Source organism: Neorhizobium sp. T7_12, from assembly GCF_002968535.1.
Taxonomy (GTDB): Bacteria; Pseudomonadota; Alphaproteobacteria; order Rhizobiales; family Rhizobiaceae; genus Neorhizobium; species Neorhizobium tomejilense.
This window is the reverse complement of sequence record NZ_PVBK01000014.1, coordinates 1-113,592: the sequence shown is the minus strand read 5'-3', so window position 1 is coordinate 113,592 and position 113,592 is coordinate 1. Positions and strand designations below refer to the sequence as shown.

The window sequence follows — 113,592 nt, the reverse complement described above, 5'->3', positions numbered from 1 at the left end:
CAGAACGACACCAGCCATGCTTTCCTCCCCTTTGTTCTCGTTACGCGTGATGGGCGAAGAACGCCCCCCAAGCCGGTAGTTCGACACGCCTGCCTTCAAGCCCGCTTTCGAAGCCGTGACCGGTCAGCACTTCCCAATCGCCGGCCGGCAGTTCGGTTGCCGTTTCGGCCGCGCTCATGTTGAACAGGCAGAGCAGCGTCTCGTTGCCGTATTGGCGCTTGTAGCCGAGAACGGCGCTGTCCTCGGCCAGGAATTCGATGTCGCCCTTGGCAAAGGCCGGGTGCTGCTTGCGGAAGGCGAGGAAGCGTCGGTACTGTTCCAGAACCGATGCGGGATCGCCGTATTGAGCGCCGACGGCCCGAAGCTGATGCTCGACCGGGATCGGCAGCCAGGTTTTCTCCGCCGTCGAGAAGCCGGCCTGCAATGCCTGGCTGTCCCAGACCATCGGGGTGCGGCAACCGTCGCGTCCCTTGAATTCCGGCCAGAACTGGATGCCGTAGGGATCCTGCAGGTCGGCATAGGCGATATCGGCCTCGGTCAGGCCGAGTTCCTCGCCCTGATAGATGCAGACCGAGCCGCGCTGGGACATCAGGATGGCCGACGCCATCTTGGCGTAGCTGTCGCGATCGAGAACGTCATGGCCCCAGCGGCTCACATGGCGGACCACGTCATGGTTGGAAAAGGCCCAGCAGGCCCAGCCATCCGGCGCAGCGATAGAGAACGCTTTCTGCACCTCGGAGACACGCGCCGGCGTCAGTGGATCGGGCGCCAGGAATTCGAACGCGTAGCACATCTGCATCTTGTCGTTGCCGGACGTGTATTCTCCGACGATTTCCAGACCACGCTGGCTGTCGCCCACTTCGCCGACGGCGGCGATCGCCGGGAACTCGTCGAGCACGGCGCGGAAGCGCCTGAGGAATTCCAAGTTCTCCGGCCGGTTCTTGTCGTAGAGATGCTCCTGGAAGTTATAGGGGTTTACCGCAGGCGCGGTGGAAGCGTTCCGGCGCAACGGATCGAGTGCCGGGTTGTCGCGCAGTTCCTTGTCGTGGAAATAGAAGTTGATCGTGTCGAGGCGGAAACCGTCGACGCCGCGCTTCAGCCAGAAGCGGGTCATGTCGAGCAGCGCATCCTGGACTTCCGCATTGTGCAGATTGAGATCCGGCTGCGATGTCAGGAAGTTGTGCATGTAGTACTGCATGCGGGTCGGATCCCAATGCCAGGCCGATCCGCCGAAGATCGACAGCCAGTTGTTCGGCGGCGTGCCGTCCGGCTTGGCATCGGACCAGACATACCAGTCCGCCTTGGGATTGAAGCGGCTCGACCGGCTTTCGATGAACCAGTGGTGCTGGTCGGAGCTGTGTGACATGACGAGGTCGATCATCACCTTGATGCCGAGCCGGTGTGCCTCGGAAATCAGACCGTCGAAATCCGACAGCGAGCCGAACATCGGATCGACATCCGTATAGTTCGAGACGTCGTAGCCGAAATCCCGCATCGGCGACGGGAAGAAGGGCGAGATCCAGATGGCGTCTGCGCCAAGGGCTGCCACATGCGGCAGACGGGCGGTGATACCCTTCAGATCGCCGATGCCGTCGCCGTTCGAGTCCTGATAGGAGCGCGGGTAAATCTGATAAATAACGGCCCCACGCCACCAGTCCTTGTCCGGTGCTGCGGGGGCTTCTGCTGAAACGCTCATTCAATGTCCTGTTGTCTTCGATGTTGATCAGCCGCCCTTGACGGAGCCGGCAAGCAGTCCGCGGACGAGATATCGCTGAAGGGCGAAAAAGACGATAATCGGCACGACGATTGTTATGAAGGCCGAAGCTGTCAGGATTTCCCACTTTCCACCCATTGAGCCCAGAAGCGCGTTCAGCGCGCCGGTCAGAACCAGCTGATCCTTGCCGGTGCCAAGGAAGACCATGGCGACGAGGAGGTCGTTCCAGGTCCAGAGGAACTGGAAGATCGAGAAGGATGCGAGCGCCGGAAACGACAGCGGCAGGATGATCTTGACGAAGATTTCGAAATCGCTGGCTCCGTCGACGCGGGCGGATTCGATGATTTCCCGCGGCAACCCGGAAATGTAGTTGCGCAGAAGATAGATCGCGAGCGGCATGCCGAAGGCGGAGTGTGCAAGCCAGATGCCCGCATAACTGCGAGACGGCACGCCGAAAAGATTGCCGATCTCGTTATACATCTTCAGAAGCGGAATGAGCGACATCTGCAAGGGCACGACAATCAGCCCGACCACCAGGGCGATGATGAGGGCCCTCCCGGGAAACTCCATCCAGGACAGAGCGTAGGCCGCAAAGGCGGCGATCAGGATCGGAATGATCGTTGCCGGCACCGCGACCGTCAGCGAGTTGACGAAGGACTGGCCGATCCCCTGGGAGGTCAGCACCGTGCGGTAATTTTCGGTGGTGAAGGATGGCGGAGTGGCGACGGACAAGTAGACGCGTTTGCCGCGGCCCTCGAACGGCGCGTTCTTGGAATAGGTATAACTGCCGTCTTCGTTGACGGTCAGCATCTCGCCATTGCCGATATCGGCGGGCTGCCCCGCTGTAAATTCCGTTGGGGCGGCAACGCGGGTACCGAAGGCGCGCACGGTGCCGCCCTTCCCTCCCTCGAAAACGGAACCGGAAATGACGTAGTTCGTACCATTCTGCTTGGCGGTTGAAGGCTCGCCGAGGCGGGCGGCACTCGTCTCGGCGGCGCCCGTAAAGGCGGTCCACCAGCCCGATGCGGTGATCTGGCCCGCTTCTCGAAAGGAGGTGACGAGGATGCCGAGCGTCGGGATGAGCCAGATGATGCAGATGACGAGCACGGAGACGTGGACGATAAGGCGCGGAAGGCCGATACGGCGGAGGCTTGCGGCTGCACTCATCTCAATGGCCTCCCATTTCCTTGTTCGCCTGACGGATGTTCCAGATCATGATCGGCGTGACGGCGGCCATGATGATCAGCGCGATGACCGCGCTTCGGCCGCTGTCGCCCCCGCCGCGGAACATCCAGTCGAACATCAGGTTTGCGAGAACCATGGTGTTCCACTGGCCGTTGGTCATGGTCAGCACGATATCGAAGACCTTCAGCACGAGAATGGTGATCGTCGTCCAGACGACGGCGATGGTGCCCCAGATCTGCGGCACCATGATCTTCCAGAAGATCTGCCAGCCGCTGGCGCCGTCGATCACCGCCGCCTCGATCGTCTCCTCGGGGATGCCGCGCAGGGCCGCCGACAGGATGACCATGGCAAAGCCCGTCTGGATCCAGATCAGGATCGCCATCAGGAAAAAGTTGTTCCAGAACGGAAGCGAGATCCATACCTGCGGAGAGCCGCCAATGGCCTGAACGATAGCGTTGAGGAGGCCGATCTGCGTTTCGCTGCCGCCGCGATATTCGTAGATGAACTTCCAGATCACCGAAGCGCCGACGAAGGAGATCGCCATCGGCATGAAGATCAGGCTTTTGGCGAGGTTGCCCCACCAGATGCGGTCGGTCAGAACCGCGATGACGAGGCCGAAGAAGGTACACGCTGCCGGCACCACGGCGAGCCAGAGGATGTTGTTGAAGATGGACTGGCGGAACTGCGCGTCCTGGATCGCCCAGCGATAGTTCGCAAGGCCGACGAAATTGCCGCCCGATCGATCGTAGAAGGAAAGGATGAAGGTCGCGACCACCGGATAAACGAGATAGACGACCAGCAGGATCAGCGCCGGGCCGAGAAACAGCCAGGGACGCACCATGGCGCGGCGGTTGAGATTGACGGAGGCGGTGCGGACATTCTCGACCGGCACGGGAAAGACGATTTGAAGGATCTTGTCGGAGAGCCAGTAATATAAGGCACAGACGAAAACGCCGGCGATCACGACGCCGACGGCTGAAACGATCTGCGATATCATGGCTCTCCCCTTTTCACGGTTTTATGCGTAGCTTTTTATTGGACCGCGCCGGCGTCCGGCGCGGTCGTATTCAAGAGCCCAATAGGGGAGGCTTATTTCAAACCGTCCCACGCCTTCTGGATATCGGTCCCCACGGTCTTGGCGTCCTTGCCGCCGACATAGTCGATCATGCCGGTCCAAAACGCGCCGGCGCCGATCTTGCCGGGCATCAGGTCCGAGGCATCGAAGCGGAATGTCGTGGCGGTGGTCAGAAGCTCGCCCTGCTTCTTCAGCACCTCATTGGCATAGGCATTCGAATTGGCACCCTTGAACGGCGTCAGGAACGACGACTGCGCCATCCAGACCTCGTGGGCGATCGGCGTCTTCAGGAATTCGATGAACGCCTTGGCGGCGGGCGAATCCTTGGTGATGGCAAACATCGTGCCGGCGCCGAGGACCGGTGTTCCGAGGTCCGGCTTCGAAGCATAGGTGGGCAGGTAGAAGAAGTCGGCATCGGTGCCGAGCTTGGTCTCCGGAGGGAAGAAGGACGGAACGAAGGATGCCTGATGATGCAGGTAGCATTTCGGCGGAATGCCGAAGAGGCCCTTCGGGCTGTCGCGGAAGTCGGTGGAGGAAACGGCAGCGACGCCGCCGCTCACATATTTGGGGTTCTTGGCGAACTTGCCGAATTCATCGATCGCGCCAACAACAGCCGGATCATTGAACTTGACTTCATTGCTCACCCACTTGTCGTAGACATCCGGCTTCTGGGTGCGCAGCATCATGTCCTCGACCCAGTCCGTCGCCGGCCAGCCCGTCGCGCCACCGGAGCCGAGACCAATGCACCATGGAACACCGCCATCCTCGACGATCTGGTCGCTGAGCTTGATCAGGTCCTCCATGGTCTTCGGAACCTCGTAACCCGCTTCCTCGAAGTTTTCGGGCACATACCAGACCATGGATTTGAAATCGGCCTTGAAGGGGAAGCCGAAATAGGCCTCCTTGCCGTCCTTGCCCTTGTAGGTGCCGTAACGGATCCAGTCCCCGCCCGAGCCGTAGTTGGTCTTGACCCAGTCGGAGTTCTCCTGGCCGAGCGAGGTCAGGAATCCCTTGGCGGCAAGATCGGCCAGGAGGCCGGGCTGCGGAATGATGGCGATGTTCGGCGGAGAACCGGCCTGGGTGTCGATGACGATCTGCTGTTCGTAATTTTCCGAGGAGGAATAGCGGCCATTGATGCCGGTCGCGGCATTGAAATACGCGAGAACGCTGTTGAACAGCACTTCGTCCTCGCCGCGCCAGGGGCCGAAAAGCGTCAGGTTCTGCCCTTTGAGATTGGCGTGGGCAACCTTGAAATCCTCATAGCTCTTCCAGTTAAATTTAGAATCCTGGCCGGGCGCGAACTTCAGCTCCTGGGCGACCGCGCCACCGGCAAGAAGCGCTGCCAGCGCCGTACCGATCCAAAATGATGCCTTCATTGAAATATCCTCCCGCTGTCCCGGCTTTTTCTACCCTGCCGGGAGTTCCAAAACATGGGGAGAGATTTAACGCTCTCGCGGAGGAGTCAACCCCCGCGCAGCCGGTGTGGAACAAATGAAAAAATCTGTCATCGCAGGATTAGAATTTGGGTGCGGTTTTGCCGGCCGTGCGATAGGCCGCGATGACTGTGTTGGCCATCAGCATGGCGATGGTCATCGGGCCGACGCCGCCAGGGACCGGGGTGATGGCGCCAGCGACTTCAGCGGCTTCCGCATAGGCCACGTCGCCAACCAGCCGGGACTTGCCCTCGCCCTTGTCGGGGGCGGCAACGCGGTTGATGCCGACATCGATAACGGTGGCCCCGGGCTTCACCCAGTCGGCCTTGACCATCTGGGGGCGGCCGACGGCGGCAACCAGGATATCGGCGTTGCGGCATACGGACCCGAGGTCCTTCGTCCTGGAATGCGCCATGGTAACGGTCGCGTTAGCGGCCAGGAGCAGCAGGCCCATCGGCTTGCCGAACAGGTTGGAGCGGCCGATGACGACAGCGTTGAGACCCGAAAGGTCACGGCCATGTATACGATTGACCAGCAACATGGCCCCGGCAGGGGTGCAGGAGATCAAGCCGCTCTCAAGGTCGCCGGTCGCGATCTTGCCGGCATTGACGACATGCAGACCGTCGACGTCCTTCTTCGGCGAAATCGACAGGATGACCGGCTCGGCGTTCAGGTGCTTCGGCAGCGGGAGCTGGACGAGAATGCCATGGATGGACGGATCGGCATTGAGCTCGGCAACCAGCTTCTCAAGCGTTTCCTGAGTGGTGTCGTCGGGCAGACTGTGCTGGATCGATTTGAAACCGCACTGCTTGGCCATCTTGCTCTTGGAACTGACATAGGCGTGGCTGGCCGGATCGTCGCCGACGATGACAACTGCAAGGCCCGGTTTCACGCCGGTTTCCCTCTCGAGCGAACTCGAAGCCTCGGTCACCGCGGTGATTACCGATGCTGCCGCCTCTTTACCATCGATCACCACAGCCATGCGCACCTCCCGCTTGAAACCGCCGCCAATGTATACATTGGGCATGTTCTGAATTTGCCCACCAACGCCTATGCTGGTCGCAGACGGCAAATGCAAGCGGATTCGATGTCGCAGGCTTCTTATCCTCGGGAGGCGTTCCGGCGGTCGGAATAGACCTGAACCCGCTCGCGCAACTCCGCCATGTTCCGGCGAAGCTCGCGAAGTTCCTCCGCCTTTCGGACCTCCTCCGGCGATAGAACCGGGCGACGAGGTGCACCATAGGACGGTCCATCGGCAAGGCGGCCGGCCATGACGGCCGCGACCAGGGAAGGAAGCTCCGCCTCAGGGGCCGGACGGCGATTGACCATCAGCATTTCGCGGATGTGGTCGGCAAGCGGCCTGTCATTGGCTGGCGCCGGATGGCGCGGGCGCCAGGACAGCTGCGGCTCATAGGTCGGCCGATCGTAAGCCGGATCATACTCGTCGTGGAGGAAATCCTGTTCGTCCAGATGCTGCGCCAACAGGTCCCGCTCGACAATCAGCGCGGGCTCGTCGGCCGGATCCATTTCGTCGGCGGAGCTCGCGAGCCGCGGTGTGCGGCGCGTCAGAAAGACCAAAGCAGTGCCGAGGGAGAACCCTGTCAGGGCACCGATGCCCGAAACTTCGGCGGATGAGGGACCCAGGACGGCCGCGGATGCCGCCCCGGCCGGAACGACGACCGAAACCTTGCCCGTGGATGCCTTGGCTTCGGAGCCGTGCAGCGCTTCGAGATAATTTCGCCGTGCCTCGTCCACGGCAGCTTCGAGAGCCGCAAGCCTTGCTCCGGAATCGGCTATTTCCTTGTCGTCGGGTTTCTTCGCCTGCTTCGCCTTGAGCTCAGCCAGATGTTTGGCTGCGGCAGTCTCCTGCTGACGAAGCGAGGTCCCGAGCTGCTTCAGCGCGTCCTGGATGTCGTCTTTGACATCCGCCAGCGCCGCCTGAGCCGCAGCAAGCCGTGGGTGACGCGGGCCGAGATCGCTCGAAAGCTGGTCGACGGCAAGCTTTGCCTCGACATGCCTCTGCCGCTGATAGTCGAGGCCGGTGTATTCGAGACTGTCCGGCAGTGGCTTGTTGAGCACGTCCGAAAGCTTCATGGCGGACGCCTGGGCCGCCTTCTGCTTCAGTTCACCAAGCTGCGCCGTCGCCTCATTTATTTCCGCGGTGAGCTGCTGTCCGTCGCCCTCGGTCCGGCGCAGTTCGGCAAGCTTCTGCGCGTCGGTCTCGGCGATGAAGCCGGAAAGAGCGGCCTGCGCATGCTCGAGTGTCTGGCGCAGCTTTTCCACCACCGGGCCGGACGACCTTGTGCCGGAGAATGCGATCTCGTCGTGGAATGTGTCGCCAAGCATGTTGGCGATGCGGGCCGCCTCTTCCGGCTCTCCCGCCGTGACGGAGATCGCAAGCTGGCCGGCGCGGCGGTCGTAACTCGTTACGATTGCCTGAGAAAGTCGCTCGCGCAGCCGGTTTTCGGCCTCCGCCACGGTCATCGCCTCACCGGAGACGATATCGGACACGATCCTGATGACGCTCGGGCGGTCGACCGAAAACTCGCTGTCGCGGCCGAGATTGAGGGCACGGATGACATTGTCGAGGCTGGTTTTGGAGCGGAGCGCGGCAGCGGCCGTGTTGATCGTGCCTTCGCTCGCCGCTTCGACCTTCAGTCGGGTCTCGGCGCTGAACTGATGCGGAACCGTCTCGACAAACAGCAGCGGCAAAAGAGCGCCGATCACCGTCAGAGCGCCAACCTTGAGGGCCGCGGATCGCAATCCGGCGAACACGGAACCGGTGCCGGCGAGCATTGCTGCCGGGTCAGGGTTTCGGTCGTCTTCGATTTTCACCGACTGATACATGGGAAGACCGCGCTAATCTGAGGCCGCCGGCATCCCGCGGGCAGCCCTCTGATTAAGGCAGTCTAAAATTTCATGGCAAAGAAAGGGTTAACTTGTCAGGCGAAAGACGGCTGCCGGGACGGGACTGTCGCCTGGGGCACTGCGGGCACCGACTTGCCTTCAACGAAGGTGGACAACCCCGCACCGGTCATCACCACCAATCCGGTACGGACAGAAGCCAGCCGGCGCTCGATCCGCCGCTCCTGGCCAAGACCCGCCGCATCGACGAGGATAAGATCGAAACGCTGCGGCATATCCTGGTCGAGGGGTACGACCGCCACGTCATGCCAGGGGGCATGGCGGGCGAAATGCTCGCGGAGGGCTTCGACCCGCGCGGCATCCTCGCCGGCTATGCCGATGCGATGACCTTTTTCCAGGAAGCTCAACAGGGCCGGGACGAACATGCTGGCCGAAAAACGCACCGGCGCCGGTTTTTCATGTCGCGCTTTGGCGAGGATGCCGAAGGCGCGGCCGCCACCCGGCAGAAGCATCCTGCGGCTCAACTGACCGCGGTAGGCGGGATCGATCATCTGACGGAAAGCCGTCCGCTCGTCCAGAAAGCCGAGTGTGGTGCGGTTGCCGCGCAGCGCGATCAGGCTTTCCACGAAGCCGAGCGTTGCGTTCCATCCGAGATCGCAGACACGCAGGCCGAACAGGGTCCGGGGTGACGCGGATGCCAGGAAGTCTCCGGATGCGTTCATCGATGCGCTCCCCATGGGCAAGACCAATTCGTCCCCAAGGTCTAGCAGCGCGCTCTGAAATCGCCTTTAAATCGATTGGTAAAATGCGAACGATGCCCGTATTTCCAAGGCCCTCGCAACGAAAAAGGCCGACCATGAAGGCCGGCCTATATTCGTTGTGCTATCGCGATGCGGTCGTCAGTGGCCGGCCGTGGGCGAAGCTTTCGGATCTTCGATCTTCACGCCCTCGACAATCTTCTTGCCCGGGTTCGGGTTCTTGTTGCCGCGCGAGGCGTTGTTGCGAATGTCTTCCTTGGAGAGATAATCGAGCTGTTCGACCAGCACCTCCGCCACCAGCCCCTCGCCGAGCTTCTTGTTGAAGTTGTCCTTGATGCTGGTGCGGAATTTTTCGAGGTTGAAGGCGCCGGGCTTGCTGAGATCGACCATCTGGTTGCCGATCAGCAGCGTGAAAAGCTGGTCCGTCGTCAGTTCGGTGATCGGCAGCTTGGTATTCTTGATCTTTTCCTTGTCCATCATGAAGGAGACACGGCTCAAGAAATAACCGGTAATGGCACCGTCCGCGATCATCGGAATGGTGATCGATTCCCCGCGCACCAGTTGAAGAAGCTCCTTCCGCCTGGCCTCTTCGTCGACCGGCGCAGGTGCTGCGGACATCTGCACGGAGAAATACACCGCCCCAAGCGTGACGATGCAAACCCACAGACCAGTGAGAAGGAGCTTGACCATCAGGCCTCGCCGTAGGTGAACTGTTCTTGGGTGTAGGTACCGTCGTCGTCTGCGTCGCGGGCAGCGTTCTTCAAGAGATCGGCGACGGCGCGAACAGCGTGAAGATGTGCCTCGACCCGGCGGGCATTGAGCGCCAGCTTGCTCTTCAGCCCGTGCATCTGATCGATATGGCCGGTGGCAAGCTGCTTCGGATCGGTGCCGCGGAACAGCATGGTCAATTCGTAGAGGCAGCGGCTTTTGTGCGCGTTCGACACTTTCAGGTCGAATTCCGGATCGCGGCCGATGCGCTGATTTTCGTTGTCGATTATCATCTCCAACCGGCCAAGCACGGTCTTGATGCGATAATCATTCGAAATGACTTCCATATTTTCTGCCCCAGTCTGATGCATATCAGGCCTCACTCTTCTTATCGACGCCGAGAACCTGCCGCTCGAAATCGGTGATCATGCTCATTGCGCGGCTGCGATCAGTCTCATTGGTGGTCGGATTGACCGAGGCCTGACGCTCCGCGCGGGCGAGCGCCTGCGAATACATCTGCTCGGCAATGCCGACACCGCCCTTTTTCGACATTTCGTCGGCGATCTTCTCGGCCATCATGCCCTTCCAGAACTCACCGGCGGAGCCCTTGCCGTAAACTTCCTCGGTCTCCTTCGGGAGCATGGAGTTCACGAATGTCGAAAGAACCGATGCTTCGAACTTGCGGTATTCCTCCGGCATTTCGGCGACCTTCTTCGGTGCTTCCGGATTGCCGAGACCCGCCGTCGTGCCGGGCGTGTCGATGAATTTCATGGCTGCACCAAAACCCTTGCCAACTTCGGCAAGGCTGGTCGCGGCAAAGGCCGCCTTGTTCGCCTTCAGCTTGGCCTGCGCTTCTTGAACGGCAGTCGGGTCCGCAGCGCGGACGACGTCCATGACCAGATCGCTCGGAGGTGAAATCGCCACGTCAGCTCCTTTCATGACTGCCGCGAGCCGCATCCTAAAGGTGCAAGAGCGCAGCAACAGTTTGAAATGGCACATGATCCCGCCCGACCTCGATCGAACCGGCAATCAGTGCAATGACGAGACTATGAAGGTCGAAGCTTGCTGGAGGCTGGCCAGTCTATTTGACTTGCTCGAGGGCGAGCGTGATATCGATCAGCTCATAGATCGCATCGTCGGCCACTTCGCGGTCTTCGTGATCACGCGCGTCCTTCATGTGCTCTTCCAGGCGGTCGGCCTTGGTCCGCTCCTTGAGCACCTTCATTTCCTGGATCTGCTGGACGCCGGCAAGCTGGCGCTCCTTCGTGGTCAAGCGGCCGAAGCGTTCCGAATAATGCTGAGAGAACTGCCGGTGTACCGGGTTCATCGAGCCGATCGCATCGATGACGTCTTCCATCGACTGATTGACCTCGGCGCGATACCGGGTCGTCGCAGCAAGCTCGTGCTCGGCCATCGTCTCGAGATGCCGCTGGACCGCCACCAGGCGCTTGAGCTTGTCCGACCGCTTGACTGGACCTGCCATTGCGATCTCCTAGAAGGACCTGAAGATCGGCGCGAAACCATCCGCGTACTGGCGGATAAAGGCGGCGATCGACAGATAGAGAAGGAAAAGCCCTCCCATCAGCAGGAAGGGCGTCGAGATGAAGAAGATCGGGATCTGCGGCGCCATCTTGTTGATGAGGCCGATCGCCACGTTGAACATCAGGCCGAAAATCAGGAACGGACTTGCCAGCCGCAACATGATGATGGTCGACGCGCGCAGCGTATCCGTCAGCGTGATCAGTATCTTCTGCGGATCGATCAGCGCACCGACCGGCGTCGCCGCATAGGAATCGACCAGCGCGCGGAACACGATGTGGTGGAAATCCATCAAGAACAGGAGCAGCAGGCCGCTCAGCGTCAGCAGAATGGTCAGCTGGTTTTCCTGCGAGTCTTCGAAAATGTCATGGCCGCCTGGCGCCGTGAAGCCGATCGACATGGTAAGAATCGTGCCGGCAAATTGCATGCCGAGCGTATAGAGCCGGGCTATCAATCCATAGACCGCACCGATCAAGGCCTCGGTGAAGATCAGGCCAAGATAGGTGGCAGTCGGCTCGGAGGCTCTTGGATAAATCTGGTCCCACAGAACCGGCAGTACTGCCATGGACAGGGCGACCGCCACGAACAATCGCACCTGAACCGGCACGCGGCCGCTTCCCAGCCCCGGGAGTACCATCACGCACGTACCCATGCGGCAAAACGCAAGGAAAAGTGCGAGAATGGTCCCCTGCGGGTCTGTAATCATGCGAGAATCGTCCTTTGCGGACAGTCTATCACGAAATGGCGCCCAGTATCTTGATTTCGAGGCCCTTGGCGAGTTCCACATGGGACAGAACCGGCAGGGTCGCGAACAGCCGCTCGATGATCATGCGGACGTAGGAACGGGTTTCCGGCGAGGTGACGAGCACGAAAGGCAGGCCCCGATCCATGAATTCGCGGATGACCTTCGTCGCCTGTTCGCTGAATTCTTCCAGCGTGCGAGGATCGATGTCGAATTCCACCACCTCGCCCTTGCCGTCGCGCTTGAGCGCCTGATGGAACAACATGTCCCATTTGTTGCCGAGACGGAGTACGCGCAGCACGCCGTTGTCGGCCAAGTCGCCGCAGAGCTGCTGCGACATGCGAACGCGCACGTGCTCGACGATCTGCTCCGTCTTGCGCACATGCGGAGCAAGTTCGGCCACCGCTTCCAGGATGAGATGCAGGTTGCGGATCGAAACGCGCTCGGCGAGCAGAAGCTTCAGCACCGCCTGCAGGCCGGAATAGGACATGTGCGACGAGCAGATCTCGTCTGCGAGTTTCTTGTATTCTGGATCGAGACGCTCGATCAGGATCTTCACGTCCTTGTAGGAGAGAAGCTGCGGCAGGTTGTTGCGGATGACTTCCGACAAGTGGGTCAACACGACCGAGACGTTGTCGATCGGATGGAAGCCTTCGCGCTTCAAGTCTTCGGCGAAGGTTTCGAGGATCGATACCGCCGGCATGCCGAAAGCGGGTTCGCGGATCTCGTCGCCCGGGATGCTCGGCTTGCGGCCGGATCCGGTGACCACCAGGACGTCGCCGACCCGCAGGGCGTTCGACGCGATCGTCGTGCCATGGATACGGATCTGATAGGACTTTTCCTGGATCGAGATGTCGTCGGTGACCTTGATTTCCGGCACCACGAAACCGTACTGCGTCGCGAACTTCTTGCGCATCTTGCCGACCCGGAAGGCGAGCTCCTGGTGGGCGCCAAGCAGCCGGGTGGAGACCTGCTTGCCGAGAGCGAGCTCGATTTCGGACGTCTTGAGAACCGACTTGACCGAGTCCTTCTCCATCTCCTTGGTCTGGACGACCTTCTGTTCCTCGTCTTCGCGGCGAGCCTTGTTCTCCGCCTCGATACGGCGCGGAACAAGCCAGGCGCCGAAGCCCATCAGGCCGCCGAGTGCCATGAAGGGCAGGAAGGGCAGTCCGGGGATGATCGCCAGAAGCGCCATCAGGCCGGCCGACATCGAAAGGGCGCGCGGATAACCGCTCAGCTGATCGACGACGGCCTTGTCGGTGGACCCGGCCGTGCCGCCGCGGGTGACTAGGAGGCCGGCGGCGAGCGAAACGATGAGGGCCGGGATCTGCGTGACGATACCGTCACCGACCGACAGCTTGACGAACACGTCGGCGGCTTCGCCGATCTGCATGTCGTGGCGGAAATAGCCGATGATGATGCCGCCGAAGATGTTGATGGCGGTGATGATGAGGCCGGCGATCGCATCGCCGCGAACGAATTTCGACGCACCGTCCATCGCCCCGAAGAAGGAGCTTTCCTCTTCGAGTTCGGAACGGCGGCGCTGCGCTTCCTTCTCGTCGATGATGCCGGCCGAAAGGTCCGCGTCGATCGACATCTGCTTGCCGGGGATGGCGTCGAGGGTGAAGCGGGCGCCGACTTCCGCGATACGGGTGGCGCCCTTGGTGATGACGATGAAGTTCACGGTGACGAGGATCATGAAGACGATCACGCCGATCACGAAGTCGCCGGACATCACGAGGCCGGAGAAGCCCTGGATGACGTTACCGGCCGCGCCATGGCCCTCATGGCCATGCGACAGGATCACGCGCGTCGTCGCGATGTTGAGCGACAATCGCACCATGGTGGCGATAAGCAGGATGGTCGGGAAGGACGAGAAGTCCAGCGGCCGCTGGATCCACAGCGCCACCATCAGGATCAGGACCGAGAAGGCAATCGAGAAGGCCAGGCCAAGGTCGATCAGGAATGCCGGGATCGGCAGGAAGAGGATGCAGAGGATGGCGACGATGCCGCCCGCAAATCCGAGATCGCGACCGTTCGGGGCTACTTTCGGAATGGATAGTGAAGGTGGTTGCGCCATGACTTTCCCGTCTCTTCATGAGATGGCGGCAGGAAGTACTCCTACCAGTTCATGTCCTGCCTAAAGGGCGAAGCTTGCGCGAAGGTGGGTAGATGAAAAAGGATGGGCGGGCGGCAACCGGGTCAGAACCCCGATTGCACCCGCGAAAATACCAGATTGGCAAAAAGATTGATCTGGCCGCCGATAAACGGCGCGGTAATGCCGATCGTGATCATGATGGCGACGATTTTCGGCACGAAAGTCAGCGTCATCTCCTGGATCTGCGTCAGAGCCTGGAGAAATGCGATCAGGACGCCCACGACCATCGCCACAAGGACCGCGGGACCGGAGGCGATCAGGATCGTCCAGATCGCCGCCTGCATGATATCAAGGGCATCGGCTTCATTCATTGCGCCGGCTCCGTCTGCTTTAGTGTTTCGGCATCATGCCGCGTCGTCTGGTCTCAGGTCGCCGGAGGCGTCGTTGGCGGCTGATTCGAAAGAATGATGCCGGGCTGTATGAGGACCTTATCACCCTTCTCGGTGATCGCCACCAGACCGTCGGAGTAGATTTCCACCTGTTTGATGATACCGGTGGTTTTGTCGTCGGCGCTGGTGACGTACTTGCCGATCATATCGGCTGCCTGCGAGAACGAGTTCGCCTGGATGAGCGACTGCAGGTTCGAGTTCATCTTCACGGACTGCTCGACCTGCGAGAAGGTGGCGAGCTGGGCAATCTGCTCGCTCGCATCCATCGGATCGGTCGGATCCTGATACTTCATCTGAGCGATGAGGAGCTGCAGGAAGTTGTCGTAGTTCAGACCTGCGGCCGATTGGTCGGACGACGGCGTCTTGCCGTTGCCGGAGGCATAAGGGTTGTTGTTGTTGATCGGGTCTACCGCCACGGTGCTATCTCCTTGCGAATCCGCTCGACGGTTGCCGGCGCGAGTTCCCGATTGTTGAGGATACGGTCTTCGATGGGGTAGAGCGCGCGGATTGCCTTCAGAGCGTCGAAGGCCCGGCCAGATGCAACCATGCCGTCGATGCGCTTGAGTTCCGCCAGCATCTCATCGTCGGTAAAGCAGGTCAGCAGCATTGCCACCGACTTGCGGAACAATGTCGTCGACTGTTCCTTGCCATCCGGGTTGATGAGCATCATCTGGGCGATAAAGTAGAGCTGCCGAAGCGGCGTCGTCGCATCTTCCGGCTGAAGAACATGGTTCTCCAGAAGGAACGTGACGTCATTGAGAAATTCCAGCGCGACCTTGCGATCAACGCGCAGAACCGCGCCGTTGATAAATATCCGCTCGCCGGATTTCAAAGAGATGCGAAGCGTACTTTTCATTTAAGTCCATCCCTGATGATGGTGGTCACATCGATAATGCCCTGGAAATTCGTCGATTCACGGTTCCTGATCTTTTCGCATTCCTTCAGTATCCAGATTGCGATCGAGATCAGATCCGCACGAAGTTCATTGGCCAACTCGTTATCCGGATGCTTCAGATCCTCGACAAAGCGGATCCAGACACGCCGGGTGTAGAACAAAGCCTCAACCGTGGTGCGCGTATAGTTCTTCTCGTCGCGAGCCGCGATCAGAAGATCGATAGAACGATCCAGGGCCTGCCGCTCGCGATCCTTGGCGTTGGCAACGCCGTCCTCCATGATCTCGGCATATGAAAATTGGTACATTCATGTATCCTTCGTCACGAGCCTTCCTTTATTCATCAAAGGAAGTTGGCCAGGCTCAGCTGCTGTATCTTTGCCGTTACTGTATATGCAGTTTCGAGGAGCGTCTTCATCGTGTTGAGACGGGTTGCCGCCTCTTCCGGGTTGACGTTCTCCATGCTTCCAAGGCTTGTCTTCAGGATATCTTTCTGCGCCTGCAACCTTTCCTCAGCTTTGGAGACGCGTTCGGTATAGATACCGATCGATGTCCGCTGCTGGTTGATGCTGCCCTCGCTGTTCATCGCCTTGTTGATGACACCTGTGGTACGCGTGGCCACGGCTGCGCGGGCATCCTTGTCCATCCCGGTCTGCAGGTATTCCATCGAGATGATCGATGCGAAAGCGAAGTTGCGCATGCCCTGGCTGTTGGCATTGGTCGAGCTTTCGACCACTTCCGTCGGGCTGATGCGGCTCTTCATGTTTTCGTCGCTGGCATCAGAGAAGAAGGTCTTCCAGAAGTCCTGGCCGGCAACCGCCGCCGGATGCGGCGGGCTTGTCAGTGGTGCCGAGCCGTTGAACTTGGCTTCCAGGTTGTCCAGGAAGCCGTTCATCTGGGCCCCCGTCATCTGCTCCTTGCTCGGGATCGCATTCACCGAAAGGTAGTGAGTGAGTTCGGCGGCGACCGCGGCCTTGGCCGGTGATGCCGGCGCGAAATAATCATCGAGCGGCTTCACGTCGGAATTGATGCCGGAGAAGATATATTCGCCCTGAACGGCGGTGTTGGCGAAGTTGGTGAACGCGTCCAGCGCGTCGGACATGGCCATGCGCGCCGTCGACAGGCTCGTCTCGTCGGCCGAGCTTCCAAGCGTCAGGATCGCACTCTGAATCTTCAAACCCTGCTCGTTCATGCTCTTGAGCGAAAGCTCAGCAGTTTCGAGACGCTGCGTTGCGAGCGCGGCCGTGGTCAGAAGCGAGTCGGTACGGGTGATGTCGCGGGAAAGATCGATAGCCCGCGAGGTGTTGGCGCCAAGCGCGACGCCAAGATCGGCGTGCTTCTGGCTCACGGCCTCCTGGTTCGCCTTCACCATCTCGCGCTGAACGTTCGAGATGGAGTTTCGCATCGTGGTCTGGATCGACAATGTGGAAATGAAAGAGGTCTTCATGATCAGCTCGCAATATCCAAAAGGGCCTTCATCATATCATCGACCGTCGACATGAGCTTGGCGCCGGCCTTGTAGGACTGCTCGATATCGAGAAGCAGGGACAGTTCCTCGTCGAGGCTGACGCCCGTGTTGCTGGAGAACGCCTCAAGACTGCGCGACAGCATGGCCGTCTTCGTCTCGTCTGCGGCGGTCGCCGTGCTGCGAAGCTGCTCGAGCCAGCCCATGGAGTCGGCGGCAAAAGAGAGGACGTCCGGCGCATCGGCGATTTCCGTGTCCGTATCGAAGGCCATCGGGCTAGCCAGGTTCTGGTTGTACTTGTCGAGGAGGTCCCCGTAGCTGCTGCCGCCGGTGTTGACGACGTAGGTCAGGCCGTTGATGCCACCGTCGCGCACCTTGTCGGGCGTACCTGCCGGGGGAACGACTACCGGATTGACGAAGATCTTGGAGGCGAGGCCCGGAACGATCGTCCCGGCAGGGGGAATGGCCGTCTGCTGGACGCCTGCGCCATCCTTGTATGTAAAGAGGCCGGTCTGCGGGAGCAGTGCGCCGGTCGGTCCGGTTTCCGCAAACGAGGTGATGAGACCCCGGGCGATTTCGTCGAGCTGGCTCTGGAAGGTCGGCGCGATCTTGTCGCGAATCTGCATATGCGCCTGGAGCGAGCCCTTGGCGGTCGTATTGCCCGAATCCCCGGCCTTGAGCGCCACGCCGTCGATATAGACGCCGTTGCCGGTCGTCGATGCGTCGAAGGCTGCGGTATACTGGAATGTTACCTTGCGCGGCACCGCCTCGAACAGCGTCGTGCCGTCCGTGGTGTAGAGCACCATGTCGTTGCCGCCGCGGGTATAGGACGTGACCCCGACGATTTCGGAGATCTTCTTGACGAGGCCGTCGCGCTCATCGAGAGAGTCGTTCGGATCCGCGCCGCTGGAGACCGCGTTCTTGACCTGGTTGTTGACGGTCTCGAACTTCGCAAGCAGAGCGTTCAGATCGGTGACATTCTGCTTGATCTGATCGTCCGCATCCTTGCGGATCTGCTGAAGCTTGTCGGAGGCGATGTTAAGGCCGGCCGCGACGTCCCGGGCGCTTGAAATGAAGGCGATGCCGATGCCGGTATCGTTCGCCTTTCCGGCAAATGCATCGAGGCTGTTGCGGAAGGTGGCAATCAGCTTGGCGGGGGAGAGCTCGTTGTCGTTCCCCCCCATCAGGTTCTTGATCTCGGTGAGACCGTCCAGCACCGTCCGCTGGCCGCTGGCGATCGATGAACTTGCGATCGTCTGGCGCAGCAGCGGTTCGCTGAAGGATCGTGTAATGTCGCCGATTATGGCCCCGTTGCCGCCGGTCACGACCATTGCGGATCGGCGGGTGTAATCGGGGTTCTGTGCATTAGCGATGTTCTTCGCCGATACAGCCGACTGCGTGCCGGAGTTGGTGAAGATCGACTGTGCCGTAGACAATGCTGATGCGAGCGACATTTTTTACTAACCTCTTGAGACTTATTCTCTCGATCGTCGGTCCGATTATCTCTTCAGATTGATCAGGACGTCCATCAGGTCGGAACCGGTCTGGAAGACCTTGGAGTTCGCGGTATAGACACGCTGCGATTCGATCATTTCCGTCAGCTCGCTGGCGATATCGACGTTGGAGCTTTCAAGCGCGCCGGAATAGATCTGGCCGAAGGCGCCAGCCTGCGGGAAGCCGATGGTGACGACGCCCGAGTCGTTGGTCGGCAGGTAGACGTTGCCGTTCTGCGGAAGCAGATTGTCGATGCTCGGGACCGTTGCGAGGGCAACCTGGTAGATCGGGCGACGACCGCCATCCTGATAGACCGCCGTGACCAGGCCGTCGCCGCCGATTTCGACGTCGGTGATCGGGCTCGGCGCATTGCCGTCGATGATGCCCTTGCCCGGGGTAAAGGCGGTCGCAAACTGCGTCATATCCGAGAGGTCGATCTCGATCGACTGTGCAGGGGTAGCGCCATCGGTCAAGTCGGTAAAAGTGATGGACTTGTCGGAACCGGTCGCCGGAGGACCAGCAGCATAGGGGGCAGCCTGGAGTTTGTTGGTATTCGGATCGAATGCCAGATTCGCCGTCTCCTGCACCAGATTGGCAGCTGGAACCCCCACGTAAGGGAAGCCGCCATTCGTGGACTGATCCTGACGGTAGACCGTGACTTCCCACTGGTTGTTGGCAGTCTTGGTATAGTAGAAGTCGTAGAGAACTTTCGCGCCGGCATGATCGTAAGCAGTCAGCGAGCTCTTGTTGGTGATGACGCTGCCGGCAACGTTGTCGCTCGGCCTGCTGCCAGCGGGAACGATAGCCGCTCCCTTGTCCAGGTTGGCCGGGAAGCTGCCTGCGGTCGACGGCGAGGACACCATGCCGAAGTCGTTGATGTTGATTTCTTCGAGACCGTTGAAGCCGTTGACGACGGCGGCCGGCGGGTTCGTGCCGTAGGGATAACCCATCAGGTTGAAACCGGCAGTGTTCTTGAGGAAGCCCGTCGCGTCCTTCACGAAGGCACCGGCGCGGGTCAGGTAAGGCGTACCGTTCGGATCGCTGACGATGAAGAAGCCTTCGCCCTGGATGGCGAGGTCCGTCGACGACGTGGTGTACTGAATGCCACCCTGGTCTGCGATGCTGTAGCGGACGTTGGTTTCGACACCGCCGGATGAATACGACCCTTGAGTCGAGGGCAGAACCAGCGTGGAGAACGCCGTGGAAGAACGCTTGTAACCGACGGTGCTCGAATTCGCGATGTTATCGCCGACGGTACCGAGACGGTTTGCCTGAGCGTTCATGCCCGAGACGGCCGTTTTCATCGTGCCGAAAATACTCATAGGAAAATCTCCTTTTTGTCTGATGGAGAGAGTAAGTGGCGGGCCTTGCGTGAAGCTGTCTGCTTACGGTTCCCGCCGAAAATTTGCGGCAAGGCCCTGTTAAGAAATCAGCTCCAGTCGATGCAATAACCAAGGAAACGCTTGGAATCGACCGGATCGAAGCCGAGCTTCTTGCGCAGCTTCTTGCGCAGCTTGCTGATATGGCTTTCGACGACGTTCTCTTCGACTTCCTCGTCGAAGATGCCGTAGATGGCGTTGAAGATCTGGGTCTTGGAAACGCGGCGACCGCGATTGGAGACTAGGTATTCGAGGATGCGGCGCTCGCGGCGCGGCAACGCGAAGACGTCGCCGTCGATTTCCGGATCGCGACCGTCGGAGAATACCCGGATCGAACCGATGTCGGTGAAATTCGAGATCGCCTTCAGCCGGCGACGGATCGCAGCGGCACGCGCCAGGATCTCGCGGGGATGGATGGGCTTGCGCACCACGTCGTCCACGCCGCTGTCGAAGAAGGCGAGGGTCGCCTCCAGGGAGGGCTGATCGCTGACCGCGATCACCGGTGCCATGGACCGGTCCCGGATGGCCCGCGGCAGTTCGAGCGTACGCTCGCCCTGGCCGATCAGGAAGGCTTCGACCGCGGCAATATCCGAGTCAGCCGCCGTACTCACCCATTCGCCAAATTCTTTTGGATCGAACCCCTGGGAAGGAATTCCTTCACGTCCAAAAAGAGATGTGTAACCGTCTTTCACGAGCTCACGCTCATCAACCACTACGATCATTCGTCCGCCTCCGAATCACTTGTGGTGCTTCAATATGTCTATGGGTACGAATCGGCGGAATCCGAGACAAGCTGTGTGAAGTTAACCAAACAAATTAACAGTTGATTAATAACTGCACCGCGATTTGCACTAGATATAGTGGGTGCGCCAAATTCGGACACAAATTTCCGGTGGAAAAATTAACGCCTCATAAAAGAAGGCTTGCATGGCCATTTTTGCCATAAATGCAAACCACTGCAATTTTGCGATTCTTTATTTCGGCGATTCAACTAGTGATTGTCTAACTGGCGCAGAACCGGGAAGCGTTGGAAGTCCACTCTCCGTAGCCTGTGGCGACGAGATTGCTGATCACCCGGCAGACATATTGCTTCTGGGCGGGATTGTTGTTCGGTCCGGCGTGGTATCGTGCCACCGCCATCGTCCAGGTCTCGTGTTTGTCGTGCAGGTTCCGGAGGAACTTTGCGGCGTATTCCACATTGCGTTTCGGATCGAACATCTCTTCCGGCGAGGAGAAATTTTCGCCGTGGAAATGGTGATTGATCTGCATGCAGCCGATATCGATGAGCTTCCTGCCCTGCCGTTTGGCGTCGTAAAAGGTCGTCATCGCCGCCTGCTGCGAGGGAGGAAAATAGGCTTTGCCCTCGACATTCATGGCATAGGCGCTGAGGCTGCCCTTGCGGCCGGTCTCGGTGAGACCGACCGAATAGAGGATGCCTTCCGGTACGCCATATCTCGCCGCAGCAGCCTGTATTTCCCGCTCGCAGACCCCGGAACTCAAAGGCGCGCTGGCCTTCGGTGCGTTGTATGCGGGCGCTCTGACAGGCGTGCGCGGCGCAGCTGGAGCCCTGCTGGGAGGCGTGGCGGGCGCAGCAGCGCCCTGCTGCGCTCCCCAACCTCCGGAACTGAAGAGCGATCCGGCGTCGGCGTCAGAGATAGAGCTGACCAGGACGAGCGCCACCAGGAGCGGTACCAGCCACATTGTCCGATGCCGCGTCATTTGCGTTCCTCGTTCCCTGATCTGCTCCCTGGCGCTCCCCATTCTGCTGCTGGCCGCGGCCGGCAGCCTGGCCCTGACGCCCGCCCTCGGCCATGGCCTGCTGGCCGCTCTGGCCGGGTTGCCCCTGCTGGCTGCTGGCACCGTCGGAATCCACCGTCGGCGCGATGCTGATGGTCACCTGCTCGACCGCGAAGCCCTGGGCACGCAGCGCATCCAGGATGCCGCCGCTGTCTTCGCTGAGCTGGCGATAGGCCGCTCGGGTCTCGACGGTCAGATGAACATTGAGTTCTTCGCCGTGAAGCCGCAGCGTGGCCGTCACCGCGCCGAGATCGTGTGGGTTCAACTGTAGCTTCAGCGTATTCACCACCGTGCCGGTGCTGCTCTGCGCCGCCGCATTCGAGAGTGCCGAACTCGGGCTCATGGCGCCCGCCCAATCGGCATCTCCCGACAGCATCGCCGTGAGATTGGCGCCGTTCGAATTCGGCGCGAGCCCGAGGAAACGGCGTGCGTCGAGCACGGTGATGTTTTCGGCGGCACCGCCCGACGACGATCTGAATTCCGCCGTGCTGCGCTCGCCCCGGCCACCGACTGCCATATCGACGTGCTGGTCGGTACGCGCATTGCTGAAACGGAAGACACGCGTGCCGGGAGCACTTCGGTCCGCGTCCACCGGCGTCGATAGCGGGTCCGCTTCCGCGCCGCCGGCGCCTGCGTGCTTGGCATCCTTCAGGTCAAGGGCATCGACTTCGCGCCCTTCGTCATCCTCACCCTTGGTTCGCTTGTTCTGCTGCCCGGGTGCATTCTTCGATACCATCGCATTGATGGCGCCGGTTGCCTCGCCGCTCGTCAAAAGCGACAGCATGTCAGTGATCTTGGCATCGTCTGCGGCCAGCATAGAGACGTCGGGATCTTCGCCGCGCTCGGCCTCGCCCTCCGCGTCCTTCTCGGATCTTGCGGCGCGCTTGCCCTGAACCTCGTCCGACTTCCGCGCGACGGCTTTCGCGGCCTCGAGGGCCTCGCGAAGCTTCCTTTCGGCGGGGGTCATCTGCTTTTCTTTGGGCTCGTTCACCGACGCCTGCTTCAGGGCAGCGGCGGGATCTTCCGTCTCCTCGACCGGGCGGCGGAGGGATTGCGGCTTGATGTCGATGATCGGCTTTGGTTTGCCCTGTTTCACGTCGCCAGCCATGCGTTCTTCCGCAGAAGACGCGCGGGCGTCCTCATCCGGCACGTCGTCGGCATTAGCCGAAGCCGCATCGCGGTCAAAACCGGAAAGAGCGTCGGAGAAGCCGCCGGCTGAACCGTCGGCACCTTTGCGACCGGCAACGCCCTGCTTCGTAGACGAAGCCGCGTCGGCTGCGCCAGTCTTACCACCACCAAGAATGTCAGTAATCATTTGGAAGCGTTCTCCTCCTTCAGCATTTCGTCGATAGCATTCAATTTCGAACGACCGCTATCGACGAATGTCTGGAAGGCCGGATCGAATTTGGCAGCGGTGCCGGCCATCGGACGTTCCGTGGCGGAGGCAGGCCCAGCGATCTCATTCCTGGGCAACGCGACTGGAGATTTCGCGTCTTCTGTATTGGTCACTTTGATAGCTTTATCTTGTGCGAGGCTGTCGACTGTAGGCCGGCTAACGACTTGCTCCGCCACCACTTTTGCGGCCTGCCGCAAAGCACGGTCACGCGGCGAAAGTGTTTCCTCGGGAACGTCGGTTATCGCCTGAATGGCCTGCCCGATGTCCTTCGTCGGGATATTGGCAAATCCGCCGTAAAGCTTCGCGAGCGCCTCGGGCGTCGGAGTTTTGGCAAGCGCTTCGGCCTTTGCGGAGGCGAGACGCGCGAGATCGTTCTTGCCGGCGATCGCAGCCGAACGCGCGATGCGCAGGAAAATCTCACGGCGCCGGTCGGCGTCCATGAATTCCAGCGCTCCGTCGATATCGTCCTCGGTGATCTCACCGAAATGGCCAACAGCCAACTGTACGAAGAAATCCGCAAACTGGCTGGCGTAAGGCGAATGGATGAAACGCCGCGCGTATTTCCGCGAATAGGAGAGCGCCGGCGCCACCATATTGGCATCGACGGTGATCGCCACCGATCGACGCAGCGCGGCTTCCTCGATGATCGTGCCAGGCGCCGTCAAGCGTGCCCAGTCATAAAAAACCAAGGCGCCCTTCGGATCCTTGGCGACCAAAACGTTTCCGCTGACGAGCGAAAGGTAGGGACCGATCTTCTCGTCCCGGTATTCCTTGGCCATTTCGCTGAGGCTTTTTTCGATCAAAGTTCCGCGGCCGCCGAGGTATTTTCTCAGCCCGTCGGCAACGCGGTTATCGAAATTGCCGGCGACATCGCGCGAGGCGAGAAATTCGAGCGTAGCGGGATTGCCGCCGCTCATGGCGTAGATCAGCGCCGCGTCGACATTGCGCGGATCTTCGAAGATGGACGGGGGGGCCGTCCGCAGGCGCTGGTCGATCGTCCCCAGCATGAAGCGCTGCATTTCCGCCGCCGAATGATCGCCGAGCACGACGGAATCCTGCACGAATTGCAGGGACCGAAGCATCGCATAGGGCGCAAGGTCCGTACGATCCTGAGCCGATGCCGCAGGCGCGAATGCGACCCCTAAAACGAGGCCGGCCGCAATCAAGGACTTTATGCCCACAGCCATCACTATCCCTCGTCCGCCTCGAGCAGGATTTCGATACGCCGGTTTGCGGCTGCGAGCGGATCGTCCGCCACCTGGAGACGCCTGTCGGCGAAGCCGGAAACCTGCTTGATGCGATCTTCCGCCAGGCCGCCATGCACCAGCATGTAATAGGCGCTGTGAGCACGGGACATGGAAAGGCGCCAGTTGTCGTTCTCGGTACCCTTGAACTGACGGCCGTCCGTATGTCCGCGCAGGACGATGCTGCCCTTTCGATCCTTGAGGATCTGGCCGATCTTCTCCATCGCCAGCACCATTTCGCGACGCGGCACAGCCGAACCGATGTTGAACATCGGATCATCCGCCTGGTCGGAGATCGACACCAGCAGACCGCCTTCGGCAGGCGTCACGACGAGACCTTCCGCGAGCTTGCCGGCGATACCGGAAATCTGCTGCTGGATTTCCTTCTTCAGCTCTTCCGCAGCCTTCAGTTCGGCCTGCTCTTCCGCTTTCGCACCGTCTTCCGGCTTTTGTCCGTTGAGGTTGGCAGGCTTCGTCGCCTGCGCATCCGAGGCCGTCTGCGGTTTATCCATCTGCGTCGGGTCGGGACGCGGGATGGGGACGGGAATGGCAACAGCCATCTGGGTCTGCTGCAGTTGCGTGTTGGCTTCCGTAGATTGCGGCGCCTGCTGGTATTGCGGCGCCTGCCCCATCTGGGCGAGCGGATCGTCGCTCGCCGTGGTCTTCACAGCCTGCTCGGGTCCTTCGGCGCGCGACATCTGCATCTGCCTGGTCCAGAAGTCCGGATCGAAGGGGTCGCGGTAGGCCTGGCCGCCGTCGGCACCGGTCGCGGGGCCGGAATCGCTGGCACCGCCCTCGCCCTTGGCGCTGACATTCGCCTGCTGGCCCACTTGCTGAGCGATCTCGGCAAGAACGGAATAGGGGTTTTCGAAGAAATCCGCCTCGGAGTAATTGGGTTCGTCACCTGACGTCGAGGTCATGTCCTCGCCGGTCGCCGCCGCAGAGCCCTGAACGTTGCCCTCCGCCTTGACCTTCGACTTCTCGCCGTTTTCCTGGCCCTCGGCCGCATCGACCGGCTTTTCCAATCCCTTCGAGGCCGGAGTCTCGTCGGAAAGCTTGATCGGGTTGAAATAACTCGCCATCGAGGCTTTCGTCTCCTCGTTGGCGGCATTGACCAGCCACATGACGAGGAAGAACGCCATCATCGCGGTCATGAAGTCGGCATAGGCGATCTTCCAGGCGCCGCCATGGACGCCGTCGTCGTGTGCGCCGCCATGTCGCTTGACGATGACGACCTCGTTCTTGCCGTGGTGATGGTTTTCGCCTTCGCTCATCCCAATACCTTCTTCAGACTCGCCAGCCATGCGGACATCCGGGTCACAAGGGCGCTCTCGCCGATGTCGACCGCAATATCCAAGTCAGGCGCTTCGATGTGGCGCAGGAGTGGGGTGGGCTCTCCAAGCGCAGTTTTCAGTTTTTCGAACAGATGCAGGGGGCCACGGACGGTCAAGGTCCCGACGTCGCCCTCGAGTATTGCGCTGCGGATGATATCCGCCATATCGGAGATCGCCTTGGCGACGAGCGCTTCGTCGAGAAGAGGCGACAGAATCCTTGCCGTCTGATCGCTGACCGCCTGCGCCGTCAATCCGGCAATGCCCTCAAGTCCGGCCGCGATCATCGCAGCCGCTTCGGTTTCATATTTTTCGCGCAGCGCCGCCATCTCTTCCGCATGCGCGGTCAGAAGCGCCTGCCGCTCTTCATCAAAACGCTGTTGAAGCTCCCCGGACGCCGCGTCATGGCCTTTCGCATAAGCGTCGGCGCGTTCGGCTTCGATATCGACAGGCTCCTCGACAACAGTGGGAAATGCCGGATCGTCTTCGAAGCCATCGCCGAAACCATCGGCCAGCAAGGGCAGTGGTGGGGCCTGCGGCTCACTGAAATCCTTCAGGTAGCGGGCGAGCGAGGCACTCATCGAGCGTCCCCCTGCCCTGCCGTCGCCTTTCGTTCGAGGCTCGTCATGAGCCTCCCGAAAGCGCAAATCGTCACCGCTGCAATCATCGTATCATCCCGACAAGGTTGCCATTCGTTTGTCCCCGGCGACACAAGACACTTCGCCGGACTTTAGCGGGACGGTAGGAAGTTAAACTTGCGCGAGGATGAAGGGCAGCGGCCGAGTGATCGGCGCCGCGCAGTCTTAACCCTGCCGGAACAACTGCAGGATGTTTTCGGCGTTGGTGTTGGCGATCTGGAGCGACTGGATGCCGAGCTGCTGCTGAGTCTGCAACGCCTTCAATCGTGTCGATTCTTCGTTCATGTCCGCATCGACCAGTCGGCCGACACCCTTGTCGATCACGTCGGTCAGGGAAGCGACGAAGCTTTCCTGCAGATCGATGCGCTTCTGGATTGAGCCAAGGCTCGAAGCGGCGCTCGTCATCGCCAGAAGCTGTTTGTCGAGGAAACGCTCCATCATATCAAGCACCGCGTCAGTGTTCGGCGCGGAGCCCGGGACCATCGTGTTCATCTTTACGACGAGGTCGTTCAGTTTGTTGATGTCGACCGTGGTGACCGACATCCCAAGTTTTCGGTTATTGAGATTGTTCGCCGCGGTCACAACGAAATAATATTTTGTCGTGCCGTCGTCGTGAGCAGGGGTCGTTACCGCCGGTGCCGTAGCCGGATCGGTCGTCGTCACCTGAGCCCACTTGCCTTCCCCGACCTTCAGATAAAAATTGCCGCCGACAGCATAGATGCTCGTGTCGATTGTATTCGTATCCGCGCCCAACGCCATCAATTGGCTTTCGGCGAGAACCGAGACCGCGTAGGACGCGCTCGTTGAACCCATCGTGCCGTTGGAGGTGATCATGTCGACGGCGACTTCGCTCTCGGCGACGAACTTCACGGACGAGTCCAAGATGCCGAGATTGCCGCCGTTGAGATCGAAAAGGACCGTCTTGGAATCAAGCGTATAATCGACGGTCTTAACCGCGACGTCACCGGAGGCGGTGCGGGTGAACGACGCAACCACCTGTTTGACGACCGGTCTTTCCTGAGCGTTGGTACCGCCGTCGCTGATATAGTCCTGAAGCCAGTTCTCGCCGGAGAAGGTCGCCGAGTCCGAGATGCTCTTCAGCTGTTCCTGGAGCTGGGCGATTTCTTCCTGGATCTTGCCGCGATTGGAGCCGACGCCGTAAGCCGCAACGATTTTGGATTTGATCTCGACAACGGTGTCGATCGCGCTTTCCATTGCCGTGTAGGCTGTGTCCACCTTGGCGGCGCCGAGGCCAAGCGCATCCTGGATGGTCGAGAGCGCATGATTGTCGGAACGCATCGTGGTTGCGATCGACCAGTAGGCGGCATTGTCCGCGGCTGTCTGGACACGCATGCCCGAGGAAACCCGCGCCTGAGTGATTTCCATGTTGCGATCGATCGAGCGCAACGTCTGCAGTGCAGCCATAGCGGCGGGATTGGTCAAGATGCTGGTCATCGGCCGTGCCTCGGTCAATTGGTCTGGAAATCCGGAGTACTTGACCGGAAACGACGAGAGGCATCATGCGTACCGCCACTCAGCATCACAGATGCGGGCGGTCTGTCGTTCTTAACAAATCGTTAAATCGACAGTTATCAAACCCGGTTGAGGATTGGCAAGAAGTTAATGAAGTCTTAACGGCCTATCCGACAACGGTGCAGGTTTCGCGCAAGCCACGCCCCAAAACGCGAAAAACCGCGCCTCTTTCGAGACGCGGTCTTCTTTCCAGAATATTTGCTATCACGTCAGCAGAGCAGGACGAAACCGCTCCTAGCCTAGAGCGCCGCTTACTGACGGAAGAGCGACAGAATATTCTCGGAACTGGTATTGGCGATCGAGAGCGACTGGATCGCGAGTTGCTGCTGGGTTTGTAGGGCCTTGAGCCTGGTCGACTCTTCGCTCATGTCCGCATCCACCAGTCGGCCGATGCCGCTGTCGATGGAGTCGGTCAGCTTGGAGACGAAAGCTTCCTGCATGTCGATGCGCTTGTTGATCGACCCGAGTTTTGCCGTTGCGCTGATGAGCTTTTCGAGCTGACCATCGACGAACGAGTTGAGAGCGGCCATGAGATCGGCGTCATTGGCCTTGGTTCCCATCCCGAGATAGCTGACACCGTTCGAGTTGCGATAGTCATCGAGCTTGGTGATGTCCAGTTCGGAGATGGAGATGTTGGAGGCGTACTTGATGCCTGCGGTTACCGCTGCACTGACCGAGAAATCGTATCCCTTGGTGGTGTAAACCGCGTCGATGTAGGCGCCGCCGACCTTGATGAGGTAGGTTCCGCCGGTGCCGGACGTATAGATGCCGTTGGTGTCGCCCTTCATGTAGACGCCGCCGCCGACATCCTTCCAGAGCGCGTCCGTTGCGTAAAACGCGGCAGTGTTGATCTTGCCGAAGTAATCCTTGTGGTTGGTCGTGCCATCGTCAAAGTCGATCGCCCGGAAGCCATTGAAGGAATTGCCGTCGAGCAGGCCGCCGTGGCCACCGCTCAAGTCGAACAGGACGTTCGTTTCGTTCAGAATGACATCCACCGATTTGACGGCAACGTTGCCATCAGGATCGCGGATGAACGAGCTCACAACCTGTTTGACGACCGGGCTGACCGCGTAGATTACGCCCGTGGTGGGGTTGGAGGCGCCGCCGACTTCGGCCTGCAGCCAGTTTTCACCGGAGAACGAAGCAGAAGAAGTGATGCTCTTCAACTGGTCCTGCAGCTGCGAGATTTCTGCCTGGATCTTCGTCTTGTCGACGCCGGCTTCCGAGGCGGTAACGAGCTTGTTCTTGATTTCCTTTACGACGTCGACAACGCTTTCCATTGCGGAATAGGCGGTATCAACCTTGGCGGCGCCGAGACCGAGGGCGTCCTGAACTGCGGAAAGAGCGCCGTTGTCGGAACGCATGGTGGTCGCGATCGACCAGTAGGCAGCGTTGTCGGAAGCAGTGCCGACGCGCAGACCGGTAGAAACCCGGTCCTGAGTAGTCTGCATCTGGCCGTCGATGTTACGGAGAGTCTGGAGAGCAGCCATAGCTGCGATATTGGTAAGAATGCTGGTCATTTTGGTTTGCCCCTTGAATGGCTAGATGGAAGGGACATTTCCGGGATTACACCGGTGAACGTTGGCTTGGCCTGATGCCTGTTAACCTTTTCTTCGTCTTGGTTAACCCATCGTTTCGATGAGCTCAGTTAAGGTGGAAATGGTTAACAAAGGTTAAATGGAATTTACGAAAGTTAACAAAAACTACCGGGACATAAAAAAAGCCGCGCCCCAAAAGGGCGCGGCTTCTTTGTGCCGAATGACGCGTCTTACTAGCGGAAGAGCGACAGGATGTTCTGCGAGTCGGAGTTGGCAATCGAGAGCGACTGGATCGCCAGCTGCTGCTGGGTCTGCAGGGCCTTGAGCCTGGTCGACTCCTCGTTCATGTCCGCATCCACCAGTCGGCCGACACCCTTGTCGATCGAGTCGGTGAGCTTGGAGACGAAGTCGGACTGCATCTCGAGCCGCTTCGCAACGGCGCCGAGCTTGGCCGCCCCACTGTTCATCGCTTCCAGCTGACCGTCCACGAATGAGGTCAGTGCCGCCATGATATCTTCATCGGTCGCTTTGGTGCCGAGGCCGAGATAGCTGACACCGCTGGAGTCGCGATAGTCTTCGAGCTTGGTGATGTCGAGGTCGGAAACAGAGATGTCCGAAGCGTACTTGATGCCGCCCGTTGCAGTCGCACCAGCCGAGAAGTCGTAACCCTTGGTCGTGTAGACCGCGTCGATGTAAGCGCCGCCGACCTTGATCATGTAGGTGCCGTTGGAGCCCGAAGAGTAGACGCCGTTGGTGTCGCCGCGCATGAAGACGCCGCCGCCGATGTCCTTCCAGACGGAGTTGGTCGCATAATACGACGACGTGTTGATCTTGCCGAAGTATTCCTTCTGGTTGGTCGTGCCGTCGTCGAACTTGATGGCGCGGTAACCGTTGAGGGCGTTGCTGTCGAGCAGACCGCCGTGGCCGCCGCTCAAGTCGAACAGGACGTTGGTTTCGTCGAGAACAACGTTGATGGACTTGACCGTGACATTGCCCTCGGCATCACGGATGAACGAACCGACGAGCTGCTTGGTGAGTTCGCTGGCGGCGTAGATGATGCCGGTGGTGGCGCTCTGCGAGCCGCCGATTTCGGCCTGCAGCCAGTTTTCGCCGGAGAACGAAGCGGAAGAAGCGATGCTCTTCAGCTGGCTCTGCAGCTGGGTGATTTCTTCCTGGACCTTGGACTTGTCGACGCCCGGTTCGGAAGCGGCAACCAGCTTGTTCTTGATTTCGGTGACGACGTCGATCGCCGATTCCATGGCGGAATAGGCAGTGTCGACCTTGGCGGCGCCGAGGCCGAGAGCGTCCTGAACTGCGGAAAGAGCGCCGTTGTCGGAACGCATGGTGGTCGCGATCGACCAGTAGGCAGCGTTGTCGGAAGCAGTGCCGACGCGCAGACCCGACGAAACTCGGCTCTGCGTGGATTCCATATCGGTTGCGATACCGCGCAGCGTCTGCAGAGCAGACATAGCTGCAATGTTGGTAAGAATGCTTGTCATTTTAGGTGCCCCTTGAGTGGCTGATTACGAAAAGGGACATTCCGGATTTCACCGGGAACAGCGGGCAGCATCATGCTTGTTAACCATTTAATTTTCTTGGTTAACTCACCGTTTCGATGCTGTTAGGTAACCGCAATATGGTTAATGAATATTGAAGCTGATCGGGAAATTGAGAAAAGCGATTAGGAAATTAAAAAAGCCGCGCCCGAATTCGGACGCGGCTCTTTTTTAAGTCCATGGCGTGGTCAGCCTCCGCGCCATTTTCCCTGTGTCGATTAACGGAACAGCGACAGGATGTTCTGCGAGTCGGAGTTGGCAATCGAGAGCGACTGGATCGCCAGCTGCTGCTGGGTCTGCAGGGCCTTGAGCCTGGTCGACTCTTCGTTCATGTCCGCATCCACCAGTCGGCCGACACCCTTGTCGAAGGAGTCCGTCAGCTTGGAGATGAAGTCCGTCTGCATGTCGAGGCGCTTCGATACGGCGCCGAGCTTGGAGGCAGCGCTGTTCATCGATTCCAGCTGACCGTCGACGAACGAGGTCAGTGCAGCCATGAGGTCTTCATCGCTGGCTCTGGTTCCGAGGCCGAGATAGCTGACACCGCTGGAGTCGCGATAGTCTTCGAGCTTGGTGATGTCGAGGTCGGAAACCGAGATGTCCGTCCCGTACTTGATGCCGGCCGTTGCAGTCGCACCAGCCGAGAAGTCGTAACCCTTGGTCGTGTAGACTGCGTCGATGTAAGCGCCGCCGATCTTGATCATGTAGGTGCCGTTGGAGCCCGAAGAGTAGACGCCGTTGGTATCGCCCTTCATGAAGACGCCGCCGCCGATGTCCTTCCAGACAGCGTTGGTTGCATAATACGCCGACGTGTTGATCTTGCCGAAGTATTCCTTCTGGTTCGTCGTGCCGTCGTCGAACTTGATGGCGCGGAAACCGTTGAGGGCGTTGCTGTCGAGAAGACCGCCGTGGCCGCCGCTCAAGTCGAACAGGACGTTCTGTTCGTCGAGGAGGACGTTGATGGTCTTGACCGCGACATTGCCGTCGGCATCACGGATGAACGAACCGACGAGCTGCTTGGTGATCTCGCTGGAGGCGTAGATGATGCCGGTGGTGGCGCTCTGCGAGCCGCCGATTTCGGCCTGGAGCCAGTTTTCGCCGGAGAACGAAGCGGAGGAAGCGATGCTCTTCAGCTGGCTCTGCAGCTGGGTGATTTCTTCCTGGACCTTGGACTTGTCGACGCCCGGTTCGGAAGCGGCAACCAGCTTGTTCTTGATTTCGGTGACGACGTCGATCGCCGATTCCATGGCGGCATAGGCAGTGTCGACCTTGGCAGCGCCGAGGCCGAGAGCGTCCTGAACCGTCGAGAGCGAACCCTTGTCGGAACGCATGGTGGTCGCGATCGACCAATAGGCAGCGTTGTCGGAAGCAGAACCGACGCGCAGACCGGAAGAAACGCGGCTCTGCGTGGATTCCATGTCGTTGCTGATGCCGCGCAGCGTCTGCAGAGCAGACATGGCTGCAACGTTGGTGAGAATGCTAGTCATATTGATTGCCCCTTGAATGGCTAATTGTAGGAAGGGACATTCCGGACATCACCGGGAACAGCGGTCAGCATCATGCTTGTTAACCATTTAATTTTCTTGGTTAACTCACCGTTTCGATGACCAAAGAATGAAGCAATATGATTAAGGAACATTGAAGTGATCCAGAGAATAAAAAGGGCCGCGTCCGAATTCGGACGCGGCCCTTTTTGAAGGTCGATGGCGCGGTCAGCCGCCGCGCCATTTTCCCTGTGTCGATTAACGGAACAGCGACAGGATGTTCTGCGAGTCGGAGTTGGCAATCGAGAGCGACTGGATCGCCAGCTGCTGCTGGGTCTGCAGTGCCTTGAGCTTGGTCGACTCTTCGTTCATGTCGGCATCCACCAGTCGGCCGACACCCTTGTCGATCGAGTCAGTGAGCTTGGAGACGAAGTCCGACTGCATGTCGATGCGCTTCGATACGGCACCGAGCTTGGCCGCAGCACTGCCCATCGCTTCCAGCTGGCCATCAACGAACGAGGTCAGTGCCTGCATGAGATCCTCATCGCTGGCTTTGGTACCCAGACCGAGGTAGCTGACACCGCTGGAGTCGCGGTAGTCTTCGAGCTTGGTGATGTCGAGGTCGGAAACCGAGATGTCCGCTCCGTACTTGATGCCGGCAGTTGCAGTCGCACCAGCCGAGAAGTCGTAACCCTTGGTCGTGTAGACTGCGTCGATGTAAGCGCCGCCAACCTTGATCATGTAGGTGCCGTTGGAGCCCGAAGAGTAGACGCCGTTGGTATCGCCCTTCATGAAGACGCCGCCGCCGATGTCCTTCCAGACAGCGTTGGTTGCGTAGATCGCCGAGGTGTTGATCTTGCCGAAGTATTCCTTCTGGTTCGTCGTGCCGTCGTCGAACTCGATGGCGCGGAAACCGTTGAGGGCGTTCTGGTCGAGAAGACCGCCGCGGCCGCCGCTCAAGTCGAACAGGACGTTCTGTTCGTCGAGGACGACGTTGATGGACTTGACCGAGACGTTGCCTTCGCTGTCACGAACGAACGAACCGATGAGCTGCTTGGTGATCTCGGTGCCGGCCTGAATGATGCCGGTGGTGGCGTTCTGAGTGCCGCCGATTTCGGCCTGGAGCCAGTTTTCGCCGGAGAACGAAGCGGAGGAAGCGATGCTCTTCAGCTGGCTCTGCAGCTGGGTGATTTCTTCCTGGACCTTGGACTTGTCGACGCCCGGTTCGGAAGCGGCAACCAGCTTGTTCTTGATTTCGGTGACGACGTCGATCGCCGATTCCATGGCGGCATAGGCAGTGTCGACCTTGGCAGCGCCGAGGCCGAGAGCGTCCTGAACCGTCGAGAGCGAACCCTTGTCGGAACGCATGGTGGTCGCGATCGACCAATAGGCAGCGTTGTCGGAAGCAGAACCGACGCGCAGACCGGAAGAAACGCGGCTCTGCGTGGATTCCATGTCGTTGCTGATGCCGCGCAGCGTCTGGAGCGCGGCCATCGCCGACACGTTAGTGAGAATGCTAGCCATAGTTGATTGTCCCTTTGAACGAAATACATGGAGGGGGACATACCGGACTGTATATTTTACCGGCACTTCGGTCCGGCATCATGCCAACTCGGTCTCTTCAATCTGAAGGAACACCAAACCCGTCGTGTGAGCCAAATCTCGCAGCAAATCCTTGCTAAGTTCTTTAAACAGCACGACGACCTGAAAACCGTTCGACCAGTATCATTAACAAACGGTGTACGAAGCGCCCTGACTCCGGGAGGTCGGCTTCATGCAAGCTTGGCTTGCCACGATGCGCGGTGAAGCCGATTTGCCGGGACGCCGGCACAACTTTACTGGAGCGGGAAGCCTTGAAACCCCTGAAGATACAACGGCAATACGTCGCAGCACAAAATCACTTCGACAAAAAAGAATATCACGATGTATTGGGCATCCTGAACAAGCTGCTGGATGTTCACAAGGATCCGAGGCACTACGCACTCCTGGGCGCGACTCTGTTGAAGCTCAAGATGAAGACCGAGGCCGCCCAGGCTTTCCAAATTGCCGGCGAGATGGAATCTCCGCATAAGCTCAAGTACACGCGCGAAGCCATGCGGCTTCATTTCTCCAATAACGACGACATCAACGTCCTGCGCCTCGGTGCGCGCATTCTCAAAGAGGCGATTGCCGATCCGGACATGGCGGTCCTGATGTCCGGCGCTCTGATGCGCCAGGAACTGGAGGGCGCCGAAGCATTTCGCAACACGCTCGCGCGAAGCGACGAGCCGACACACCGCCAGCTTGCGGCACGCTCGATCCGGCTCCAGGATCGGAGCGACGACGAGAACAAGTGCATCCTGGAGATCTTCGAGAAAGATCCCGAGGATCGGATCGTGCGCAATTTCTATCTCTCAGCCATGAGAGACGCCCTCGATTACGATATCATCCGCAAATACGAGCCTATCCAATTCGAGGAAATCGCCAGAGGCGAATTCGAAGCGATCGCCGACGAGGTGTCGCTCTTCAATCTGCGCTGGTGCGACGATGAAAAGACGAACGCCATCGCTGGCTCCCGGATGGGCGAGAGAAAGCCCAAAAACGCCGCTTCGAAAAGGCACAACATGCCGCACCGCTGGGGCAGCAAGCTGCGCATAGGCTATCTTTCGGCCGACCTTTGGACGGAACACGCCGTCATGAAGGCGCTTCGCGGCATATTGGAATCGCACGACAAGAGCCGTTTCGACATCACGCTCTTCTGCAACGCTCCTGCCGAACGGCTGCGCAACGACAACAACGCCATCCGCGAGGAATGGGGTAGAGTTGTCCGGATCCGGGGCATGACGGATGACGAGGCGGCCGAGGCGATCAAGGCCGAGAACATCGACATCCTGGTCGACCTGCAGGGGCATACCGCGGAAAACCGGGTATTCGTGATGAACCGCCAGACCGCACCGGTGCATGCGACCTGGCTCGGCTATCCGGGCACCGTGGTCAACGTCGACATCGACTACCTCATCGCGGACAAAACGGTGGTGCCGGAAAGCTCCTTCCAGCACTACTACGAGAAGGTCTGCTGGATGCCCGAGACGTTCTTCCCGAACGAAGCGGTCCACCGCCCGATGCCGCAGCCGATCGATCGGGCGCTCTGCGACATGCCGCAGGACGCCTTCATCTTCTCGTGCTTCCACAGTCACTGGAAATTCACGCCCGCAACCATCGACCTCTGGGTCCGCGTCCTCAAGGAAACGCCGGAAAGCTATCTCTTCCTGATCTGCCGCGAACGGTTCGGTGCTCGAAAGAACCTGATCAAGGCCTTTGCGGAAGCTGGCATCCCCGAGAGCCGCCTGATGTTCGGCGATCGCGTCAACAACTATGCGGCCTATATCAACCGTATCGGCCTGACCGATCTCGGTCTCGACACCTATCCGTATAACGGCCATACCACGACCTCCGAAAAGCTCTGGGCCGGGCTGCCGATGCTGACCCACAAGGGTAAGAACTTCGCATCACGCGTCAGCGAAAGCCTGCTGAATGCACTGGGCCTGCCGGAAATGGTCGCCGATGATCGGGATGACTTCGTTCGCCGGGCGGTCCATTATTACAACAACCGCGAGGAGCTCGCCGAGGTGCGCAAACGGCTGGAGGCAAACCGCTTCACGCATCCGCTTTTCGATGCGGATCGTTATTGCCGGCATCTCGAGACCGCCTACACGATGATGGCGGACCGGGCGAAGGCCAAGATCAAGCCCGACCACTTCAGTGTCCCGGCCCTCCCCCCGCGGGAAGGCCCGTTCAGCTTCCGCAAAAGCTGATATCCGAACCGAAAAGAAACGGCGGGAAATTTCCCGCCGTTTCCATTTCAGCAGGTCTGCGTTTAATTGAAAGAACGAACCAGACTGCCGACCAGCAGGTTCCAGCCGTCGATCAGGACAAAGAAAAGGATCTTGAAGGGCAGCGAGATCGATGTCGGCGGCAGCATCATCATCCCCATTGCCATGGTGATTGCAGCGACGATCATGTCGATGACCAGGAACGGCAGGATGATCAGGAAGCCGATTTCGAAACCGCGCCGTATTTCCGAGAGCATGAAGGCAGGGATCAGGACGCGGTAGTCGACCGCCTGCGGCGTGCCGACGGACTGATTTCGCTCCCGGGCAATTTCGACGAAGAGTTCCAGGTCCTTGTCGCGCGTATTGGCTGACATGAACACCCTGAACGGCTCCGCGATCCGCTGAACCGCCTCCGCCTCGGTGACCCGGTTCTGAAGAAGCGGCTGGACACCCTCGTTCCACGCCCTGTCGAAGGTGGGCGACATGACATAAAACGTCATGAACAGCGCCATCGAGACCAGTATCATGTTCGACGGCGCGGTCGACAGGCCCATGCCCGAGCGCAGGATCGAGAAGGCGATCACGATCCGCGGAAAGCTCGTGACCATGATCAGGATGCCGGGGGCGACGGAAAGAACCGTCAACAGCCCGAAAGTCCGGATGATCCACGCGGCTGCAGAACCATCGACCGGCAGATTGAGAAGATCCGCCGGCGATTGCTGGGCGAGCGCGAGCCCGGGTGCCGCCATCAGAGCGACGAACAGGTAGATCAGCCGAATCATGCGATCACGAAGGTCCTTTGCGTCATCTTCGATAGTCACCCTGACCAATGCAGGTCAACACCTGCGGGCCGCGTGCGGGGACTCGTACACAGAAAGGAGACCGCCCTGGTCGAACCACGATGCCTGGGCTGCCAACGCGACCATCATTCAGCTTGGCGCAAGTCTGGTCGCATAGCCTCAATCCAGGAATAGCTAATGGACGTGCAGAGCCTGGAAAAGTCCCATTCCGGCTCTGACGTCGATCGGAAGCGCCTCGGAACCCTGCCGCTGAGCGTCCCTTGCTTGCGGCGGACCCGCTGCGTGTTCGAACAAATCAGGTCGAGGAAATTCGGTGTCTTCCATCAAACTCAGCATATGCATCCCCACCTACAACCGTGAGAAACACCTGCACGATTGTCTGGAACGGTGCCATCGCGATTTCCGCTTCGATTTCCCCTATGAAATCGTCATTTCCGACAACGCCTCGACGGACAATACCGGCGCGGTCGCCAAGGAATTCATCGAGCGGGGAATGCCGATCCGCTACGTCAGGGGCGCAGAGAATGTGGGGATGATTCCCAACATGAGCAGCTCCCTGCGGCTGGGGCGCGGCGAATACCTCCTCTACCTCGCCGACGACGATCGCCTGATCCCCCAGGAAGTTGCCAATATCGTTGCTTACCTCGACGAAAATCCGAACATCACCGTCTGCCATGCGCCGTGGGCGATGTATGACGGCATCAACGAGGTCGAGGGCGGACTGTTCTACACGGTCAACGAAGACAAGGTTTTCCCGCAGAAAAGCTTCGCCGAAGTTTTCAACTATATGTTCCGGGGCCACATCTTCCCTGAAATTGGCATCTACCGCGCCAGCGCTTTCCGGTCTTCATGGGTTCCCAGGGATATCTGCTTCTACCCCTTCCCCATGCTTGCCCACTTCCTGGACCAGGGCGACATCGCCTTCCGCAGGACGCCCTTCTATCGTCAGGTCATCGCATCCAACGTCGAACGCGATCGCGTCCAGGGGGGCGCTCAGATCGCGGCAACCGGATGGGACCAGTACCGCGGCGGCCTGGAATACTTCCTCTACTTCGCATCCAAACGAGGCAAGGTCGGCACCTCGCCCGACGAACGCGCGACCCAGGAGCATCTCTGCAGAAACTTCACGCTGCAGCGAATGGCCGTCTCGATGCGACTGCTCGTCGGCATGCGCGAATACGTCAAGGCGTACGAAGTCTATACGAGGATGGTCTTCGGGGGATTCGACGAGCATCCGGAAGTCATGTCCTTCAAGGAAGGCGGATTGCTCGCAACGGCGCTGCAGACCCTTTCCTGGCAGTTGGGGGTGACCGCGGGCATTGAGAACCTCGTCATCTCCGGATATCCGGACATCGTAACCCTCAAGGAACGGCTCCAAAGGGTGAGGCTCCCTTCGCGACTGGAGATCATCGACGAGCCGGTGGAACCTACACCCGCGCAACTCGAGAACACGGCGATCCTGGTGCATCTGCCGGAAGAGCGGGCCCGTTTCGTCGAGATGGGTTATCTGCCCAACCTCGTGTTCGCCCAGGACGATCTGATCAGGACCATTTTGCTTTAGCGCACGAAGGCGTTTAGCCCGATCGCCGGAGAAGCCCCATTCGCATGGTTTGCTGACGGTCGTCGTTCAACGGATAGGCCGTCAGTTACGGAGAGACGGAATTGAAAGCTGTAATTCTCGCCGGTGGGTTGGGAACCCGCATCTCTGAGGAGACGCATCTCAAGCCCAAGCCGATGATCGAAATCGGCGGACGGCCGATCCTCTGGCACATCATGAAGCTCTACTCCGCCCATGGCGTGAACGAGTTCATCATCTGCTGCGGATACAAGGGCTACGTCATCAAGGAGTATTTCGCGAACTACTTCCTGCACATGTCGGACGTCACCTTCGACATGGCCTATAACGAAAAGCAGGTTCATCGCCGCAGCGCCGAGCCTTGGAAAGTCACGCTGATCGATACCGGCGAAGCGACGATGACCGGCGGTCGCCTGAAACGCGTCTCCGAATATCTGCGCAACGAGGAAAGCTTCTGCTTCACCTATGGCGACGGCTTGAGCGACGTGAATATCACCGAGCTCGTCAAGTTCCATCGGTCGCACGGCAGGAATGCGACGGTTACCGCGGTGCATCCGCCCGGTCGCTACGGCGCGCTCGAACGTTCCGGCAACCAGGTCACCGGCTTCGTGGAAAAACCGCGCGGCGACGGCGGGATGATCAACGGCGGCTTTTTCGTGCTTTCGCCGAAATGCATCGACCTCATCGAGGGCGACAACATTCCGTGGGAATCCGCGCCGATGGCGAACCTTGCCACGATGGGCGAACTGATGGCCTACGAGCACGAAGGTTTCTGGCAGCCGATGGACACGCTGCGTGAAAAGAACCTTCTCGAAGACCTCTGGGCCTCCGGAAAAGCGCCATGGAAAATCTGGCCGTGACCGGCGGGGCTCGTCCGGACCGCGGTTTCTGGGCGGGTAAACGCGTTGTTCTGACAGGGCATACCGGCTTCAAGGGAGCATGGCTTTCGATTTGGCTCGGACGTCTCGGCGCCGAGGTCACCGGCATTGCCCTACCGCCCGAAACGCAGCCCAGCCTCTTTGCGCTCGCGCGGCCTGACCTCAAGGAAGGTCATTTCCAGGATATCCGCGACGCCGCCAGGCTTGCCGAACTGGTGCGCTCCGCCTCGCCCGAGATCGTGATGCACCTCGGTGCCCAGGCCCTGGTGCGCCCGAGCTACCAGGATCCGCTCGGCACCTTTGCGACCAATGTGCTCGGGACGGCCAACCTGCTCGAGGCGGTCCGTTCGGTTCCGTCGACGCGCGTGATCGTCGCGATCACCACCGATAAGGTCTACCGCAATCTCGAACATGCCTTCCCTTACCGGGAGACAGACCATCTCGGCGGGCATGATCCCTACAGTGCCAGCAAGGCGGCGTCCGAGATCGTCATTGCGAGTTATCGCGATTCGTTTCTGCGCGAAAAAGGCGTGGCGGTCGCCAGCGCCCGGGCCGGCAATGTGATCGGCGGCGGCGACTGGTCGGCCGACCGTCTGCTGCCGGATGCGGTCCGCGCCTGGCAGTCCGGCAATACTCTCAGTGTCCGGCGGCCGGAGGCAAAGCGCCCCTGGCAGCACGTGCTCGAACCGCTCTCGGCCTATCTCGTGCTTGCCGAACGGCTGTGGAGCGATCCCGCGATTGGGGATGCCTTCAATTTCGGCCCGATCAGCCACGAGGCCGCGCCGGTGCGCCAGGTGATCGAGATCGCCCGCACATCCTTCGGCCGCGGCGAAGTGCAATATGGCGACGGCACTGAAGGACCGCACGAAGCGGGCTGGCTTGCCTTGGAAACGGCCAAGGCGCGGCATATGCTCGACATCGAACCGCGCTGGTCGTTGGCGGAGGCTGTCGACCGGACGATGAAATGGTATCGTGCGCAAAATGACGACGCCGACGCACGCGCCCTCTGCGAAGCCGAGATCGCCGAATACGAGGCACGCCCTTGAGCCGCTTCACCGTCACCGATCTGCCGCTTACCGGCCTGAAGCTCGTCGAACGCCAGAACCTCGGTGATTCGCGCGGCTTCCTGTCGCGCATGTTCTGCGACGACGAGCTGGCGCCGGCAGGCTGGGCAAAGCCGATCGCCCAGATCAACCTGACGGTGACGGCGCGCCAGGGCACGGTGCGCGGCATGCATTTTCAGCATCCGCCGCATGCGGAGATGAAACTGGTCAATTGCCTGCGCGGCGCGGTCTTGGATGTCGCGGTGGATCTCAGATCCGGTTCCCCGACCTTCCTGAAGTGGCATGCCCAGGAGCTTTCGGCCGAGAACCGCCGCTCGCTGCTGATCCCGGAAGGGTTCGCGCATGGTTTCCAGGCGCTGACCGACGATTGCGAACTCCTCTATTTCCATTCGATGCCCTACGCATCCGGTTCGGAAGGTGCGCTGAACGCGCAGGATCCGGTTCTCGACATAAGCTGGCCGCTGGAGATCACCGAAATGTCGGATCGGGATCGCGGTCATTCCTTCCTGACATCACAATTCACGGGACTGACGCCATGAACTGCCGCCACTGCGGTACCGCACTCCGCTGCGATTTCCTGGACCTCGGCTTCGCGCCGCCGTCCAATGCGTATCTGACGGCCGAGGACCTCTCCAGGCCGGAAGTCTATTTTCCCTTGAGGCTGCAGGTCTGCGAGGAATGCTGGCTGGTTCAGACCGAGGACTATGCCTCGGCCGAATCGCTCTTCAGTGCCGAATATGCGTATTTCTCCAGCGCATCGACGAGCTGGCTCGCCCATGCAGCCCGTTATGTCGAGATGATCACCTCTCGTCTCGGTCTCGGCCGGAACAGCATGGTCATCGAGGTCGCATCAAACGACGGTTATCTTCTCAAAAACTTCGTCAAGGCCGGCATACCCTGCCTCGGCGTGGAGCCGACGGCGAGCACTGCCGAAGCTGCCGAGGCGCTCGGCATTCCGGTTCGCCGGGAGTTCTTTGGGGAGGCGCTGGGCAAACAATTGGCCGGCGAAGGCAAGGCTGCCGATCTCATCCTCGGCAACAATGTCTATGCCCATGTGCCCGATATCAACGATTTCACACGCGGCCTGAAGGCGGTGCTGAAGGCCGGCGGCACGGTGACGCTCGAATTTCCGCATGTGATGCGGCTCATCGAACACAACCAGTTCGACACGGTCTATCACGAGCACTTCTCCTATCTTTCTCTTTTCACGGTCGGAAAGATCTTCGAAGCGGCGGGCCTGCGCGTCTTCGACGTCGAGGAATTGCCGACCCATGGCGGCAGTCTGCGCGTCTATGGTTGCCATCAAGGCGATTCGCGGCAGACGACCGAAGCAGTCACGGCGCTGCTCGGCGAAGAACAGCGCCGCGGCCTTCAGGTGACGGCGACCTATGCCGACTTCCAGGCCAAGGCCGAGAAGGTCAAGAACGACGTGCTCGCCTTCCTGCTGGACGCAAAGCGCGAGGGTAAGTCGGTGGCGGCCTATGGCGCCGCGGCCAAGGGCAACACGCTTCTGAATTTTGCCGGCGTCAAGCCGGACCTGCTGCCCTATGTCTGCGATGCCGCAGCGGCCAAGCAGAACAAGTTCATGCCGGGCAGCCATATCCCCATCCTGCATCCGGACGAGATCGTCGCGCGCCGGCCGGACTATGTGATGATCCTGCCCTGGAACATCGCGACCGAGGTCCGTCAGCAGCTGGCTTCGCTTGCCGATCAGGGCACCAGGTTCGTAACCGCCGTGCCGGAATTGAAGATCATATGACACCACTCGTCCTGCTCACCGGGGGAACAGGTTTTGTCGGCCGGCAGGTGTTGCGGGCGCTGACCGAATCCGGTGCGCGCGTCCGGGTAGTTTTACGAGAAGGATCGGCGGAAAGCCGGCTTGGCGATCTCTCCGCCGTCGAGAGCATCGTGCGGACGCCGGACCTTTTCCGCGAGCCGGTGGAGTGGTGGGCCAAAACGCTCGAAGGCGTCGATACGGTCGCGCATGTCGCCTGGTATGCCGAACCCGGCAAATATCTGCAGTCGCCGGAAAACATCGTCTGCCTCGAAGGCACGTTACGGATGGCACAGGGCGCAGCGCTTTCCGGCGTCAAACGGTTCGTTGGCGTGGGCACGTGTTTCGAATACGACCTCTCGCTGGGCATGCTCGCCACCGACACGCCGCTGCGTCCGATCAGCCCCTATGCCGGTGCCAAGGCCGCGGTGTTTCTGGCCCTGTCGCAATGGCTGCCGCTGCACCGGATCAGCTTTGCCTGGTGCCGGCTCTTTTATCTTTTCGGCGAGGGCGAGGACGAGCGACGGCTGTTTCCCTACCTTCGCGCCCAGCTTGCCGCGGGCAAACCGGTGGATTTGACCAGCGGCAACCAGATTCGCGACTTCCTGGACGTTCGGGAAGCAGGAAGGCAGATCGCCGATATCGGACTTGGCGACAAAACGGGAGCCACCAATATCTGCTCCGGAATTCCGGTCACGGTGCGGCAGATAGCCGAGCGGTTGGCCGACGAGTATGGTCGCCGCGATCTCCTGCGATTCGGCGTCCGTCCCGACAATCTGGTGGATCCTCCCTGCGTTGTGGGATTAACGAGGTGATGACATGACGACGAAAGATACCCTGCTGCTTTACGAACAGCCGCAGTTGCCGACCTTCCAGAACCGCGTTTATCCCACGGCAGCAGAAGCCAAAGGCTGCGCCAAGGGCGATATCCGCCTGGTGCAGGACATGAAGACGGGCCTCATCTACAACGATGCGTTCGACCCGAAGCTCATGGACTACGACGGCAATTACAATAACGAACAGGGTGTCAGCAGGCACTTTCACCAGCATCTGGAAATGGTGGCGAGCATCGTCGAGCGGACGATGGGCCGTGAGAACCTGGTCGAGGTCGGCTGCGGCAAGGGCCTCTTCCTCGAAATGCTGCTTGAAAAAGGTTTCGACCTTACCGGGTTCGACCCCACCTACGAGGGCACGAACCCGCGCGTGAAGCGGCATTATTTCGAGGCCGGCGTCGATGTCCAAGGCGAGGGACTGATCCTTCGCCACGTGCTGGAGCATATCCAGGACCCGTATGATTTCCTCGTCGAGCTCTGCAAGGCGAACGGTGGCAAGGGCCGCATCTATATCGAAGTGCCCTGCTTCGACTGGATCATGGAACATCGCGCCTGGTTCGACGTGTTCTACGAGCACGTCAATTATTTCCGCCTGTCCGATTTCCATCGGATCTTTGGCAATGTCATCGAAAGCGGTCGAGTTTTCGGCGGCCAGTATCTTTATGTTGTGGCCGAACTGGACTCGTTGCGGCCGCCGGTGCGTGAAGAAACCGATCGCGTCGCGTTTCCCGCCGACTTCACCCGCACGCTGGGGGACCGAATTGCAGCCGGCGACAGTTCGGCGATCTGGGGCGGCGCGTCGAAGGGGGTGACCTTCTCGCTGCTGAAATCCCGTCAGGGGCAGCCGGTCGACATGGTCATCGACATCAATCCCGCCAAGCAGGGAAAATTCCTGCCGGCAACCGGCCTGATGGTGCAATCGCCGGAGCACGCGCTGGCGAAACTTCCCCACGGCTCGACCATCTACGTCATGAACTCCAATTATCTCGAGGAAATTCGAATGCTGTCTCACAACGCTTACACCTATGTGGGGATCGACAATGAGTGATTTCACCAAGGAAGTTGAAGCCCGCGTCGCGGCCGTCCCCGGAAACAAGGAGCTGAACGACAGCGCCGCGCAGTTCATGCGCACGTCGATCGCCTCGCAATATTCCTACAACTATTTCTGGCTCGGCCGACCGATCATCCAGTATCCGCAGGATATGGTCGCCATGCAGGAGCTGATCTGGACGGTAAAGCCCGACCTGATCATCGAAACCGGCATCGCCCATGGCGGCTCCCTTATCCTCAGTGCCTCGATGCTGGCTTTGCTGGAACTGTCGGAAGCCGCGGAAAAGGGCGAGGTCGTCGATCCGGCCAAGCCGAAGCGCAAGGTTCTCGGCATCGACATCGACATCCGCCCCCATAACAAGCAGGCGATCGAGGCCCACCCGATGGCGTCGCGGATCGAAATGATCCAGGGCTCCAGCATCGCGCCCGAGATCATGGACCAGGTCCGCAAAGTCGCTGCCGGTTATTCGCGTATCCTGATCAGCCTCGACAGCAACCACACGCACGAGCACGTTCTCGAGGAACTCAAGCTCTATGCCCCGCTCACCAGCGTCGGCAGCTATTGCGTCGTGTTCGACACCGTCGTCGAGGATCTGCCGAAGGAACTGGCCGGCGATCGTCCCTGGGGACCGGGCGACAATCCGAAAACGGCCGTCTTCGAATATCTGAAGACCCATCCGGAATTCGAGATCGACAAATCGGTCGAGAACAAGCTGCTGATCACCGTCGCTCCGGACGGCTTCCTGAAGCGCCTGCGCTGAACGAACAGACCCTCCTTCCGGCAACACCGGAAGGAGGGTCCCCACTGGACAGAGACTCGAGCAAACAAAAAAGCGGCCGTTTGGGCCGCTTTTTTTCGTGCATTGTCTTTGTAACCCGCCACTACTCGATCACGAAGGAGCGGAACATCACCTTGGCGACCTTGCCCTGCGAGCGAAGATCGACACGTTCCTTGATATCGTCCTTGAGATACTGGAAGCCGCGCGGACCCTCGATCTGCTGCAGCGAAACGGTGCGCATGTAGGCGAGAATATCCTGGTGGATATTTTCCGCGAGTGCCAGTTCCGGCGGCCCCGTGAACGCAAGCGCGACTTCGAGCCGGATCCAGTTTTCGGACGGATAGGCGAGATTGGTGGTGATCGGCTCGAGGAGAACGACGCCGTTGGCCTCGGTGGAAATATGGGGAAGCCCCTCTTCCTTCTCGCCGGCCTTGCCGTGTTCGCCGCCGGCTGCCGCCGTCTCGTGCTTCTGCGCGGCGTTCGGATCTTTCGGCGCGATCATGCCGCCGACGACCCAGCCGCCACCGGCGCCGATCACGGTCAGGATCGCGACGCCCGCGATGACCATGATGGTGCCGTTCTTCTTTTTCTTAGCGTCGGCCGCCTGTGCTTCATCCGCCATGGTCTTCAAACCTTCACATCAAGAGACCTTCGCCCAGGTCCATCAGAAGGGCGAGAACATATCGACGACCTGCTGACCGACCGGCGGCTGCTGGACTTCCGTCAGGCGGCCACGGCCACCGTAGGAGATGCGGGCCTCGGCGATCTTGTCATAGGAGATCATATTGGTGGAATCGACATCCTGCGGCCGGACGATACCGGCAACGTTCAGAATGCGGATTTCGTGGTTGACGCGTACTTCCTGCGAGCCGCTGATCAGAAGATTGCCGTTTTCGAGAATGCCGGTCACGACGGCAGCCACGAGCAGCTTCAGGCTTTCGGCACGCTTGGTCGTTCCCTTGCCCTGCGAATCCGTGCTCGAATCGGTACCGAGATCGCCGGTCGTGCCCGCCTTCGGAGTCCAGCCGAACAGGTTGCTGAGGTTGGCACCCCAGGTCAGGCTGGTCGAATTCGTGCGGTTGCGTTCCGTCTCGTTGTCGAACGACGCCTTGTCGTTGATCTTGATATCGACCGTCAGGATGTCGCCTACATTCAAAGCGCGCGAATCCTTGAAAAGCGCGGCCTGATTGTCGCTCCAGAGCGAATAGCCGCTGGCCATCTGCCGCGGCTGCTTCGGATAGGACGACATCTGCGGCGCCTGCGCATATTGCAGGCCGCTGCCGATCGGGCTCATGGCCGGCGCATTGCCGATCTCCTTGATCGTCTGGCTCGAACAACCAGCCAGGAACAGAACGGCCATGATGGCGGGAATGCGTTTCGTCATGAGGGCACTTTCGGAACATTGGGAGCGCGTGCTTTCGACGTATTGGGGTCGGAAGCGCTTGAGATGATCGTGGAGATCATGCCGGCCTTCTGCGGGTCCATTTCCGCGAGGAAAAGGGCCGACTGGCGGGCCGGAAGCTGCATGATGATCGCGGCTGCGACCTCCATGTTCATTTCTCCGAGCTGCGGTGCTGCCGCATCCGGTTTCATGGTCTTGAAGATATCGACCAGGCCGGCCTGCGCGCGCGCCAGGAAGTCGTTGCGGCGCTTCAGCCAGTCCTGATATTCGGCGGTACGATCCTGGAGGGCCTTGATGCGGTCGTCGACCTCGGCCTGCAGCTTCTCAAGCTCCTGCTTCTGCAGGAGGTAACGCTGGTCCCGCGCGGCATCGGCGATATTGGTGCAGAATTTCTGGATCTCGTCGCTGGTCGACGCTTCGGTGACCGGCCCCGGCTGCTGTGCTCCGACCTGGGAAACCAGCATCAGGACAGCGGCAGCGGCGAGGACGCGGCGCGCCAGCGTCTTGGATACGGAAATGGTGAATAGCGTCTCGGTCATTGCAGGACGAGCTCCGCTTGAAGGGCGCCGGCGGACTTGATGCCTTGCAGGATGGCTATGATGCCGTCCGGCTTGACGCCGATGCTGTTGAGACCGGCGACCAAGGTCCGCAGATCCGGACCGTTGAGGAGCGCGACCTGGCCGCCGTCCTTCATCGCCATGATATCCGTCTGGGGCTGAACCGCCGTCTCGCCACGCGAGAAAGGTTCGGGCTGAATCACCTGCGGGGTCTCCGTGACCTGCACCGTCAGTGTCCCGTAGCTCACGGCAACGCGCGAAATCTTCACATCCGCGCCGATGACGATCGTGCCGGTCCGTTCATTGACGACGACCTTGGCCGGCGTATCGGTTTCGACCACGAGGTTCTCGATCTCGGCCATCAGCCGCGTCAGATCGGCGGACTTCGGCTTTTGAACGATCACTTCCTGGCTGTCGCGGGGTTCTGCGATCGGGCCGCCGTACCGGCGGGCCGCGAAGCTGTTGACGATGTCGGAGACGCGCACCGCGGTCGAGAAGTCCGGATTGCGGAGCTGCAGGACGAGGTTCACCGAGTCCTTGAACTTCGAGGGCAATTCACGCTCGACGATCGCGCCGTTCGGAACGCGGGCCGCCGTCGTCACGCCTTCGGTCAATGTGGCCGCCTGGCCCTGGGCCGAGAAGCCGGACACGACCAGTGCTCCCTGCGCCACAGCGTAGATCTGGCCGTCGGCGCCGGAAAGCGAGGTCATGACCAGCGTGCCGCCGCGCAGAGAGGTCGCGTCGCCGAGCGAGCTGACCGTGACGTCGATGCGGCTGCCGGGGCTGGCAAAGGGAGGCAGGTTTGCCGTGACCATGACGGCCGCGACGTTCTTGGCGTTGGACTGGCTGCCCTGGGTCGAAATGCCGAGGTTCTGCAGCATCGCCTTCATCGACTGGTCGGTGAAGGGAGACGAGCGCAGGCTGTCGCCCGAGCCCTGAAGACCGACGACCAGGCCGTAGCCGATCAGCTGGTTGTCGCGGCCGGCCTGCAGGGACGCGATGTCCTTGATACGGGCGGTGACGACATAGGGTCCGTCGGCGGACGCCGGCGCGCCGCCCAGGAGGGAGCCGATCACGGCAAGCGTGAGGAAGAGACGGGTTCTCATTTCGCCATCACCTGGATCGTCCCATCAGCCATGACGGTACCGCTGACCGTGACACCCGAATCGATGTTGCGCACACGAATGACATCCCCGACAGCCGCATTCTCAAGCGGCGCGCCGGAAGCCGAAATCGTCATGGCGCCGATGGTGAAGGTCAGGCGGACCGACTTGCCGCGAGTGACCGCGAAGGCTTCGCGAAGTGCCGAAACCGGAACGGTGCGCCCAGCCAACAGCGTGCGCTTTGCCACCATGCCCACGACCTCCTCGGTCCTGCGGGCATAGTCGCCGCCCAGATTCGGATTGGTGACCTGCACCTCCTCGACCCTGCCCTCGGTGATCTCTTCGCCGGGATAAATGGTCTGGACCGGCACAACGGCCGTCCCCATACCGGCGAGGACCGGCGAGCCGGTTGCGGCAAGAAGAGCTGTCAGGAGCCGCAAGCCAAGCCTGGCGCCAATCGCATTTTTCCGGCGAAACTTCATGTCTGCCCGTCTCCTGGTTATTATTTCAGGTTCTTGCTGACGATCGTAGCCATCTCATCGGCGGTGGTGATGACCTTGGAGTTCATTTCGTAGGCGCGCTGCGCGGAGATCAGGTCGGTGATCTCCCGGACGGCGTCGACGTTCGAACTCTCCAGATAACCCTGCTTCAGATAACCGAAGCCAGGATCCTCGGGGGCTGCCACGATCGGTTCGCCGGATGCGGCGGTCTGCGCAAACAGGTTGTCGCCGAGCGGCTGCAGGCCGGCCTCGTTGACGAAATTGGCGGTGGTGAGCTGGCCGATCTCGGTGAAATCCGGAGAATTGCCGATGCGGACCATGACCTGACCCGTACGGGTGATCTTGGTTTCGCTGACGTCTGCCGGGAAAGTGATGTTCGGCACGACCGCATAACCGTCGATCGTGACCAGCTGGCCGTCGGCATTCTTGTTGAAGGCGCCGGCGCGGCTGTAGAGCGTCTGGCCGTCCGGGGTCTGGATCTGATACCAGCCGCGGCCGACGATCGCCACGTCGAGATCGTTCTCGGTGTGGGTCAGCTCACCCTGGGTGTGGATGTTGCGGACAGCCGAGGTCTGCACGCCGAGACCGATGTTCGCGCCTTCCGGCACGATCGCCTGGTTGGCGCGGTTCGGCACGCCCTGGGCGCGCTCGCTTTGATAGAGAAGATCGGAAAACTCAGCGCGGGCGCGCTTGTAACCGGTTGTGTTGATGTTCGCGATATTGTTCGCGATGACTTCGAGATTGGTCTGCTGGGCATCCATGCCCGTTGCTGCGACGGAAAGCGCTCTCATGTCTTCGTCCTCAAACTCTAGATCTGCATTTTCGTGACTTCGAGATAGGCGGAGACGATCTTGTCGCGCAGCGCCATGGCGGTCTGGAGCGACTGCTGCGCTTCAAGAACCGCATCTACGACTTCACGGGTATTGGCCTTGCCCTGGATGGCCTTGAAGGACATCGATTCCGCGCCCTTCAGGCTGTTCATCGTGTCCGTCGCCATGTTGGCCATGATGCTGCCGAAATCCATGCCGGTGTTCTGGCCCGGCGTCGTCGCGATGCCGCCGGCGAGCGTGGAGCTGCTTGCGGAACCGACCTCGTCGAGGCCGTTGGTCAGCGAGAGGGAGCTAAGGTTTTGAATCTTGTCGATCATTGTCCGGCCTTCAGAAGGTCAATCGTCGCTGCGATCAGTTCGCGCGTCTGCTTGATGGTCTGGATGTTTGCGTCATAGGAACGATTGGCTTCGCGCATGTCGCCCATCTCGATCAGCATGTTGACGTTGGGCATCTTGACCATGCCCTTGGCATCGGCGGCCGGGTGGTCCGGATCATATTCCTCGATGAACTTGGAGCTGTCGTTGCCGAGCTTCTTGATCTCGACCACGTCCACGCCGCTTGCCTTGTCCAACTCCGAGCCGAAGGTGATTGTCTTGCGGCGGTAAGGGTCGGCACCGGGCGTGTCGCCGGTGGAGCGGGCGTTGGCGATGTTTTCGGAAACGATGCGCAGACGTGTCGACTGCGCCTCCATTCCCGATCCAGCGATCTTCAGGGAGGCTGAAAGCGGATCCATTTGCTTACCTCTTAACTAACGTCAGCATCATGCTGTGAAACGATTTCACTAGTCCTGTGCTCAATTCGTATTGGCGTTTGATTTCACCCGTCTTCGTCAGCTCATCGGCAAGCGAGACGGTATTTCCGGATTCCTGGACGCCGATTTCCTCGTTCAGTTCCGATGCCTTGATGTCGATCTCATCGCTGAGGTCGTTGCTGGCGAAATGACCCGGATTGGTGCGGGCCATCGGAACATGCGTGCGGTCCAGCACCGAATCGAAAGGCGTGATGTCCTTCGCCTTGAACTTCGGCGTGTTGGCATTCGCGATGTTGCCCGCAACGACTTCCTGGCGCACCGAAAGCCAATCGGCCTGACGGGATGCCATTTCGAACAATTGAATCGGTTGCATAGGCTTGTCTCCATCTTCTGTCCGGAAACTATGCCAGTAACCTTGCGTCGGACTTACGGGCGAGCACTCCCGCCCGTGTCCTGATAAACTTCTCCGCTGGAAGTAATGATCACCCACTTGCCGCCACGTTGTTCGAGCGTGGCGAGCTTGCTGTTGTCGGGCAGAACCGAGCCGACCCGGACCATGTACATGCCGGAGCCGTCCTCGATGAGCGCGCGGCCGTTGGCGACGTGAAGCAGCCGGAAATTACCCCGGCCCGGAAAGGGCTGCTCTTCCTGCAGATTGCCGTCCTTGCGCGTTTCGCCGAGGGCCGACGTGGTGGCCGTGGTCAACGCATCCATCGGCTCGACAGGCTTCGGCCAATCGTCCTTGGAACTGTCGGTCATGGCGAGAGGCGATACGGTGACGACCGAACGGGCGGCGCCCGGGGGCAGATCGCGCGTGCGGCCCAGCGCTTCCGTCCGGATGCCGAACTTGTCGGCATTCAGGAAGACGTACCAGGGAAAGAAGGCGGAGGCTGCGGCGAGCGTGATGCCCGTTGCGACCAGGATCTTGTCGCCCAATCGCGAGCGAGCCTCTTCCGATTGAGCTGCCGCTTCCTGGTTGTTCTTTTCGCTCATCGAATAATCACCTTCTGGCTATTGCCGACTGCGGATTGCCCTGCCCTGCCGCCGCGCGCAGCGCATTGGCCAGATCCGCGTAAGCGTCGAGCGCCGGCTTTTCTCCCGGCGTCTGCTTCAAGACTTCATAGATGACCGGAACCTGCTTGATCGCCATGTCGAGATCCGGATCGCTGCCGGCGCGATAACCGCCGATCAGGCGCAGGTCGCGGGTCTCCTCGTAGCGGTGCACCAGCGATTTCAGGCGCGACACCAGCTTTTCCTGATCCTCGGTCCAGGCCTTGCGGGCAAGACGCGAGATCGAGGAGAGCGGGTTGATCGGCGGGTAACGGCCCTCATCGGCAAGCGAACGCTCGAGAACGATGTGACCGTCGAGAATGCCGCGGGTCGAGTCGGCGATCGGGTCGTTGTGGTTGTCGCCATCGACGAGGATCGAGATGATCGCGGTGATCGTACCTGTACCCTCGACGCCCGGGCCGGCGCGTTCAAGCAGGCGCGGCAGCTCGGTGAAGACAGACGCCGGATAACCGCGGGCGATCGGCGGTTCGCCGGCCGCAACGGCGACTTCGCGGATGGCGTGGGCAAAACGGGTGACGCTATCGGCGATGAACAGGACGTTGTCGCCCTGGTCGCGGAAATGCTCGGCTATGGTGATCGCCACCAGCGGGGCCATCTTGCGCAGCATCGGGCTTTCGTCGCTGGTCGCGACGACGGCGATCGATTTCGACATGTGCTCGCCGAGCGTATCCTCGATGAATTCGCGCACTTCGCGGCCGCGCTCTCCGACCAGTGCGATCACCACCTTGTCGAAGGAGTCGGCTCTGGCGAGCATCGAGAGAAGCGTCGATTTGCCGACGCCCGAGCCAGCGAAAATGCCGAGACGCTGGCCAAGGCAGAGCGGCGAGAAGATGTCGATTGCCCGGACCCCGGTCCTGAAACCCTTTTCGACGCGGCTGCGCGTCATCGAAGGCGGTGCGGTATTGGCGATCGAACGCGGATGAAGGCCGCGCCCAACCGGACCCTTGCCGTCGATCGGCTCTCCGAGCGAATTGATCGTGCGTCCACACCAGCTATTGTCGGGCGCGACACGGAAGGCGCCCTTGCGGATCACCGTATCGCCGATGCCGATCGGCTCGCCGGGTTCGATCGGGCAGACGTAGATAATGTCCGGCTCGACGCGAACCACTTCGCCGAGATGGATGCCGGTCGCGCTGCGATGGGCGACGAATTCGCCAAGCCGCACGTGTTTCGACAAGCCCGCGACGGTATAATGTCCCGCAGCGATGGTCCTGACATGACCACCGTGGGCGACCGAGAAGGCCGGGTCGGAATAACGTGCCGAAAGGCCGGCAAGCTGGGCCAGCTTGCCGCCGTTGACTGCATCGAGGATAGCCGCTTCCATCATGGTGGGCCCTCTTTCCTATCGTTTAAGCGTTGGAGCCGCCGAGTGTCTTGATCGCATCGTCCAGCGAGGTCTCGCTGTCGCGCATCAGCGACGAGATGCTTTCAAAAGCGCGATTGACCTGGATCAGCTGGGTCATTTCGCGGATGCCGTTGACGTTCGCCCCTTCGAGGTAACCCTGGACGACGGAGTTATCGATGCCCTCGAGCACCGGCTGCGGGGTATCGACGGTGATGACGCCGGAGTTGTCGTGGCGGACGAAGCCCTTCGTGACGTCAGCCGTGAACAGACCGAGGCTGGCGACCGGCTGTTCGTTCTGCCGGATGATGCCGTCGGAGCCGACAGTCGGAGGGCCTCCGTCGCGGTTGAGCTGGATCGGGGCACCACCGGCATCGAGAACCGCATAACCGCGGATCGAACGGAGCTGGCCGAGCTCATCCATCGTGAAACGGCCGTCGCGGGTCAGCACCTGGCCGCCCGGCGTATCGATCGCAAACCAGGCATTGCCCTTGATCGCGAAATCGAGCGGGTTGCCCGTGCGCTGCATTTCGCCGGTCCGGGTCGACAGATAGTCGTTGCCCTGGGTGACGAACGCGACCTTTGCACCGATATCGTTCTGTGTCTTGCTCAAGACCTCGTCGAACTTGACCTCCGTGGAACGGAAGCCGACGGTGTTCATGTTGGCCATATTGTCGGCGATCGTGTTCAAGCGACGCTCGAGCGCGATCTGGGAAGAGATGCCGACGTAAAGTCCGGACTGCATATCATTTGCCTCCGAGTTTCAGGTTATTGATCGAGATCAGAAGATCCGTGGAAATTCCGCTCGAGGATGGGGAATTGAAGACGGCGAGCGGATCGTAGCTCTCGGTGGGATTGCTGATCTCCCACATCGCCGTGAACCGCTCGAGAAATTTGTTGACCTTGGCCGGGTCCTGGAAATCCGCGATCTTGACCGTGTCTTCGATGTATTTGGCCTGGCGGTCGAGGTCGGCGCCGATCATCTCAGCCGACATGCCAAGCGCGGTGCGCATGACTTCCGAAAGCGCATCGTCGGCAAGAACTTCCATGCCGGATTTGATCGTTGGGGCGGTGCGCTCAAAATAGAGCGCCAGCCGGACGCCCATGTTGTCGACGCCCGCATCCTCTTCCAGCGTCTGGCGCTGGAACTTGTCGACGACGCCCTTCTGGGCCCTGTCGAAGGAGGTGGCGGTGGTGCCGAAGGCGGCAAAATTCAGGGATTCGGCGAGCTGCGAATAGCGACTGTCGGAGAGCTGGTTGGCAAAATCTGCCTTGTTGTCGGTGCCCTCCGTCAGGACCTTGCGGATGAAGGCCTTGGCATAAGCCATGTCCTCGAGACCGTGAGCCTTCAGCGCGTAATTATAGATGCGCGTATCGGCCATGAAGTCGTCGATGGTTTTGATGCTGCCGATCTTGGAGAGGTAATATTCGCTCTCGCGCGCAACTTCCGGCTTTTCGGCGACGCGTTCCAGCGACTTCGACATGTCGCGGCTGATCATTGCGTAGCTGGTATAGGTCGTGATCACGATAGCTCTACCTAAGTCCGCGGAAGCGGCGGACGTCGCTGCGGAGCGGGCAATCCGGTCCGATCGTCGGCAGAACTAGGCTCGAAGACTTGTGCGAAGCTGTTCCGGACCTGCTTTCGTTGACGTCTCCACAGCCAGCCTCACGCAAGCCAGACGTCTTATCCCCAAGACAAACGAAAACGATCGGGCACAGGTACGCGATGAATATTATTATCGGCTTTGTCATCACCGTTGGCTGTATTCTCGGTGGCTTCATGGCCATGGGTGGCCACATCGACGTCCTCATCCAGCCCTATGAGCTTCTGATCATCGGCGGCGCCGGTCTCGGCGGCTTCATCATGGCCAACCCGATGAAGGTCGTGAAGGATAGCGGCAAGGCGCTCGGAGAGGCCTTCAAGAACACCGTACCGAAAGAGCGGAACTATCTGGACGTTCTCGGCGTGCTTTATTCGCTGATGCGCGACCTCAGAACCAAGTCGCGCAACGAAATCGAGGCGCATATCGACAATCCGGAGGAATCGCCGATCTTCCAGACCGCTCCGACGGTCCTGAAGAACAAGGAACTGACCGCCTTCATCTGCGACTACGTGCGCCTGATCATCATCGGCAATGCCCGCTCCCACGAGATCGAGGCGCTGATGGATGAAGAAATCAACACCATGTTCTCCGACAAGATGAAGCCCTATCACGCGATCACCGCGATGGGTGACTCGTTCCCGGCCATCGGTATCGTCGCCGCCGTTCTTGGGGTTATCAAGGCGATGAGCAAGATCAACGAGTCGCCGGAAGTTCTCGGCGGCCTCATCGGTGCGGCTCTCGTCGGCACCATGCTCGGCATCTTCCTGTCCTATTCGGTCTGCAACCCGCTGACCTCCCAGATCAAGATCGTCCGCACCAAGCAGCATCGCCTGTACATCATCGTCAAGCAGACCCTGCTTGCCTACATGAACGGCTCCGTGCCGCAGGTCGCGCTCGAATACGGACGTAAGACGATTTCCAACAAAGAACGGCCCTCGATCGACTCGGTCGAGCAGGAAATGATGAATCCTGGTGGAGAAAAGGCGGCATGATGACGTCGAACCAAGCAAACCAATCACCGGCGTCGGGCATGGACCTGGCGCTCCTGGCAAAACTGACCGGAGGCCTCGGCGACAAGAAGACCGTCGAGAAGATCAGCAGCGAATTCGCGCAGCTCTATGCAGAATTCCTGCCGGACGTCTTTCACAGCGAAACCGGCATCCGGATCGGCGTCTCCTACGTGAGCTGCACGTCCGGCTTGATGACCGATCTCATCGCCGATCTCGGCGATGGGTTTGCCCTTTCCGACGGATCCCTGCGCAACTGGTCGCCGAACTTCGTGCTCGGCTGCGGCAACAGTTTCGTGATTGCGCTCATGGAACTGATGCTGGGCTCGGCGCTCGAGACCATCGTACAGCCGATCGAACGTCCCCTCTCCGATATCGAACTCGACCTCGCCGTGGTGGTCTTCGAGCGGATCGCCAATGTGCTGCGCTCCGGCGTCAACGCCCAGGGGAGCTTCGAAGCGGCCCTTGAACGGCCTCACAACGCCGAAGACCGCCCAAAGCCGGACGATCTGGCACGCCCGGAATTCGGCGTCTCGATCCGCATGGCGTTCGAGCTCGGTTCGGTCACCTCCGAATTCGCTCTCGTCATCCCTCAGCGTGCTTTCCTGAAGACCAAGGTCACCGCGCCGAAGGCGAAGGCTCAGGCTTCCAAGGCCAAGCAGGAATGGACGGACCGCATGAACGACCAGGTCCGCCGTTCGCATGTCACCCTCGAAGCCCGTATCCGCCTGCAGAAGCTGACCCTCGGTACGATCTCGCGGCTCGCAGCCGGCGACGTGATCGCTTTCCAGGACAAGCGCGATGTCCAGGTTCAGGTCAGTGCAAACGGCCGGGATATGTATTCGTGCGAATTCGGGCGGTCCGGCGAGCGGTATACAGTCCGCGTAAAGGATAACATCAGCACGGACGACGAGATTCTCCAACACCTGATAGGCTAGACCCGCGGCCAGCCTGTTGCCGGCTTTTTCGCCAAGGCAGGCTGACGCAAGTTTCAACAGGAATAATCACCGCATGGCTACGAAGAAGACACCTCTCACCGACGACGACTCGCTGATGCCGATCGGCAATGATGCCGATCTGGATCAGGCCATCGACGATTTGCGCGGCGTCTTGAAGACGGATGCCGATGGCGGCGCGCCTGATTTCGATGCCGATTTCGGCTCGTCCGCAACCTCCGATTTTTCTGCCGACGCCCCGTCCTTCGGCGGCGGCTTCGAAGCACAGGCTGATACATTCGGCAGCGGCTTCGGTGGTGGTGCCTCGGATTTTGGCGGCGCAAAAAGCTTCGGCGGCAACGATTTCGGCAGCTCGACATCCAGCAGCGCCGCCTACCAGGAACCGGGCAGCGCGCTCAACGCCAATCTCGACCTGATCATGGATATCCCGATCGACGTCGAGATCGTGCTCGGTACGAGCCGCATGCAGGTGTCGGGCCTGATGACCCTCGAAGAGGGTGCGACGATCGCACTCGACAAGAAGATCGGCGAGCCGGTTGAAATCGTGGTCAACGGACGCCGCATCGGCAAGGGTGAGATCACCGTGCTGGAAAATGATGACACGCGTTTCGGTGTGCGACTGACGGAAGTACTGAGCACGAGAAGAACCTGATCCCTGTTTGGGACAGAGAAGGAAGACCATGATGGACTTTGACGATTTCGGTGGCAGCGCCCTCTCGACGAAACCGTTATCCAAGGCCGAAAAGGCCGCGGCAGTGCTCTTGGCTATGGGCAAGGGCGTCGCTGGCAAACTTCTCAAGTATTTCACCCAGGCCGAGCTGCAGAATATCATTGCCTGTGCCCAGAGCCTGCGCGCCATCCCCCCCGACGAACTCCTCGAACTCGTCAACGAGTTTGAGGACCTGTTCACCGAGGGCACCGGTCTCATGGATAATGCCGCCGCGATCGAGGGAATTCTCGAAGCGGGCCTGACACCCGAAGAAGTCGACGGGCTGCTCGGCCGCCGCACCGCGTTCGACGACTACCAGGCCAATATCTGGGACCGCCTGCAGGATGCCGATCCGGCATTCGTGGGCAAATTCCTGTCGCGCGAACATCCTCAGACGGTCGCCTACATTCTTTCGCAGATGCCATCGATCTTTGGCGCCAAGGTCCTTCTCCAGCTTCCCGACAGCCGCCGCGCCGATATCATGAACCGCGCCGTCAACATGAAGGAAGTCAGCCCCAAGGCCGCGCAGATCATCGAGAACCGGGTGATGGAACTGATCGCGGCAATCGAAGCCGAACGCAACTCGAATGGCTCGAACAAGGTCGCCGAGCTGATGAACGAACTCGATAAGAGCCAAGTCGATACCCTGCTCAACTCCCTCGAGACGATCAGCAAGGACTCCGTCAACAAGGTTCGCCCGAAGATCTTCCTCTTCGAAGACCTGCTCTACATGCCGCAGCGCAGCCGCGTCATGCTGCTCAACGACGTCGCCGGCGACATTCTCACGATGGCGCTGCGCGGTGCGACCAACGAGATCAAGGAATGTGTTCTCGCGGCCATCAGCCCGCGCCAGCGCCGCATGATCGAAAGCGATCTCGCGGTTCAGAACATGAACCTCAATCCGCGCGAAGTGGCGATCGCCCGTCGCGCGATCGCACAGGAAGCGATCCGGCTCGCCAATTCGGGCCAGATCATGCTCAAGGAAGAAAAGAAGGAAGGCGACAAGCCGGCCGAGGCCGCCTGACCTGCCGACTGAGGCACCACGAAGGAAGCGGAGCGGGATATTTCCCGCTCCGCTTTCGTTTGACCAACCTTTCGCCGATATTTTCCGGCCACCCACAGTCTTTTTCTTGACTCGATTAGCGGCTAGCAGGCGATGCGGTAACATCGCGGGCGGCGGCGGCCGATTCGTTTGAGCCACGTCCTCGCAACCGGAAGACCGATTGGTTCAAAGCCGTGTCCGACGACGATAAAGACAGTAAAACAGAAAACCCGACCGCCAAACGAATGTCGGAAGCGGCAGACAAGGGTAACGTCCCGGTCTCCCGAGAGGTGCCGCTTTTCGCCTCCATGCTGGCATTCTATGTCTTTCTCGTCTTCTTCCTGCCCTCGAACATCGCAAAAATGGCCGAGACGCTGAAGGACCTTTTCGAACAGCCGGATCAGTGGCGGCTCGAAAATTCCACGGACGTCGTCTCGCTCAGCGTCCATCTCGGCTGGGCGATCGCGGCGTTCCTCACTCCGGTTATGCTGCTCTTCATCATTTTCGGGCTTGGCTCGTCGTTCGCACAGAACATGCCGTCGCTGGTCCTCGAGCGCGTGCGGCCGCAGATTTCCCGCGTTTCACCCACCAAGGGTTTCGGGCGGATTTACAGCGTTCCGGGTTTCGTCGAGTTCGGAAAGTCGATCTTCAAGATCCTGATCGTGGCCGTGATCATGTATTTCGCATTGCGCGGCGAATATCTCTCCTCGCTGGACGCGATGTTCTCTGATCCGCAGGTCATCCTCGTAAAACTGGATTCAGTCATCCGCCAAATGGTGATCGTGGTCGTCCTGTCGGCGGGAATACTTGCCGTGGTCGACGTGCTGTGGACGCGCTATCACTGGTACAACGAACTCAAGATGACCAAGCAGGAGGTCAAGGACGAATACAAGCAGGCTCAGGGCGACCCGATCGTCAAGCAGCGCCAGAAATCGGTCGCACGAGACCGTGCCCGCCGGCGGATGATCAACAACGTGCCGCGCGCCACTCTCGTGATCGCCAACCCGACTCACTTTGCAGTAGCGCTGCGTTACGTGCGCGAGGAGAACGACGCCCCGGTCGTCGTCGCCAAGGGCCAAGACCTGATTGCCCTCAAGATTCGCGAAATCGCCGAGCAAAACGATATCCCCATTTTCGAGGATCCGCCCCTGGCGCGCTCCATGTTTGCGCAAGTCTCGGCGGATAGTGTCATTCCGCCAGTCTTCTACAAGGCTGTGGCAGAACTCGTGCACCGGGTCTACGCTTCCCGGTCGCTCAAAAAACGGACACGCTGAGCGTCATGAAGAAATGCACCTACTCCACCGAACGGGAAGAAATCGTTGCACAAGCAATCAGCCCGGTGGCTTCGGAACTTCGCCTGCTCGATGCCGGCGATCTCATCTCACTTCTACGTCTAGAGTGCCACAGCAGCCTTGCCGATCTCGTGTCTTCAGCAGCCGAGCTCTATTTCCACCCCGGGACCGTCAGTTTCGGCGCCGGCGGCGACTACAAGCTCGAATGGAACGGCAAGCCGGAAGTCGTCCTCGACCTCGAAATCAAGCCGCGCGGTGTTTCGGTCTATGCGCGCCTGACGCTGGCCGACCAGCTGGCAGCCCTCGAAATCGACCACATTGCGTTCCAGGCCCCCTTCGAGGATCCCCACGACAACACAGCTTTCCTGGCAAAGAGCCTCCAGGACGCCAAGTTCGTGAAGACCAGCAACTCGCAGATATGAACTGCCCCACCCCAAAACGGAAAACCGGGCTCTTCTCCGAACGGATCAGTGGATGTAACCGAGCCTGATCGCCTTGGCGATCGCCTGGATACGGTTGACCGAATCGAGCTTGATGGTGGCAGAGCCGAGATAGGCGTTGACGGTGTGGACGGAGAGGCCGAGCTTCTCGGCAATTTCTTCGCTGATACGGCCGTCGCCGGCCAGCTGAAGGCAGGCAATCTCGCGTTCGCTCAGGGATTCCGCGGGAACGCTGCGGCGTTCGTCAAGCGCCAGGAGGTCCATAACCACCTGGCAGCTCCTGACATGCTGGTCGATGATCACATCGCTCACCAAATCCATCGATGTCCCGAAGAAAGCGACGTAGCCGTTGCCGAGGGCACCGAGGCGCACGGGAAAGGCGATCCCCGAAAAAGGAACGACGCTGGAATCCAGGCGGTGCGTCAATGGCGAAAATTCGCCCGCATCGGCAAAACTGGTATTTTCCGATCCGTTCCAGATCAGCGGCAGAAGCGAGGTCTCGATATGGTCCAGCAGCGCCTCGCCATAAACACCGATGAGCTGGTTGCTGCTCTCGAGCGCGCCGGCTCCCCAGTTTTCGAGCTCGCATACAAGCTTGCGCTTGTTGGGCAACCCAGCGCCGGCGATCCGGAAAACCGCAAAATTCCGCGCCTTCAGGTTCTTCTGCATGGCGACGAGTTTCGGAAAGATGTCCGAGCGGCTCGATGCGCGCTGGAGGCGCAGATACTGGATGCTTCCAGGTCCGTCTGCCGTGCCGCTGCGCGAATAACCCATTGAAATTATTTTCCTAAACTAAGTTGTTGCGAACGGCGTAGGCAATCGCCTCGGAGCGAGTCTTGGTTGCCGTCTTGCGCATCACGCTGGTAATGTAGTTGTTGATCGTATTGCGGGATATGCCGAGGATCACGGCGATCTCGTCACTGGTCTTGCCCTCCGCAATCCAGAAGAGACATTCCAGCTCGCGTTCCGTCAGTTCGAAATCACGCTCCGTCCTGGCGTCGGCATTTTCTCCAAAACTGGCGCCGTAGGCGGCGAACAAGCCCACCTCCCTCAATCGTTCCTGCGACAGGATGATGCCGTCGAGGAACAGCAGCATCAGCGAGAACCGCGTCCTGCCGACGCAAAAGGTCAGCGCGCAATACTGCCGGCTGATGTCGTCCGGCGGCACGATGTCGTCAGGCAACAAGGCAAAGCTGGGGGTCAGCAGCGAGAGGCATTTTTCCAGTTCTGTGGAACGCGCATAACCGCTTGCTAGCTCCGAGCCCAAGCGCCGTACGAGATCAAAGGGCCAGTTGGAGGTAACGATGAAATCGAGGCCCTGTTCCTGGATGAGGTCGTAGCGGGCCAGCAGAAAATGAGAAGCGCCGACGTAATCCGCGAGCAGGCGCATGACCGCCTGAATGTTGTTGGAGCCCGCCAAAACCGAAAGACGGCGTACCAATTGCTCACGCGAGAGTCCTCTGGAGCCGGCAGACTCCGCATAGGAGCGCCCCTCCGTCATCTTTTCTACCCCCGACAACTCCATTCGGTACCTGCTCCCCGCCACGTGGCGCATTCATCATGAATGCCCGCATCGCGGCATGTTGCGATTCCCATACAACCCCTCCAGCGCCGAAACGATCCCGGATTTAGCAAATACATCAAGAATAATGGTGGTCGCCGCCTTCCCTCGTCGTAGACACCGAGAGTTTCAGCAGTTCCACCTCTTTGGGACCTCTGGAAGTGATTGTACGAATCAAGGCCATTGTAGGAGACGCGTTGCGAATTACCATCGCCTCGACATCGGATTTCCCCAGTTGCGCCATATTCATGCTGATTCGCCATATAGATAAATGCGCCAAGTGTGCGGCGGGGCTGAAAAGAAATGGGCCGGACAAGGTCCGGCCCATAGCGATCATATTTTCGTGATACCCCGTCAGGCTGCCTTTTCGAGTGCCCACTTGCGGAGAATCTTGGCGGCGCGCTCTTCGGAGATTTCGACCATCCGGGCCAGGCGCTTTTCGGGACCTTCCTTGACGCGGCGGTTGAAGCCCTCGTCGTCGCCACCGCCCAGCATGTCGTTCGAGCTGTCGAAGCCGAAGTCGGAGCCGAAACCGTCCATGAGTGCCGGGCTGCCCGTCGTTGGCGAGAAGTCCGGAAGTTCCAGACCTGCGCCGTCCGCTGCTTCGCCGGCGACGCTGTTGCCACTGACGGTGCGGATGAGCGGGCGAAGACCGAGCCAGACCACCAGGAAAGCTACCAGGACGAAGGCGAGCGAGTTGATGATGCCTGCGACGTTCCGGCTCAGCATGTCCATCACGCCCGGTCCGCTGGAGGCTTCGCTGAGCAGCTGGTTTTCCAGGAAGTCCATAGCCGTCAACGTGACGATGTCGCCGCGGTTGGCATTGATGCCGGCTGCGGATGCCACGATCTTCTGCATCTCTGCGAGATAGGCATCGACCTTTGCCTGGTCAGCCGGCTCGCCGACCATTTTCGCGATACGACCCTTGTTGACGACGACGGCAACCGAAACCTTCTCGATCTGGTAGCTGTTGCGCGTCGTGGCGACGGTCTTCTGGTTGATTTCGTAGTTGGTCTGCTCTTCCTTTTTATCGGACTGATCAGACGATTTCGGACCGTTCGCACCACCCGGAGGCGGAGCGGCCTGCGGCACGTTCTGCTCGACGGTCGTGGCGTTGTCGTCCTGGGTCTGCTGCGATTTCGACGCTTCCTTGGTGGTGCGGACCGAACGTTCGACGCGGGAGTTCGGATCGAACACCGTCTCGTTGATCTGCTGGCTGTCCGTGTTCAGGGCCGCCGTGACGCTGGAACGGAAATTGTCCATGCCGAGGAAAGGCGCCAGCGCCTTGTCGATATTGTTTTCGATTTCCTGCTGAACGTTCTGGACGATGCTCAGCGACTTGTTCATTTCGCTGCCGCCGTATTCGTCGCCTGAGGCGAGCAGCTGACCAGCGGAATCCAGAATGGTCACGTCGTCGACGTCGAGGCCGGGAACTGCGGAGGCGACAAGGTGGCGAATGGACGAAGCAGCCTTGCGCCCCGTCGTCGAACTGGCCCGGATCATCACCGATGCCGTCGGTTTCTGCTCACCCCTGCGGAAGTTGCCGACATCCGGCATGACGATATGAACGCGGGCGGCGTTGACGCCGTTGATCTGCTGGATCGACCGGCCGATCTCACCTTCAAGGGCGCGAACGCGGGTGACTTCCTGCATGAAGGAGGTCAGCCCGAGCGAACCGACATTGTCGAAGAGTTCGTAACCGGCGTTGGTGCTGTTCGGCAGGCCCCGCTCGGCCAGCAGAAGCCGCGCCTTGCTGGTCGAGCCGGCAGGAACCTGAAGGCTCGTACCGTCCGTACCGACCTGGAAGGACATGTTGGCCTCGGCCAGCGCGATGCTTACCTGGTTGAGGTCGGCCGTATCAAGACCGACATAGAGCGTCTCGTAGGCCGGCTTGTTAACGAAGAGGGCCGCAGCAATGACGATCGCAATTGAAACGACGCCGACAGCGCCTAAAGCAATAAGTCGCGTCTGGCCTAAACCGGCCAGATTTTTAAAGACTTGTGATAATTGAGCCAACAGATTCATTCTGTTCCCACATCGCCAACTAGGTATTCGAGCCTATGCTCAATCGCACCCTAAGAAGCGAAGCTTGTGCGAGCGTTTCGCGGGCGCATGGTTTTGGCGATTGTGGATGGGATTGTGAGACTGGCGGGGGCCTGGGCCGTCATGGCCGAAGCATGCATGTCAGGGCTGGCGATCAGAAAAAATCGAAATCGCCGGCTGCCTTGCTCAATGGCTGGGAATGGCCGTGGCGCATGCCGTTGGTGAGCGCCTTCTGCATGTCGGCGAGTTTGACGAGATTGAGGGCGGTCGAGACATCGACCATCCAGTCGCTCGGAATGCCGCCGGTGATCGTGTCGACGAATTCTGCAAGGCCGCGCGTCTTCTGGACGGCCAGGTCGATGCCCTGCAGGACTTTCAAGCTGTCCGGCGACTGCAGGATCGTTTCGCCGCCGAGCTCCAGAAGCTGCGGCTCGACCCGTTCGATCAGGTATGCGACGTCATGAAGCTCCGAGACCAGACGCATCAGGACTTCTGGAAGAGATTCCTCAAAGGGAGCGATTGGCGTCTTGACGATGTCGTTCATGGCTTCTTTCGCCCCGAGAAATGACTTCTTTAAAAGAACTCGATCGAGCTCTCGACCGGCTTCGGCGGCGTGCGTACCGGACGCTCCTCCATAGCCACCGTCCGTTGCGTTTCGGCGCCGGTCAGGGGATACTGACGAGCTCGGCCGCTCACGGGCCAGAACTCCAGCTTGCGCCCATGTTCCCCGCCCGTTGAGGAACCGACCACCGGAATGCCTTCGTCCTTTAGAAATTGCATCGCGAATGCGGCATTCTGTTCGCCGACATTCGAAAAGCTGGCAATCGTCTTGGCGCCGCCGAAAATCTTCGCTTCCAACCGGTCTCGCCGGGCACCCTGCTTCAAAAGTCCGTTGATCAGCAACTCCATCAGATGCACGCCATAACGCGTTGCATCGCCGCCCGAGGTCATGGAGCCGCCGGATCCCGGAAGCAGGAAGTGGTTCATGCCGCCGATACCGGCGACAGGATCGCGAAGACAAGCAGCCACGCATGAGCCCAAGATCGTCGAGAGAACAGCATTCGGGTCGTTCAGGACCTTAAATTCCCCTTGGATGATATGGACACGCCTGACTGCAGCGGCGTCATTCATTTCAATGCTCCAAACACCGCTTCGATAGCGGCCTTCATCTTTTCGATCGTGAACGGCTTGGCGAGAACGTTGTTGGCGCCGAGCGATGCAGCCTTTTGAACCAGAGCGCGGTCGCCCTGCGCCGTCAGGATGATGAATGCGGCCTTCTTGGTGTTCGGATTGGCGCGAACGGCCTGAAGGAAACCGATACCGTCCATTTTCGGCATGTTGAAATCCGAGATGACAAGATGGTGCGGCTGCTCGGCCATGATCTTCATGCCCTGCTCGCCATCGCCGGCAGACGTGATCTGTTTGAAGCCGAGCTGTGTCAGGGCGTCGCTGAGCAGCAGGCGGCTGGTGACCTGATCATCAACGATCAGAACTTTGATTTTTTCAGCGATAGACATTTATTCGGTACCTTCTTTTCGGGCGGCAGTTAACTTCAACACTTCTTCACCAATGGCGCCTAGCGGCAGCTGCTGCTCGACGGCCCCCATTTCATGGGCAACCCTCGGCATGCCGTAGACCACACACGTCTTTTCGTTCTGCCCGATCGTGCGTGCGCCCGCGCTACGCATTCTGAGCAAACCTGCAGCTCCGTCGCGGCCCATGCCTGTCAGGATAACCCCGACCGCATTGCGACCCGCCAGATCGGCGACCGAGTCGAAAAGGACGTCCACCGAGGGCCTGTGACCGTTTACCGGCTCCCTTTCGATCAGCCGGCAACATGGCGCCGACGGATTGACCACCTGCAAGTGCCGTTCGCCACCAGGCGCGAGGTAGATCTTGCCGATCTCCAGCCGCGCGCCATCGGTGGCTTCCTGCACCACAGGAGCGCAGATACGATTAAGCCGTTCAGCAAAACTTTTGGTAAACGTGGAGGGCATATGTTGAGTAATTACAGTCGGTGGGCAGTTTTGCGGGAACTTTTGCAGTACCGCGATGAGGGCTTCGACGCCTCCGGTTGACGATCCTATAGCTACAACCTTCCTGCCGACACGATATTCCGCGGCGGGAGAGGCTGCGATGACTGGCGCAGGTCCGTTCCGGCGTGGTCCTGACCGGGCTGCAGCCTTCACCTTTTCAGCAAGATCCATGAAAGGGCGAACGTCGCCGGGAGCCGGCTTGCCGACACAGTCAAAGGCGCCGATTTCGAGAGCGGCGAGCGTCGCGTTGGCACCCTGATGGGTCATGGCCGAAACCATGATGACCGGCATCGGACGCAGGCGCATGATCTTTTCGAGGAATTCCAGCCCGTTCATATTGGGCATCTCGATATCGAGGGTGACGACATCGGGATTGAGCTGCTTGATCGCGACGCGCGCTTCCAGCGCATCGCCGGCCTGGCCGACGACGTTGACTTCCGGATCGGAATTCAGGATGGCCGTAATCAGGCCACGCATGGTCGGGGAATCGTCGACGACCAGGACCCGTGCCGGAGCGCTCATGCCTTCCTCCCTGCGCTCTTACCGGTATAACGATAGGTCGTGATACCGATATTATCGAACAGGTTTTTCGCGTCGCCGGAGACGCGCTCGGAATGGCCGATATAAAGATGTCCGCCTTCAGGCAGGAGCGAGGCAAAGCGGGACCAGATTTTCATCTGCGTCGGCTCGTCGAAATAGATGACGACGTTGCGGCAGAAGATGACATCGAAATTGCCCTTGAAGGGCCATTGCGCCATCAGGTTCAGCTCGTTGAAGGTGATCAGCTTCTTGACGCGTTCGTCGATCTGGAACCTGCGGCGTCCGCCGGCATCGACCTCCCGGAACCACTGCTTGCGCATGGCGGGCGTCATGGTCTCAAGCGCATTCTCGTCGTAGACGCCGGCGCGGGCCGCAGCCAGGATCTTCGGATCGATATCGGTCGCCAAGATGCGAAAGTCCAGATCAGCCGCGTTGGGAAGCAGCGACAGTACGGTCAGCGCAATCGAATATGGCTCCTGCCCGTCCGAACAGGCGGCCGACCAGATGCGCACGCGACCGCCGCTCTTGGCGCGGTTGATCAGACCCGGCAGAACCTCGTCGCGCAGGTGCTCGAAGTGATGGTTCTCGCGGAAGAAACGGGTGAAGTTGGTTGTCAGATGCGACAGCATTTCGCGGCGGGCGGCGGCGCCTTCGGGCGACGCCACCAGAACGCAATAGTCCTTGAACCCGCGCAGCCCCAAAGCCCGGATATGCTTGGAAAGGCGGGAATAGACGAGCGAGGCCTTGGAATCGTTGAGGTAGATCCCGGCATCCGAGTAGATCATCGCCGAGATGTCGGTGAGGTCACGACGCGTCAGCGGATATTCTCCGCTTGCGAGGACTTCATCAGGTGACTGTCGGCTTTCGATGGCGCCCAAGGGCTTCATGCAACTTCGCTTTCCATGTCGGGGAAGAGGGCGTCCAACTCGATCATGCAGATCATCCGCTTATCGATGGCGAGAATCCCCCGGGCGTATTGTCTCTCCAGATCGGAAGAGACTTCCGGTACTGGCTGGATATTCTCGTCGTTAATCGTAAGGATATCGGAAACGGCTTCGACGAGCAGACCAACAACTTTGGTCTTCATCTGCGCCACGATGATCACATGGCGTGCCGTCGGCTCGGCATCCTTCATGCCAAGCCGGGCTGAAAGGTCGACGATCGGCAGAACCGCGCCGCGCAGATTGATGACACCCATGACGTAGGCGGGCGCATGCGGCAGCGGCGTTGCCTGCGTCCATCCGCGAATTTCGCGGACAGACATGATGTTCACGCAAAATTCCTGATCGCTGATGCGAAAAGCGATCAGCTCCTTGCTTCCCTGGACCAGATTTTTCACGGCATACGACATGTGAACTCAACCCGTGGCGGCTAACGACATTTCAGGTTTCATGGACTGGCCTCGCGACGCTGCGACCACCGCATCGACATCGAGGATGAGTGCGACGCGGCCATCACCGAGAATGGTAGCTGCGGCGATGCCGGGGACGTGGGTGTAGTTCGCCTCGAGCGACTTGATGACGACCTGGCGCTGGCCCTGGATGGCATCGACCATCAGTGCGCGCTGTCCGCCACCTTCCGATTCCACCAGCAGCGCGACACCTTCGACCGGATTGGCCTGGGTGGCGCGGTAGTTGAGGACCCGACCCACATCGACCAGCGGGCAGAACGAGTTGCGGATCGAGATAAGTCGTTGATTGGCGCCGAAGGAATGGATGGCGGCAGCCTCGGGCTGCAGCGTCTCGACGATGGCGGTGAGCGGCACCACCAGCGTCTGGCCGGCGACCGTGACCACCATGCCGTCCAGGACGGCGAGCGTCAGCGGCAGGCTCATGGTGAAGGTCGAGCCGTAGCCCGGCCGCGACGAGATCGAGATACGGCCGCCGAGCGCCTGGATCGACCGCTTGACCACGTCCATGCCGACGCCGCGGCCGGAAATGTCGGAGATCTTGTCGGCGGTGGAGAAGCCCGCCATGAAGATCAGGTTGTCGATCTCGTCGTCCGACAAGTTGGCGTCGGCCGCGATGATGTCGTTGTCGATCGCCTTCTGGCGAACGCGCTCGCGGTTGATGCCGGCGCCGTCGTCGGCGAGCTCGATCAGGATGCGGCCCGAACGATGTTTCGCGGTCAGCTTGATCGTGCCTTCCGGGTCCTTGCCGGCGGCTTCGCGCTTTTCGGGCGACTCGATGCCGTGGTCGACGGCATTGCGGATCATGTGGGTCAGCGGTTCGGCGATCTTGTCGATGACCGTCTTGTCGACTTCGGTGTTTTCACCTTCGGTGACCAGGCGGATCGACTTGCCGACCATGTCGGCTACTTCGCGAACGATACGCGACATGCGCTGGAAGACCGGCTTCACCGGCTGCGCGCGGATCGCCATGACCGAGTCCTGGATCTCGCGGGTGAGCTGCTGCAGCTCTTCGAGGCCCATGTTGACGGCCGAAGTACCGGTCGCGTCGTTCTCGACGACGCTCTGGGAGAGCATCGCCTGGTTGATGACGAGTTCGCCGACGAGGTTGATGAGGCGGTCGACGCGGTCGAGATCGACGCGGATCGTCTGGCCCGCGCCAGCAGCGGCGGCTGCGGCATTGTTCTGGGCGGCGGCACTGGCGGCGGCCGACTCCTTCTTCTCGGCGACACGGGCGGCCCTGGAGACGTTGCTCGCGGTCTCGGCAGCGGACAGGGCCGCGGCAACGGTTTCTTCCGAAGCACCGCGTTCGCTGGTCCTTTCGTCTTCGCCGGACGAAGAGTCATCGAGGATCGAGAGATCGAATGGAACCGGGACCATCGGCAGTTCCTCGTTGGAAGATGCCTCTTCGGCAAACTTCACTTCGAGATCGCAATCCCATTCCGCGAATTCGAAAACGGCGCGGATGTCGTCTTCGCTCCGGGTGGTCCGGATCGATATCTTCCAGCTGAAGTAGGACGCTTCCGGGTCCATCTTGTCGAGGGTCGGCAGAGCATCCGTGTCGCAATTGATGCTCATCTCTCCCAGACGGGACAGGTCGCGCAGCAGGAGCGCCGCCTCGTTGCCCTTGGAATAGAGTTCGCGGCGCGGCTTGAAGATCACCTCGTAGAGCGAACCTTCGACTACCGGCTCATCGTCCTCGCCGAAACCGTCGAACGAGAAGGGGATCGGCTGGAAGCCGCTGTCGTCGCTCGGCTTGGGAAGTTCCGCTTTCGCCGCAGGAGCCGCGGCGGGAGCAGCCTTTGCGGCCGGTTTCGGGGCGTCATGGCCGGAGGAGGACGGCAACTCGCCATGGGCAAGCGCCTCGAGTTCCTTGACGAGGCTGCGGCTTCTCGACTCATCGACGCCGCCGCCGTCACGCGACGCGGTGACGAGGTCGGCGAGAACGTCGGCCGATTTCAGCATGACCTTCAGGACGTCCTGCGTCGGCTCCAGCTTGTTGGAGCGCACGCAATCGAGCGTCGTCTCGAAGACGTGGGCGAAGGAGACCAGGTCGTCCAGACCGAAGGCACCGGCGCCCCCCTTGATGGAATGAACGGCACGGAAAACGGCGTTCACCGTTTCGGGGTCGCGATCCCCGTCGTTCAGCTTGAGAAGACCCGACTCCAGTTCAGCGAGCTGCTCTTCGCATTCCTGAAAGAAGATCTCTTTGATTTCGTTCATATCCATCGGGGGAATTCCTGGCTCAGGCGGTTACACGCTCGATCGCATCAATCAGTTTGGCAGGATCGAAAGGCTTGACGATCCAGCCCGTCGCGCCGGCCTGCCGGGCCCGGTTCTTCTTCTCGGCATCGCTTTCCGTCGTCAGGACGAGGATCGGGACGGCGCGAAATTTTTCGTTGCGGCGAACGCCTTCGATGAAACCGAAGCCGTCGAGGCGCGGCATGTTGATATCCGTGACGATGACGTCCGGATTGCAGCCCTCGAGGACTTCGAGGCCTTCAACGCCGTCTTCCGCCTGAATTGTTTCAAAACCTGCGTTATTAAGGGTCACCAGAAGCATGTTCCGGATCGTCCGTGAGTCATCCACGGTCAGTACTTTTTTCTTCATTGCTAGATCTCCTTAGCAACCAAATTCTGGTTATTGATGCCGATGAGTTGCATCGTCTTCTGAAATGCATCCGAAGCCTTCTCCACGAGGAGGGACTTCTTGTCTTCTTCCCAAGCCTTGACGCCGGCGAGCAGAACCTGGGCGCACTGGACACCGACGCGCTCGACGCCCGACGCATCGATCCTGAGATCGCTGCCGCGCATGGAGACCAGCTTGCCATGCAGGTTCGAGGCCTCGTTGAGGTCCAGCACCGCGGCCAGCTTCAAACTTGCAGGTCCAGCCTTCTTTGCTGCCATCAGCTTATTCCTTGTCGTTTCTGAAAGATGTATTCGCCGTCATCCGCACGCTCGGAGGCCATCGGCGCGATCGGGACGAGAGTCGGCTGGGGTCTTGGCGCCGCCGGACGGCGCGCATCCGCATAGCGGTTCTGTCGTTCGATCCGGAACTCGCGGACCGTCCGTCCGAGTTCCAGGATGACGGTATGGAGTTCGTCGGCGCCTTCGCCAGCGCGGGACGCGAGGCTTGCATTCGAGGCGACGTGTTCGCTGACCGAACCGATCTCGAGGGTCAATCGGTCGAGACCAACGGCCTGCTCGCCGGTGTCGCGGGCGATGCCGGCGATCGCGTCGTTGATGTCGGACACCTGGCGGACGATGCCGCCGATCGCCTCCTGGGTGCGGTGAACCATCTCGACACCCGCATCCACCTGCGACTTGGTGCCGTTGACGAGCGTCTTGATCTCGCGGGCCGCATCGGCGGAGCGCTGGGCAAGCGCACGCACTTCCTGGGCGACAACCGCAAACCCGCGGCCCGTCTCGCCGGCGCGGGCCGCTTCGATGCCGGCGTTCAGCGCCAGCAGGTTCGTCTGGAACGCGATGTCGTCGATGACGCCGATGATCTCGCCGATCTTTTCGGCCGAGGATTCGATATCCGCCATGGCGTTGATCGCCCGGCCGACGACTTCGCCGCTTGCCTCGACCGAACGGCGCGTCTCGGCGGCGGCTTTTTCTGCGGCAGCCGTCTCGGCGGCACTTCCCTTGACCCTGGCGGTGACGTCGAGCAGCACGCGTGCCGCCTCCCTGAGGCGGGCCGACTGTTCTTCGGAAGCGGAGGCGAACGAGCGGGCGCCTTCGGCAAGCGATTGGGTGAGCGCACCAGCCTTCTGGCCGTGTCCGTCGGCGGTCTCGACCGAGGAGCGCATGCCGGCAACCGCCTGGTTGAGAAGATCCGCGAGTTCGCGATAGACATCCGGCACATCGGCCGGCAGAGAGGCGGTCAGATCGCGGTCGGCAAGCGCTGCGATGACGTCGGTGAATGTTTCGATCGCCTGCGCATGATCGGCTTCGCGCTGTTCGGCGAGCGCGCGCTGGTGCTTCTGGCGCTGTTCGTTGAAGCGGAGCGAGACGGCAATCTCGACATCGACCATCACCAGGCGGGTAATCGCGCCGACGAGGTCGAGCAGCTCCTGCTCACGCTTGCGGCCGCCCGGCAGCAGCGATTTCGGAGCGAGATCGACGATCGCGCCGGCGATCAGGTGTTCGAGCATCACGGCGTGACCGGCGACGTGCCAGCGCGGATCGAGGCCCATGCGGCTCTCGGCGTCGGAGAGAACCTTCACCCGCTCGGCGTAGAGCGCATCGAAGCGGGCATCGGTCAGCACGCCCCAATGGGAGGCCTGCAGGTCGTGCAGCCGTTCGATCTGCTGCTCGCTTTCGAAATTGCGAGCGGCTTCCGGAAAGGATTGAAAGCGGTGAAAAAGGTCGCGCAGGCCGGTCTTCAGATGCCGGTCGAGCTGCGGGCGGCAGCGGCGCAGCAGATCGCGCAGTTCGCCGTCGAGGCCGGCAAATGCCAGTCTCTCGCCCAGGCTGCCTGCCTGGCCACGTCGCGCCTGATCCGATGGCATTTCCTGCACCAAAGCCGTCCCCAAATTAATCAAGCCAATCCTCGGAGAGGATCGGCGGCATGCGAGCTGCTGTCGCCAGCGCCTGATAAACGGGAATGCTCGCCAAACCGGATCAATATCCGTCGGGCATGGGCAACGCGGTCACCACGGCTTTGCTGGATTTTCATGAGCGGATACCGGATTGGACCGGTACGGCTTTGCGGCTTCATGCCTGGTGGGAGACCGCAGTCATCCCATTTCGCCGTGGTTTCTAATATGTATGGTTAATTCCTTGCCTGAAGGTTAATGGAAGGTGCAAGGATGCCTGATTTGCTTCAACCGGGCGCATATTACCCGCTATCAGGGCATTCGCTTCGGCACTACGCGGTGGTTACGGTTTTTCTCAAATCGCCGCTTGAATGTCGGCCAACCCGCCTTGTCTCCCATATCGGCGAGCGGCCGCAACGGATAAGCTTTTAACTCAAAGCGCCATGCCACCCTTGCCGGAGAACTTCCTGCTGATATGCAGCGAGCCGGAAAGACCGAAACGCCATGGCAGGTCGACAGCCTGGGAGATGCCGATCCGCCGCCCGGTGACGATCAATGGCGGCGTTTGCGGCAAAGTGAGATCGAACGGAGGCGCGAACAGCGGCAGGCCGTTGTGCTCAATGGTGATGTCGAGCGCCTGGCAGAGTCGGCCCGGACCGGAACACAGGAGTAGCGGATCGGCAAGGCGGCGCCTCTTCTCCATCTCCTCAAGGCCTCTGACCGGCTGCAGCGCCCTGATCAGCACGGCGCTGCCGGGCCGGCAGACGAAATTCAGGCACCAGTGAATGCCGTAGGAACGGTAGACATAGGCATGCCCGGGCGGGCCGAACATCACCGCGTTCCTCTGCGTGGGCCCGCGAAAACTGTGGGATGCCGGGTCGTCCGGCTCATAGGCTTCCGTCTCGACGATCACGCCGCCCGCGCCGCAGACATCGAGTTCGACGCCGATCAGGTCACGAGCCACCTCCACGGAGCCTCTATCGAAAAACTGCTGGTTCATAAAAATGCCCGTCTCGCTGCCGGTTGCATCCATAGACGGCGAAGCAGGGCTTGTCTTCCCCGCCGACGACGCGACATCCTGGAAGGCCCGAAGCGTTGCGCAGACGTTGTCGTGGGGATGCAACAGGCCCCTCACTTGCTGTTTGCCAAGTCAGCACGGATTTGTGGACGCACATTTTTGTGCATTGCCATGAAAACGCTCCGGGTGTCGTATTAGGTTTAGAAACATCTTGATTCTCAATAGATTGCCGCAGCGTTTTCAATCTTTGCGGCAGTCGAGCAGTAGCGCAACCCTGACTGGAGTAGCCTATGCCGAGTGAATCCTTGTTCGATGCCTTCACCAGGAACTACGAAGCCCGGCGCGAGACAGACATGTCTGTCGCCGAGTATCTGGCGCTTTGTAAGAAAGATCCGATGGCCTATGCCAACGCCGCCGAGCGGCTGCTGGCGGCGATCGGCGAGCCGCAGATGGTCGACACGGCCAAGGATGCCAGGCTCGGCCGGATCTTCATGAACCGCACCATCCGGGCCTATCCGGCTTTTTCCGGTTTCTTCGGCATGGAAGAGACGATCGAGCGGATCGTTTCCTTCTTCCGGCATGCGGCGCAGGGCCTCGAGGAGCGAAAGCAGATCCTCTACCTGCTCGGTCCGGTCGGTGGCGGCAAGTCGTCGCTCGCCGAGCGGCTGAAGCTGCTGATGGAGGCCAATCCGATCTACGTCCTGAAGGCCGGCGACGATATCAGCCCGGTCTTCGAAAGCCCGCTCAACCTCTTCGATCCGGTGGCGATGGGGCCGATGCTGCTCGAGCAGTACGGCGTTCCGACCCGGCGCCTCAGCGGGCTGATGAGCCCCTGGTGCCTGAAGCGGCTCGATGAATTCGGAGGCGACATAACCCGCTTCCGGGTGGTGAGGCTGCAGCCATCGCGGCTGCGCCAGATCGGCATCGCCAAGACCGAACCGGGCGACGAGAACAATCAGGACGTCTCGTCGCTGGTCGGCAAGGTCGACATCCGCAAGCTCGAAAACTATTCCCAGAACGACTCGGACGCCTACAGCTATTCCGGCGGGCTCAACCGGGCCAATCAGGGCGTGCTCGAATTCGTCGAGATGTTCAAGGCGCCGATCAAGATGCTGCATCCGCTGCTGACGGCGACGCAGGAAGGCAATTACATGGGCACCGAGAATATCGGCGCCATTCCCTTCTCCGGCGTCATCCTTGCCCATTCGAACGAGGCGGAATGGCAGAGCTTCAAGGCCAACAAGAACAATGAGGCCTTCATCGACCGCATCTGCGTCATCAAGGTTCCTTATTGCCTGCGGGTGACCGAAGAACAGCATATCTATGAGAAGCTGATCGAAGGCTCGGAGCTTGCGGACGCCTCCTGCGCGCCGGCAACGCTTGAGATGCTGGCCCGGTTTTCCGTACTCTCGCGGCTGCGCAAGCACGAGAACTCGACCTTTTTCTCCAAGATGCGTGCCTATGACGGCGAAAGCCTCAAGGAAACCGATCCGCGCGCCCGCAGCGTCCAGGAATATCGGGACGCGGCCGGCGTCGATGAAGGCATGGACGGAATATCGACACGTTTTGCCTTCAAGGTACTCGCCTCGACCTTCAACCACGACACGACGGATATCGGCGCCGATCCGGTCCACCTTATGTACGTGCTGGAACAGGCTATCCGCCGCGAACAGTTTCAGGAGGAAACCGAAAAGCGGTATATCGAGTTCATCAAGGCAGACCTTGCCCCGCGGTATGCGGAGTTCATCGGCAACGAGATCCAGAAGGCCTACCTGGAATCCTATTCCGATTACGGTCAGAATCTTTTCGATCGCTACGTCGACTATGCCGACGCCTGGATCGAGGACGTCGACTTCAAGGATCCCGACACCGGGCAGCTTCTCGATCGCGAACTCCTGAACCAGGAACTGACCAAGATCGAAAAACCAGCGGGCATCGCCAATCCGAAGGATTTCCGCAACGAGATCGTCAAGTTCTGCCTTCGCTCGCGCGCCAATAACGGCGGCAAGAACCCGTCCTGGGCGAGCTACGAGAAGATTCGGGAAGTGATCGAGAAAAGAATGTTCTCCCAGGTGGAGGATCTTCTGCCGGTCATCTCCTTCGGATCGAAGAAGGACGGCGAAACAGAAAAGAAACACAGCGAGTTCGTGTCGCGCATGACGGGGCGCGGCTACACCGAGAGACAGGTTCGCCGTCTGGTGGAGTGGTACATGCGGGTTAAACAGGCAGGTTAGCGTCTGTACTCAATTAGGATTTGGAACGCAGCATGCAGGAAAACCGTTCAGTTCCTTAGACACACAAAGGTGGATTCCATCTCCATCATTGTGTGTGACGACAGGCCGTAGGATTGTGGCATACTGGGTTGTGCGGCATCCGAAACCTAGTTGAGTACAGACCCTAATGCTCATGCAGGAGCCAACATGCACATCATCGACCGGCGGCTGAACCCGCGCGGTAAAAGTTTGGAAAATCGGCAGCGGTTTCTGCGGCGCGCAAAGGACGCCGTGCAGCAAGCAGTCAGGCGATCCCTGCAAAGCCGCAGTATCCGCGATGTCCTGGATGGCGGCGAAATCAGCATCCCGATCGGCGGCATGGGCGAGCCGAGCTTTCGCCGGGCCGAAGGCGGGATTACGGACCATGTCCTCCCCGGCAACCGGGCCTTTGTCGAAGGCGATATCATTCCCCGCCCCCCCGGCCAGGGTGCCGGCAGGCCCAAGGAGGCCGGCCAGGGCGACGGTGAAGACGGTTTCCGCTTCGTGCTGACGCGCGAGGAATTCCTCTCGGTGTTTCTGGATGACCTCGAACTGCCCGAACTCGCCAAGCGGCGGCTCAGCGAAACCGAAGAAATGAGCCCCGTTCGAGCCGGCTACTCCATCTCGGGTTCCCCTTCCAATCTCTCCATAGACCGGACGACGCGGCTCGCCATGATGCGGCGCATCGCTCTCAAGCGCCCCAAGCCCGCCGAGATCGAGGCGCTGCAACGCCAGATCGAGGAAAGCGAGGATGACGAGACCCGCCTTGCACTGGAGGCAGAACTCAAGTCGCTGACCGACAGGATCCGGCGCATTCCCTATGTCGACCCGCTCGACGTGCGCTACCGCCGCTTCGACAACGAACCGAAGCCGGTTGCGAAGGCGGTGATGTTCTGCCTGATGGACGTCTCCGGATCGATGTCGGAGCACATGAAGGATCTGGCCAAGCGCTTCTACCTGCTGCTCTATCTGTTTCTTTCGCAGCGTTACGAGAAGGTGGAAATCGTCTTCATCCGCCATACCGAGAAGGCCGAGGAGGTCGACGAGGAGACCTTCTTCTACGGCCAGGCGACCGGCGGCACGCTGGTATCGAGCGCCCTTGCGGCGATGCGCTCCATCATCGCCGCACGCTTCGATCCCACCGAATGGAACATCTACGCTGCGCAGGCTTCGGACGGCGACAACTCCTATCGGGACGAAGGTCCGGCCGGACATCTGCTGAGACACGAGATCCTGCCGCTCTGCCAGTATTTCGCCTATATCGAAGTCGACGAGGAGGGCGGGGATTCGCTCGCCTCCAATTCGCCCCTCTGGCGCCTTTATGAAAGCATCCGATCCAGTTCGGCAACTCTTGCGATGCGCAAGGTCTGCCGCAAGAACGAGATCTTTCCAGTCTTCCACGACCTCTTCCAGAAGCGTTCGACACAGACGAAGGCGGTGCCATGACCCAGGCGGCTATGCAGAAGGATCGACTGCTCTTCGATGGCGCGGACTGGGATTTCACGACGCTCCAGCGCATCCACGATGCCTGCGAGGAGATCGCGATCGGCGAACTCGGGCTCGATGTCTACCCGAACCAGATCGAGGTGATCACCGCCGAACAGATGCTGGACGCCTATTCATCGACCGGCATGCCGCTGTTTTACCGGCACTGGTCGTTCGGGAAACATTTCGCCCATCACGAGGCCTTCTACCGCCGCGGCATGCGGGATCTCGCCTATGAGATCGTCATCAATTCGTCGCCCTGCATCTCCTACCTGATGGAGGAGAACACCGCGACGATGCAGACCCTGGTGATCGCCCATGCGGCCTTCGGCCATAACCATTTTTTCAAGAACAACTATCTCTTCAAGCTCTGGACGGATGCCGAGGGCATTCTCGACTATCTCGATTTCGCCAAGGGCTACATCGCCCGCTGCGAAGAACGTTACGGCGAAACGGCGGTCGAACGGACCCTCGATGCCGCCCATGCGCTGATGTCGCATGGCGTGCACCGTTATGCGGGCAAGACGCGGCTCGACCTGCGCCAGGAGGAAAAACGCCAGCTGGAACGGCGCGCCCATGAAGAGCAGATGTTCAACGACCTCTGGCGCACGGTGCCAACGGGCCGTAAGCGCGATGCGGCCGACGTCGATTTCGAAAGACGGCGCGCGGCGCTCGGCCTGCCGCAGGACAATCTGCTCTATTTCCTCGAAAAGTCGTCGCCCCGGCTACAGCCGTGGCAAAGGGAAATCCTCCGCATCGTCCGCCACGTGGCCCAATATTTCCACCCGCAACGCCAGACCAAGGTGATGAACGAAGGGACCGCGACCTACGTCCATTACCAGATCATGGAAAGGCTGCACGACCGCGGGCAGATCAGCGACGGGAACTATTTCGAATTCCTGAAATCCCACACCAATGTCGTGTTCCAGCCGACCTATGACGACCGGCGTTTCTCCGGCTTCAACCCCTATGCCATCGGCTTTGCGATGATGCAGGATATCGAGCGGATCGTGACGAAGCCGACCGATGAGGACCGCGAATGGTTCCCGGATATCGCCGGCCGCGGAGATCCGATGCAGGTCCTGCGCGGCATCTGGGCGGACTACCGCGACGAGAGCTTCATCAGCCAGTTCCTGAGCCCGCACCTGATCCGCAAGTGGCGCCTTTTCCAGCTCTACGACGATCCGCAGATGAGCGAAGGGATACTGGTTTCGGCGATCCACGACGAGCGGGGCTACAAACGCGTTCGCCGCCAGCTGGCGCGCGAATACGATATCGGCTGGACCGATCCGAGGATCGACATCATCGATGTCGATCTCGCCGGGGACCGTCGCCTTCTCCTGCAACACCGGGCGCCGAACGACTGGGTTCTCGAAGACAGCGAAACCCGGCAGGTTCTGCAGCATCTGGCGGATCTGTGGGGCTACGACGTCATGCTGCAGGAAATCGACAGCAGCGAGACGGTGGTGAAGGAACATTCCGCCCATCCCCGCGAAATCCTTCAGAAGGGTGACCTTTTCGCCTGACGACGGTGCATGAGCAAGTCTCTGCCCATCCGACGGCCCCTAGCCCGGCACCACGCTATCGGCGTTGCCCTGCCGCCTATCAATTTTGATTGAAGGAAAGGCCGGAGCTCCTGCCGGTGGCCAATCGTGATTGGACATCAAAAGCGGTCTGGATCAAATTACAGATTGGGCGACGGGCATCTATTTTGTTCAAATAGGAGGCCGTAATGGAGCAACGTGCAGTCGACCAGCTGAGGACTATCGCCAGGATAAATCGCAGCTATCCCGACTTCCAGATGTCCAGCAGCGAGCGGCTCGAGCGGTGGGCCGAGATTCTTGAGCTCAACCCCGATCGATCCCTTTCGACATTTCGGGAAACCGAATATCAGCCGGATGAAATAAGGGCCGCCATGCGTGGCGACGGGACGGCGATTGCCGTCGCCTTCGGCGATCCGATCCTGCGCGCAGCGGGGATGCGCGACGACACCTATGGGGAAGCCAGACGGTTTTTTGAATTGTCCGACCGACAGCTCCACAAACTGGTCTGCTTCTGCCACTTCGGAGCCCATGTGAGCGCAAGTACAGTCGCCCATCAGGTGCGTTCGATAGCCACCCGCAGATCCAGTGGCACCCTTGCATACCTGGCTTCCTTCTTCAGAAGGTAGCCCGTATCGGCTTGTGGAACGCAATCGGCGTTCCTGCCGGAAGCAGTTGCCCGACGTCTCGGCGTTGCCGCTTGCCATTGCGGGAGGCGGCCGTTGAACTGAGCCGTGTTCTGGAGGTCGAGGCCAGGCTAAGCCCCTCCTTCGGCAGAGTGCATACGCCGGCGATTTCGGATGGCTTCGATCAAGCGTCTTTATGCACGGTCGCGGGACAGCATGTCTCGACGCCGGTGGTGACCTCGCGGGCACTATGGTATCTGGACGAAAGAATCTCTATACGGAGTTCCGGGTTTTCCGGAGATAGGCCGCGTGGCGAATTTTAGTATGGATTTGTGTATCGTTGCCGGCAGAAGGCCGGGCTTGCTTGAGCAGACATTGGAAAGTTTCTCAAAGCGCTGCTTTGCTCATTTTTCCTTCTCGAATGTCCTCGTGAACATAGATCCGATCTTCGGCACGGAAGAGGACGAAGCCGAGTGCCTGCGCGTGGTCGGCAACTATCTGCCGTCGGCCTCCTTCTTCAGACCGAGCGAGCCGGGTTTTGGCGCCGCGGTCCAGCGTCTGTGGACCAACACGCATTCCGACTATGTGTTCCACCTCGAGGATGACTGGGTCGCGCTGACCGACCTCGGCGAAGAAATTTTCGGCCCGTTTTCAGATCCGGGCGTGATGCAGGTTTCCTTTCACACGGCCGACCAGAACTGGAATATCGCAAAGGACGGCCATCTTCACGAGAGGAACGAATATGCGCGGTTCCTGGGCGTCAAAATCCCGCTGTTCAAGACTTTTCCGAAATTCACCACCTCCCCTTCCATTCTTCGGGGCGCGTTCGCCCGGCAGGCTTCAAGCCTGATGGACCCTTCTCGGGATCCGGAAAAACAATTCTATTCCGGCGTCAACGCAGAGCTTGAACGGTTAGCGGCGCCGCACAGGAACTACATATTCTCTCCCCAGCAGAAACCGGTTATCCGTGACACGGGACGAGAGTGGAGAGACAATCGCAAAATCAAGAAAGTCATCGAGAATACGACCTCCTATTGGGTCGAGGAATAGTCGCCCGGCATGTCCGCAACGGTCACCGGGCATGCCTTGAAAAGTGGCAAGCGCGCTGAAGAAATGGCCCTCGCCGGCCTGCTGATAGAAGCGCCTTGCCGCGTAAGGCAGCACCGTCCGGTTTCAGCATTCGGTAACGCTCTGAATGTACATTAGGCATCGATCAATTTACGCGAGTAACTGGACGCCTGCCAATGAACCATTGCTCCGCCATCGAACCTGATCTGCAAACGCCTCACCGCGAACTTCTGGAAGACCTGTTCGAGGACGCTCCAGGACCTACGATCATCAAGGATGGAGAGTCGCGTTTCCTGTTCCTCAACAGCAAGGCATGCGAGATGTTCGGCGTGAATCTCGAAGACGTGCTTGGCCACACGGACCACGACTTCCTGCCTGCGGACGAAGCCGATCGAATCCAGAAGGTGGATGCGGGAGTGCTGGCCACCGGCGAGGAACGGCGGTTCGAGGAAGAGCTCACCGGGCCGGATGGTTCGACCCGGACGCTTTTCACGCACAAACGGCGGTCTTTCGTACCAGTGCCCGGCGGAAAGAAACCGGTTGTCGTTGTCGTCATTTCCGACATCACCAAACTCCGTCACGCAGAACAGGTCCTGCGGGCCAGTGAGGAACACTATCGCTCGCTCGTTGAACTGCATCCCCAAACACCGTGGTTGGCCGACGCAGAAGGAAACGTCATCGAAGTCGGTCCGGGTTGGCAGAATGCCTCCGGACGGGAGGTCGGCGAAGCGCTGGGACGCGGGTGGGAGAAGACCCTGCACCCGGCGGACCTGCCTGAAGTGATTGCCAAATGGGAATCCGCGGTGAAGACCGGCGTGCCGTTCGACATGATCTACAGGATCGGGACAACGAAAGGGCGGTATCGGTGGTATCGGAACCGGGCTGCTCCCCGGCTCGACGGCGACGGTAGAGTCATCCGCTGGTATGGCCTCCTCGAGGACGTGCACGACCGCCAGCTTGCCCTCAAAGCCCTTCAGTCCAGCGAGCGCAGATTGCGCCAGCATCGGGACGAACTCGAAAAGATCGTTCTGGCGAGGACCGCGGAAGTGCAGGAGAAGAACGTCGAACTGGATCGCCTTCTCCAGCATGAACGGGGCATCAATGCGCTGCAGCGCCGCTTCGTGGGGATGATCTCGCACGAGTTCAGGACACCTCTGGCCGTGATCGACGGAGCGGCTCAGCGGCTCACGCGCACGAAGGCGGCTGCAACTCCCCAGTTCCTGGAAGGCAAGGCTCTGCAGATCAAGGGCGCCGTCGCCCGCATGGTCGAGCTGATGGAAAGCATCCTCGCCGCCGGGCGGCTGGAGACAGGGACCATTGCGATCAACAAGGAAGCCGGTTCGCTCAGTGCGATTCTGCGCCATTGCATCGCAAACCGGGCGGAGATCAGCAAGAGCCACACGATCAGCCACGATCTCGAAGCGCTTCCAGGCCTGCAGATGATCGACGGGGCCGCAATAGAGCGGGTCTTTTCCAATCTGTTGTCAAACGCGGTGAAATATTCGCCCGCTGGTTCCAGAATCCGTGTCAGCGGATGGAAGGACGGCCAGCGGGTTCTGGTCAGCGTCAGCGATTCCGGCATCGGCATGGATGCAGACGACCTGCCGAAGCTGTTCGAGCCCTACTTTCGCGCCCGCAGCGCCACCGGCATCGCGGGAACGGGGATCGGTCTCAATATCGTCAAGGAAATTGTGGAGCTGCATGGCGGCTCGATCTCTGTCCAGAGCCTTCTGGGCAAGGGTACGACCTTCACGGTCGAGCTGCCATTCGACGAGGTCAGACAACAGCATTCGGCTTAGGCCGGCACTGTCACAAGAAGAACAACCTCAGGCGGCGATCGATGACGCTAACCAGGACGCAAGCTCGTCTCGTCCCATGGGTCTGCCCACCAGAAAGCCTTGCAGCTGATCGCAACCGGCAATTCGGAGGACGTCCGCTTGATCGGCGGATTCTATGCCTTCGGCCGTGACAGGAATCCCGAGGGCCTGGGCCAAGGAGATCGTGGCCGTCAGGACGTTCCGGCCGGTGCTGCCGTCATCTATGGCTTGAACGAGAGACCGGTCGATCTTCATCCGGTCGAAGCCGAACTCACGAAGCGTGCCGATACTGGCATAACCGGCGCCAAAATCATCGAGAGCAAAACGGATGCCTGCCAATTTCAGGGCGGTGATGGAGCGTCGTGCCTGTTCAGGATTGGACATCAGCACCGCTTCGGTGATCTCCAGCGTCAGTCGCGATGGATCAAAACCTTCCTCTTTCAAGACAGCGAGCACATCCCCGGCAAAATTGGGGTTGCATAGCTGGATCGGAGAAACATTGACCGACAGGGAGAGCGGAGACCATGCCCGGGATGCCACGATGGACTTCCGAAGCATCTGGAGGCCGAGGATATCGATCAATCCGCATTTCTCCGCCAGAGGTATGAACGCGTCCGGGCCGATTGCTCCTTCGGCGCGTCTCCACCTTGCCAGCGCCTCCACGCCCGTGATCTCGCCCGAGGCCGCCGAAGCCAGCGGCTGGAAAACCGGCTGGATCTCGTCGTTCTGGAGGGCGCGCCGAAGGTCGCTTTCCAAGCCCGCGATCTTCTCGCGCTGGCGGTCAAGATCCGGATGATAGGTGACGGCGCATCCCCTGCCCATTTCCTTCGCTTCATAAAGGGCCATATCCGCCCGGCGAAGAAGTTCGTGCGCATTCCCTGCGTCGTCACGGCAGCCGACGCCGATGCTTGCGCCAATTTCGATCGTGCGGCCTTCGATGAGAAACGGCCTTTTGAGACGTTCGAGAACTTGATTGTCAAATTCGGCGAGGTTCGCGGAGCCGCGCTGAACCAGAGCGAATTCATCACCGCCCAACCGGGCGACACCGAATACGTCTCCGTGGATGTCGCGCAGGGCTTCCGCCACCAGCCTGATCAGCTGATCTCCAATCGCATGCCCCCAGGCATCGTTGACTGCCTTGAAACCGTCGAGATCGATAAGGTGCAAGACCAGCACCTGGCTCTTGTCGGCCTGCATCAACCGGTCCAGTCCTTCGATCAGGCCGAGCCTATTCAAGAGACCGCTGAGGCTGTCATGCGTGGCTTCGTGCTGAGCGCGATCCGCCAAGCTCTTCAACCGCCGTGTTTCTGACAGGCCTGCAAACAGGACACCAACCAGATAAACGCCGAGGATTGCGACCGCCGCGGCGATAAAAGGGCGCGCCTCGTCAAAAATCGTGTTTCCCGGAGCGGCACTTGGCCAAGCCAAACGCGCGACTTCAATTCCATCCACATCCATGAGCGGCGAATTCAGAAGATCGCCCGCCGGACGGTCGGTTATGTGGAGCTCCGGGAGCTGATGTTCCTTGGCCATCTGGGCCACGACTTCAGACGTCAGGGTCTTGAAGAAGCTGAGAACATAGAAGGTTTGATCCTGTACCTGCGACCCGAACGGCTGGACCGCTTCCGAAGCCACCGCAATGATATCATCGCCGTTTCTAAAAAAATTGACGATGGGGTCGATGCCAGGCCGAGCGGCAGCTTCCGTCTGCCCCGTAAACTTGGAGCCGAGATATTCGGTCGGGTCTATTATATCGGCCTTGAGATAGGCGATGCTCTTGCCGCCTGCTGGCGCGGTCAGCACTATCCCGTCATAGAGCGCGTAGTCCTCGCTGGTCTTGCCCCAATTCTCATAGACCCAACCCTCGCGATCCCCTTGGGTTATCGCCTTGTAGGCGTCATCCCAGACGGCATTGTCCCGCACGGTCGCGGCAAGTTTTTCCTTGAACGAGGAGACCGCCGCCTCTGCCGCCAGAATGGCTCTGTTGTCGTCCAGCGCGTTGGCGGAACTGCGCATGCGATCGACCACGTGAGCACCTATCCCACCCAGGATCATGGCAACAAGAAGGAGCAGCGAGGTGGCGATGAAAACGGAGTAGCCTTCACGGCTTTCCTTCGGTCGGCGTGCGAGCATGGCGGATCCCTGCGTTATTGTTTTGCCCAAGGCTGCAGAAGACGTCATGTCCGCATTGCGCTGCTCGCATCCACTAGCATATGCGAATATTAAAAATCGCTAAAGCACGTAGTCAACGACTCGTTAATATGTCGGCAGGGACCTCCAAACCCAGAGCAGCAAAATGGAGCAGGGCCGCGCGGAGTGCATTATTTCGTGGCGTTAAACCGGGCTTTTAGCTCGGAAATCGGGCAGGCTGGTGCTTCCGCCGAGCGGGCGGGCTTTCTAGAGTCTTCGCAGGAATTCTTCGGTAGTTGCGAGGTGGAGCTGAACCGAGAAGCGGTCTCCCAGAAGTTCGAGCGACGCGTCATGTGTGTCATCCGCTCCGCTGCAGACGGCGTCCTTCAGCACGATCACATGGTATCCGAGATCGATGGCGCCAAGCGCTGTGGACAGGACGCAAACGTCGGTCTCACCGCCGGTCAGGACCACGGTTTCGATACCCTCCTTCAAGAGCATTCCATGCAGCCTTCCGCTGACCCAGGGAGAATAGGTCATCTTGTCGAATATGCGTGCAGGAGGGACAAGCGCTTTCAAGGAAGGGATCAGATCGACGAGGCCTGGATCGAGATGCTCGCGCGTCATCACCCGCCACTTTTCGTAGTACACCCGCCACATCCCCTCCATCGCTTCGGGCCGCGACGGCGTGACGAACCTCGTAAAGATCGTCTTCTCCGGGTGGCGGCCGGAAATCTCCTCGATCGATGGCGATACCTGGCGCATCCAGGGGACGTGCCAAGGAGTATCTTCAGCGAAGATCCGCTGCATGTCGATGCAAAGATGAATCCAGTTGCCAGCCATGTCATGCTCCGCGCTGCTCCTGAACGCCCCATCGGGAACGTGGTTCCAGCCGGGACCGGCAGAAGGCCGGATGCAACTAACGGAACCCGATATGAGGACGCCCCTCGATCGAACACGAGGGCGGCGTCACGCTCTCACGACGGGTTGGACGCCTTGACGAAATCGATGAAGGCCCGCAGCGGCGCCGGTACGAGCCGTCGGCCGGGGTAATAGAGAAACGGGCCGGAAAATTGCGGCCACCAGGGCTCGAGCACAGGTTCGAGAGAGCCACTGTCGAGATGGGGCCGCAACCAGTCCTCGAACAGCAACATGATGCCGGTGCCGGCAATCGCTGCTTCGACGGCAAGATCGGTTGCCGCACCTACCTGCACGATCAGCGGCCCTGTCGGATCGATCCGCACCACCTCGCCATCCCGCTCGAATTCCCAGAGCATCATCGCCCCGCTTGTGAAACGCCCGCGAATGCAGGCGTGGCCAAGCAGGTCGCGCGGATGATCGGGACGGCCATGGCGATCGAGGTATGCGGGGGATGCCGCGGCCGCGAAGCGCTGCAAGCGCGGACCGATCGGCACCGCGATCATGTCCTGCTCCAGCCGCTCGTCATAACGGATGCCGGCGTCGCATCCCGCAGCCAGCACGTCGACGAAGCTGTCATCGGCGACGATTTCGAGCCGGATGTCGGGATAGGTCGCGAGGAACCGCGGGACGATCGCCGGGAGCACCAACCGCGCGGCGCTGACCGGTACATTGAGACGGAGAACGCCCGCAGGTTTGTCGCGAAACCTGTTGACCACGTCGAGTGCCGCGTCCACCTCCGCGAGCGCTGGGGTCAACCGAGCCAGCAGACCGGCGCCTGCTTCCGTCGGCACCACGCTGCGTGTCGTCCGATTGAGAAGCCTGACCCCGAGTTGCGCCTCGACACGCCGTACCGCCTCGCTCAATCCTGATGCGCTGCCGCCTGTGGTCCGCGCACCCTCGCGGAACCCGCCGGCGCGCGCCACTGCCACAAAGGCATTCAGATCACTCAGATCGATCTTCATTGTTCGAAATTCCGCACAGCCTGTGCCGACTGTACCCAATTTTCGTGCGGTCTCTCAAGTTCTATATCCACGTCATCTTGAAAAGGAGATATCCCATGTCGAACATAGACCAAGCGGGTACATTTATTCTCGGCGACCGCAACGTGAGACGGCTCGGCTACGGCGCCATGCAGCTTGCGGGCAAGGGTGTGTTCGGCCCGCCGAAGGACCGCGATGCGGCAATCGCAGTCCTGCGCGAGGCGGTCGAGGCTGGCGTCAATCACATCGACACCAGCGACTTTTACGGTCCGCACGTAACCAACCAGATCATCCGAGAAGCGCTTCATCCGTACCCCGACGACCTGATGATCGTGACCAAGATCGGCGCCATGCGCGGGACCGACGGTTCATGGAACCCGGCGTTCTCCGCCGAGCAGCTGACACAGGCCGTCCACGACAACCTGCGCAATCTTGGTCTCGACACCATGGACGTCGTCAATTTGCGTATCATGTTCGATGTTCACGGCCCGGCCGAAGGCTCGATCGAAGAACCCCTGACGGTTCTGGCGGAGCTGCAGCGCAAGGGCCTGGTCCGCCACATCGGGCTCAGCAACGTCACGCCGGCACAGGTTGCCGAAGGTCAGGGCATCGCCAAGATCATCTGCGTACAGAACCAGTACAATCTCGCTCATCGGCAAGACGATGCCATGATCGACGATCTTGCCCGTGATGGCATCGCCTATGTGCCGTTCTTCCCGCTCGGCGGCTTCAGCCCGCTGCAATCGTCGGTCCTCTCGGACGTCGCCCAGCGCCTGGACGCCACGCCGATGCAGGTCGCACTTGCCTGGCTGCTGCGTCGCGCACCGAACGTTCTCCTCATTCCGGGAACCTCGTCCGTCGGCCACCTGCGTGAAAACCTCGCCGCAGCGGAACTGCAGCTGTCGGACGCCGTGATGGCCGAGCTGGAGGGTGTCGCCGACATCCGCTCCGCCTGAGCACTCCCAGCTCGGTCCCCACCGTGCGTCGAAAAATCGACGCACGGCATTTGCCTTTACGCGCGCTTTCGCTAAAAGTGAAAGAAAAGCGAACGGAGGGGTGAGGTGTTCATCACGGACCGCCAGACGAAGATCGTCGAACTTGCGAAGTCGGCGGGGCGAGTGCTCGTCGACGACCTGGCGACGACGTTCTCGGTAACCTCGCAAACGATCCGCAAGGATCTGAATGATCTGTGCGACAAGCAAATTCTCACGCGGATCCATGGCGGCGCCACTCTTCCCCGCAGCAACGAGAATGTCCGGTATGACGCACGCCGGCAGATCGCCGCTGCGGAAAAACAGGCGATCGGCGTCGCCGCCGCCAACCTCATTCCGGACAACGCCTCGCTTCTCATCAACATCGGCACCACCACCGAAGCAGTCAGCGAGGCGCTGGTCAATCACCGGGAACTCATGGTGATTACCAATAATATAAACGTTGCCAATCGGTTACGACTTCTCGATGAAATCGAGGTGGTCATTGCCGGTGGCGTCGTTCGTCAATCGGACGGTGGCATCGTGGGTGAAGCCGCGGTCGATTTCATCCGCCAGTTCAAGGTCGACTACGCGATCATCGGCGTTTCGGCGATCGACCCGGATGGGGCTCTTCTCGATTATGACTTTCGCGAAGTGAAAGTTGCCCAGGCGATCATCGCCAATGCCAGGCACGTGATCCTAGTCGCCGACTCGACAAAATTCGAGCGCACCGCTCCCGTGCGTATCGGCCAAATCTCCCAGGTCCAGACCTTTATCACCGACCGCTGCGCGTCTCCTTCGATCCGGGAAATCTGTCTGCAGAACGGCGTTGCGCTGGTGGAGACTTCTGAGACGAACGCTGAAGTTCATTAGCCCTTCAGTTTCGTTTGACATTCGGAATATTTTCGATTTAATCCATTTTAAGTTCACAATGCCTAGTGGCTTGCTGCCGTTTCGGATCAGCGAGGGAAATGATGGGTCAAAAAATCCACGATATCTTCGTGATCGGCGGCGGCATCAACGGCTGCGGCATCGCACGCGATGCGGCCGGACGGGGTTATTCGGTCGCACTCGCGGAGATGGACGATTTTGCCTCGGGCACCTCCTCCGGTGCCACCAAACTCATCCACGGCGGCCTGCGTTATCTCGAGCACTACGAATTCAGGCTCGTGCGGGAATCGCTGATGGAGCGCGAAACCCTCTGGGCCATGGCACCTCACATCATCTGGCCGATGCGTTTCGTCCTGCCCTACCACAAGGGAGGGGTTCGCCCCGCATGGCTGATCCGCCTCGGCCTGTTTCTCTACGATCATCTCGGCGGCCGAAAGCTGCTCCCGCCGACCGCAGTGCTCGACATGCGCACCGACCCGGCAGGGAACCCTCTGAAGCCGCTTTTTACCAAGGCGTTCGAATATTCCGACGGCTGGGTCGACGACGCGCGGATGGTCGTGCTGAACGCTCGGGATGCCGCCGATCGCGGCGCCCTGATCCTGCCGCGTACCCGGGTGGTTGCCGCCCGCCGGGAGAACGGTGTTTGGACGATCGGCACGTGCGATACCCGCACCGGCAAGACCGAGACCTATCAGGCCCGCATGCTTGTGAATGCCGCCGGGCCCTGGGTGGATCAGGTGATCCGCGAGGCGTTCGGCAACAATGACGCCCGCCATGTGCGCCTCGTCCAGGGCAGCCATATCGTCGTGAAGAGGAAATTCGAAGGATCCCGCGCCTATTTCTTTCAGAACCGGGACAATCGCATCATTTTCGCAATTCCTTACGAGAACGACTTCACGCTTATCGGCACGACCGACCGGGACTATTCCGGCAATCCGAAAGATGTGAAAATCTCCGAGGAGGAGACGACCTATCTCTGCAATGCCGCGAGCGAGTATTTTCGGGAGCCGGTGCGACCGGCCGACATCGTCTGGACCTATTCGGCGGTTCGCCCGCTTTTTGACGACGGCGCTTCAAAGGCGCAGGAAGCAACGCGCGATTATGTGCTGAAGGTCGACGTCACTCAGGGCGCACCGCTGCTCAACGTCTTCGGCGGAAAGCTGACTACCTATCGCCGTCTTTCGGAACATGCGCTGGAGAAGATCGCCGAAGCGATCGGAGCAAAAGGCCATTCCTGGACGGCGAAGAGCCATCTGCCCGGCGGCGATTTTCCTGCGCAGGGTTACGAGGAAGAAGTGGTAAAGCTGAAAGCCCGCTATCCGTTTCTGGAAGAACGGCATGCGCGGCGCCTGGTGCGCCGGTACGGAACCCGCGCAGCGATGATCCTCGACGGCGCCACCAGGATGCAGGACCTCGGCCACCATTTCGGCGGCGATCTCTACGAGGCCGAAGTGAAATATCTTGTCGACCGTGAATGGGCCATGAGCGCGGAGGACGTGTTGTGGCGCAGAACAAAGGACGGTCTGCGGTTGAGTGAGACGGAAAGACAATATCTGGAGGAGTACATGGCCGCTATACCGGCAAAAATGGCCGGATAAGCGACATGTGTTCCCGATGTGAGGAGGCACGGGAACTCGAATGCTGGAAATGCGCAACGTCGCCAAGATGGTGGGGGGTGAGTATCATATTCATCCGACCAATCTTGCATTCGATCGCGGCTCGCTGAACGTATTGCTCGGCCCGACGCTCTCGGGCAAGACGTCGATCATGCGACTGATGGCCGGACTTGATCGTCCTACCAGCGGCTCCGTGTATTTCGACGGCGCCGACGTCACCGGCGTCGCGGTGCAAAAACGCAACGTCGCGATGGTCTACCAGCAGTTCATCAACTACCCCGCCCTGACCGTCTACGAAAACATCGCTTCGCCGATGCGGATTGCAGGCAAGGATGCGAAGACCATCGACCGGGAAGTCCGCCGTGCTGCGGACTTGTTGAGATTGACGCCTTATCTCGATCGGACGCCTCTCAACCTTTCCGGCGGGCAGCAGCAGCGTACGGCGCTCGCCCGCGCACTCGTCAAGAATGCGAGCCTGGTGCTGATGGACGAGCCGCTCGCCAATCTCGACTACAAGCTTCGCGAGGAACTGCGCGAGGAATTGCCGAAGATCTTCGCGCAATCCGGCGCCATTTTCGTTTATGCGACGACCGAACCATCCGAAGCCTTGTTGCTCGGCGGCAATACGGCAACGCTCTCCGAAGGACGGATCACGCAATTCGGGCCGACGATCGAGGTCTACCGTCGTCCGGCGGACCTGGTGACCGCCAAGACATTTGCCGATCCCCCGCTCAACTTCATCGACGTGGTCAAGTCCGGCGGCTCGTTCCGATACCAGCAAGCAGACAATCTCGCGGTGCCGCCGCATCTGTCCGGCGTGCCGGACGGTCCGGTGACCATCGCCTTCCACCCCCATCACCTGGGGCTCGCGGCACAGACCGACAATGCTGCAAGGGTCAAGGCCCAGACGCAGATTTCGGAAATCACCGGCTCCGAAAGCTTCGTGCACATGCACTACAACGGCGTGCGCTGGGTCATGCTGGCCCCCGGCATCCACGACATCGATCCGGATACCGAAATCGAGCTTTTCCTGGATACCCGCCATCTGATGGCTTTTGGAACAGACGGCCGCGCCATCGCGGCGGCGGCTTGAGGACGGCGAACATGGCACGCATCACGCTCGATCACATCCGCCACGCCTACGGTCCCAACCCGAAATCCGACGCCGCCTATGCGCTGCGTGAGGTGGACCACGAATGGGCCGATGGCGGCGCCTATGCCTTGCTCGGCCCTTCCGGCTGCGGCAAGACCACGTTGCTGAACATCATTTCTGGCCTGTTGCAGCCGTCCCACGGGCGTATCCTCTTCGATGGAAAAGATGTCACCAATCTTTCCACGCAGGAACGCAACATTGCCCAGGTTTTCCAGTTTCCGGTCATCTACGACACGATGACGGTCTACGACAATCTGGCATTTCCCTTGCGCAACAGAGGCATCGCGGAACCGGATGTCGATCGCCGCGTCCGCGAGATGCTGGAGATCATCGACCTCTCCGATTGGTCGAACCGCAAGGCCCAGCGCCTCACGGCCGATCAGAAGCAGAAGATCTCGCTCGGGCGAGGCCTCGTCCGCAATGACGTCAATGCGATCCTCTTCGATGAGCCCCTGACGGTCATCGATCCGCATATGAAATGGGTGCTCCGCTCGCAGCTGAAGCGCTTCCACAAGCAATTCGGCTTCACCATGGTCTACGTAACCCATGACCAGACGGAGGCGCTCACCTTCGCCGACAAGGTGGTCGTCATGTACGATGGGGAGATCGTCCAGATCGGAACGCCGGCCGAACTCTTCGAGAGGCCCAGCCATACATTCGTCGGTTATTTCATCGGCTCCCCCGGGATGAACGTGATACCCGCCGAGATCCATGGGAGTACGATCAAGCTCGGAGCCGAGACGATCGCCCTCGATTATGCGCCGAAACTCGATGCGGGTGGCCGGATCGAACTGGGCATCCGGCCGGAATTCATCCGCATCGGCCGGGAGGGCATGCCTGTCACGGTGACGCGCATCGAAGACATCGGCCGGCGCAGGATCGTTCGCGCAAGTCTTGGGGGGCAATCGATTGCGATCGTCGTTTCCGAGGATGCGGAGGTTCCGGCAGAGCCTCGCGTCACCTTCGACCCCGTTGCGCTGAATATCTATGCCAATTCGTGGCGCGTTGGCAGGGAGGCCTGAACCATGGAAAAGACGTGGAACAACAAAGCCTGGTTTCTGGTGCTTCCCGTGCTCCTGCTGGTTGCCTTCTCGGCAGCCATTCCGCTGATGACCGTGGTGAACTATTCGGTCCAGGATACGTTCGGCAACAACGCCTTCTTCTGGGCGGGCACCGACTGGTTCGACGATATCCTGCATTCGGCCCGCTTCTGGGAAGCCCTGCAGCGCAATCTGCTTTTCTCCTTCATCATCCTTGCGATCGAGATTCCGCTCGGCATCTTCATCGCGCTGAACATGCCCAAGAAGGGCATCGGCGTGCCGGTCTGCCTGGTGCTGATGGCCCTTCCGCTTCTTATCCCGTGGAATGTCGTCGGCACGATCTGGCAGGTCTTCGGGCGTGTCGATATCGGCCTGCTCGGCCACACGCTGGCGGCGCTCGGCATCGACTACAACTATGTGCGCGATCCTCTGGACGCCTGGATCACCGTCGTTGTCATGGATGTCTGGCACTGGACGAGCCTCGTCGTGCTCCTGTGCTACGCTGGCCTCGTCTCCATTCCGGACGCCTATTATCAGGCGGCGAAGATCGATGGGGCATCCAGGTGGTCGGTGTTCCGCTACATCCAGCTTCCGAAGATGAAGCGGGTGCTGCTTATCGCCGTCCTGCTGCGCTTCATGGATAGTTTCATGATCTATACCGAGCCTTTCGTGGTCACCGGCGGGGGGCCTGGAAATTCCACGACCTTCCTGTCGATCGATCTCGTCAAGACAGCGGTCGGCCAGTTCGACCTCGGTCCGGCCGCCGCCATGTCGATCGTCTACTTCCTGATCATCCTGCTGCTGTCATGGATCTTCTACACCGTGATGACCAGCAGCGATGCAGACAATTGAAGGAGGGAGGAAAACCATGGCAAGGACAATCAAATACAAGCCTGCAGGCAATCTCTCCTGGCTGGTCTCGACGATCTACATCATCTTCCTGCTGCTGCCGATCTACTGGCTCGTCAACATGAGCTTCAAGGAGAATTCCGAGATCACCGGAGCCTTCTCGCTCTGGCCGCAGAACCCGACGCTCAGGAACTACATGGTCATCTTCACGGACCCTTCCTGGTACAACGGCTATATCAATTCGATCATCTATGTGGCCTTAAACACCACGATCTCGGTTCTGGCGGCATTGCCGGCTGCCTATGCCTTCTCGCGCTATCGGTTCCTCGGCGACAAACATCTGTTCTTCTGGCTGCTCACCAACCGGATGGCACCGCCCGCCGTCTTCGCCCTGCCCTTCTTCCAGCTCTATTCCGCCTTCGGTCTCATCGACACGCATATCGCGGTCGCCCTCGCCCATTGCCTGTTCAACGTGCCGCTTGCTGTCTGGATCCTGGAGGGCTTCATGTCGGGCGTACCGAAGGAAATCGACGAAACCGCCTATATCGACGGCTATTCCTTCCCGCGGTTCTTCGTGAAGATCTTCATGCCGCTGATCGCTTCGGGCATCGGCGTCGCCGCCTTCTTCTGCTTCATGTTTTCCTGGGTGGAATTGCTGCTTGCCCGGACGCTGACGACCACGGCCGCCAAGCCCATTTCCGCTATCATGACGCGCACCGTTTCGGCGTCGGGCATGGACTGGGGCGTGCTGGCAGCCGCCGGCGTGCTGACCATCGTTCCCGGCGCACTCGTCATCTATTTCGTTCGAAACTACATCGCCAAGGGCTTTGCCCTCGGCCGGGTCTGACAAGGAGGAACCACGCATGAGCTTTTCATGGATGGCCTGGACACTGCCGACGGCCCTGTTCTTTCTGACGATCCTCGCCCTGCTCATCGGCATGAGCATCTGGGAATATTTCGCGCCCGGCGGTGCACCGAGGGTCGGCATCCTGCGCTTCGAAACGACGCGCGGAGACCGGCTCTTCATCTCGCTGCTCGGCGCGGCATTCATTCATCTCGCATGGTTGGGGCTTATCGGCCCCAACCTGTGGTGGGCTCTTGCCCTGGCAGTGGTCTACGCAATCGGCGTCTTCCGCTTCGTCTGAAAGGCAAGCTGAAAAAGTGGCGGGAGAACCGCCACTCGGTACGAAATTGCAATCGCAAAACTCTGGGAGGATAAAATGCGACGGCATCTTATGACAACGACGGCAGCGGTGCTGCTGGCTCTGACCGGTTCCGCCTATGCCGGCACCGAGGAGGCAAAGCAATTCCTCGACAAGGAAGTCGGCGAACTCTCGACGCTTTCCCGCGCCGAGCAGGAAAAGGAGATGCAATGGTTCGTCGATGCGGCAAAACCGCTTGCCGGCCTGGATATCAAGGTCGTCTCCGAAACAATCACCACGCATGAATACGAATCGAAGGTGCTGGCTCCGGCCTTCACCGCAATCACCGGCATCAAGGTCACCCATGACCTGATCGGCGAAGGCGACGTGGTTGAAAAACTGCAGACCCAGATGCAATCCGGCGAGAACATCTATGACGGTTATGTCAACGATTCCGACCTGATCGGCACCCATTGGCGTTACCAGCAGGCCCGCTCGCTGACCGACTGGATGGCGGGTGAAGGCAAGGACGTCACCAACCCCGGCCTCGATCTTCAGGATTTCATCGGCCTGAAGTTCACAACTGCACCGGACAAGAAGCTCTACCAGCTGCCGGACCAGCAGTTCGCCAACCTCTACTGGTTCCGCTACGACTGGTTCAACGACGCCAAGAACAAGGCCGACTTCAAGGCCAAGTATGGCTACGAACTCGGCGTGCCGGTCAACTGGTCGGCCTATGAGGATATTGCCGAGTTCTTCACCGGCCGCGACGTGGGCGGCAAGAAGGTCTATGGTCACATGGACTACGGCAAGAAGGACCCATCGCTCGGCTGGCGCTTCACCGACGCTTGGCTCTCCATGGCCGGCAACGGCGACAAGGGCCTTCCGAACGGCCTGCCGGTCGACGAATGGGGGATCAAGGTCAACGAAAAGTCGCAGCCGGTCGGCTCCTGCGTCGCACGCGGCGGCGATACCAACGGCCCGGCGGCTGTCTACTCCATCCAGAAATATCTCGACTGGATGAAGGCCTATGCGCCGGCCGCCGCCCAGGGCATGACCTTCTCGGAGTCCGGACCCGTACCGGCTCAGGGCGAAATCGCCCAGCAGATGTTCATGTACACCGCTTTCACCGCCGACATGGTGAAGGCCGGCCTGCCTGTCATGAACCAGGACGGTACGCCGAAATGGCGTTTTGCTCCGTCTCCGCACGGGGTCTACTGGAAGGACGGCATGAAGCTCGGCTATCAGGACGTCGGCTCCTGGACGCTGATGAAGTCCACGCCCACCAACCGCGCCAAGGCGGCCTGGCTCTATGCCCAGTTCGTCACCTCGAAGACGGTGGACGTCAAGAAGAGCCATGTCGGCCTCACCTTGATCCGCGAGAGCACCATCCGGCACAAGAGCTTCACGGACCGCGCGCCGAAGCTCGGCGGCCTGATCGAGTTCTATCGTTCACCGGCCCGCGTCCAGTGGTCGCCGACCGGCACGAACGTGCCTGACTACCCGAAGCTCGCGCAGCTCTGGTGGCAGGCGATCGGCGACGCGTCCTCGGGCGCCAAGACGGCCCAGGCCGCCATGGACTCCCTTTGCGCCGAGCAGGAAAAGGTCCTGCAGCGCCTGGAACGCGCCAAGGTCCAGGGTGACATGGGTCCGAAGCTCGCCGAGGAACACGACCTCGCATACTGGAACAAGGAGGCGGTCGCCAAGGGCAACCTCGCTCCCCAGCTCAAGGTCGCCAACGAGAAGGAAAAGCCCGTCACCGTCAACTACGACGAGCTCGTAAAGAGCTGGGCTGACACCAAGAAGTAAAGCCGGTTCGCCGGGCGCTCAACGCGCCCGGCGGCCACCGACTGCAAGGTCCCTGTCGCCGGGGCCGCTTGAACCTGGATGGATGGCCTGCCGCAGCTCAGCTGCCCAACTGTTCCTTCCGGAACGCAGCCGACACCGTCTCCGCGGCCAGCTTCGCCGTGCTCGCGTCGGTCCGGTAGTTGCTTACCGAAATCCGCATGACATCGATCCCTCTCCACCTGGCTCCGGTCACGAAGATCGTTCCCTCGCGCTGTAGCCGCGCAATGGTCCTTCTCGTCACCTCGTCGGCATCGGCGGTCGAGAGATCCGAGCCGAAGCGGCAGATCACCTGATTGAGGTCGACGTCGTTCAGGATCTCGATCCCCGGCTCGCACGACAGATGTTCGGCAATGATCCGCGCGGCGGAACAGCAACCTTCGACGAGACGGGCGATGCCGTTTCGGCCGAGGTGCTTCATCATTGCCCAGGTCGCGAAGCCGCGTGCTCGCCTCGAAAGCTCCGGCACGTAGTGTGACGGGTCCCGCTCCCCTTCCGCCGCGATGGGGAGGTAGCTGGCAGCGATCGTCATGGCGCGCCGGTGGGCGACTTCGTCCCTTACAATCGCATAGCCGCTGTCATAGGGGGTCTGAAGCCACTTATGGCCATCGGTGGCCCAGCTATCCGCCAACTCCACTCCAGGACAAAGATGCCGGGTCGAAGGAGAAGCCTTGGCCCATAGGCCAAATGCACCATCCACATGTATCCAGGCATCCCTGCCCTTAGCGACCGGGATAAGTTCGGCGAACGGATCAAAGGCCCCTGTGTTGATTTGTCCCGCCTGAAGGATGGCGATCGTTGGACCAGCCGCCTTGTTGACCGCCTCTTCGAAATGCCGGGCAAGAATACGCCCCTGCCTGTCTGTTGCTACCCGGACGACGCGGTCATGCCCAAGCCCCAGAAACTGCAAGGCTGAGAAAACAGTGGTGTGGGCATCGTCACCAACGACAACAGTGATCGGCGGCGCACCGAATAGCCCGTCTGCGTCGGCGTCCCAGCCGGCCCGGCGAAGCACCTCGCCTCTCGCGGCGGCCAGGCAGCTGAAATTAGCCACCGTCGCTCCCGTGACGAAACCCACGGAGCATTGAGCAGGCAGGCCCAGAACCTCAAGGAGCCAGGTGGCTGCCACCTTTTCGAAAGACGCGGCGGCAGGGGACGCGGTGTGATTACCCGCATTCTGTCCCCAGGCGCTTGTCAGGAAGTCTGCCGCCACGCCCATCGGATGCGAGCCGCCGATCACCCAGCCGAAAAAACGCGGGCCGGTCATTCGGTGGAGGCCCGGCTCGGCCTTTTCCACGAGATGAAGAAGGACGTCCTCCATCGCAAGCGTCTCCTCCTGGAGATCTTCGACGAGCGTCGCCAGACATTCCTGGTATTGCAGTTGTGGCCGGTGGAGCTGAGGATCTGCCTGGCGGAACCCGGCGGCCAAATGCGCCGCCTGCGCGAAAAGTGCGTCTATGCCCTCAGCCATGGACCCTACCTCCGTGTCGTCGGGACTGGGCAGCTATCTGCGCCAAGCTACCACACGATGCGCAATTCCCCTAACCTCGCAGTCCCGTCATTGATTGATGGGGCGATAAATGGCCCTTCAGGCTGAAAGGCAGCTGGTGCGTGTGGCGGGAAAATGGAGCGGGTGAAGGGAATCGAACCCTCGTATTCAGCTTGGGAAGCTGCTGCTCTACCATTGAGCTACACCCGCGTCGGTCTGCAGATTTCCAACAGACGGCATCGACTGTCAAGCCGGAGGTGGTGTCAGACGCGAAAATGCTTCGACAGCTTCAGGCCTTGTGCCTGATAGTTCGAGCCGAGGCCTGCGCCGTACATGCCTTCGGGTTTTTCCAGCATGTGTTCGTAGACCAGGCGGCCGACGATCTGGCCGTCTTCGAGGATGAAGGGAACTTCGTGGCTGCGCACCTCGAGCACCGCGCGGCTGCCGCGTCCGCCCGCCGCTTCGTGGCCGAAGCCCGGATCGAAGAAACCGGCATAGTGGACGCGGAATTCGCCGACCAGCGGATCGAAGGGCGTCATCTCGGCGGCATAGAGCGGCGGGACATGCACCGCCTCGCGCGAGACGAGGATATAGAACTCGTCGGGATCGAGGATAAGCTCGTTGCGGCCGCGGCTGTAAAGCGGCTCCCAGAAATCGAAGATGTCGTGCTGCGCCTTCTTGTCGACATCGACGACGGCCGTGTGGTGTTTGCCGCGATAGCCGATCAGGCCGACGCTGTCGCCGGAAAGATCGATCGACAGGGCGATGCCGCCGCCCGAGACATTCGGCTTGGCGGACGCGACCAGGGTTTCGTCGTTGTGGAGTTGCAGAAGGGCCGGCTCGCCAAGCAGCGCGTTGCCGACGCGGAAACGGATCTGCGACAGGCGCGAACCGCGGCGCACCACGATCGGGAAAGTACGCGGCGAGATTTCAAGGTAGAGCGGGCCGGAATAGCCGGCCGGGATCTTGTCGAATTCCTGCGCGTAGTCGGTGATCACGCGGGTAAAGATGTCGAGCCGGCCGGTGGAGCTTTTCGGATTGGCGGAGGCAGACATATTGGCCGGCAGGTCGAGCCGTTCCATCAGCGGCACGATATAGACGCAGCCGGTTTCCAGCACCGCGGCTTCGGAGAGGTCGATCACGTGCAGCTTGAGGCGATCGAGCTTGTCGGAGACGAGGCTCGTCGGGCCCGGCATGAAGCTCGCGCGGACGCGGAATGCCTTGGCGCCGAGGCGCAGGTCGAGGCTGGCGGGCTGAACCTGATCCAGGTCGAGCTCCCGCTCGGAGATCAGCCGTCCACTGTCGAAAAGCGCCGCGATCGCGCGGTCCGCCAAGATTCCTGTTTCGCGAGCCATCATGTCTCTCTCAAGTTTTCGACGCGACAAAACCAAATGCGAGCCATTGACGCAAGCGGGGCGCGGCGCTATGCCAATCTTATCCCGTGGTGATTTGGCCGGTCGGCTTGCAGCCACGTTAAATAAGTGGCTAAAAAGACCGGGTGCGAAACCGGTCTGCTTATGCGACCGGTTTTTTTGTTCTGAAAGAGGACACGCATGACTAACAAATGGCGCCCGGCAACCCAGCTCGTACACGGCGGCACGTTGCGTTCGCAATATGGCGAAACCTCGGAAGCGATCTTCCTGACCCAGGGTTTCGTCTATGACACGTCGGAAGCGGCCGAAGCCCGCTTCAAGGGCGAGACAGACGGCTTCATCTACGCGCGTTACGGCAGCCCCACCAACGACATGTTCGAAAAGCGCATGTGCATGCTGGAAGGCGCCGAAGACGCACGCGCCACCGCCTCGGGCATGGCCGCCGTCACCGCCGCGATCCTCTGCCAGCTGAAGGCCGGCGACCATATCGTCGCGGCCCGCGCCCTGTTCGGCTCCTGCCGCTGGGTGGTCGAGACGCTCGCTCCGAAATACGGCATCGAATGCACCCTGGTCGACGGCCGCTTCCTGGAGAATTGGGAAAAGGCGATCACGCCGAAGACCAAGGTGTTCTTCCTGGAAAGCCCGACCAACCCGACGCTCGAAGTGGTCGATATTGCCGGCGTCGCCAAGCTCGCCAACCAGATCGGCGCCAAGGTCGTCGTCGACAACGTGTTTGCGACCCCGCTCTACCAGAAGCCGCTGGAACTCGGCGCGCATATCGTCGTCTACTCCGCCACCAAGCACATCGACGGCCAGGGCCGCTGCCTCGGTGGCGTCGTGCTGTCCGACAAGGCCTGGATCGACGAGAACCTGCATGACTATTTCCGCCATACCGGTCCGGCGATGTCGCCGTTCAATGCGTGGACGCTGCTGAAGGGCATCGAGACCCTGCCGTTGCGCGTCAAGCAGCAGACGGAAAGCGCTTCGAAGATCGCCGATTTCCTCGCCGAGCAGAAGCAGGTCGCAAAGGTCATCTATCCGGGCCGCAAGGACCATCCGCAGGCCGATATCATCGCCAGGCAGATGAAGGCCGGCTCGACGCTCGTCTGCTTCGAGTTGAAGGGCGGCAAGGAAGCGGCCTTCAAGCTGCAGAACGCGCTGGAAATCGTCAAGATTTCCAACAATCTCGGCGATTCCAAGAGCCTGATCACCCATCCGGCGACAACGACGCACAAGAACCTCACGGACGAGGCCCGGGCCGAACTCGGCATCTCGCCCGGCACCGTGCGCCTGTCGGCCGGTATCGAGGATACCGACGACCTGATCGAGGATTTCGCCCGGGCGCTTTCCAAGGCCGGCGTGTAAGCGTTCGCTTTTCAAGATCGTGGCCGGGGTGGTGGATCGACCAGAAATTCACCATCCCGGTTATCCTTAACTTCAACAAATGCTCACACTCGGTTGTTCAAACCGCGAGATTTCTTGACGTTGCGGCGCCTCTGTACAATATCGAACCAAGTTAGATTTGTTGAGGTGTCGCATGTATCGCGCCCGGACAAGAGATATCGATGTCGCCGTCGAACCCTACTATCTGGAGGAGCAATCCAATCCGGAAGAGAGCCGCTATGTCTGGGGCTATCGCATCGTCATCGAAAACCATTCGACGCTCACCGTGCAGCTGGTGCATCGCTACTGGCACATCACCGACCAGAACGGCATCGTCGACGAAGTCGACGGGCCGGGGGTCGTCGGCGAGCAGCCGCGGCTGAAGCCGGGCGACAGCTACGAATATTCCTCGGGCTGTCCTCTCGACACACCATCCGGCCTGATGTTCGGCCATTACGACATGCAGACCGACGAAGGCGAGACCTTCGAGGTGACGATCCCGGCTTTCTCCCTGGATTCACCGGGCCTGATGCGCGTCCTCAACTAAACCGCGCTACCGACGACAACCTGCAGGTTATGGGTGGCGTCGGTTTTTCTATTTGTTACCCCTCCCCTCCTGCGGCATCTTGACGTGGTCAACCGGTCTTTGGGAGGAGAACTTGATGACACGATCGCTTCAGCGGGCCTTTCTGCTGGCGCCCTGCGCCTTTCTGGCGCTTGCGGCCTTTACCCCGGCACTCGCACAGAACAAGAGCAGTTTCATCGATCAGAAGGACAGGCCGGATTTCACTTCCGCCACCGTGTCACCGCAGATCGCCTGCGGCATGCTGAACGGTCAATCCTTTGCCGAGGTCACGACGCTGAAGGCCGCGCATGTGGCCGGCATGGGAACGGTCCCCGGCCATTGCCAGGTAACCGGCTATATCCGGCCACAGGTTCGGTTCGAGATCACCCTGCCGGACAACTGGAACCGGCGGCTCTATATGTTCGGCAATGGCGGCTACGCGGGCGAGGACCTTGCGGCACCTTCACGGGTCGCCACCCGCAATGCGGCGCTTTCGAAAGGCTTCCTCACCGTCCAGCAGAATACCGGTCACGATGCGGTCACCTACAAGCTCGGGGATTTTGCACAAGACCTTGGCCTCTTGATCGACTACGGTTCACGCGCGGTGCATGTGACCGTCGACACCGCCAAGGCGATTGCCGCGCGTTATTACGACCGGCATCCCTCCTTCTCCTACTGGGATGGCTGCTCGACCGGCGGACGCCAGGGCCTGATGGCGGCGCAGCGTTATCCGGGCGATTTCGACGGCATCCTTGCCGGAGCTCCGGTTCTCGATCTCACCAATACGCAAATCTGGGGCGTCTGGAATGCGCGGGCTCTGCTCAAGGCGCCGATCAGCCGGGCTCAGCTTCCGGTGTTCGCCAAGGCGGTGATGGACAAATGCGATGCGATCGACGGTGCCAAGGACGCGCTGATCGCCGATCCCCGTCAATGCAATTTCGATCCGGCCAAGGACCTGAAGACATGTGAGGCAGGCGGTGCCGACTGCTTTACGTCGGCGCAGGTGGAAACGCTGAAGTCGCTCGCCGGCGGGGTGAAGATCAAGGGGGAGACGATTTTCCCCGGCGTACAGTTCGGCACCGAGGGTGTCGATCCGACCGGTGTGAGCGGCTGGGACATGTGGATGGTATCCGAGCAGGGACCGAGCCGGCAGCTGGCCTATGGCGAGACCTTCGTCAAGAACATGGCGATGCTGCCCGCCTCCGGAAAGGCGATCGACTGGAAGACGTTCGACTTCGATAGCGAATATCCGAAGATCGGCGCGATCCGCGAGATCGTCGACGCCACCAACCCGGATCTCAGCGAATTCCAAAAGCGTGGCGGGCGGATGATCACCTATTTCGGCTGGTCCGACCCGGCGCTCAACCCGATGATGGGCGTCAACTATTATGAAGCCGTCCGCAAACAGATGGGCGCCGAGCGGACGGCGGATTTCTACCGCCTGTTCATGGTGCCCGGCATGTTCCACTGCACCGCGGGTTACGGCACGGATGTCTTCGATGCCTTCACGCCGCTGATGGACTGGGTGGAGAACGGCAAGGCGCCGACGGTGATCCAGGCGAAGCAGATCAAGGAGGGTAAGCCGGTGATGACGCGTCCGCTCTGCCCCTATCCCCAATCAGCCAGATATTCCGGCAGCGGCGACCTGAAAGACGGCGCGAACTTCGAATGCAAGATGCCTTGACGTGAAAACGGCGGGAGGAAACTCCCGCCGTTCGACAATCAGGCTGCGGCGAATTCATCCGCCTTGTAGCGATAGGTGGTCGAGCAGAACTCGCAGGTGACGGCGATCTCCCCGTCTTCCTCGCTCGCCTCGATCTCCTCGGCGGAGAACCCCGAGAGAACGCCCTTGATCTTGTCGCGCGAGCAGCTGCAGCGATCGAACACCGGGTGCGGCGCATAGACCCGCACGCCGCGCTCATGGAACAGGCGAAACAGCAGCCGTTCGATTGCAACCCGCGGGTCTGTCAGCTCGTCGGTGTCTATCGTTTCCACCAGCGTGCGGGCTTCGGCCCAGGAATCGTCCTCGGTGAACTCGAAATCGCGCTCGTCACCATCGCCGCCATGCAGGTCCGGCTGGCGCATGCGCTCAGGCGCGTGCGGCAGGAACTGCGCGACAAGCCCACCTGCCCGCCAGTTGTGACGCGGCTTGCCATCGGCATCGCGGTCGAAGAGTTCGGCGACGCCCAGGCGGACCCTGGTCGGGATCTGCTCCGACTGGCGGAAATAGACGCCGGCAATCTCCTCGAGCGATGAGCCGTCCATCGGCACGATGCCTTGATACGGCTGCATGCCGCGGCCCTGGTCGATGGTGAACGCCAGCACTCCCTGCCCGAGAAGATCGGGCGGCGAGGTTTTGCCTTCCTCGACAGCAGCGGCCAGCGCCTCTTCATCATAACGGGCATAGGCACGAAGGCTGTCGGGCGTCGAGAAATCCGCGACCAGCAGATCGACCGGGCCGTCTCCCTTGGTCTGCACCGTGAACTTGCCATCGAATTTCAGCGAGGTGCCGAGCAGGGCCGTCAGCACGATCGCCTCGGCAAGCAGCCGCGCGACCGGGCCCGGATATTCGTGACGGCTGAGGATGGAGTTGAGCAGCGGCCCGAGCTGGACCGCACGGCCGCGCACGTCGAGACCTTCCACCTGGAAGGGAACGACCCGATCGTCTCCGGCAAAGTCGAGTTCGTTGAGTTCCACAGTCGCTTCCGCCATGACTTCACTCCTTCGCGCCGACCCAAACCTTTACACAAGCGCCAGCCCAAGCGGAACCGCTGGCCGGAGGAAAAGACGTCGACGATGTGTGTTGAAACGCCAGTCCAGAAGACGGCGTATTGTTGAAAGCCGACAAATGGGGGATTGCGGGGCGGAAATCAAGGTTGATTGCCGCCGCCGGCTCTCCGCGTCCTCCATCCGGGACGTTGAACTCAGACGGCGCCGAAGCACCAGGCGAGAATGGACTTCTGCGCGTGCAGGCGGTTTTCGGCCTCGTCGAAGACGACCGACTGCGGCCCGTCGATCACCTCGTCGGTGACTTCCTCGCCGCGGTGGGCCGGCAGGCAGTGCATGAACAGCGCATCCTTGTCGGCACGCTTCATCAGGTCGGCATTGACCTGGAACGGCTGGAAGACGTTGTGGCCGCGTGCCTTGTGCTCCTGGTTCATCGACACCCACGTGTCGGTGACGATGCAATCGGCGCCGGCAACCGCCTTTTCGGCATCATGGCAAAGCATGATGTTGCCGCCGTTGTTGCGCGCCCAGTTGAGGAACTTGTCGGAGGGCTCCGAGCCCATCGGTACCGCCATGTTCATGCGATAGCCGAAACGAGCAGCACCTTCGACGAAGGAATGCAGCACGTTGTTGCCGTCGCCGGTCCAGGCGACCGTCTTGCCGGCGATCGGCCCGCGATGCTCCTCGAAGGTCATGATATCGGCCATGATCTGGCAGGGATGCGTGTCGTCGGTCAGGGCATTGATGACCGGCACGGTCGCGTGTTCGGCAAGCTCCAGCATGCGGGCGTGATCCGTGGTGCGGATCATGATCGCATCGACGTAACGCGACAGGACCTTGGCCGTATCGCCGATCGTCTCGGCGCGGCCAAGCTGCATTTCGGTACCCGACAGAAACAGCGTTTCGCCACCGAGCTGGCGCATGCCGACATCGAAGGATACGCGGGTGCGCGTGGAGGGCTTTTCGAAGATCATCGCCAGCATCTTGCCGGCGAGCGGCTTTTCCGCGGTACCGGCCTTGGTCGCCTGCTTGCGGACCTTCGCGTCGTCGAGAATAGCCCTGAGATCAGCCGGGGAAACGGCAGAAAGATCGAGAAAATGCTTGGGAGATGCCATTTGATGTTCCCTGTGAAGCGGGAAACCTGCAACGGCGTCCCCCTTTTGCCCGCTCAGGCCGATTTTTTCATCTCGGAAGCGGAAAGCTTTTCCGCCGCCCTCTCGATACGGGCAAGCCCTTCTCGGGCTTCCTCCGCTGTGACTGTGAGCGGTGGCAGGAGACGCACCACATTGTCGCCGGCCGGAATGGTCAGCATGTATTCGCCGCGTATGGCCGCAACCAGATCACCCGCGGGCACCTTCGCCTTCACGCCGAGCAGCAGGCCTTCGCCACGAATGTCCTCGATGACGTCGGGGAAGCGGTCCTTGAGGCTCGCGAGCCCCTGCCGCAACACCAAGGCAACGTCGCGGACGTTTTCCAGGAAGCCGTCGCCCAGGATCACGTCGAGCACGGCATTGCCGACCGCCGTGGCGAGGGGATTGCCGCCGTAGGTCGTGCCATGGGTGCCAGCGGTCATGCCGGACGCGGCATCCGCCGTGGCAAGGCACGCGCCGAGCGGGAAGCCGCCACCGATGCCCTTGGCGAGCGCCATGATGTCCGGCGCCACACCCGCCCACTCATAGGCGAACAGCCTGCCGGAACGGCCGACGCCGGTCTGCACTTCGTCGAAGATCAGCAGCAGGCCGTTGTCGTCGCAGACCTGGCGCAACGCCTGGAGGAATTCCTTCGGAACCGGCCGAACACCGCCCTCGCCCTGGATCGGCTCGATCAAAATAGCCGCGGTCGCATCGGTGATCGCGGCCTTCAGAGCGTCCATGTCGCCGAACGGCACCTGATCGAAGCCTTCGACCTTCGGGCCGAAACCTTCGAGATACTTTGCCTGGCCGCCGGCGGCGATGGTCGCCAGCGTACGGCCGTGGAAGGCGCCTTCGAAGGTAATGATATGGAAGCGCTCCGGATGACCCTTCACGAACTGATAGCGGCGCGCGGTCTTGATGGCACATTCGAGCGCCTCGGCGCCGGAATTGGTGAAGAACACCTTGTCCGCGAAGGAATTGTCGGCGAGACGACGCGACAGCGTCTCCTGGCCCGGCTGTTCGAAGATGTTGGACGTGTGCCAGACCTTGTCGGCCTGCGCCTTCAGCGCGCCGACGAGGTGCGGGTGGCCGTGACCAAGCGAATTGACGGCGACGCCGGAGCCGAAATCGAGATATCGCTCCCCACTTTCCGTCACAAGCCATACGCCCTCGCCGCGCTCGAAACGCAGCGGAGCCCGGGCAAAAGTGTCGAAAAGCGCGGCTTCAGCCATGGCGACATCACTCCTCTAGGCAGTCCAGAAAGGCCCATGGAAGGGGCCGAAAAAATCAAAAATGCCGCCCACTGGGCGGCGGGGGCACTATCGGGGTTTAGGCCATCAATGTCAACAAAGCTCGGCGTTTTGGGCAGGCCCGGGCCGGAAAGCGGCAGGCGCCGGCCAATGTGACAAAAATGACTCTCCCGGACAGCAAGTTGGGGAAAACCACGAAATCGATTCCCGCAGATTCCCCCGACTCTTGCCACGGAGTCAGCCTCACACTAGGTTAAAGATCAATTACTAGACTGCATGCGGCGGAACTAGTCACCTCAAGCATAGATATAGTGGGTGCTGCGAAATGAATTTCGCAGCAAAGGTGGAAGGATTCTGCATGCCAGCAACGTTCAAAGGCGGAGAACGGGCATGAACTGGACAGACGAGCGTGTCGAGAAGCTCAAAAGATTATGGTCGGAGGGCCTCAGCGCCAGCCAGATCGCAGCGCAACTTGGAGGCGTAAGCCGAAATGCCGTTATCGGCAAGGTGCACCGTCTCAGCCTGCCGGGCCGGGCGAAAGCCGGCGGCACGGTAGCGACGGGCCGCTCAGCTGCGGCCAAGCGCACGACATCGGCGCCGCGGGCTCCGAATTATGCATCGCGCGTCACGACCCGGACCGTTACCCGCGCCGTCGGCGCGACGATGGTCAAGGAAGAGGTCGAAATCGAACCCTATCAGGAGATGGAATATCGTCCCGCCTCCAACGTGGTGGTGCCGATCTCCCGTCGCCTTGCATTGACCGAGCTTACCGAGCGCACCTGCAAGTGGCCGGTCGGGGATCCGCTCAAGGACGACTTCCACTTCTGCGGCTGTGAATCCCCGGATGCATCGCCCTATTGCGGCTATCATGCAAAGCTCGCCTACCAGCCGGTCAACGAGCGCCGCAAGGTTGCTGCTCGGGTCTGAGCGGCGGCGCGACACGAGGACAAGATCGAAGGCGGGCTCAGGCCCGCTTTTTTGTTGCGCATGGCAGATATGCCGGCCAAGCCTTGCTCCGGATCGGCATTGCACCTATCTGAAAGACGGCGAGGACGACCTCCCCCATTCGGGCAAAAACTCCGGGACGACCCGGAAAGCACCCAGGAGGTCATCATGCGCTCGACTCGCGACCGTATCCGCCATGCCATCAGCTTCGAACTGATCGGGCTCGCTCTCATCACACCGCTCGGCGCCTTCGCCTTCGGCATGCCGGCCGCCGATATCGGCGTGGTCGGCATCGGCAGTGCGACGATCGCCACCGGCTGGAACTATCTCTACAATCTCGGCTTCGACCACCTGATGCAGCGCTTTACCGGCGGCACGCAGAAAAACACCGCAATACGCGTGGCGCATGCGGTGCTGTTCGAACTTGGTCTGCTGATCGCGCTTCTGCCGCTGATCGCCTGGTATCTCGGCATCAGCCTCATGCATGCGCTGACGATGGACGTGTCGTTCGCTGTCTTCTACGTGGTCTATGCCTTCGTGTTCAACTGGGCCTATGACCGCATCTTTCCGCTGCCGGAATGGCAGCAGCAGACCGAGGCGACCTGACGCCGCTCCTCGAGGTTTCCATCGAATAATCCGCGCCGCGGACGGTGCGGATGACACCCTGCATGTTTGGAGAAGTTGAGCGCCTCCCCGAGGCGCCGGATATGGGACGTCGATAGCACTCTCTTTTGTCAGAACCTGACGGTGAACTCGCTTCCCTTGCCGACTTCCGACTTCACGATCAGGCGGGCTCTGTGGCGGGTCAGGATGTGTTTGACGATTGCAAGGCCGAGGCCGGTGCCTTTCTTGGAACGGCTGTCGGCCACGCTGACCCGGTAGAAGCGCTCGGTCAGCCTCGGAACGTGCTCGGCCGGAATGCCCGGCCCTTGGTCGACAACGGTCACTTCCACCGGATTGGAAGCACCGTTCCTGAGGTAAACGTCCACGAACTTGCCTTCCTGGCCGTATTTGCAGGCGTTCTCGATCAGGTTTTCGAAAACCTGGACGAGCTCGTCGCGGTCGCCCAGCACTTCCACCTTGCCTTCCGGCAGGTGCGTGCGGATTTCCACTCCGAGATCGTCGGCGAGCGGCACCAGCGCGTCCCGCACATGACCGATCAGCGGCTTGAGGTCGATCGTCTGATCCGGTGCGATATGGGATTTGAGCTCCAGACGCGACAGCGACATGAGATCGTCGACAAGGCGGCTCATGCGTGTCGCCTGGTCGAACATGATGGCGAGGAACCGCTCGTGCGCGGCAGCGTCGGAGCGCGCCGGCCCCTGCAGGGTCTCGATGAAGCCTCGCAACGAGGCAAGCGGGGTACGCAGCTCATGGCTGGCATTGGCGACAAAATCCGAGCGCATCCGATCGATGCGGCGCAGTTCCGAAATGTCCCTGAAAGAGAGGAGATAGAGCTTCTGCGCCACTCCGTCGGAGCTTTGCTGGACCGGTTGGCCGAGATCGATCGGCGCGATGCGCAGGGTATAGACGCGCTCGGAAGGCAACCGCTCGGAATGCTCGATCTGGTTGGGCTCATCAGTCGCGATGGTTTCCCGCACCATGTCGAGAATGCCGGGGGACCGCAGCCGGGCCGAAAGATGCGAACCTGGAGAAAGGATGCCGAAGGCCTTCTCGGCCGCCTTGTTCTGGTGGAGGACAGTTATATCATCGCCCAGCACGAAAGCCGGAATGTCCAGCGCGCTGAGCGTCGCTGCCACTTGGGGCAGCGGCTGGAAGCCAGATCGCTCTTCCTCGACGATCACCGGGGCCGGCGGCGGAAGGACGGCAGGCTTGCGGCCGACGACGACCAGCACTAGGAGCAGCCAGCCCACCAGGACGCCCACCCAGTCCATACCGATCAGGAACGCGATCATCGCCAGCAGGGTCAGAAGCAACAGCAGAGCGCGTTCCTGGCGGCCTCTCGCAACGAGCGTGCCCAGACCCCGACGCCATTTCTCCAGTACCGACTCCACAGACAGACTCGCAGCTTTCACAGGTTGAACACGCGCTCATATATCCCTTGCATGACAGATATACATCGCTTCCGTTGGGATATTGGAAAATTGGCGTTATCCGGAGAGTAGCGGAATTTCGAACTTGCGTTACATATCGGCTACCGCCCCGTACGGCGGATCGATCGGAGGAAGCACTATCATGGCGGATAAAACCGAAAGCCGAGCAGTCAGCATCGACATCAACGGCAAGCTCAAGCAGTTCGATATCGACGACCCGGTACTGCCGGCCTGGATCGAGGAGCATGCGCTTGGCTCCGGCGGATATCCCCATGACGACAAGCTCGACAAGGACAAATACGCCAAGCAGCTCGAAAAGCTGCAGGTCGAACTCGTCAAGGTGCAGTTCTGGCTGAAGGCGACCGGCAAGCGGATGATGGCGCTGTTCGAGGGCCGCGACGCGGCCGGCAAGGGCGGCACGATCTTTTCGATCAATGCCTATCTCAATCCGCGTTCGGCCCGCGTCGTGGCGCTCAACAAACCGACGGAGACCGAGGCCGGCCAGTGGTATTTCCAGCGCTACATCTCGCATTTCCCGACCTCGGGCGAGATCGTGCTGTTCGACCGCTCCTGGTACAACCGGGCCGGGGTCGAGCCGGTGATGGGTTTCTGCACGCCGGAACAGTACAAGGATTTCATGAAAGCGGTTCCGCGCTTCGAGGACACGATTTCCGACGAAGGCATCATCTTCTTCAAGTTCTGGCTGGATATCGGCCGCGAGATGCAGCTCAAGCGTTTCCATGACCGGCGGCACGACCCGCTCAAGATCTGGAAACTGTCGCCGATGGATATCGCCGCGTTCAACAAGTGGGACGATTACACCGAGAAACGCGACGCGATGCTCGAACGGACCCACAACAAGGAGACGCCATGGGCCGTCGTGCGGGCCAACGACAAGCGCCGCGCCCGCCTCAACGTCATTCGCCATATCCTGCTGTCGCTCGACTATGAGGGCAAGGACAAGGACGCCATCGGCGAGATCGACGACAAGATCTTCGGTTTCGGCCCGAAGTTCCTGAGATAAAGGGTCATTGGCCGGGCAGGATGCGCACCGAATAGAGCAGCACCGCCCGGTCCGCGCCGTCGATACCGCTGTTGAAGATCAGGCGGCCGGGCCGGTTGGGGGCAAGCGACCGCTCGAAGGTTACCCGGAAGAGTGCCTCCAGCTTCTCCTGCGTTGCCGTAAAGCGATGACGACTGCAGTTGCCGAGGCTTCCGAAATCGCAGCGGACCGACAGCTGCACGGAACTGTTCTGCCCCGACTGCAGGGTCAGGGCCACCGTCGAGCTCTTGCCGGCCATTTCGCGCAGCACTTCCGGCGGCACTTCGACCGAGACATCGCCGCCGTCGCCTGACGTTGCCGATGCGATGCGCACGGCCTGCCCTTCCGATGCGGCCACCGCCTCGACTTTCGCCTGACCGCCGGCTTTCATTTCCGCCGCCTTGGCGGGCACGAAGATTTCCACCCACTCGTCGGAAAAACCGCGGCGCGGATCGAAGGCGACCGGGCCTCCCGCCGCCTGGCCGGCGACCGAGCGGTCGGCCGACTTCATCGCTTCCTCGACGATCGACTGCACCAGACCGGATTGATAGAACCACCAGCAGGCGCCGCCGACCACGCCAAGGGTGATGACCCAGGTCAGGAGATGCGACAGGAAACCCCGACGCTTTCGCGGTTTGGCGGCCCGTTCCGGGGGAACGTCCAGGCCGCTATCGGAGGACGGGCGGGCGTTCTTGTTCGGCTTGCCCGGTTTTGCCGCGTTCGCCGGAGGTTCCGGCTGGAATTGCTCGGCTTCGATCCGCTCGCCGCGCGCGGGGCTGACGCCGCCGAGATCGCCGGAGGACATAACCGCAGCAGCAGATGGAGCGCGCACCTCACCCGAAACGGTATCGATGGACGGCGCGACAGGCGAAGGTGCCGCCGGCCGTGGCGTCGCCTCCGGCCGCGGGCTGGCTGGCATGACCGGAGACTCCACCGCCATGGGTTCCGCGGCGTATGGCAGTTCCGGTTCGAGCTCCACGGCAGGTCCCGGCGCCGGTTCCACCAGACGCTCGACTTCCGCCATTTCGATCTCGTGAATCTTCCGCTCCAGGAGTTCATGCTGCTGCATGATGATCAACCGGTCGGTAACGCCTTGCTTGCGAAGGCCGGCGTCCAGTGCCTGGCGCGCCGACTGATAAATACGCGCCCTGATCTCCCGGTCCGCCCGGTTCGAGCGATCCAGTGCGTTTCTGATGGCCGTTTCCAAACCGCTCACTGCCGGTCCTTCTTCATCGTCATTCCCACCGCGCGGGAGTTTACGTTTCGGTAACCCCTCCGCCGCGGAACTGCAAGCACCGCCTTCGACTGCACCATGGCGAAAAATAAGGACAGGATATGTCGGGAGCCCCTGCCGGGCGTTGCGGAGATCTGCTTCGAAAATCTTTCCACCGGCTTTTCGAGCCTCCCGCGATCTGGTAGACGGATTTACGTTTGCGTAAAGGTCAATCGGGAGGTTTTTAATCCATGCTTCCAGCAGTCCTCAAGGACAGGCTCCGCCTGCCCGTGGTCGCGTCGCCGCTGTTCATCATTTCTCATCCGGAACTGACACTGGCGCAATGCAAGGCGGGCGTCGTCGGCGCCTTCCCGGCGCTCAATGCGCGGCCGGAAAGCCAGCTCGACGAGTGGCTGGCCATGATCACCGAGGATCTCGCCACCTATAACGCCGCCAATCCCGACAGGCCTGCCGCTCCCTTTGCCGTCAACCAGATCGTCCATACCTCCAACAAGCGCCTGGAGCACGACCTGATGATGTGCGTGAAATACAAGGTGCCGATCGTCATCTCCTCGCTCGGCGCCGTGCCGGAGGTGAATGCCGCCGTACACTCCTATGGCGGCATCGTGCTGCACGACATCATCAACAACCGCCACGCCAATTCGGCGATCCGCAAGGGCGCCGACGGGCTGATCGCGGTCGCTGCCGGCGCCGGCGGGCATGCCGGCACGCTGTCTCCTTTCGCACTGGTGCAGGAAATCCGGGAATGGTTCGACGGGCCGCTGCTGCTCGCCGGCGCGATCGCCACTGGCGGCGGCATCCTTGCCGCCCAAGCCATGGGCGCCGACATGGCTTATATCGGCTCGCCCTTCATCGCCACGAAGGAGGCGCGCGCCGCCGATGGCTACAAGCAGATGATCGTCGATTCGAATGCTGCCGACGTCGTCTATTCCAACTATTTCACCGGCATACACGGCAACTACCTCAAGGGTTCGATCACCGCCACCGGCATGGACCCGGACGCCCTTCCGGTCGCCGATCCGTCCAAGATGGATTTCGAACAGGCGGTCAGCGGGCCGAAGGCCTGGAAGGAGATCTGGGGGGCAGGCCAAGGCGTCGGTGCGGTCAAGGCGGTGGTTCCGGTCGCGGAACTCGTCGACCGGCTGGAAAACGAATACCGGGCGGCGCGCGAGCGCCTTACGGTCTGAACGAACGGCTGGATAATAATAACCGTCATTTCAGGAAAATCGTCGAGAAGCCCAAAACCCGGCTTGAAATCGCAGGTCATTGCCTGTATCAGCCGCATCACTCGCAGCCCCGGCAAAACCGGCCGCTGCCCGTGCCGCTTTAGCTCAGGTGGTAGAGCACATCATTCGTAATGATGGGGTCGCAGGTTCGAGTCCTGCAAGCGGCACCAGTCGAACCCTCGACCCCTCAATGGGTTAACCGAGGATCGCCGGTCACCAACATTCATTGCAATTCATCGCTGTCACACCACGGTCACAGCAGAGGTTTGCAATGGCAACAATCCGCAAGCGCAATGGAAAATATCAGGTTCAGGTCCGCGTTCAGGGCTGCAATCCTATTTCCAAAACATTCACCCGACTCGACGATGCAAAGACGTGGGCGCGGCTCACCGAAATCGAAGCGGAGCAGATCGGTCTGCCCGCCGATCCAAGAGTTCTCGCCCGAACGACAGTGGGTCAACTTCTTGAGCGCTATCGGGATGAGGTAGTGCCGAAGAAGCGCGGCTCTGAGTATGAGACCATCATGGTCAACGCGATGCTTCGCCAGCCTTGGTCTAAGCGATCTTTAGCTCATATCGATGGCGCGACATTTGCCGAGCACCGCGACATCCGGCTACGGACTGTCCTCCCTTGCACCGTCAAACGCGAGTTGGCGATGCTGCAGCACGCCTTCGATATCGCGATGAAGGAATGGTCAATCCCGCTGCGGTCCAATCCAATCAAGTCAGTCTCAAAACCGGGAGGGGCGAACAAGCGCGACCGCCGCGTCCGGAAAGGCGAACTTATCCCCCTCTTCCGCGCCGCTAAGCAATGCAAGCGGGATGGTATGCGAGCGCTCATTCTCCTGGCCATCGAAACGGGCATGCGGCAAGGCGAACTGCTGGCGGCCAAATGGAGCCACATCGATCTCGCGGCAAGGCGCTGGCTCATCCCGGTGACGAAGAACGGCGAGAGCCGAACGATCCCGCTCACCCGCCGATGCGTCAGAACCCTCCGCATCCTTAAGAAGTCAGCCGGAACAGCCGACCGGATTTTCGATCTAACAAGGGAGGCGGTGAAATGCTCGTGGCGGCGCGTCATCGAACGTAGTCAAATCGAAGACCTCAATTTCCACGACCTGCGCCACGAGGCGATCAGCCGCTTTTTCGAGCGCGGCCTTTCCATCCCCGAGGTCAGTCTGATCAGCGGCCACAAAGACCCACGAATGCTGTTCCGCTACACGCATATGACGGCGGCGCATGTTCTGGCGAAACTAGGATGACTACAATGCACCGCTACTTTTGCCCTTAAATAATACTCGTTCTAACTGCTCCGCCTCTTGCTTAGTCGTTTCGTTAACCAGAATAGTCGAACTAAACGTGCTCGAGTACAATCTCTGTGTGCCAGCTGGAGCGGTGCGGAGCAAGCAGTAGGAGGAAGAGTGCAGAATGGAAATCGTTGAATTCCTTGATCATAAAACGAGGTGGAGCGTCCTGCGCGGATTGGGTAATTCCCCCGTTGCTAAAGCAACAATCGCAGTGCCGCTGGTCGGATACTTGCTGCTCTTCAACGCGGAGATCGTGAAGTATCTCAACCTACATGCCGATTTTTGCAAACCAGCAGGTTGCAGCTCATCGTTGCGACTCTTCCTACTTTATCTCGGCTGCTGTTCGATAGCGATAGGCGCGGCGCTGTACAACCTGAGATGCCCGACCCTCATCAAGAAATACGATTCGGCGGCTGCGTTTTTCGGGGTTGAAAGGGACTATTTTTGCCAACCTCGAAATCTGCAGTATTTGCTAGATTTAATAGAGAAGGGAACTGACACTGCGCCGCTAGCTCGCGACGCGCCCAAGTTTGATTACGGAGAGCGCCACGAGGTAGATCCAATTAGGCTAGCGGACCCGATGGGAGAGCTTTATCGTGTTCTGAATGTCAAGTATTTCGCATTTAGGCTGGTCGCCCTGATCTCATACACCGTCGGTTTTGGGTTACTCCTCGTCCCGACTGTGATCACGTTCATTCAAGTGATTTTGGAATTTGAGTTTCGGCAAGCCCTTTCTTTACTGTTTCAATAAGAAAGCCTTCCCTCCAGGCTTCTACGGTAACAGCTTAGAGCGCAATAAGCTGTTGTAGGCACGCTTTCCCGGAATGGTGAGTGAGCATTTTCCATAAATCCGCCACAAAATTTGCGAGGGACCTTGTGGGATGAGACCGCCCCCGGCCACCGTCGAAC

Annotated in this window: 110 protein-coding genes, 2 tRNA genes and 1 riboswitch (1 of these 113 only partly in view); of the genes, 41 read left to right on the top strand and 71 right to left on the bottom strand. The window is 60.4% G+C overall.

Annotated elements, in window-relative coordinates:
• The 32 genes from C5J26_RS24290 to C5J26_RS33605 form a co-directional block, all read right to left on the bottom strand.
• On the bottom strand, positions 1-18 hold the start of the coding sequence (locus tag C5J26_RS24290; protein ID WP_105404110.1) for an ABC transporter ATP-binding protein. It extends 1,071 nt beyond the left edge of the window; only the first 18 of its 1,089 coding nucleotides appear in the window; it begins with the start codon at positions 16-18; the stop codon falls past the left edge of the window.
• 22 nt (positions 19-40) lie between these two features.
• Positions 41-1,696 carry an alpha-glucosidase family protein gene (locus C5J26_RS24285; protein ID WP_105404109.1) on the bottom strand — a complete coding sequence of 552 codons (1,656 nt, stop codon included), beginning with the start codon at positions 1,694-1,696 and terminating at the stop codon, positions 41-43.
• A gap of 27 nt (positions 1,697-1,723) precedes the next feature.
• Positions 1,724-2,881, bottom strand: a complete 1,158-nt coding sequence (locus tag C5J26_RS24280) for a carbohydrate ABC transporter permease (protein ID WP_105404108.1) — start codon at positions 2,879-2,881, stop codon at positions 1,724-1,726.
• Position 2,882: 1 nt separating this feature from the next.
• The gene (locus tag C5J26_RS24275; protein ID WP_105404107.1) at positions 2,883-3,896 is read right to left on the bottom strand and encodes a carbohydrate ABC transporter permease; all 1,014 of its coding nucleotides are present in this window, start codon (positions 3,894-3,896) and stop codon (positions 2,883-2,885) included.
• Positions 3,897-3,988: 92 nt separating this feature from the next.
• Complete coding sequence (locus C5J26_RS24270) at positions 3,989-5,350, bottom strand: ABC transporter substrate-binding protein (protein WP_105404106.1); 1,362 nt, start codon at positions 5,348-5,350, stop codon at positions 3,989-3,991.
• A 139-nt stretch (positions 5,351-5,489) separates the two neighbouring features.
• On the bottom strand, positions 5,490-6,389 hold the full coding sequence (folD, locus tag C5J26_RS24265) for a bifunctional methylenetetrahydrofolate dehydrogenase/methenyltetrahydrofolate cyclohydrolase FolD (protein WP_105404130.1): 900 nt from the start codon (positions 6,387-6,389) through the stop codon (positions 5,490-5,492).
• 119 nt (positions 6,390-6,508) lie between these two features.
• Entirely contained in the window at positions 6,509-8,242 is a 1,734-nt protein-coding gene (locus C5J26_RS32865) for a hypothetical protein (protein ID WP_172746053.1), read from the bottom strand.
• Positions 8,243-8,349: 107 nt separating this feature from the next.
• Positions 8,350-8,994, bottom strand: a complete 645-nt coding sequence (locus tag C5J26_RS24255) for a hypothetical protein (protein WP_105404105.1) — start codon at positions 8,992-8,994, stop codon at positions 8,350-8,352.
• 177 nt (positions 8,995-9,171) lie between these two features.
• Entirely contained in the window at positions 9,172-9,720 is a 549-nt protein-coding gene (locus C5J26_RS24250; protein WP_046664740.1) for a hypothetical protein, read from the bottom strand.
• Positions 9,720-10,085, bottom strand: coding sequence for a hypothetical protein (locus C5J26_RS24245; protein WP_105404104.1), 366 nt, complete (start codon positions 10,083-10,085; stop codon positions 9,720-9,722). Before C5J26_RS24245 ends, C5J26_RS24250 begins: the two co-directional genes overlap by 1 nt.
• 25 nt (positions 10,086-10,110) lie before the next feature.
• Positions 10,111-10,662, bottom strand: a complete 552-nt coding sequence (locus C5J26_RS24240; protein ID WP_105404129.1) for a rod-binding protein — start codon at positions 10,660-10,662, stop codon at positions 10,111-10,113.
• 157 nt (positions 10,663-10,819) lie between these two features.
• The gene (locus tag C5J26_RS24235; protein WP_046630738.1) at positions 10,820-11,221 is read right to left on the bottom strand and encodes a hypothetical protein; all 402 of its coding nucleotides are present in this window, start codon (positions 11,219-11,221) and stop codon (positions 10,820-10,822) included.
• Between the two features lie 9 nt (positions 11,222-11,230).
• A complete protein-coding gene (gene fliR, locus C5J26_RS24230) occupies positions 11,231-11,983 on the bottom strand; it encodes a flagellar biosynthetic protein FliR (RefSeq protein WP_046630736.1) in 753 nt (250 codons plus the stop codon).
• Between the two features lie 28 nt (positions 11,984-12,011).
• Complete coding sequence (gene flhA, locus C5J26_RS24225) at positions 12,012-14,099, bottom strand: flagellar biosynthesis protein FlhA (RefSeq protein ID WP_046664742.1); 2,088 nt, start codon at positions 14,097-14,099, stop codon at positions 12,012-12,014.
• 122 nt (positions 14,100-14,221) lie between these two features.
• The gene (gene fliQ / locus C5J26_RS24220; protein ID WP_037085216.1) at positions 14,222-14,488 is read right to left on the bottom strand and encodes a flagellar biosynthesis protein FliQ; all 267 of its coding nucleotides are present in this window, start codon (positions 14,486-14,488) and stop codon (positions 14,222-14,224) included.
• 53 nt (positions 14,489-14,541) lie between these two features.
• Complete coding sequence (gene flgD, locus C5J26_RS24215; RefSeq protein WP_105404103.1) at positions 14,542-14,982, bottom strand: flagellar hook assembly protein FlgD; 441 nt, start codon at positions 14,980-14,982, stop codon at positions 14,542-14,544.
• On the bottom strand, positions 14,973-15,422 hold the full coding sequence (gene flbT / locus C5J26_RS24210) for a flagellar biosynthesis repressor FlbT (protein WP_037085211.1): 450 nt from the start codon (positions 15,420-15,422) through the stop codon (positions 14,973-14,975). Before flbT ends, flgD begins: the two co-directional genes overlap by 10 nt.
• Positions 15,419-15,766: a flagellar biosynthesis regulator FlaF gene (gene flaF / locus C5J26_RS24205; RefSeq protein WP_037085209.1), complete on the bottom strand. Its 348-nt coding sequence runs from the start codon at positions 15,764-15,766 to the stop codon at positions 15,419-15,421. The genes flbT and flaF overlap by 4 nt, the downstream gene beginning before the upstream one ends.
• A gap of 35 nt (positions 15,767-15,801) precedes the next feature.
• Positions 15,802-16,905 carry a flagellar hook-associated family protein gene (locus tag C5J26_RS24200; RefSeq protein ID WP_105404102.1) on the bottom strand — a complete coding sequence of 368 codons (1,104 nt, stop codon included), beginning with the start codon at positions 16,903-16,905 and terminating at the stop codon, positions 15,802-15,804.
• A 2-nt stretch (positions 16,906-16,907) separates the two neighbouring features.
• A complete protein-coding gene (gene flgK / locus C5J26_RS24195) occupies positions 16,908-18,377 on the bottom strand; it encodes a flagellar hook-associated protein FlgK (protein WP_105404101.1) in 1,470 nt (489 codons plus the stop codon).
• A gap of 45 nt (positions 18,378-18,422) precedes the next feature.
• A complete protein-coding gene (locus C5J26_RS24190) occupies positions 18,423-19,739 on the bottom strand; it encodes a flagellar hook protein FlgE (protein ID WP_105404100.1) in 1,317 nt (438 codons plus the stop codon).
• A 107-nt stretch (positions 19,740-19,846) separates the two neighbouring features.
• A complete protein-coding gene (gene rem, locus C5J26_RS24185; protein WP_038539784.1) occupies positions 19,847-20,518 on the bottom strand; it encodes a transcriptional activator Rem in 672 nt (223 codons plus the stop codon).
• Between the two features lie 280 nt (positions 20,519-20,798).
• Positions 20,799-21,296 (bottom strand): transglycosylase SLT domain-containing protein, encoded by a 498-nt coding sequence (locus C5J26_RS24180; RefSeq protein ID WP_105404099.1) that lies wholly within the window; start codon positions 21,294-21,296, stop codon positions 20,799-20,801.
• A 148-nt stretch (positions 21,297-21,444) separates the two neighbouring features.
• Complete coding sequence (locus tag C5J26_RS24175; protein ID WP_105404098.1) at positions 21,445-22,908, bottom strand: flagellar hook-length control protein FliK; 1,464 nt, start codon at positions 22,906-22,908, stop codon at positions 21,445-21,447.
• Entirely contained in the window at positions 22,905-24,176 is a 1,272-nt protein-coding gene (gene motC / locus C5J26_RS24170; protein ID WP_105404097.1) for a chemotaxis protein MotC, read from the bottom strand. Before motC ends, C5J26_RS24175 begins: the two co-directional genes overlap by 4 nt.
• 2 nt (positions 24,177-24,178) lie before the next feature.
• Positions 24,179-25,507: a MotB family protein gene (locus C5J26_RS24165; protein ID WP_105404096.1), complete on the bottom strand. Its 1,329-nt coding sequence runs from the start codon at positions 25,505-25,507 to the stop codon at positions 24,179-24,181.
• A complete protein-coding gene (locus tag C5J26_RS24160) occupies positions 25,504-26,082 on the bottom strand; it encodes a hypothetical protein (RefSeq protein ID WP_371681947.1) in 579 nt (192 codons plus the stop codon). The genes C5J26_RS24165 and C5J26_RS24160 overlap by 4 nt, the downstream gene beginning before the upstream one ends.
• A 285-nt stretch (positions 26,083-26,367) precedes the next feature.
• Positions 26,368-27,657 (bottom strand): flagellin, encoded by a 1,290-nt coding sequence (locus tag C5J26_RS24155; RefSeq protein ID WP_105404094.1) that lies wholly within the window; start codon positions 27,655-27,657, stop codon positions 26,368-26,370.
• A 329-nt stretch (positions 27,658-27,986) separates the two neighbouring features.
• Positions 27,987-29,255, bottom strand: a complete 1,269-nt coding sequence (locus C5J26_RS24150; RefSeq protein WP_105404093.1) for a flagellin — start codon at positions 29,253-29,255, stop codon at positions 27,987-27,989.
• 251 nt (positions 29,256-29,506) lie between these two features.
• Entirely contained in the window at positions 29,507-30,772 is a 1,266-nt protein-coding gene (locus tag C5J26_RS33615; RefSeq protein ID WP_105404092.1) for a flagellin, read from the bottom strand.
• Between the two features lie 275 nt (positions 30,773-31,047).
• Positions 31,048-32,313 carry a flagellin gene (locus C5J26_RS33610; RefSeq protein WP_105404091.1) on the bottom strand — a complete coding sequence of 422 codons (1,266 nt, stop codon included), beginning with the start codon at positions 32,311-32,313 and terminating at the stop codon, positions 31,048-31,050.
• 255 nt (positions 32,314-32,568) lie between these two features.
• Positions 32,569-33,834 (bottom strand): flagellin, encoded by a 1,266-nt coding sequence (locus tag C5J26_RS33605; protein WP_105404090.1) that lies wholly within the window; start codon positions 33,832-33,834, stop codon positions 32,569-32,571.
• A 404-nt stretch (positions 33,835-34,238) separates the two neighbouring features.
• On the opposite strand from C5J26_RS33605, the gene C5J26_RS24130 reads away from it, so the two are divergent.
• The gene (locus tag C5J26_RS24130) at positions 34,239-36,104 is read left to right on the top strand and encodes a glycosyl transferase (RefSeq protein ID WP_206051217.1); all 1,866 of its coding nucleotides are present in this window, start codon (positions 34,239-34,241) and stop codon (positions 36,102-36,104) included.
• 62 nt (positions 36,105-36,166) lie between these two features.
• On the opposite strand, the gene fliP is transcribed toward C5J26_RS24130, so the two are convergent.
• Positions 36,167-36,904: a flagellar type III secretion system pore protein FliP gene (gene fliP, locus C5J26_RS24125; protein WP_046630710.1), complete on the bottom strand. Its 738-nt coding sequence runs from the start codon at positions 36,902-36,904 to the stop codon at positions 36,167-36,169.
• A 331-nt stretch (positions 36,905-37,235) separates the two neighbouring features.
• Between fliP and C5J26_RS24120 the strand changes: the two genes are divergently transcribed.
• The 8 genes from C5J26_RS24120 (at position 37,236) to C5J26_RS24085 (ending at position 44,858) form a co-directional block, all read left to right on the top strand.
• Positions 37,236-38,483: a glycosyltransferase family 2 protein gene (locus tag C5J26_RS24120; protein WP_105404088.1), complete on the top strand. Its 1,248-nt coding sequence runs from the start codon at positions 37,236-37,238 to the stop codon at positions 38,481-38,483.
• Positions 38,484-38,584: 101 nt separating this feature from the next.
• Positions 38,585-39,358, top strand: coding sequence for a glucose-1-phosphate cytidylyltransferase (gene rfbF, locus C5J26_RS24115; RefSeq protein ID WP_037087070.1), 774 nt, complete (start codon positions 38,585-38,587; stop codon positions 39,356-39,358).
• Positions 39,340-40,422, top strand: a complete 1,083-nt coding sequence (gene rfbG, locus C5J26_RS24110; RefSeq protein ID WP_105404087.1) for a CDP-glucose 4,6-dehydratase — start codon at positions 39,340-39,342, stop codon at positions 40,420-40,422. The genes rfbF and rfbG overlap by 19 nt, the downstream gene beginning before the upstream one ends.
• Positions 40,419-40,979 (top strand): dTDP-4-dehydrorhamnose 3,5-epimerase family protein, encoded by a 561-nt coding sequence (locus tag C5J26_RS24105; RefSeq protein WP_105404086.1) that lies wholly within the window; start codon positions 40,419-40,421, stop codon positions 40,977-40,979. Before rfbG ends, C5J26_RS24105 begins: the two co-directional genes overlap by 4 nt.
• Positions 40,976-42,199, top strand: a complete 1,224-nt coding sequence (locus C5J26_RS24100; RefSeq protein ID WP_105404085.1) for a class I SAM-dependent methyltransferase — start codon at positions 40,976-40,978, stop codon at positions 42,197-42,199. The genes C5J26_RS24105 and C5J26_RS24100 overlap by 4 nt, the downstream gene beginning before the upstream one ends.
• The gene (locus C5J26_RS24095; protein ID WP_105404084.1) at positions 42,196-43,029 is read left to right on the top strand and encodes an NAD(P)-dependent oxidoreductase; all 834 of its coding nucleotides are present in this window, start codon (positions 42,196-42,198) and stop codon (positions 43,027-43,029) included. Before C5J26_RS24100 ends, C5J26_RS24095 begins: the two co-directional genes overlap by 4 nt.
• Before the next feature lie 4 nt (positions 43,030-43,033).
• Complete coding sequence (locus C5J26_RS24090) at positions 43,034-44,095, top strand: class I SAM-dependent methyltransferase (RefSeq protein WP_105404083.1); 1,062 nt, start codon at positions 43,034-43,036, stop codon at positions 44,093-44,095.
• Entirely contained in the window at positions 44,088-44,858 is a 771-nt protein-coding gene (locus C5J26_RS24085) for a cephalosporin hydroxylase family protein (RefSeq protein WP_046611719.1), read from the top strand. Before C5J26_RS24090 ends, C5J26_RS24085 begins: the two co-directional genes overlap by 8 nt.
• A 121-nt stretch (positions 44,859-44,979) precedes the next feature.
• Here C5J26_RS24085 and C5J26_RS24080 read toward each other — a convergent pair whose 3' ends face one another.
• Genes C5J26_RS24080 through C5J26_RS24020 form a run of 13 tightly spaced genes read right to left on the bottom strand, consistent with a single transcriptional unit; the run spans position 44,980 to position 53,958 of the window.
• Positions 44,980-45,498: a flagellar basal body-associated FliL family protein gene (locus tag C5J26_RS24080; RefSeq protein WP_105404082.1), complete on the bottom strand. Its 519-nt coding sequence runs from the start codon at positions 45,496-45,498 to the stop codon at positions 44,980-44,982.
• A 42-nt stretch (positions 45,499-45,540) separates the two neighbouring features.
• Positions 45,541-46,260 carry a flagellar basal body L-ring protein FlgH gene (gene flgH / locus C5J26_RS24075; RefSeq protein ID WP_037087079.1) on the bottom strand — a complete coding sequence of 240 codons (720 nt, stop codon included), beginning with the start codon at positions 46,258-46,260 and terminating at the stop codon, positions 45,541-45,543.
• Positions 46,257-46,817 carry a MotE family protein gene (locus C5J26_RS24070; RefSeq protein WP_105404081.1) on the bottom strand — a complete coding sequence of 187 codons (561 nt, stop codon included), beginning with the start codon at positions 46,815-46,817 and terminating at the stop codon, positions 46,257-46,259. The genes flgH and C5J26_RS24070 overlap by 4 nt, the downstream gene beginning before the upstream one ends.
• Positions 46,814-47,941 (bottom strand): flagellar basal body P-ring protein FlgI, encoded by a 1,128-nt coding sequence (locus C5J26_RS24065; protein WP_105404080.1) that lies wholly within the window; start codon positions 47,939-47,941, stop codon positions 46,814-46,816. The genes C5J26_RS24070 and C5J26_RS24065 overlap by 4 nt, the downstream gene beginning before the upstream one ends.
• Positions 47,938-48,420, bottom strand: coding sequence for a flagellar basal body P-ring formation chaperone FlgA (gene flgA, locus C5J26_RS24060; RefSeq protein ID WP_052751612.1), 483 nt, complete (start codon positions 48,418-48,420; stop codon positions 47,938-47,940). Before flgA ends, C5J26_RS24065 begins: the two co-directional genes overlap by 4 nt.
• A gap of 20 nt (positions 48,421-48,440) precedes the next feature.
• Positions 48,441-49,229 carry a flagellar basal-body rod protein FlgG gene (gene flgG / locus C5J26_RS24055; protein ID WP_037087082.1) on the bottom strand — a complete coding sequence of 263 codons (789 nt, stop codon included), beginning with the start codon at positions 49,227-49,229 and terminating at the stop codon, positions 48,441-48,443.
• Between the two features lie 17 nt (positions 49,230-49,246).
• Positions 49,247-49,585 carry a flagellar hook-basal body complex protein FliE gene (locus C5J26_RS24050; RefSeq protein ID WP_037087084.1) on the bottom strand — a complete coding sequence of 113 codons (339 nt, stop codon included), beginning with the start codon at positions 49,583-49,585 and terminating at the stop codon, positions 49,247-49,249.
• Positions 49,582-50,001, bottom strand: a complete 420-nt coding sequence (gene flgC, locus C5J26_RS24045; protein WP_046664764.1) for a flagellar basal body rod protein FlgC — start codon at positions 49,999-50,001, stop codon at positions 49,582-49,584. The genes C5J26_RS24050 and flgC overlap by 4 nt, the downstream gene beginning before the upstream one ends.
• 4 nt (positions 50,002-50,005) lie before the next feature.
• Complete coding sequence (flgB, locus tag C5J26_RS24040; RefSeq protein WP_105404079.1) at positions 50,006-50,392, bottom strand: flagellar basal body rod protein FlgB; 387 nt, start codon at positions 50,390-50,392, stop codon at positions 50,006-50,008.
• A gap of 53 nt (positions 50,393-50,445) precedes the next feature.
• Positions 50,446-51,012 carry a flagellar protein gene (locus tag C5J26_RS24035; protein WP_105404078.1) on the bottom strand — a complete coding sequence of 189 codons (567 nt, stop codon included), beginning with the start codon at positions 51,010-51,012 and terminating at the stop codon, positions 50,446-50,448.
• A 7-nt stretch (positions 51,013-51,019) separates the two neighbouring features.
• Positions 51,020-52,417 carry a flagellar protein export ATPase FliI gene (fliI, locus tag C5J26_RS24030; protein WP_105404077.1) on the bottom strand — a complete coding sequence of 466 codons (1,398 nt, stop codon included), beginning with the start codon at positions 52,415-52,417 and terminating at the stop codon, positions 51,020-51,022.
• Positions 52,418-52,439: 22 nt separating this feature from the next.
• A complete protein-coding gene (flgF, locus tag C5J26_RS24025) occupies positions 52,440-53,177 on the bottom strand; it encodes a flagellar basal-body rod protein FlgF (protein ID WP_105404076.1) in 738 nt (245 codons plus the stop codon).
• A gap of 1 nt (position 53,178) precedes the next feature.
• Entirely contained in the window at positions 53,179-53,958 is a 780-nt protein-coding gene (locus tag C5J26_RS24020; protein WP_105404075.1) for a DUF1217 domain-containing protein, read from the bottom strand.
• A 200-nt stretch (positions 53,959-54,158) separates the two neighbouring features.
• Between C5J26_RS24020 and motA the strand changes: the two genes are divergently transcribed.
• From motA to C5J26_RS23990, 6 genes are all read left to right on the top strand, one after another.
• The gene (gene motA, locus C5J26_RS24015; RefSeq protein ID WP_105404074.1) at positions 54,159-55,028 is read left to right on the top strand and encodes a flagellar motor stator protein MotA; all 870 of its coding nucleotides are present in this window, start codon (positions 54,159-54,161) and stop codon (positions 55,026-55,028) included.
• Positions 55,028-55,981, top strand: a complete 954-nt coding sequence (locus tag C5J26_RS24010; RefSeq protein ID WP_172724252.1) for a FliM/FliN family flagellar motor switch protein — start codon at positions 55,028-55,030, stop codon at positions 55,979-55,981. The genes motA and C5J26_RS24010 overlap by 1 nt, the downstream gene beginning before the upstream one ends.
• Before the next feature lie 73 nt (positions 55,982-56,054).
• Complete coding sequence (gene fliN / locus C5J26_RS24005) at positions 56,055-56,651, top strand: flagellar motor switch protein FliN (RefSeq protein WP_105404072.1); 597 nt, start codon at positions 56,055-56,057, stop codon at positions 56,649-56,651.
• Between the two features lie 28 nt (positions 56,652-56,679).
• Positions 56,680-57,732, top strand: a complete 1,053-nt coding sequence (gene fliG / locus C5J26_RS24000; RefSeq protein ID WP_105404071.1) for a flagellar motor switch protein FliG — start codon at positions 56,680-56,682, stop codon at positions 57,730-57,732.
• Positions 57,733-57,944: 212 nt separating this feature from the next.
• Positions 57,945-59,024: a flagellar biosynthesis protein FlhB gene (gene flhB / locus C5J26_RS23995; protein WP_105404070.1), complete on the top strand. Its 1,080-nt coding sequence runs from the start codon at positions 57,945-57,947 to the stop codon at positions 59,022-59,024.
• A 5-nt stretch (positions 59,025-59,029) separates the two neighbouring features.
• On the top strand, positions 59,030-59,464 hold the full coding sequence (locus tag C5J26_RS23990) for a hypothetical protein (protein ID WP_046630669.1): 435 nt from the start codon (positions 59,030-59,032) through the stop codon (positions 59,462-59,464).
• A gap of 45 nt (positions 59,465-59,509) precedes the next feature.
• On the opposite strand, the gene visR is transcribed toward C5J26_RS23990, so the two are convergent.
• From visR to C5J26_RS23920, 13 genes are all read right to left on the bottom strand, one after another.
• Positions 59,510-60,256 (bottom strand): transcriptional regulator VisR, encoded by a 747-nt coding sequence (visR, locus tag C5J26_RS23985; RefSeq protein WP_105404069.1) that lies wholly within the window; start codon positions 60,254-60,256, stop codon positions 59,510-59,512.
• A 13-nt stretch (positions 60,257-60,269) separates the two neighbouring features.
• Positions 60,270-60,983: a transcriptional regulator VisN gene (visN, locus tag C5J26_RS23980; protein WP_245282687.1), complete on the bottom strand. Its 714-nt coding sequence runs from the start codon at positions 60,981-60,983 to the stop codon at positions 60,270-60,272.
• A 414-nt stretch (positions 60,984-61,397) separates the two neighbouring features.
• Positions 61,398-63,068, bottom strand: coding sequence for a flagellar basal-body MS-ring/collar protein FliF (fliF, locus tag C5J26_RS23970; RefSeq protein ID WP_105404067.1), 1,671 nt, complete (start codon positions 63,066-63,068; stop codon positions 61,398-61,400).
• Between the two features lie 172 nt (positions 63,069-63,240).
• Positions 63,241-63,630 carry a hypothetical protein gene (locus tag C5J26_RS23965; RefSeq protein WP_046664774.1) on the bottom strand — a complete coding sequence of 130 codons (390 nt, stop codon included), beginning with the start codon at positions 63,628-63,630 and terminating at the stop codon, positions 63,241-63,243.
• A 29-nt stretch (positions 63,631-63,659) separates the two neighbouring features.
• Positions 63,660-64,217, bottom strand: coding sequence for a chemoreceptor glutamine deamidase CheD (cheD, locus tag C5J26_RS23960; RefSeq protein WP_046603224.1), 558 nt, complete (start codon positions 64,215-64,217; stop codon positions 63,660-63,662).
• Complete coding sequence (locus C5J26_RS23955; protein ID WP_007759259.1) at positions 64,214-64,603, bottom strand: response regulator; 390 nt, start codon at positions 64,601-64,603, stop codon at positions 64,214-64,216. Before C5J26_RS23955 ends, cheD begins: the two co-directional genes overlap by 4 nt.
• Positions 64,604-65,644, bottom strand: coding sequence for a protein-glutamate O-methylesterase CheB (gene cheB / locus C5J26_RS23950; RefSeq protein ID WP_046630655.1), 1,041 nt, complete (start codon positions 65,642-65,644; stop codon positions 64,604-64,606).
• Positions 65,641-66,549, bottom strand: coding sequence for a protein-glutamate O-methyltransferase CheR (cheR, locus tag C5J26_RS23945; RefSeq protein ID WP_105404066.1), 909 nt, complete (start codon positions 66,547-66,549; stop codon positions 65,641-65,643). The genes cheB and cheR overlap by 4 nt, the downstream gene beginning before the upstream one ends.
• Positions 66,546-67,013: a chemotaxis protein CheW gene (locus tag C5J26_RS23940; protein ID WP_105404065.1), complete on the bottom strand. Its 468-nt coding sequence runs from the start codon at positions 67,011-67,013 to the stop codon at positions 66,546-66,548. Before C5J26_RS23940 ends, cheR begins: the two co-directional genes overlap by 4 nt.
• Before the next feature lie 6 nt (positions 67,014-67,019).
• On the bottom strand, positions 67,020-69,299 hold the full coding sequence (locus C5J26_RS23935) for a chemotaxis protein CheA (RefSeq protein ID WP_105404064.1): 2,280 nt from the start codon (positions 69,297-69,299) through the stop codon (positions 67,020-67,022).
• Between the two features lie 16 nt (positions 69,300-69,315).
• A complete protein-coding gene (gene cheY1 / locus C5J26_RS23930) occupies positions 69,316-69,681 on the bottom strand; it encodes a chemotaxis response regulator CheY1 (RefSeq protein WP_037087114.1) in 366 nt (121 codons plus the stop codon).
• Positions 69,682-69,683: 2 nt separating this feature from the next.
• Positions 69,684-69,977: an STAS domain-containing protein gene (locus C5J26_RS23925; RefSeq protein ID WP_037087115.1), complete on the bottom strand. Its 294-nt coding sequence runs from the start codon at positions 69,975-69,977 to the stop codon at positions 69,684-69,686.
• Positions 69,977-71,584, bottom strand: coding sequence for a globin-coupled sensor protein (locus C5J26_RS23920; RefSeq protein WP_105404128.1), 1,608 nt, complete (start codon positions 71,582-71,584; stop codon positions 69,977-69,979). Before C5J26_RS23920 ends, C5J26_RS23925 begins: the two co-directional genes overlap by 1 nt.
• A gap of 95 nt (positions 71,585-71,679) precedes the next feature.
• Here C5J26_RS23920 and C5J26_RS32860 point away from each other — a divergent pair, with 95 nt between their 5' ends.
• The gene (locus C5J26_RS32860) at positions 71,680-71,838 is read left to right on the top strand and encodes a hypothetical protein (RefSeq protein WP_172746051.1); all 159 of its coding nucleotides are present in this window, start codon (positions 71,680-71,682) and stop codon (positions 71,836-71,838) included.
• Positions 71,839-72,044: 206 nt separating this feature from the next.
• Here the strand turns inward: C5J26_RS32860 and C5J26_RS23915 are convergent, their stop codons facing one another.
• Positions 72,045-72,611: a DNA-3-methyladenine glycosylase gene (locus C5J26_RS23915; RefSeq protein ID WP_105404127.1), complete on the bottom strand. Its 567-nt coding sequence runs from the start codon at positions 72,609-72,611 to the stop codon at positions 72,045-72,047.
• A 308-nt stretch (positions 72,612-72,919) separates the two neighbouring features.
• Here C5J26_RS23915 and C5J26_RS23910 point away from each other — a divergent pair, with 308 nt between their 5' ends.
• The 6 genes from C5J26_RS23910 to C5J26_RS23885 all read left to right on the top strand — a co-directional run bounded on the left by C5J26_RS23910 (position 72,920) and on the right by C5J26_RS23885 (position 81,400).
• On the top strand, positions 72,920-74,863 hold the full coding sequence (locus tag C5J26_RS23910) for a PrkA family serine protein kinase (RefSeq protein ID WP_105404063.1): 1,944 nt from the start codon (positions 72,920-72,922) through the stop codon (positions 74,861-74,863).
• 186 nt (positions 74,864-75,049) lie between these two features.
• On the top strand, positions 75,050-76,327 hold the full coding sequence (locus C5J26_RS23905; RefSeq protein ID WP_046630642.1) for a YeaH/YhbH family protein: 1,278 nt from the start codon (positions 75,050-75,052) through the stop codon (positions 76,325-76,327).
• Entirely contained in the window at positions 76,324-77,892 is a 1,569-nt protein-coding gene (locus C5J26_RS23900; RefSeq protein WP_105404062.1) for a SpoVR family protein, read from the top strand. Before C5J26_RS23905 ends, C5J26_RS23900 begins: the two co-directional genes overlap by 4 nt.
• Before the next feature lie 206 nt (positions 77,893-78,098).
• On the top strand, positions 78,099-78,536 hold the full coding sequence (locus C5J26_RS23895; protein ID WP_105404061.1) for a hypothetical protein: 438 nt from the start codon (positions 78,099-78,101) through the stop codon (positions 78,534-78,536).
• A 426-nt stretch (positions 78,537-78,962) separates the two neighbouring features.
• On the top strand, positions 78,963-79,583 hold the full coding sequence (locus tag C5J26_RS23890) for a hypothetical protein (RefSeq protein WP_245441260.1): 621 nt from the start codon (positions 78,963-78,965) through the stop codon (positions 79,581-79,583).
• 194 nt (positions 79,584-79,777) lie between these two features.
• Positions 79,778-81,400, top strand: a complete 1,623-nt coding sequence (locus C5J26_RS23885; RefSeq protein ID WP_105404060.1) for a PAS domain-containing sensor histidine kinase — start codon at positions 79,778-79,780, stop codon at positions 81,398-81,400.
• A 27-nt stretch (positions 81,401-81,427) separates the two neighbouring features.
• Here C5J26_RS23885 and C5J26_RS23880 read toward each other — a convergent pair whose 3' ends face one another.
• The 3 genes from C5J26_RS23880 to C5J26_RS23870 form a co-directional block, all read right to left on the bottom strand.
• The gene (locus tag C5J26_RS23880; RefSeq protein ID WP_105404059.1) at positions 81,428-83,551 is read right to left on the bottom strand and encodes an EAL domain-containing protein; all 2,124 of its coding nucleotides are present in this window, start codon (positions 83,549-83,551) and stop codon (positions 81,428-81,430) included.
• Positions 83,552-83,815: 264 nt separating this feature from the next.
• Positions 83,816-84,391, bottom strand: coding sequence for a cysteine hydrolase family protein (locus C5J26_RS23875; RefSeq protein ID WP_105404058.1), 576 nt, complete (start codon positions 84,389-84,391; stop codon positions 83,816-83,818).
• 134 nt (positions 84,392-84,525) lie between these two features.
• On the bottom strand, positions 84,526-85,431 hold the full coding sequence (locus C5J26_RS23870) for a LysR family transcriptional regulator (protein ID WP_105404057.1): 906 nt from the start codon (positions 85,429-85,431) through the stop codon (positions 84,526-84,528).
• A gap of 95 nt (positions 85,432-85,526) precedes the next feature.
• Between C5J26_RS23870 and C5J26_RS23865 the strand changes: the two genes are divergently transcribed.
• From C5J26_RS23865 to C5J26_RS23825, 9 genes are all read left to right on the top strand, one after another.
• Entirely contained in the window at positions 85,527-86,405 is an 879-nt protein-coding gene (locus C5J26_RS23865; protein WP_105404056.1) for an aldo/keto reductase family oxidoreductase, read from the top strand.
• A 105-nt stretch (positions 86,406-86,510) separates the two neighbouring features.
• Positions 86,511-87,293, top strand: coding sequence for a DeoR/GlpR family DNA-binding transcription regulator (locus tag C5J26_RS23860; RefSeq protein WP_105404055.1), 783 nt, complete (start codon positions 86,511-86,513; stop codon positions 87,291-87,293).
• Positions 87,294-87,394: 101 nt separating this feature from the next.
• Complete coding sequence (gene glpD, locus C5J26_RS23855; protein ID WP_105404054.1) at positions 87,395-88,909, top strand: glycerol-3-phosphate dehydrogenase; 1,515 nt, start codon at positions 87,395-87,397, stop codon at positions 88,907-88,909.
• A gap of 40 nt (positions 88,910-88,949) precedes the next feature.
• The gene (locus tag C5J26_RS23850; protein WP_105404053.1) at positions 88,950-90,020 is read left to right on the top strand and encodes an ABC transporter ATP-binding protein; all 1,071 of its coding nucleotides are present in this window, start codon (positions 88,950-88,952) and stop codon (positions 90,018-90,020) included.
• 11 nt (positions 90,021-90,031) lie between these two features.
• Positions 90,032-91,102 carry an ABC transporter ATP-binding protein gene (locus C5J26_RS23845; protein WP_037087140.1) on the top strand — a complete coding sequence of 357 codons (1,071 nt, stop codon included), beginning with the start codon at positions 90,032-90,034 and terminating at the stop codon, positions 91,100-91,102.
• A gap of 3 nt (positions 91,103-91,105) precedes the next feature.
• Positions 91,106-91,972, top strand: coding sequence for a carbohydrate ABC transporter permease (locus C5J26_RS23840; protein ID WP_046610946.1), 867 nt, complete (start codon positions 91,106-91,108; stop codon positions 91,970-91,972).
• A 16-nt stretch (positions 91,973-91,988) separates the two neighbouring features.
• On the top strand, positions 91,989-92,816 hold the full coding sequence (locus C5J26_RS23835) for a carbohydrate ABC transporter permease (protein WP_046630625.1): 828 nt from the start codon (positions 91,989-91,991) through the stop codon (positions 92,814-92,816).
• A 16-nt stretch (positions 92,817-92,832) separates the two neighbouring features.
• Positions 92,833-93,114: a DUF2160 domain-containing protein gene (locus C5J26_RS23830; protein WP_105404052.1), complete on the top strand. Its 282-nt coding sequence runs from the start codon at positions 92,833-92,835 to the stop codon at positions 93,112-93,114.
• 75 nt (positions 93,115-93,189) lie between these two features.
• Positions 93,190-94,920 (top strand): ABC transporter substrate-binding protein, encoded by a 1,731-nt coding sequence (locus tag C5J26_RS23825; RefSeq protein WP_105404051.1) that lies wholly within the window; start codon positions 93,190-93,192, stop codon positions 94,918-94,920.
• A gap of 97 nt (positions 94,921-95,017) precedes the next feature.
• On the opposite strand, the gene C5J26_RS23820 is transcribed toward C5J26_RS23825, so the two are convergent.
• The 3 genes from C5J26_RS23820 to C5J26_RS23810 all read right to left on the bottom strand — a co-directional run bounded on the left by C5J26_RS23820 (position 95,018) and on the right by C5J26_RS23810 (position 97,803).
• A complete protein-coding gene (locus C5J26_RS23820; RefSeq protein ID WP_105404050.1) occupies positions 95,018-96,427 on the bottom strand; it encodes an aspartate aminotransferase family protein in 1,410 nt (469 codons plus the stop codon).
• 154 nt (positions 96,428-96,581) lie between these two features.
• Positions 96,582-96,655 (bottom strand) — tRNA-Gly (locus tag C5J26_RS23815).
• A gap of 53 nt (positions 96,656-96,708) precedes the next feature.
• The gene (locus C5J26_RS23810) at positions 96,709-97,803 is read right to left on the bottom strand and encodes a 2'-deoxycytidine 5'-triphosphate deaminase (protein ID WP_172746047.1); all 1,095 of its coding nucleotides are present in this window, start codon (positions 97,801-97,803) and stop codon (positions 96,709-96,711) included.
• A 73-nt stretch (positions 97,804-97,876) separates the two neighbouring features.
• Positions 97,877-97,955: riboswitch (SAM riboswitch) on the top strand.
• A gap of 43 nt (positions 97,956-97,998) precedes the next feature.
• On the opposite strand from C5J26_RS23810, the gene C5J26_RS23805 reads away from it, so the two are divergent.
• From C5J26_RS23805 to C5J26_RS23795, 3 genes are all read left to right on the top strand, one after another.
• Positions 97,999-99,183, top strand: a complete 1,185-nt coding sequence (locus C5J26_RS23805; protein ID WP_105404049.1) for an O-succinylhomoserine sulfhydrylase — start codon at positions 97,999-98,001, stop codon at positions 99,181-99,183.
• Between the two features lie 172 nt (positions 99,184-99,355).
• On the top strand, positions 99,356-99,748 hold the full coding sequence (gene apaG, locus C5J26_RS23800; protein WP_046603197.1) for a Co2+/Mg2+ efflux protein ApaG: 393 nt from the start codon (positions 99,356-99,358) through the stop codon (positions 99,746-99,748).
• 115 nt (positions 99,749-99,863) lie between these two features.
• The gene (locus tag C5J26_RS23795; RefSeq protein ID WP_105404048.1) at positions 99,864-101,450 is read left to right on the top strand and encodes a tannase/feruloyl esterase family alpha/beta hydrolase; all 1,587 of its coding nucleotides are present in this window, start codon (positions 99,864-99,866) and stop codon (positions 101,448-101,450) included.
• Between the two features lie 38 nt (positions 101,451-101,488).
• Here C5J26_RS23795 and C5J26_RS23790 read toward each other — a convergent pair whose 3' ends face one another.
• From C5J26_RS23790 to C5J26_RS23780, 3 genes are all read right to left on the bottom strand, one after another.
• Positions 101,489-102,478, bottom strand: coding sequence for an Hsp33 family molecular chaperone (locus tag C5J26_RS23790; protein ID WP_105404047.1), 990 nt, complete (start codon positions 102,476-102,478; stop codon positions 101,489-101,491).
• Positions 102,479-102,690: 212 nt separating this feature from the next.
• Entirely contained in the window at positions 102,691-103,608 is a 918-nt protein-coding gene (gene argF, locus C5J26_RS23785) for an ornithine carbamoyltransferase (protein WP_105404046.1), read from the bottom strand.
• A 53-nt stretch (positions 103,609-103,661) separates the two neighbouring features.
• The gene (locus C5J26_RS23780; protein ID WP_046603194.1) at positions 103,662-104,858 is read right to left on the bottom strand and encodes an aspartate aminotransferase family protein; all 1,197 of its coding nucleotides are present in this window, start codon (positions 104,856-104,858) and stop codon (positions 103,662-103,664) included.
• Positions 104,859-105,266: 408 nt separating this feature from the next.
• On the opposite strand from C5J26_RS23780, the gene C5J26_RS23775 reads away from it, so the two are divergent.
• Both C5J26_RS23775 and C5J26_RS23770 read left to right on the top strand, forming a co-directional pair.
• Positions 105,267-105,803 carry a GcrA family cell cycle regulator gene (locus C5J26_RS23775; RefSeq protein ID WP_046664813.1) on the top strand — a complete coding sequence of 179 codons (537 nt, stop codon included), beginning with the start codon at positions 105,267-105,269 and terminating at the stop codon, positions 105,801-105,803.
• 186 nt (positions 105,804-105,989) lie between these two features.
• Positions 105,990-106,427 (top strand): PACE efflux transporter, encoded by a 438-nt coding sequence (locus tag C5J26_RS23770; RefSeq protein ID WP_105404045.1) that lies wholly within the window; start codon positions 105,990-105,992, stop codon positions 106,425-106,427.
• A gap of 128 nt (positions 106,428-106,555) precedes the next feature.
• Here the strand turns inward: C5J26_RS23770 and phoR are convergent, their stop codons facing one another.
• The gene (phoR, locus tag C5J26_RS23765; RefSeq protein WP_105404124.1) at positions 106,556-107,737 is read right to left on the bottom strand and encodes a phosphate regulon sensor histidine kinase PhoR; all 1,182 of its coding nucleotides are present in this window, start codon (positions 107,735-107,737) and stop codon (positions 106,556-106,558) included.
• Between the two features lie 280 nt (positions 107,738-108,017).
• Between phoR and ppk2 the strand changes: the two genes are divergently transcribed.
• Positions 108,018-108,899 carry a polyphosphate kinase 2 gene (gene ppk2, locus C5J26_RS23760; RefSeq protein ID WP_105404044.1) on the top strand — a complete coding sequence of 294 codons (882 nt, stop codon included), beginning with the start codon at positions 108,018-108,020 and terminating at the stop codon, positions 108,897-108,899.
• Between the two features lie 4 nt (positions 108,900-108,903).
• Here the strand turns inward: ppk2 and C5J26_RS23755 are convergent, their stop codons facing one another.
• Positions 108,904-110,133, bottom strand: a complete 1,230-nt coding sequence (locus C5J26_RS23755; protein ID WP_105404043.1) for a hypothetical protein — start codon at positions 110,131-110,133, stop codon at positions 108,904-108,906.
• 248 nt (positions 110,134-110,381) lie between these two features.
• Between C5J26_RS23755 and C5J26_RS23750 the strand changes: the two genes are divergently transcribed.
• The 4 genes from C5J26_RS23750 to C5J26_RS23735 all read left to right on the top strand — a co-directional run bounded on the left by C5J26_RS23750 (position 110,382) and on the right by C5J26_RS23735 (position 113,434).
• The gene (locus C5J26_RS23750; protein ID WP_105404042.1) at positions 110,382-111,338 is read left to right on the top strand and encodes a nitronate monooxygenase family protein; all 957 of its coding nucleotides are present in this window, start codon (positions 110,382-110,384) and stop codon (positions 111,336-111,338) included.
• A gap of 133 nt (positions 111,339-111,471) precedes the next feature.
• Positions 111,472-111,547 (top strand) — tRNA-Thr (locus C5J26_RS23745).
• Between the two features lie 101 nt (positions 111,548-111,648).
• On the top strand, positions 111,649-112,638 hold the full coding sequence (locus C5J26_RS23740; protein ID WP_105404041.1) for a site-specific integrase: 990 nt from the start codon (positions 111,649-111,651) through the stop codon (positions 112,636-112,638).
• Positions 112,639-112,804: 166 nt separating this feature from the next.
• Complete coding sequence (locus C5J26_RS23735; protein ID WP_105404040.1) at positions 112,805-113,434, top strand: hypothetical protein; 630 nt, start codon at positions 112,805-112,807, stop codon at positions 113,432-113,434.
• Positions 113,435-113,592: the final 158 nt, after the last annotated feature.

Bases quoted from the DNA above. Each gene is read 5' to 3' on its own strand.
- C5J26_RS24285 (WP_105404109.1), bottom strand. From the start codon at position 1,696: ATGAGCGTTTCAGCAGAAGCCCCCGCAGCACCGGACAAGGACTGGTGG.
- C5J26_RS24280 (WP_105404108.1), bottom strand. From the start codon at position 2,881: ATGAGTGCAGCCGCAAGCCTCCGCCGTATCGGCCTTCCGCGCCTTATC.
- C5J26_RS24275 (WP_105404107.1), bottom strand. From the start codon at position 3,896: ATGATATCGCAGATCGTTTCAGCCGTCGGCGTCGTGATCGCCGGCGTT.
- C5J26_RS24270 (WP_105404106.1), bottom strand. From the start codon at position 5,350: ATGAAGGCATCATTTTGGATCGGTACGGCGCTGGCAGCGCTTCTTGCC.
- folD (WP_105404130.1), bottom strand. From the start codon at position 6,389: ATGGCTGTGGTGATCGATGGTAAAGAGGCGGCAGCATCGGTAATCACC.
- C5J26_RS24255 (WP_105404105.1), bottom strand. From the start codon at position 8,994: ATGAACGCATCCGGAGACTTCCTGGCATCCGCGTCACCCCGGACCCTG.
- C5J26_RS24250 (WP_046664740.1), bottom strand. From the start codon at position 9,720: ATGGTCAAGCTCCTTCTCACTGGTCTGTGGGTTTGCATCGTCACGCTT.
- C5J26_RS24245 (WP_105404104.1), bottom strand. From the start codon at position 10,085: ATGGAAGTCATTTCGAATGATTATCGCATCAAGACCGTGCTTGGCCGG.
- C5J26_RS24235 (WP_046630738.1), bottom strand. From the start codon at position 11,221: ATGGCAGGTCCAGTCAAGCGGTCGGACAAGCTCAAGCGCCTGGTGGCG.
- fliR (WP_046630736.1), bottom strand. From the start codon at position 11,983: ATGATTACAGACCCGCAGGGGACCATTCTCGCACTTTTCCTTGCGTTT.
- flhA (WP_046664742.1), bottom strand. From the start codon at position 14,099: ATGGCGCAACCACCTTCACTATCCATTCCGAAAGTAGCCCCGAACGGT.
- fliQ (WP_037085216.1), bottom strand. From the start codon at position 14,488: ATGAATGAAGCCGATGCCCTTGATATCATGCAGGCGGCGATCTGGACG.
- flbT (WP_037085211.1), bottom strand. From the start codon at position 15,422: ATGAAAAGTACGCTTCGCATCTCTTTGAAATCCGGCGAGCGGATATTT.
- flaF (WP_037085209.1), bottom strand. From the start codon at position 15,766: ATGTACCAATTTTCATATGCCGAGATCATGGAGGACGGCGTTGCCAAC.
- C5J26_RS24200 (WP_105404102.1), bottom strand. From the start codon at position 16,905: ATGAAGACCTCTTTCATTTCCACATTGTCGATCCAGACCACGATGCGA.
- flgK (WP_105404101.1), bottom strand. From the start codon at position 18,377: ATGTCGCTCGCATCAGCATTGTCTACGGCACAGTCGATCTTCACCAAC.
- C5J26_RS24190 (WP_105404100.1), bottom strand. From the start codon at position 19,739: ATGAGTATTTTCGGCACGATGAAAACGGCCGTCTCGGGCATGAACGCT.
- rem (WP_038539784.1), bottom strand. From the start codon at position 20,518: ATGATCGTAGTGGTTGATGAGCGTGAGCTCGTGAAAGACGGTTACACA.
- C5J26_RS24175 (WP_105404098.1), bottom strand. From the start codon at position 22,908: ATGATTACTGACATTCTTGGTGGTGGTAAGACTGGCGCAGCCGACGCG.
- motC (WP_105404097.1), bottom strand. From the start codon at position 24,176: ATGGCTGTGGGCATAAAGTCCTTGATTGCGGCCGGCCTCGTTTTAGGG.
- C5J26_RS24165 (WP_105404096.1), bottom strand. From the start codon at position 25,507: ATGAGCGAAGGCGAAAACCATCACCACGGCAAGAACGAGGTCGTCATC.
- C5J26_RS24155 (WP_105404094.1), bottom strand. From the start codon at position 27,657: ATGACCAGCATCTTGACCAATCCCGCCGCTATGGCTGCACTGCAGACG.
- C5J26_RS24150 (WP_105404093.1), bottom strand. From the start codon at position 29,255: ATGACCAGCATTCTTACCAATATCGCAGCTATGGCTGCTCTCCAGACT.
- C5J26_RS33615 (WP_105404092.1), bottom strand. From the start codon at position 30,772: ATGACAAGCATTCTTACCAACATTGCAGCTATGTCTGCTCTGCAGACG.
- C5J26_RS33610 (WP_105404091.1), bottom strand. From the start codon at position 32,313: ATGACTAGCATTCTCACCAACGTTGCAGCCATGTCTGCTCTGCAGACG.
- C5J26_RS33605 (WP_105404090.1), bottom strand. From the start codon at position 33,834: ATGGCTAGCATTCTCACTAACGTGTCGGCGATGGCCGCGCTCCAGACG.
- fliP (WP_046630710.1), bottom strand. From the start codon at position 36,904: ATGATTCGGCTGATCTACCTGTTCGTCGCTCTGATGGCGGCACCCGGG.
- rfbG (WP_105404087.1), top strand. From the start codon at position 39,340: ATGGAAAATCTGGCCGTGACCGGCGGGGCTCGTCCGGACCGCGGTTTC.
- C5J26_RS24100 (WP_105404085.1), top strand. From the start codon at position 40,976: ATGAACTGCCGCCACTGCGGTACCGCACTCCGCTGCGATTTCCTGGAC.
- C5J26_RS24095 (WP_105404084.1), top strand. From the start codon at position 42,196: ATGACACCACTCGTCCTGCTCACCGGGGGAACAGGTTTTGTCGGCCGG.
- C5J26_RS24090 (WP_105404083.1), top strand. From the start codon at position 43,034: ATGACGACGAAAGATACCCTGCTGCTTTACGAACAGCCGCAGTTGCCG.
- C5J26_RS24085 (WP_046611719.1), top strand. From the start codon at position 44,088: ATGAGTGATTTCACCAAGGAAGTTGAAGCCCGCGTCGCGGCCGTCCCC.
- C5J26_RS24080 (WP_105404082.1), bottom strand. From the start codon at position 45,498: ATGGCGGATGAAGCACAGGCGGCCGACGCTAAGAAAAAGAAGAACGGC.
- flgH (WP_037087079.1), bottom strand. From the start codon at position 46,260: ATGACGAAACGCATTCCCGCCATCATGGCCGTTCTGTTCCTGGCTGGT.
- C5J26_RS24070 (WP_105404081.1), bottom strand. From the start codon at position 46,817: ATGACCGAGACGCTATTCACCATTTCCGTATCCAAGACGCTGGCGCGC.
- C5J26_RS24065 (WP_105404080.1), bottom strand. From the start codon at position 47,941: ATGAGAACCCGTCTCTTCCTCACGCTTGCCGTGATCGGCTCCCTCCTG.
- flgA (WP_052751612.1), bottom strand. From the start codon at position 48,420: ATGAAGTTTCGCCGGAAAAATGCGATTGGCGCCAGGCTTGGCTTGCGG.
- flgG (WP_037087082.1), bottom strand. From the start codon at position 49,229: ATGAGAGCGCTTTCCGTCGCAGCAACGGGCATGGATGCCCAGCAGACC.
- C5J26_RS24050 (WP_037087084.1), bottom strand. From the start codon at position 49,585: ATGATCGACAAGATTCAAAACCTTAGCTCCCTCTCGCTGACCAACGGC.
- flgC (WP_046664764.1), bottom strand. From the start codon at position 50,001: ATGGATCCGCTTTCAGCCTCCCTGAAGATCGCTGGATCGGGAATGGAG.
- flgB (WP_105404079.1), bottom strand. From the start codon at position 50,392: ATGCAACCGATTCAATTGTTCGAAATGGCATCCCGTCAGGCCGATTGG.
- C5J26_RS24035 (WP_105404078.1), bottom strand. From the start codon at position 51,012: ATGAGCGAAAAGAACAACCAGGAAGCGGCAGCTCAATCGGAAGAGGCT.
- fliI (WP_105404077.1), bottom strand. From the start codon at position 52,417: ATGATGGAAGCGGCTATCCTCGATGCAGTCAACGGCGGCAAGCTGGCC.
- flgF (WP_105404076.1), bottom strand. From the start codon at position 53,177: ATGCAGTCCGGACTTTACGTCGGCATCTCTTCCCAGATCGCGCTCGAG.
- motA (WP_105404074.1), top strand. From the start codon at position 54,159: ATGAATATTATTATCGGCTTTGTCATCACCGTTGGCTGTATTCTCGGT.
- C5J26_RS24010 (WP_172724252.1), top strand. From the start codon at position 55,028: ATGACGTCGAACCAAGCAAACCAATCACCGGCGTCGGGCATGGACCTG.
- fliN (WP_105404072.1), top strand. From the start codon at position 56,055: ATGGCTACGAAGAAGACACCTCTCACCGACGACGACTCGCTGATGCCG.
- fliG (WP_105404071.1), top strand. From the start codon at position 56,680: ATGATGGACTTTGACGATTTCGGTGGCAGCGCCCTCTCGACGAAACCG.
- C5J26_RS23990 (WP_046630669.1), top strand. From the start codon at position 59,030: ATGAAGAAATGCACCTACTCCACCGAACGGGAAGAAATCGTTGCACAA.
- visR (WP_105404069.1), bottom strand. From the start codon at position 60,256: ATGGGTTATTCGCGCAGCGGCACGGCAGACGGACCTGGAAGCATCCAG.
- visN (WP_245282687.1), bottom strand. From the start codon at position 60,983: ATGACGGAGGGGCGCTCCTATGCGGAGTCTGCCGGCTCCAGAGGACTC.
- fliF (WP_105404067.1), bottom strand. From the start codon at position 63,068: ATGAATCTGTTGGCTCAATTATCACAAGTCTTTAAAAATCTGGCCGGT.
- C5J26_RS23965 (WP_046664774.1), bottom strand. From the start codon at position 63,630: ATGAACGACATCGTCAAGACGCCAATCGCTCCCTTTGAGGAATCTCTT.
- cheD (WP_046603224.1), bottom strand. From the start codon at position 64,217: ATGAATGACGCCGCTGCAGTCAGGCGTGTCCATATCATCCAAGGGGAA.
- C5J26_RS23955 (WP_007759259.1), bottom strand. From the start codon at position 64,603: ATGTCTATCGCTGAAAAAATCAAAGTTCTGATCGTTGATGATCAGGTC.
- cheB (WP_046630655.1), bottom strand. From the start codon at position 65,644: ATGAGCGCTCCGGCACGGGTCCTGGTCGTCGACGATTCCCCGACCATG.
- cheR (WP_105404066.1), bottom strand. From the start codon at position 66,549: ATGAAGCCCTTGGGCGCCATCGAAAGCCGACAGTCACCTGATGAAGTC.
- C5J26_RS23940 (WP_105404065.1), bottom strand. From the start codon at position 67,013: ATGTCGTATGCCGTGAAAAATCTGGTCCAGGGAAGCAAGGAGCTGATC.
- C5J26_RS23935 (WP_105404064.1), bottom strand. From the start codon at position 69,299: ATGGATATGAACGAAATCAAAGAGATCTTCTTTCAGGAATGCGAAGAG.
- cheY1 (WP_037087114.1), bottom strand. From the start codon at position 69,681: ATGAAGAAAAAAGTACTGACCGTGGATGACTCACGGACGATCCGGAAC.
- C5J26_RS23925 (WP_037087115.1), bottom strand. From the start codon at position 69,977: ATGGCAGCAAAGAAGGCTGGACCTGCAAGTTTGAAGCTGGCCGCGGTG.
- C5J26_RS23920 (WP_105404128.1), bottom strand. From the start codon at position 71,584: ATGCCATCGGATCAGGCGCGACGTGGCCAGGCAGGCAGCCTGGGCGAG.
- C5J26_RS32860 (WP_172746051.1), top strand. From the start codon at position 71,680: ATGCTCGCCAAACCGGATCAATATCCGTCGGGCATGGGCAACGCGGTC.
- C5J26_RS23915 (WP_105404127.1), bottom strand. From the start codon at position 72,611: ATGAACCAGCAGTTTTTCGATAGAGGCTCCGTGGAGGTGGCTCGTGAC.
- C5J26_RS23910 (WP_105404063.1), top strand. From the start codon at position 72,920: ATGCCGAGTGAATCCTTGTTCGATGCCTTCACCAGGAACTACGAAGCC.
- C5J26_RS23905 (WP_046630642.1), top strand. From the start codon at position 75,050: ATGCACATCATCGACCGGCGGCTGAACCCGCGCGGTAAAAGTTTGGAA.
- C5J26_RS23900 (WP_105404062.1), top strand. From the start codon at position 76,324: ATGACCCAGGCGGCTATGCAGAAGGATCGACTGCTCTTCGATGGCGCG.
- C5J26_RS23895 (WP_105404061.1), top strand. From the start codon at position 78,099: ATGGAGCAACGTGCAGTCGACCAGCTGAGGACTATCGCCAGGATAAAT.
- C5J26_RS23885 (WP_105404060.1), top strand. From the start codon at position 79,778: ATGAACCATTGCTCCGCCATCGAACCTGATCTGCAAACGCCTCACCGC.
- C5J26_RS23880 (WP_105404059.1), bottom strand. From the start codon at position 83,551: ATGCTCGCACGCCGACCGAAGGAAAGCCGTGAAGGCTACTCCGTTTTC.
- C5J26_RS23875 (WP_105404058.1), bottom strand. From the start codon at position 84,391: ATGGCTGGCAACTGGATTCATCTTTGCATCGACATGCAGCGGATCTTC.
- C5J26_RS23870 (WP_105404057.1), bottom strand. From the start codon at position 85,431: ATGAAGATCGATCTGAGTGATCTGAATGCCTTTGTGGCAGTGGCGCGC.
- C5J26_RS23865 (WP_105404056.1), top strand. From the start codon at position 85,527: ATGTCGAACATAGACCAAGCGGGTACATTTATTCTCGGCGACCGCAAC.
- glpD (WP_105404054.1), top strand. From the start codon at position 87,395: ATGGGTCAAAAAATCCACGATATCTTCGTGATCGGCGGCGGCATCAAC.
- C5J26_RS23850 (WP_105404053.1), top strand. From the start codon at position 88,950: ATGCTGGAAATGCGCAACGTCGCCAAGATGGTGGGGGGTGAGTATCAT.
- C5J26_RS23845 (WP_037087140.1), top strand. From the start codon at position 90,032: ATGGCACGCATCACGCTCGATCACATCCGCCACGCCTACGGTCCCAAC.
- C5J26_RS23840 (WP_046610946.1), top strand. From the start codon at position 91,106: ATGGAAAAGACGTGGAACAACAAAGCCTGGTTTCTGGTGCTTCCCGTG.
- C5J26_RS23835 (WP_046630625.1), top strand. From the start codon at position 91,989: ATGGCAAGGACAATCAAATACAAGCCTGCAGGCAATCTCTCCTGGCTG.
- C5J26_RS23830 (WP_105404052.1), top strand. From the start codon at position 92,833: ATGAGCTTTTCATGGATGGCCTGGACACTGCCGACGGCCCTGTTCTTT.
- C5J26_RS23825 (WP_105404051.1), top strand. From the start codon at position 93,190: ATGCGACGGCATCTTATGACAACGACGGCAGCGGTGCTGCTGGCTCTG.
- C5J26_RS23820 (WP_105404050.1), bottom strand. From the start codon at position 96,427: ATGGCTGAGGGCATAGACGCACTTTTCGCGCAGGCGGCGCATTTGGCC.
- C5J26_RS23810 (WP_172746047.1), bottom strand. From the start codon at position 97,803: ATGATGGCTCGCGAAACAGGAATCTTGGCGGACCGCGCGATCGCGGCG.
- C5J26_RS23805 (WP_105404049.1), top strand. From the start codon at position 97,999: ATGACTAACAAATGGCGCCCGGCAACCCAGCTCGTACACGGCGGCACG.
- apaG (WP_046603197.1), top strand. From the start codon at position 99,356: ATGTATCGCGCCCGGACAAGAGATATCGATGTCGCCGTCGAACCCTAC.
- C5J26_RS23795 (WP_105404048.1), top strand. From the start codon at position 99,864: ATGACACGATCGCTTCAGCGGGCCTTTCTGCTGGCGCCCTGCGCCTTT.
- C5J26_RS23790 (WP_105404047.1), bottom strand. From the start codon at position 102,478: ATGGCGGAAGCGACTGTGGAACTCAACGAACTCGACTTTGCCGGAGAC.
- argF (WP_105404046.1), bottom strand. From the start codon at position 103,608: ATGGCATCTCCCAAGCATTTTCTCGATCTTTCTGCCGTTTCCCCGGCT.
- C5J26_RS23780 (WP_046603194.1), bottom strand. From the start codon at position 104,858: ATGGCTGAAGCCGCGCTTTTCGACACTTTTGCCCGGGCTCCGCTGCGT.
- C5J26_RS23775 (WP_046664813.1), top strand. From the start codon at position 105,267: ATGAACTGGACAGACGAGCGTGTCGAGAAGCTCAAAAGATTATGGTCG.
- C5J26_RS23770 (WP_105404045.1), top strand. From the start codon at position 105,990: ATGCGCTCGACTCGCGACCGTATCCGCCATGCCATCAGCTTCGAACTG.
- phoR (WP_105404124.1), bottom strand. From the start codon at position 107,737: ATGATCGCGTTCCTGATCGGTATGGACTGGGTGGGCGTCCTGGTGGGC.
- ppk2 (WP_105404044.1), top strand. From the start codon at position 108,018: ATGGCGGATAAAACCGAAAGCCGAGCAGTCAGCATCGACATCAACGGC.
- C5J26_RS23750 (WP_105404042.1), top strand. From the start codon at position 110,382: ATGCTTCCAGCAGTCCTCAAGGACAGGCTCCGCCTGCCCGTGGTCGCG.
- C5J26_RS23740 (WP_105404041.1), top strand. From the start codon at position 111,649: ATGGCAACAATCCGCAAGCGCAATGGAAAATATCAGGTTCAGGTCCGC.
- C5J26_RS23735 (WP_105404040.1), top strand. From the start codon at position 112,805: ATGGAAATCGTTGAATTCCTTGATCATAAAACGAGGTGGAGCGTCCTG.